Below are 114,359 nucleotides of genomic sequence, written 5' to 3'. Positions count from 1 at the left end.
CTCCGTTCGATCCAGGAACTGCTCGGCCACGCCAGCCTGTCGTCGACACAGGTCTACACCGCGGTCGACGCCGCGCACCTGCTCGACGTCTACCGCAACGCGCACCCGCGCGCCTGACGCTTACCCCAGCGACTGGAGTTCGAGCAGCCGTTCCATCAACAGCGTTGCCGAGTCCGTAACGAGAGTTGCGCCCGCCTGCTTCGCGAAGCCACCGTAGATCCGAACCGCACCGATACTGCAGAAGATGAAGATGGGGACATTCGCGTCGACTCCGCGGATGCGCGCCGCAAGCGACACCCCCGCATCGGCGGTGTCGCGTCCCATGTCCGAAATGACTGCGTCGAACTCACGGGAGCCAAATGCATCGAGTGCGACCTCGGTGCTTGATGCCTCGACAATGACGAAGCCCCGGCTGCGGAGCGACGCGCGTAACAAGGCGACGTTTTCCGGATGGTCGTCGACCCACAGCAACCGCGGTTTCGACGAACGCGTTAGCGGCGCAAGTGCGGCGGGGTTCGCGCTGCCCACAGCAATCGGCGGGGTTGGATCGGATGACGGCACCGCGCCGACCATGATCTCGCCTCCGCTCGGTGCCTGCGCTAGGGGAGCGGGGGGAATCGTTCGCGGCGGCGCGGCGATGACGCGTCCGGCAGAGGTGCTCGGATCGAGGAAGCCCGATGCACGCTGTCCGATTTCCCCTTGTACGCGCGCTGCATCGCGCAGTGTACCCACCTGTTTCTGAAGATCCTCTATCATCCGTTGCTGTTCTTCGGTGGCCTTGCCGACATTTAGCTTAACGCCAAAAACCTCGATCGTGCCGCCGTCGTCGCTGACGCGATTTAACGCGCGCATCGCCGGTCCACGGAAGGCAAACAGGACGCCAACGGCGATGACCGGCCACAGAATGCCTGTGATCGCGCCGATCAATCCTGTAATGGCAATGACGTTCCTGGTGTCCACTGGCGTTCCCCCACGTCAAGTCGATCGTGCCTTGGGTTCAGTCGCAGTTCAATCGCTGTACTGCTATGCCGATGGCGTCATCAAAGGAACGTCCTGTTGAAGCCATTTTTTCTCGCCCTGCTCCTCGCCGCCACCCCACTCGCCGCTGCCCCGTTGACGATCGACTCGGTCAAGGCGGCGCTGCAGGCGACGACGACGATGACCGCCGACTTCAGCCAGACCGCGGCGAACGGCACCGTTGCGACCGGCAAGCTGATCCTGTCGCGTCCGGGCAAGATCCGCTTCGCCTACGACAAGGCACCGCTGCTCGTCGTCGCCGACGGCAAGCGGCTCAGCGTCGTCGATTACGAGGTCAACCAGGTCTCGCAATACCCGATCAAGAGCACCCCGCTCGGCGTCCTGCTCGACGGCGATGCCGACCTTGCCCGCTTCGCGCATGTCGTCGGGCAGCAGGGCAACGGTTTGCTGGTCGAGGCGCGCGATCCCAAACACCCCGAATATGGCGCGATAACGCTCAACTTCGCTACCGACGCCGCTGCGCCGGGCGGGCTGGCGCTGCTCGGCTGGACTGCCCTCGACGCGCAGAACAACCGAACCGACATCACCCTGCGCGGCACGAAATACAACGTCGCGGTGCCCGCCGCGAGCTTCGGTTTCCGCGATCCACGCGCGAAAAGCCTACCCGGAAAAACCGGCTAGCAACGCGGCCGTGACGTCGCCGCAAGGTCGAATTAACCACACGGCATATTGTCTGGTTTATGAACCTTTCTGTTCATGGCCGAGCAATGTTGCGGGCGCTAACACGGACATGCGGTCGCCGCCCGGTGTCTGGAATTTGCCCCCCTGTTGTCTGGGCATTCGGGTTCGATCGTTGCGTGACGAGCGCAGACGGGCCCCCGCTCCATGCCCCCGGAGCGGGGGCCTAATTCGTTTGGTGGAGCGCCCGCGCGTGCTTACATGACCGCGATGCCGTCCCCGAACCAAACGCTGTCGATCGCCACCTGGAACATTAATTCGGTGCGCTTCCGCCTCGACATCGTCGAGCGGTTCTTGACGGAGCATTCGCCCGATATCCTGTGCCTGCAGGAAACCAAGGTCATCGACAACGACTTCCCGCACGCGCTGTTCGACCGGCTCGGCTATACGCACCGGGTCATCTGCGGGCAGAAGATGCACCACGGCGTCGCGACGCTGTCGAAGGTTCCGCTGACCGAAGAGCGCCGCTTCGACTGGCAGGACAATGGCGAGGCACGGCACATCGGCGCGCGGCTGGCGAACGGGCTGTTGATCGAGAATGTTTATGTCCCCGCGGGCGGCGACATTCCCGACCCCGCGCTCAATCCCAAGTTCGCGCAAAAACTCGCCTTCGTCGACCGAATGACGGCGTGGTCGGAGGGGTTGCGCGACGACACCGTTATCGTCGGCGATTTCAACATCGCGCCGCTGCCGTGTGACGTGTGGAGCCACAAGGCATTGCTCAACGTGGTCAGCCACACGCCCGTCGAGGTCGACCGGCTCGACGGTCTCGCCGCGAGCCACGACTGGGTCGACGTCGGCCGCACGTTCATCCCCGCGCCGGAGCGGCTGTACACATGGTGGAGCTACCGCAACGCCGACCATACGGTGAACGACCGCGGGCGGCGGCTCGACCATATCTGGGCGTCGCCGGGCGTGGCGCGGTCGGCGACGGCGTTCGAGGTTGTCGAGGACGCGCGCAACTGGGGCAAGCCATCGGACCACGTCCCGCAGATCGCGACGTTCGCGCTGTGAGCCCAGACGCCGCCACCAGCGTCGCGCGCGCGGTCGACGAGCTCCGTCGCGGACAGGTCGTTCGGATAACGAGCCCGGCGGGCGATCTCGATGTCCTCGCCACTGAACTCGCCGACGACCTCGTCCTTACGCGGCTCGAGACCGATGCGCGCGCCGGGCTCATCGTCACGGCGCGGCGGGCGGCGGTGCTCCACATCGTCAATCAGCCCGCAGCGGCGGGGCAGGATGTCGTCTGGATCGACCGCCCGGCATGGCTCGACCTCGCCGCGACGGTCGCGATCGCCGACCCCGGCGACGACCTCCGCCTGCCGTTCAAGGGACCGTTCCGCACGTGCGTGCCGACCGCGACGGCAGCGGCGCAGGCGGCGGTGCGGCTGGCCAAGCTCGGCGGCATCCTGCCGGCGGTCTTCGCCGTTCCTGCCGGAGGCGGCACGCCGTTGACCGCCGCCGCCGCGGATATCCTGAGCTACGCCCGCGCCGACCGGCTGCGAATCGTCACCCGTGCGCGCCTGCCGCTCGACGGCGCCCCCGATACCGAAGTCGTCGCATTCCGCCCGGCCGAGGGCGGGCCCGAGCATCTCGCGTTGGTCATCGGCCCGCGCGGGACGACGCCGCCGGTGCTGACCCGGCTTCATTCGGCGTGCCTGACCGGCGATGTCCTTGGCAGCCTCAAGTGCGATTGCGGCCCGCAGCTTCGCGCCGCCTTGGCCGCGATCACGGCGGCTGGGGGCGGCGTATTGCTGTATCTCCAGCAGGAGGGGCGCGGTATCGGGCTGATCAACAAGCTGCGCGCGTATGCCCTCCAGGACCAGGGGTTCGATACCGTCGACGCCAACCTCCGCCTCGGCTTCGAGCCCGACGAGCGCGATTTTGCCGTCGCCGCGACGATGCTGCGCCTGCTCGGCGTCGGACAGGTCCGGCTGCTGACCAACAACCCCGACAAGGTCGCGAGCCTCTCCGCGCACGGCATCGACGTCGTCGAGCGCATCGCGCATTCGATGCCGCCCAACCCGCACAACGCCGATTATCTCGCGACCAAGCGCGACCGCAGCGGGCATTATCTGTAATGCGGTCGGAATGATCCTGACCGTCGACACAGCAGCGCTGACTCTTACCGCCGACGGCGTTTCGACTCCGTGCCTGATCGGCCGGTCGGGCGCGACATCCGCCGCGAGCAAGCACGAGGGCGACGGCTGCACCCCGCGCGGACGCTGGGCGATCCGCTCGGCGATGATCCGTCCCGACCGCGTCGCTGCGCCGGTCACCGCACTGCCGTGGCGCGCGCTCGACCCGGCCGACGGCTGGTCGGATGACGTGCGCGACCCCGCGTACAACCGCCGCGTCCGCCACCCGCATCCGTTTTCCGCCGAGCATCTGTGGCGCGACGACGGGCTGTACGATGTCATCGTCGAGCTTGGCTATAACGACGCGCCGCCGGTCCCGGGCAAGGGCAGCGCGATCTTCCTCCACTGCATGATCGCCGGGCACCCGACCGCCGGGTGCGTCGCGATCGACCGCGAGGCGCTCGAAGCCCTTCTGCCGCATCTTGCCCCCGGCGACTGGATCGATATCGCATGACCCCGCGCCTCCCTCGCGTCATCTTTGCGGTCATCCTGATCGGGACGTTCATCGCGGCGATCCTGCCGAACGCCGAGGCACCCGACTTTGGCGACGGCGACAAGATCAACCATATCGCCGCGTTCATCACGTTGAGCCTCGCTGCGGCATGGGCTTGGCCGCGCACGAAATTGTGGCGCATCGCGCTCTGGCTGAGCGCGCTCGGCGGGCTGATCGAGATCGTCCAGGCGATACCGTTCATCGGCCGCGACGCCGAATGGGGCGACTGGATCGCCGATACCGTCGCCACAGTCGTCACGCTGACAGTCATCTGGGTGTTGCGGCGCTTGCTTCCGCGCTTGTAATCACCGCACACGACGCATATTTACCCGATGATATAAAGTAACCTCGGGAGGCCCGCGTGGCCGCGTCGCGTCCATCGCAATCCTGGCTCGATTGGGCAGCCGTCTCGGCGTCTGGCCTGTGCCTGATCCACTGCCTCGCCCTGCCGCTGCTGATCGCGCTGCTGCCGTCGATCGGCGGCGCGGTCGCGGGGAGTGGCACGCACTGGGTGCTCCTCGCCTTCGCCCTGCCAGTCAGCCTGTGGGTGCTGACCCGCGATCCGTGGCCCGAGGGCCTCGTCCCGCTTGCACTCGGAGCCGCCGGCCTGAGCCTGATGACGCTGGGAGTCGCCTTCTACGAAGGCCTGCCCGCCGAGCGCATCCTCACCGTCGCCGGGGTCAGCCTCGTCGCCGCCGCGCATCTTGTCCGATGGCGACGGCGCCGAGCCTAGCTACTTCGTCCGGCTGGCGATGATCGCGTCGAGCGACGCCGGGCCGCTGCCGGTGCGCTCGAGGTGCGGATAGCGCAGGCCACCGCTCCAGTCGATCGTGACGACGCGGAAGCGATCGGCGTTCTTGACCATCAACTCGACCGGCTTCCCGGCCTTCGCCGCGGTCACCGCGCGCTTCAGGCCGTCACCGTCATACGCCTCGCCGTTGACCGCGAGGATCACCGTGCCGACGGTCAACCCCGCCTTGAACGCCGGTCCGCCCCACATCACCTGCGTCAGGTCGGCGTCCTTGCCGACGCTGAGGCCGAGCGAATAATTGAGGTCGATGCGCTTGGCTGCGCTGTCCGCGGCCTTGCCGAAATCGCTCTGCTTGTCGGTGTAGACGAGCTTGTAGCCGCCGCGCGTGATGCCATCGAGCGGCGCCCCCGGGCCGTGCGACGTCAGCCGGTCGTTCAAGAACTTTGCCCAGTCGTACGGCTCGGTCGCGTTCAATGCGGCGACGACATCGTCGAAGGTGTAGCTGAGCTCGGTCCACGCACCATCGTCGACCCCGAAGAAGCGATGCGCGAAATCGTCGAGCGAGCGCTTGCCCTTCGACCGCTCGCGGATCAGCGTGTCGGCGTCGAGCCAGATCAGCAGGCCCTCGGTGTAATAATCCTCCGACCGCTGCCAGTTGCGCCACGGCTCGGGCGCGCGCGCGGCGGTGATCGGATCGTTGGTCGTGTCGATCAGCGGCTTCCACGTCCGCCCGATGACCGCATCGTACGTCGCGGCATAACCGGCGAGATTGTCGAGGGTCTGCTGCGGCGTCCAGATGCCCGACCGGCCACCAAGAACCGTTCCGAAATACTGCGTCCCGCCTTCGTACACCCACAGCAATGAGTTGCGCATCGGCACATTGTAGTTCGGCGTCCACGAATCCGCGCCGCGGCGGAACTTGCCGTCCCAGCTGTGGGTGAACTCGTGCGGCAGCAGTCCGTGCGCACCCGGGTTCTTGTCCCACTCGGTGAAATATCCCGGCACCGAGCCGTTCTCGCTCGACCGATGATGCTCGAGACCGATCCCGCCCTGCTTGTCGCTCAGCGCGAGGAGCAGGTCGTAGTGATCGAAATGCTTCGACCCGAACAGCGCGACTGCCTCTTTGACCAGCTTCACATGCGGCGCGATCTGCGCGTCGGTCGCCGCAAGCAGATCGGGGCGATCAGCCACCACGTTGAGCGTCACCGGGCGCGACGACGTGTCGAGCGGGATGACGCGCATGTAGCGTCCGGCGAAGATCGGCGAGTCGACCAGCGTCTCGAACGGCACGGTGTTGAAGGTGGTTTCGCCCGCCGGGGCCCCGGCAATCGGACGCAGCGCGGTCGCGACCTTCCAGCCTTCGGGAAACTTGACCGTCGCTGATACGGGGATCTGCCGGGTGAAATACCCCGCCGGATACAGCGTCGTCTGGTCGAATTCGAGGTTGAGCATGTTCTGCGTGACGACGACGCGCCCCTGCTTCGGATCGGTCGGCGAGACGAACTGGAAGTCGAGGTCGATCGCCGTCGCCCCCGCCGGAACGTCGATGTGGAAGGCGTAGACGTCGACCGGATCGCGGATCCACTCAAGCCGCGCCGCGCCCGCGTGAATGATCAGCCCGGCGAGCTTGTCGACCGGCCCGCGCGGCGAATGCTTGCCCGGCAGCCATTCGGGATACAGCAAGGTCATCGGGCCCGGCCCCGCGACCGGGATCGTCTCGTGGACCGTCAGGATGCGCCGGTCGAGGTCGGTCGCGTCGACATGGACAGTGATCGTGCCCGGGTACGGCTTGTCGACCGGCGCGATCGTTGCGGGGGGCATCGGCACGGGTTGCGGCTGCGGCGGCGATTGCGCGAGCGCCGGAGCGGCGAACAGGGCGACGGTGAGGGTAAGGCCGGAGATCATCGCGGTAGAACCTTCAACGAGAGGGGCAGTGTCGCCAACTTCAATATGTCATCCCCGCGAAAGCGGGGACCCAAGGTCGCCAATGGTAGTGGCATTGGGTCCCCGCTTTCGCGGGGATGACCCGGGTCGGTTGATCGTCAGCTTCCCGTCGCCGCCGTCGCGACCGGAACCGGAAAGCCCATCGACCGCAGATACGCGTCGACCTTCGGATCACGCCCGCGGAAATTGCGGAACGCGACCGCCGGGTCGACGGTGTTGCCGACCGAGGTGATCGTGTCGTGGAGGCGCTTCGCCACGACCGGGTCGTACGGCCCGCCCGCCTCGGTGAACGCCTCGAACGCGTCGTGGTCGAGCACCGCCGCCCACAGATAGCCGTAATAGCCCGCGGCATAGCCGTCGCCCGCGAAGACGTGGCCGAACTGCGGGATGCGGTGGCGCATGACGATCTCCGACGGCATGCCGAGTTCGGCAAGGGTCGTGCTTTCGAACGCCTTCGGGTCGATCGGCACGTCGCCCGCAAGATGGAGCTTGAGGTCGACAATCGCGCTTGCCTGCGCCTCGACGACGCCGAACGCGGCGTTGAACGTGTCGGCGCGCTTGATCTTGGCGATCAGGTCGGTGGGGAGCGGCTCGCCCTGCGCGTTGACGAGCATCGCCTGGACTTCGGGGGTGGTGAACCAGTTCTCGTTGAGCTGGCTCGGGAATTCGACGAAATCGCGGACGGTATTGGTCCCCGACAGCGTCGGATAGACGACGTTCGAGTTGAGCCCGTGGAGCGCGTGGCCGAATTCGTGGAACATCGTCTTGGCGTCGTCGAACGACAGCGTCACCGGCTGGCCGGGATCGGCCTTGATGAAATTGGCGTTGTTCGAGACGATCGTCGGAACGTCGCCGTCGACTCGCGACTGTTCGCGATACGCGTTCATCCACGCCCCCGAATTCTTGCCGGGCCTAGCGTACGGATCGAAATACCATAGCCCGACATGTTTGCCGTCGCGGCCCTTGACCTCCCACACGGTGACGTCGGGGTGGAACACCGGCAGGCCGTGGACCTGTGTGAAGGTGAAGCCGTAGAGCTTGCCCGCAGCGAAGAACATCGCGGCGCGGACGTGATCGAGCTGGAGGTACGGCTTCACCTCGTTGAGATCGAGGTTGTATTTCGCCTTTCGGACCTTCTCGGCATAATAGCGATAGTCCCACGGCGCGATCTTGAACGTGCCGCCGTCTTTGTCGACGACCGCCTGCATCACCGCGACGTCCTGCTTGACCTGCGCGACCGCAGGCTTCCATGCGGCGAGTTCGAGCGCGAGGGCATTGTCGGGGGTCTTCGCCATCTTGCTGGCGATCTGCCAGTGCGCGTAGGTCGGGTAGCCGATCAGCTTCGCGTTCGCCGCGCGCAGGTGGAGGATTTGCGTGACGATCGCATTATTGTCGGTCGCACCGCCGTTATCTCCACGCTTGGTCCACATCGCGAAGCCTTTTTCGCGGGCAGCGCGGTCGTCGGCGTAGGTCAGGAATGGCTCCATCGATGAGCGCGTGTTGGTGATCAGCCACTTGCCCGGCTGGCCGCGCTTGACTCCCTCGGCAGCGGCGGCGGCGACCTGCGCCGGGGTCAGCCCCGACAGTTGCGCCTTGCTGTCGAGCGTCAGGACATAGCTCTCCTCGTCAGCGAGCTCGTTCTGCTGGAACCTGGTATAGAGCGTCGCGAGCTTTTCGTTGTTCGCGGCGAATTCGGCCTTCGCTGCCGGTGACAGCTTTGCCCCCTGCTGCGTAAAGCGCATCCAGTAGACCCAGACGAGGCGCTGCTGTTCGGGTGTCAGCTTCGCCTTGGCGGGCGAGTTATAGACCGCGTCGATCCGGGCGAACAACGCCGGGTTCTGCGTGATCCTGTCGCCGAACGCCGACAGCTTCGGCGCCATCGCTATCTCGACCTTCTGGAACTCGGGCGACTTGAGATTGCCCGACCATACTCCAAAGATCGCGCCGACGCGGTTGAGCGCCGCGCCCGACTTCTCGAGCGGGACAATCGTGTTCTCGAACGTCGGTGCGGCCTTGTTCGCGGTGATCGCATCGATTTCGGCGAGGTTCTCGGCCATTGCGGCGTCCAGCGCGGGAGCGAAATCGGCGATCTTGACCGTGGCAAAGTTCGGCTCGCCGCCATAAGGGCCGGTCCACGGCGCGAGGAGCGGGTTCGACGGCGCGGCGGCGGTCGGCACCGCCGCGATCGCAAGCAGGCACGCGCCGATCAACAAACTCAATTTCATCAAAGAAAACTCCCCAATCGCGGGAAGCTACACCGACTCGCGCGCTATTTCCTAGCCCCGCGCACCGAACAGCGCGCTGCCGACGCGGACGCATGTCGCGCCGAGCATCACCGCAGTTTCGTAGTCCGCCGACATCCCCATGCTCAGACCCGGCAGGCCGTGATCGCGCGCGAGTTTGGCAAGGAGCGCGAAGAACGGCGCAGGCTCGATCCCCTCGGGTGGCACCGCCATGAGCCCGGCGACCGGCAGATCGTGCGCGCGCGCGAGGTCGAGCAACGCCTTGAGCTCGCCGAGTGCGACCCCGCCCTTTTGCGCCTCGTCGCCGATATTGACCTGGATATAGCAGTCGGGGCGCTTGGCCGCCGATGCCATCGCCCCCGCCAGCGCGATCACCAGCGACCGCCGGTCGACGCTGTGGATGACGTCGAACAGCTCGACCGCGTCGCGCGCCTTGTTCGACTGGAGCTGGCCGACAAGGTGGAGCCGTACCCCGGGGTACGCTGCGCACAGGGCCGGCCACTTCGCCGCTGCCTCCTGAACGCGGTTCTCGCCGAACGACCGCTGCCCGGCGGCGAGCAGCGGCTCGATCGCCGCAGCATCGTGGGTCTTCGATACGGCAATCAACTCGACCGCCGCCGGGTCGCGCTTCGCCAGCGCCGCCGTGCGCGCGATCGCATCGCGCACTGCCGCCAGCCGTTCCGTTGCATCTTCGATCGTCATCGCCGCGCTATACGCAGCGCGCGGCGTCACGGCTAGAAGGTGAACGCCGTCCCGAAATAGACCGCCTGATCGCGCTTGGCGGGGTCGGCGATCGAATCGATCGTCTTGTAGCGGACGCCACCGGTCAGCGAGAGCTGCGGCGTCAACAGATACGCACCGCCGAATTCGACCGAATAGCGCCGGTCGGCAGGCAGCGGCGACAGCGGCGTGATCGGCGTCAACAGCGCCGGGGCACCGGTCTCGGCGGCGATCTGGAGGCTCGTCTTCCAGCTTGCCCCACGATAGCTGACCCCGACATCGACCGCGTTCCGGCGCGGCGTCAGGCTCGTCGGCAGCGTCCCGCCAAGGATCTCGGAGCGCGAATAGCCGCCCGAGACCGCAAAATTGCGCCAGCCGACCGCGAGATCGACGTTATACGCCGCCGGCGTAACCGCAGCGGTCTCGACCGGGGCGGCGGCCTTCGACGTATCGGCGACCGCGGCGACGACGCGCGAGGTCACCCCGACGCTGAACGCGCGGCGGTTGTCGGCCTTGCCCGACGGCGTGAAGCGAAAGGCGCGCTCGACCGTCGCCAGTCGCGCGTTCGCCGCACCCTGGCCGGGCGCGGTGAAGCTGAACTTGCCGGCATCGACGAGCGACGGGGCGAATGAGGCGAGATTGCCGACGCGCAGCCGGTCGGCGGCTCCGTCGGCGTCGATCGCGAAGGACGACGTCATCTTGTGCTTGGGCGTCTTGATCAGCGCCGATGCCGGATGCGCGACGAGAGCCGCCAGCAGCAGCGCTGCCGGCACGGCGATGCGGATCCCGTCCGCAATCCTCGCTGTTTCCATCCCCATGACGTCTGCCCACTATCAGGACGCTGTAGTTTCGCCCAGTCCCCAACAACATCCATAACCGGCAAAGGCTGCTGGATTCTTGATTAACTACGGCACACGTTGTTGATTCCCCTCGCTAGAGAGTCGAATCATTCGAGGGTGTTGCCTCGTTGCATCGCCACCGGCATCGCCCTTTGCGCGAACGCGTCCGCGACCTATAAGGGCGCCGCAATCACGGTGCGGAGTTACACGAATGGTTTCGGTCGGTCGAGCAAGTGCTGGCGCGGCGTTGATGGCGCTCGCGCTCCTCGGCGGCTGCAGCCACGGTCACCACGGTAAAAAGCCGCGGCCCGAGGCGCTGGCCCCGGCGCGGCTGTCGACGATCGGCGTCAATTCCTATCTGTGGCAGGCGAGCCTCGACACGATCGCGTTCATGCCGATCGCCTCGGTCGATTCGAACGGCGGCGTCATCGTCACCGACTGGTATGTCAGCCCGGTGACGCCGAACGAGCGGATCAAGGTGACGATCACGATCCTCGACACCGTCCTCCGCGCCGACGCGGTTCGCGTCTCCGCGAACCGCCAGCAGCTCGGCGCGAGCGGCTGGGTCGAAGTCCCGGTCCGTGCCGGCACCGTCCAGAAGCTCGAGGAGACGATCCTCGGCCACGCCCGCGACCTGCGCCAGGCATCGATCACCGGGTGACCGGCGTGCCCGGTCAAGCGCCGGCCGGCCCGCCGGCCAAGTTCGATTCGTCTGCCGCCGACGCGCGCTGGCAGGCGGAATGGACCGCGCGCGGCACCTTCATCGCCGACGATGCCTCGCCGAAACCGAAGACCTTCATCCTTGAGATGTTTCCCTACCCGTCGGGGCGCATCCACGTCGGCCACGTCCGCAACTATGTCATGGGCGACGTCATTGCCCGCGCGCGCCGTGCACAAGGCTTTGAAGTCCTTCATCCTATGGGCTGGGACGCATTCGGCATGCCCGCCGAGAACGCCGCGATCGAACGCGGCATCCATCCGGGCACATGGACGCGCGCCAACATCGCGACGATGCGCGGCCAGCTCCAGCGGCTCGGCTTCGCGCTCGACTGGAGCCGCGAGCTGGCGACGTGCGAGCCCGATTATTACGGGCACGAGCAGGCACTGTTCCTCGACCTGATGGCGGCGGGGCTCGTCACCCGCAAACTCAGCGCGGTCAACTGGGACCCGGTCGACCACACCGTCCTCGCCAATGAGCAGGTCATCGACGGACGCGGCTGGCGCTCGGGCGCGCTGGTCGAACGCCGCCAGCTCAGCCAGTGGTTCCTCAAGATCACCGACTTCGCCGACGAGCTCCTCGACGGACTGGCGACATTGGACGAGTGGCCCGACAAGGTCCGGCTGATGCAGGAAAACTGGATCGGCAAGAGCCAGGGGCTGCGGTTCACGTTCACCGGCGAAGAAACGATCGAGGTCTATTCGACCCGGCCCGACACGATCTTCGGCGCGAGCTTCGTCGCGGTCGCGGTCGACCACCCTGTCGCGCAGCGCGCCGCCGCCACCAACCCCGACGCCGCGGCATTCATCGAACGCTGCAAGGCCGGCGGGACCACCGCCGCCGAACTCGAAACGCAGGAAAAGCTTGGGTTCGATACCGGGCGCACCGTCGTGCATCCACTCGATCCCGCGCTGACGCTGCCGGTCTACATCGCGAATTTCGTGCTGATGGAGTATGGCACCGGCGCGATCATGGGCGTGCCCGCGCATGACCAGCGCGACCTCGACTTCGCGCGCAAGTACCGGTTGCCGGTGCCGCGCGTCATCGCCGACGGCGACGCGACCGACCCCGTGTTCGACGGCGCCACCGCTTATTCTGGGCCGGGAACGCTGGTCAATTCGCGCTTCCTCGACGGCATGGGCATCGACGAGGCCAAGGCGACCGTCATCGCCAAGGCCGAAGCCGAGGGCTGGGGCACCGGCACCACCGTCTGGCGGCTGCGCGACTGGGGCGTGTCGCGCCAGCGCTATTGGGGAACGCCGATCCCGGTGATCCATTGCCCGAGCTGCGGCGTCGTCCCCGTCCCGCGCGAGCAACTGCCCGTCGTCCTGCCCGAAGATGTGACGTTCGACGTCCCCGGCAACCCGCTCGACCGCCACCCGACGTGGAAGCACGTCGCCTGCCCGGTCTGCGACGAGCCCGCCGTCCGCGAGACCGACACGCTCGACACCTTCGTCAATTCGTCGTGGTATTTCATCCGCTTCGCCAGTTCACCGGCGAACGCCGCGTTCGACCCGGTCGTGGCGAAGCAGTGGCTGCCGGTCGCGCAATATATCGGCGGCGTCGAGCACGCGATCCTGCATCTGCTCTACGCGCGCTTCTGGACCCGCGCGCTCCGCCGCATCGGCCGCCTCGACGTCAGCGAGCCGTTCGCCGGGCTGTTCACCCAAGGGATGGTGACGCACGAGACGTATCGCCAGATCCGCGCCAACGGCCCGACGGCCGACGAAGGCGATTTCGAGGGCAGCAGCGAACTGGCTGGAGCATGGCTGGCCCCCGAAGACATTGAGAAGCGCGACGACGGCGTATTCGAACGCGCGACCGGGCTGCCGGTCGATGTCGGCCGCGTCATCAAGATGTCGAAGTCGAAGAAGAATATCGTCGACCCCGACTCGATCCTCGCGCGCTACGGCGCCGACGCAGTCCGCTGGTTCATGCTGTCGGACTCGCCCCCCGAACGCGATCTCGCCTGGTCCGAAAGCGGGATCGACGGCGCATTGCGGCTCGTCCAGCGCGTCTGGCGGCTCGCGATCGCCGACGCGGGCGACGGGACCGACAACGCACTCGCCCGCGCAGTCGCCAAGGCCGTCGACGGTGTCACTGCCGACATCGACAAGCTCCAGTTCAACAAAGCGGTCGCGCGGCTCTACGAACTCACCAGCACGATCGAACGCGCCGCGCCGTCGACCGCGCGGACCGCGGCGATCGACACGCTGCTGACCCTCGCCGCGCCGATGATCCCACACCTCGCCGAGGAAGCGTGGGCGTTGCGTAGACACGACGGGCTGATCGCCGACGCCCAATGGCCGGTCGCCGACCCGGCGTTGCTGATCGACGACACCGTCACGATCGCGATCCAGGTCAACGGCAAGCTCAAGGACAGCGTCGAAGCCGCCAAGGGAGCGCCGCGCGAAGCCATCGAAGCGCTGGTGCTGGCGCGCGACAAGGTCGTCCGCGCGCTCGACGGCAAGCCGCCGCGCAAGGTCATCGTCGTCCCCGACCGATTGGTGAACCTCGTCGCATGATCCGCGCGCCGCTCCTCGCCCTTGCCACGCTCGTCGCCCTTGCCGGGTGCGGCCTCCAGCCGGTTTATTCGGGAGGCAGCCACGGCGTCGCCGCGACGACGCTGACCCAGATCGCGATCGCGCCGATCCCCGACCGCGCGGGTTACCTCGTGATGGGCGCGCTTCACGACCGGCTCGGCACGACGGTCGACAAGCCGAAATACCGGCTCGAGGTCGAGCTCGATGACCAGATCATCGGCTTCGGCGTCCGCGGCGACAATTCGATCGCGCGCGAGCGACGGACGCTCCGCGCGCGCTACCGCCTCGTCGATGCGGCAACCGGTGCGCTCATCCTCGACGCGACCGCTACGAGCGATGCCGGCATCGACCGCGTCAGCTCGGACTATGCCGTCGTCGCCGCCGAGACAACCGCGCTCGAACGCCTCGCGGTCGACCTCGCCGCACAGATCAGCGTCCGGCTCGCGCGCTTCGCCCAGGCCGGGGGCATGGTCGAGGCGCAATGAAAGTCGGGCGATGAAGGCAGACCGGGGCGCGCTCGCGGCCGCGATCCGCAAGCTCGACCCAGCGATCCGGCTTGTCCTGCTCCACGGCGCCGACACCTCGGCCTCCGCCGATCTCGCGCGAACCCTCGCCCGCCAGTTCGTCGACCCGAACGACCCGCTCGGCGAGACGGTCATCGATGCCAAGTCGCTGACCGCCGACCCCGCCGCGCTCGTCGCCGCCGCGAGCGAAGTTTCGATGTTCGGCGGGACGCGACTGATCCGGGTCGACGATGCCGGCGACGATGCCCTTAGCGCGGTCGGACAGGTGCTCGACGCCCCGGCGACCGGCAACCCGGTCGTGGTCGTTGCGGGCACGCTTAAGAAGGGCTCGAAGCTGCTGACCCGCGTCGAGGGGGCGGCGAACGCGCTTGCCTACGCGAGCTACGCCCCCGAGGCGCGCGACATCGCTGCAACGATCGCCGAGATGGCGGCCGAGGTCGGTGTCCGACCAACCCGCGCCGCGGCATCGATGCTCGCCGAGGCAACCGGCGGCGACCGCGGCATCCTGCGGCAGGAGATCGTCAAGCTCGCGCTCTACCTCGACGCGACTCCCGAAACGACCGTCCCCGCCGAGGCGAGCGACATCGCCGCGATCGGGGCCGACCTCGGCGACGCCGACTTCGCCGCGCTGGTCGACGGCGTTGCCGGGGGCAAACCTGCCATCGCCGACCGCCAACTGACCGGCTTCGCCGCGTCGGGAATTCCGGGCATCACTCTCCTCCGCACCGTTTCGCGGCGCTTTTGGCTGCTGCTCGACCTGCGCGCCGCAGTCGACGGCGGCGCGAGCGCATCACGCGCGGTCGATGGGGCACGGCCGCCGGTGTTCTGGAAGGAGAAAGGTGCGGTCACCGCGCAGCTCGGCCAGTGGCGCACCCCGGCGATCCGCGGCGTCCTTGCCCGCCTGCTGGCGGCCGAACGCGCGGTCAAGCGCAGCGGCTCGGCAGGCGATGTCGCGGTCGCGCAGCTCCTGCTCGGGATTGCGACCCAAGCGCAGCGATAACGCTCAGCGCGGAGCGAGCGTCACATGCGCCGCTTCGAGCAGGCGGCAGAGCAGGTCGAGCTGGTCGAGCGTCGAAAATGCGATCGTCATCGTGCCAGTTGGCGGCTTCGGCGCCGCCAGCGTCACCGTCATCCCAAGCGCCTCGGCAAGCCGCGCCTCGAGGGCCGCCAGATCGGCGTCGTGCCCATGTGCGCCGGTATGTGCGGGGCTGTGTGCGCTAGGTTTACCCGGGTTCGACCGGCGTGCGAGTGCCTCGATCTGGCGGACCGACAGCCCCTCGTTGATCGCACGCAGCGCCAGCGCCGACGCATCGGGCGACATCATAAGCGCCTTGGCATGCCCTGTACTCAGCGCCCCGGCAGCAACCTGTTCCCGAATATCGTCGGGAAGATCGAGCAATCGCAAAAGGTTGGCGACATGGCTGCGCGACTTGCCGACGATCTTGGCTAGGCCCTCCTGGGTATGCCCATAGTCGCCGATCAGCCGCCGAAACCCCTCGGCCTCCTCGACCGGGTTGAGGTCAGCCCGCTGAATATTCTCGACCAGCGCCACCTCGAACGCCGCCGCATCGTCGAGTTCACGAATTACGACTGGAATTTCATGGAGTTGTGCGGCCTGAGCCGCCCGCCAGCGGCGCTCCCCGGCAACAATCTCGTACCGCCGCCCTGGCAATGGCCGCACCAGAATCGGCTGCAACACCCCCCGCGTGCGGATCGACTCGACAAGTTCCTCCATCGCCGCCGCATCGAACCGCCGCCGCGGCTGGGTCGCACTGGCGATGATGTCGGCGATCGGCAACGTCGTCCGCGCCGGCGTCGCCGCTGCTCCTTCGTCCATCAACGCCGACAGTCCGCGGCCAAGTCCAGCAACGCGCTTGCGATCAAGCATCGACGAGTTCTCCTTTGACCCTTGTCCGGGCCAACACCTCGCGCGCGAGCGCGATATACGCGAGCGATCCCGCGCAGCGCAGGTCATAGACCAACGCCGGCATCCCGTGACTCGGCGCCTCTGACAGACGAACATTGCGCGGGATAGTTGTTTCAAAGACTTGCACACCCATCACCGCGCGAACGTCGGCGACGACCTGCTCAGAGAGACGGTTACGTCGATCGGCCATCGTCAAGACAATGCCGAGCAAACGCAGTGCTGGGTTCAGTCCCGAGCGCACCCGTTCGATCGTATCGAGCAATTGACTCAACCCCTCGAGCGCGAAAAACTCGCACTGCAGCGGGACGAGCACCGTCTCGGCGGCGGTCAAGGCATTGAGCGTCAGAAGCCCGAGCGACGGCGGACAATCGGTCAAAATAAAATCATACGCCGGTGCCGCGTCGACCGCGTCGGCGAGGCGCCGGTTACGGCGATCAAGTCCGACAAGCTCGACCTCTGCCCCCGCGAGTGACGACGTTGATGGCACGATCGAGAGGCCCGGAACCGCCGTCGGCATCGTCGCCTCTGCAATCGACGCCTCGCCAAGGATCACGTCGTAGATCGAGCAATCGCGCGCGCGTCGATCGATACCGAGTCCGGTCGACGCGTTGCCCTGCGCATCCATGTCGAGCAGCAACACCGTCTTCCCCGCAGCTGCCAGCGCCGTCGCGAGATTAATTGCGGTCGTCGTCTTGCCGACCCCACCCTTCTGGTTCGCGACCGCGATTCTCATTGCCGCCTCCGAACCCGTTGCGCGTCGACGATACGCGCTTGGGGGTCGGTCCGGCTAGCGATCAATCCGCAATCGAACGTGAACATCGCGCGTGCTGCCTCGACCTCGTCCGCAGCTGTCTTGCCCTTAAGCAACAGCCATCGCGCATCGCGCGCATGTGGCATCCCCCAATCGAATAATTGTGACAGAGATGCGCAAGCTCGTGCCGTTATTATACTGGCACGAATTTTTGGAAGCGCTTCAATCCGACAATTGTGGATTGTTACTCGATTGGACAGATCAAGACGCTCGACAACCTCGGAAAGAAAGCGGCATTTCTTGGCAGTCGCTTCAACGAGATGAAACTTGCCCGATTGGAACAATGCCAAGACAAGTGCCGGGAAGCCGGCGCCGCTACCTAAATCCAACCAAGTTGCGTCAGACTCCGTCACCAGATCAGACAGCTGGGCGGAATCGGCGAAATGGCGCTCCCAGACGATGTCGAGCGTCGAGCGCGCGACCAGGTTCATCCGCTCCTGCCATTCGATCAATAATGCCGCATAGGTGTCCAACTTTTCCATTGTTCCACGTGGAACATCATAGTCTGACCGAAACGCGTCGCGCCCATTCACGCTGCACGTCGCGAGTGAGACAGAAGCGCGGTCAGCGCTCCGGCCGTGATCCCAGGAACGCGCTTTGCTGCTCCGATTGACACAGGACGCGCCGCCGATAGTCGGTCAACCATCTCGGTCGAGAGCCCGACGACAGCAACAAAATCGATGTCCTCCGGAAGCATCATCGACTCGTCCTTCCGAAAGCGCGCGATGTCGTTGCCTTGGCGTTCAAGGTAGACCGAATATAGCATGTCGGTCGCGACAGTCGCAGCGATCGTATCGGACACCATGCCGAGCTCCGGCCAAATTCGGCAAGCCGCCGCCCAGTCGATGCCCGGGTGAGACAACCATATAGCTGCCGTTCTCGATTTCCCGTCCTGATTTACCGGGATACCAGCCGCACCAATCTTGCTTGGAGTCGCCGTCAGCTCAGCGACAGATTTACGAGCCGCGTTGAGTTGGTCGTGATGTTTCGCAAATCGCTCGCGTCGTTCCGCTCCGAGCACTCCAATCGACATGCCTAGAGGTGTGAGGCGCTCAGCGGCATTATCAATCCTCAAGCTGAGGCGATATTCGGCACGCGATGTGAACATCCGATACGGTTCACTAACCCCCTGCGTCACGAGGTCGTCGATCATCACGCCAAGATACGAGGATGCGCGGTCGAACAGGACGGGGGATAACCCGCCGGCCGCGCGCGCCGCGTTGATTCCGGCGACGATCCCTTGGCCGGCCGCCTCCTCATATCCGGTCGTGCCGTTGATTTGTCCGGCGAGGAAAAGCCCTCGTCGATCGCGAACCGCTAGTGCCGGCGTTAGAATGCGGGGGTCGACTACGCCGTATTCGACCGCATATCCAACGCGCGTTATCTGCGCGCGCTCGAGTCCCACGATCGCATGGATAAATTCGGCTTGAATATCCGCCGGAAGCGACGTCGATATGCCGTTCGGGTAGATGCTGGTGTCGTCGAAACCTTCGGGCTCCAGATAGATTTGATGGCCGTCGCGGTCGCCGAAGCGCATCACCTTGTCTTCGATCGACGGGCAATAGCGCGGTCCGATACCATCGATGCGTCCCGCATACATCGGCGCTAGCGCAATATTACGCCGGATGATGTCGTGAACGATCGCATTCGTTCTTGTCATCCCACACGGAAGCGATCTCTTATCGGCTCGGACGAGTGGTGTGTCGGACAGATGAACAGGCACCGCATCGCCATATTGTTTCTCGAGCCGCGCCCAGTCGATCGTGCGTCCGTCGAGTCTCGGCGGAGTACCGGTCTTGAAGCGGGTCATCGGCAAGCCAAGGTCGAGAAGTGCGACCGCGAGCGCGCTTGAGGCTCTGCCTCCTGAACGCCCGCCGGCGGTCGCAGTGATCCCGCAATGCAGGGTCGCGCCGAGGAACGTCCCCGTCGTAAGAACAGTCGAGCTCGCGAATATCGGTTCGATCGATGTGTTGACGCCAGTGATCTCGCCGTGATCGCCTATCATTAGCGATTCAACCTTGGCCTCGACGACATCCAATCCCGGTTGCGCGCTGATCGCCGCGCGCATCTCGGCCGCATAAAGCTTTCGATCGACTTGCGCCCGAGGTCCTTGAACCGCCGCGCCCCTGCTCCGGTTGAGCAGTCGATACTGGATCGCTGCCGCGTCACCGACCCGGCCGATCAGCCCGTCGAGCGCATCTATTTCGCGGACCAGATGACCTTTGCCAAGTCCGCCAATAGCGGGGTTGCACGATAAGATCCCGATATCGGCAGTGTTGAAAGTCACTAGCGCCGTCCGCGCACCCATGCGGGCCGCCGCGGCGGCAGCTTCACACCCGGCGTGCCCACCACCGACAACCAAAACATCAAAATGTCGCATCGGGTAATTAGGGCCGTCGCTCACGAAGGTCAAAATGTTCCACGTGGAACACGATCATTTTCCCAAGCAAAATCGCGTGAAAATCGCGTCGAGCATATGTTCATTCGTCACGGCACCCACTATCGAGTCAAGTTCAACGCTGGCTCCGCGCAAATATTCCGCAGCGATTACGGAGTCGCTTGCCATGATCGCGTTGCCGATGTCGACCCGCGCTCCGACTATCGCCAAACGGTGCCGCTCGCGTGTCACTAAGGCAGGTTCTGCACGCATGACCGCCTTGTTGGCCCAAATCGTCATCCAGGCAACGAGGGTACCTATCCCTTCACCCGTCTTCGTTGAAAGATGGAGCTGGCCATCATCCCACCCTGCGCTTCGGCCAGATAAATCGCATTTGCCAACGATTTGTAGATCCTCAGACCGGGCCGCACCGCCGCCCATCACGATGACGAGATCCGCCGATGCGGCGCGCGCTATCGCTCGCTTGACCCCTTCAGCCTCGACGGGGTCGGTCGTCAACCGCAGTCCGGCCGTGTCGAGCAAGGTCACGGCGGCGCCGCCGAGATCGAGACGGACCTCCAAGATGTCACGTGTCGTTCCTGCGTGCTCGCTGACGATGGCGACGTCTCGCTTGGCGAGCGCGTTGACAAGGCTAGATTTTCCGGAATTGACGGGGCCCGTGACGGCGACCGTTAAGCCGTCCCGGATACGTTCCCCTCGGGTTGCGTCGATCGCTGCGGCTTCGAGCTCGGCGGATAACAATGTCAGCCGGTCTCGCGCCGCGATCGTTAAGCCGACAGGCACGTCATCCTCGTCGGCAAAGTCGAGGCTCGCTTCAAGGTCGGCGCGAGTTTCAATGAGGGCCGCTCGCCACCCGTCGACGCGGTCGCGCAGGTAGCCTTCGACGTGCCCCAAAGCCTGTTGCCGCTGCAGCTCGGTTTCCGCCGCGATCAGGTCCGCCAGACCTTCGACTTGGGACAGGTCGAGCTTGCCGTTATCGAACGCGCGCCGGGTGAATTCTCCCGGCTTGGCCAGCATCAGCCCCGGCAGCCGAGACAAAACGCCGAGCACCGCCGCGACAACGGCAACGCCTCCATGGAGGTGTAGCTCGACAAGATCGTCACCGGTGGCACTCGACGGCGCGGCAAAGGCGACAACCATTGCGTCGTCTAAAACCAACCCGTCCGCGGGATCGATCAGTCGCCTTCGCACCAGTTGCCGAACTTCGGGCACCTCCCGCTGCGTTAGGACTGCGAGCGCGTCATGCGAAGCCGCGCCTGATATTCGGATGATCGCAATGCCGGCCGGCGGCCGTCCGCTCGACAGCGCGAAAATCGTCGTCATGCGCGGCTCAGTCGCTCTTCGGCCGTCCCGCGTTGAACAGCGCGTTGCGCCACGTCTCGAGCCCCTCGCTCATCCCCGGCATCCACGCCCGGGCCATTCTTTCGAAATCCGCCGGACCGACACCCTCGGTGACGAAGCTCTTCATTTTGTCGAGATACAGTGCGTGGAGCGGCTCGAGGTCGGGCAGTCCGAGAAACGCGCGCGCCTCCTGCGGCGAACAGTCGATATCGAACGTAATCTTCATGCAACCCGGCCTTTTGCTGCGGCGAACGCCAAAGTCTAGCGTTGGTCACGAGAACCGCCAAGCGACCGAGGACCCACGCGATGACCGACGCCAAAGCCATTCGTTTCGACGCCACCGGCGGCCCCGACGTGCTCCGCCTCGAAACCGTCGAGGTCGGCGATCCCGGAGCCGGTGAGATCAGGATTCGCCAAACCGCGATCGGCGTCAACTTCATCGACACCTATCACCGGACCGGACTCTATTCCGCTCCATATGCCGAGCGGCATCGGCCTTGAAGCGGCGGGCGTCGTCGAGGCGATCGGTCCCGAGGTGCTCGACTTCGCCGTCGGTGACCGCGTTGGCTACTGCTGGGGCCCGGTCGGTGCCTACGCAACCGAACGATTGATGCCCGCCAGCCGCGTCATCGCGCTGCCCGGGCTGGTGACCGACGAAATCGCCGCGGCTGCGTTGCTCAAGGGGTGCACGACCGAGATGCTCGTCGAGCGCTGTGCCAAGGTCGAGGCGGGCCAGACCGTCCTCGTCCACGCCGCCGCCGGCGGTGTCGGGCAGCTCCTCGTGCAGTGGCTGCGCCATGTCGGCGCGCGGGTGATCGGCACCGCGGGTACCGCAGAAAAGGCCGCGATCGCGCGCGAAGCCGGAGCCGACGATGTCATCCTGTATCGCGACGACGATGTCCCAAGTGCGGTTCGCGAGTTGACCGACGGCAAGGGCGTCGACGTCGTCTTCGACGGGGTCGGACGCGACACCTGGTCCGGCTCGCTCGCCTCGCTCGCAAAGCGCGGGCTGCTCGTGTCGTACGGCAATGCCAGCGGCCCGGTCGAGGGGGTCAACATCGGCATCCTCGCGCGCAGCGGATCGCTGTTCGTGACCCGGCCGACGATGATGGATTATTATCTGACCCGCGATGAAATCTTGAGCGGCGCCGGTCGCGTGCTCGATATGATCGCCGATGGGACAATCGTCGTCGATATCGGCGCGAAGTTTCCGCTGGCAGACGCCGCTGAAGCACATCGCGCGATGGAGGGACGCTCGACGATGGGATCGACGATCCTGATCCCGTAACCCGAGTCGAAACGGATGCGGCGGCGTTGGGCCGCCGCATCGCCGACTAATGGTTCATTGCGTCGAAGAAATCTTCGTTACTCTTCGAGTCCTTCATCTTGTCGAGCAAGAATTCCATCGCGTCGATCGTACCCATCTGCATGAGAATACGACGCAGGACCCACATCTTCGACAAAGTGTTCTTGTCGACGAGCAGTTCTTCCTTACGCGTTCCCGACTTGCCGATGTCGATCGCCGGGAAGACGCGCTTGTCGGCGATCTTGCGGTCGAGAACGATTTCGGCGTTGCCGGTGCCCTTGAACTCCTCGAAGATGACTTCATCCATCCGACTGCCGGTGTCGATCAGCGCGGTCGAGATGATCGTCAGCGAGCCGCCTTCCTCGATGTTACGCGCCGCGCCGAAGAAGCGCTTCGGGCGCTGGAGCGCGTTGGCATCAACGCCGCCGGTCAGCACCTTGCCGCTCGACGGAACGACGGTGTTGTAGGCGCGGCCGAGGCGAGTGATGTTGTCGAGCAGGATGACGACGTCGCGTTTGTGCTCGACGAGGCGCTTGGCCTTTTCGATGACCATCTCGGCGACCTGGACGTGGCGCGTGGCGGGTTCGTCGAAGGTCGAGGAGATGACCTCTCCCTTGACCGTACGCTGCATGTCGGTGACTTCCTCGGGGCGCTCGTCGATCAGCAGCACGATGAGGTAGACCTCGGGGTGGTTCGCCGAGATCGATCGCGCGATGTTCTGCATCATGATCGTCTTACCGACCCGTGGCGGCGCGACGATCAGGCAGCGTTGGCCCTTGCCGAGAGGGACGACGATGTCGATCACCCGCGCCGACTTGTCCTTGATCGTCGGATCAAGCGTATCGAGGCGCAGCTTCTCGTCGGGATAAAGCGGGGTCAGATTGTCGAAATTGGTACGGTGGCGGACGACATCGGGGTCGTCGAAGTTGATCGCGATCAACTTCGTCAGCGCGAAATAACGCTCGCCGTCCTTCGGCGCGCGGATCTCGCCTTCGATCGTATCACCGGTACGGACGCCAAACTTCCGCACCTGGTTGGGCGAGACATAGATGTCGTCGGGGCCAGCGAGATAGTTCGATTCAGGCGAGCGAAGGAAGCCGAAGCCGTCATTCATCACTTCGATCGTGCCGGTCCCCATGATCGTCGTGCCGTTGTCGGCCTCGGTCTTGAGGATGGCGAAAAGGATGTCCTGCTTGCGTAGTGTCGACGCATTCTCGACCCCGAGCGCCTCGGCCATGACGACCAGTTCGGCGGGAGTTTTGCGTTTCAGATCATGGAGATGCATCAGATATCTTTGCGTGTCGTCCGGGCACTGTCGCGATGGGGAAAGGCGATGGCTGCGGGGGAGCGCTCCGCCAGGATGGCGGCGCTGTATCAAACGTAGGAGGGATGCACCCGCCGGTCAAGCGATCCGGCGGGCGCGAAACTTCAGGACTTCGGCGCGATGCCCTTGGTCGACGGGTTGGCGGCGATCGTCTTGACCTTCTTCGCCTTCGGCTTGCGCGCTTCCTTGTTCGATTTCTGCTCGGCCATCTTCGCTCTCCTTGATTAAAAAGGTTTGACGACGACGAGGATAACGATCGCGATCGTCGCCAGTGCCGGTACTTCGTTCAACAGGCGCAGTGTCTTGTTACGATATGGCCGAACGCCTCGCGCGAACTTCGACGCGGTCGCCGACGCCCAGCCGTGATAGCCCGAAAGCAGGACGACGAGAAATATCTTGGTGTGGAGCCAGCCTTGCCCGGCGAGCCCATAACTGACCGCCAGCGTGATCCCGAGTATCCACACCGCAATCAGCCCCGGCGTCAGGATGATCCGCTTGAGCCGCCGTTCGCGGTCGATCCACGCCGCATCCTCGGGCGAACCGACCGCCGATTCCATGTGATAGATGAGGAAGCGCGGCAACATGAACAGCCCCGCCATCCAGAAGATCACCGCGATGACGTGGAGCGCCTTGACCCACAGATAGGCGGTCGAACCGACGTCCATCAGCTGCGCTCCCCGTTGCGAACCATATCGAGCAACGCCTCGACATGCGCGATCGGCGTGTCCTGCAAGATGCCGTGGCCAAGGTTCAAGATATGCGGCCGCTCGTCGAAGGCGGCGCGGATCCGCGCGACACTGGCCCTGAGGGTCTCGCCGCCGGTGATCAGTGCGAGCGGATCGATATTCCCCTGGACCGGCATCCCCGGCGGCAGCATCGCATCGGCCCATGCCGGGTCGACCGTCTCGTCGAGGCCGACCGCGTCGACCCCGGTCTCGGCGGCATAGGCCGCGAGCTTCGCGCCGGCGCCCTTGGGAAAGCCGATGATTGGGATATCGGGGTGGCGGACCATCAGGCGGCCGACGATCGCAGCGGTCGGCGCGATCACCCAGCGCTCGAATTCCGATGGCGCAAGGCTCCCCGACCAGCTATCGAACAGCTGGACGGTCTGCGCCCCCGCTTCGATCTGGCCCGACAGATAATCGACGGTGACCGCGACGATCCGGTCGATCAACGCCCCGAATGCCGACGGATCGCGATACGCCAGCCGCCGCGCAATCTCGTGGTCCTTGCTGCCCTGCCCGGCGACCATATACGTCGCGACGGTCCATGGGCTGCCGGCGAAGCCGATCAGCGCGGTTTCGGGCGACAGCGCCGCTTTGACCCTGCGTACAGTGTAGTAGATCGGGGCGAAGCGCTCGGGCGCCGGGATCAGGCTGTCGAAAACGCCATCGAGCAGTGCGGGCATGAGCCGCGGTCCCTCGCCGACCCCGAAGGTCAGATCCTGCCCCATCGCGTGCGGAACAATCAGAATGTCCGAAAATAGGATTGCCGCGTCGAGGCCGAACCGGCGTATCGGCTGCAACGTAATTTCGCACGCGGCAACGCTGTCATACACGAGTGCGAGGAAGCCGCCTTTCTCGGCCCGTAGTGCGCGATATTCGGGCAGATACCGCCCCGCCTGGCGCATCAGCCACATCGGCGGCGGGTCGAGGTGTTCGCCACCGAGGACGGCGAGGATCGGTGAGGTCGCGGCGCTGGAGATCATGGACCTTGCAAACCCCGGCGGCAGCGCGGCGTCAAGCCCCGTCCCGGTCGCGGCTCGTACCTGCCATCGCACTACTACTCTCCAAGAATCTTAAAAAGACTTAGATGAAGTTGTAGTGCTGTGAGTCAGCGGCATTTCGGATTTATCCACGGTCACCTATTGTGCGATATCGTATAAACCGGTGGTGATTCCGATGGCGAGGCCGACTTGTCCCCGTTGTTCACAGGCACTCCCCACACGCTGTCCCCTTGTGGACGGGCGGTGCACACATCACACGAAACCCGTGCCTTGCTGGTTTCAGCCCAAGCCGCTAACCGCTGATGGTGGACTTATCCCCAGATTTCGCGGGAACGAAATAAATCGGTCATGGCGCGATTGCACCTCCATCTCGTGTCCGACTCGACCGGCGAGACGCTCGAATCGATCGTCAAGGCGGGACTCGGGCGGTTCGAGGGCACCGACACCATCAAGCATTTCTGGCCGATGGTCCGGTCTGAGGGGCATCTCGATCGAGTCGTCGAGGAAATTGCCAAACGGCCCGGGCTCGTCCTCTACACGCTGATCAACGGTGCAGTCCGCGACCGGCTCGAACTACGCTGCGACCAGCTGGCACTGCCGGCGGTGTCGGTGCTCGACCCGATCATCAGCGCGCTGTCGCAGTTCCTCGGCCAGTCGGCGGTGACGCGGCCGGGACGCCAGCATGTCATGGACGCGGCGTATTTCCGCCGGGTCGACGCGATCCACTTCACGATGGCGCACGACGACGGGGTCGGGGCCGAGGATTGGGAGGAAGCCGACATCGTTATCGCCGGCGTGTCGCGGTCATCGAAAACCCCAACGTCGATCTACCTCGCCAATCGCGGCTACAAGACCGCGAACATTCCGTTGGTGGTCGAATCGCCGCCACCGGCGTCGCTGTTCCACCTCGCGAAGCCCCTCGTCGTCGGGCTGACCACCTCGCCCGAACGGCTAATCTCGATCCGCCGCAACCGCTTGCTGACACTCGGCCAGACCGCCGATACTGCGTATGTCGATGCTGGACTGGTTTCCGCCGAGGTTGCCTTCGCGCGCCGTCTGTTTGCCGACAACGATATACCGGTGATCGACGTGACGCGGCGATCGATCGAGGAGACCGCGGCGGCGATCATCAATCTCGTCCAGGCGCGAAGCGACAGCGCGAATATCGAGCTCGAGGGGAAGTGATCACCCTCGCATCGACGAGCCCGGCGCGCGCGGCGATGCTGACTGCGGCCGGGGTGGCATTCACCGCACAGGCTCCGCTGGTCGACGAAGATGCGATCAAGGAGGGTCTTGCCGCCGAAGGCGCGCGCGCCGACCGGATCGCCGATGCGCTCGCCGAGACCAAGGCGATCAAGGTTTCGCGTCGAGTGCGCGGCCTCGTTCTTGGCGCGGACCAGGTACTCGTGACTGCCGACGGCGCGATGCTCGATAAGCCCGGCGACCGGGCGGGCGCGGCGGCGCAGCTGCGGCGGTTGATGGGGGCCGAGCACCGGCTGATCGCGGCGGCGGTGATCGCCGAGGACGGCGTGGCAGTGTGGCGAGCGAGCGACACCGCGCGGCTGACGATGCGGTCGCTTTCGGATGCGTTCATATCGGACTATCTCGACCGCGAGGGCGACGCGGTGCTGGGGTGCGTCGGAACGTACCGGATCGAGGGGCTGGGGGCGCAATTGTTCACGAAGGTCAGCGGCGACCCGTTCGTCATCCAGGGGCTGCCGCTGCTGGCGGTGCTCGATTACCTACGAACGCGCGGCGAGTTGGCGGCGTGAGCTTTGCCTCTGCGGGGGTCATCGGCTGGCCGGTCGCGCACTCGAAGTCCCCGCTGATCCATCGCTTCTGGCTGGCAAAGCTGGGGATCGACGCGGATTACGGGCGCTTCCCGGTCGCACCCGAACATCTCGGCACGGCGATCGACGCGTTGCCGGCGCTGGGCTTGTCCGGGGTCAATGTAACTGCGCCGCACAAGGTCGAGGTGATGCGTTTTCTCGACCGGGTCGATCCGCGAGCGGCGCGGGTCGGGGCGGTCAATACCGTCGTGGTCGAGGGCGACACGCGAAGCGGCTATAACAGCGACATTGATGGCGTCACTGAGGCGCTGCGCGGGATCGATCTGTCGGGATCGGTGATCGTCGTCATCGGGACCGGCGGTGCAGCGCGCGCAGCATTCGCGGCGCTGTCAGGCACCCGCCATCGCGAAATCTTAGTCGTCAGCCGCAATCCGAGGCTGGCGGCGGAAACCGCGCGAGAGTTCGACATCGTCGCGACTGGAGTTCCGATAGAGAGTATTGGCAGCTGTTTTGCCCTTGCTGACCTAATTGTTAACGCGTCTCCCCGTGGCATGCACGGACAGCCTGAATTGTACGAAAATGTACAGAGTACACTTACGCACCCCTTTACGGTTGTTTTCGATATGGTCTACGCTCCGCTCGAAACCGCGCTTCTCGCGGCCGCCCGCGCCCGCGGGTTGCGTACCATCGACGGTCTCCAGATGCTGGTCGGACAAGCTGCCGCCGCGTTCGAGCTGTTCTATGGTGCCCCCGCCCCCCGCGATCATGACGCGGAGCTTCGCGCGTTGCTGATCGCATGATCGTCCTTGGCCTCACGGGTTCGATCGGCATGGGCAAGTCGACCGTCGCGGCGATGTTCCGCCGGTTGAAGGTGCCGGTGTTCGACGCCGATGCCGTTGTGCGTGAACTCCAGTCGCCGGGCGGTGCAGCGCTCGGCCCGATCGCCGCAGCGTTTCCTGGCGTCGTCGTCGACGGCGTCCTCGACCGTGCCGCGCTCGGGCAGGAGGTGTTCGCCGATAGCGACCGGCTCGAGACGCTCGAGGACATCGTCCACCCGCTCGTGGCGGTGGCACGCACCCGCTTCCTCTTCCGCTATCGGACCCGCGAGCTTGTCGTCCTCGACATCCCGCTGCTTTACGAGCGTGGCGGCGACGACGACTGCGACCTTGTCGCGGTCGTCTCGGCCCCCGAGGATGTGCAGCGCGATCGCGTCATGGCGCGACCCGGCATGACCGCGGAAAAGTTCGAGGCGATCCTCGCGCAGCAGATCCCCGACGCGGAAAAACAGGCGCTCGCCGATATCGTCATCCAGAACGGCGGGTCGACGATCGCGACATGGCGGGCGGTCAAGGAGATCGTCGCCGGCCTTTGACTTGTCTGGGGTCGGATCGACGTTAGATAGAGTCATGCGCGAGATTGTCTGGGACACCGAAACGACCGGGATCATGCCCGGGGATGGCCACCGTATCGTCGAGATCGGTGCGATCGAATTGCGCGGGCGCGTCGCCACCGGGCGCAGCTTCCATTCGTACATCGATCCCTGCCGGATGATGCCAAAGGATGCCGAGGGCGTCCACGGCCTGTCGACGGCGTTTCTGACCGGCCAGCCGGTGTTCGAGGCGGTGGTCGACGATTTCCTCGCCTTCATCGAGGATTCGCCGCTTGTGGCGCACAACGCCGTGTTCGACATGGAATTCCTCAACTGGGAGCTGCGCCGCGCGCGAATGCCGGCGATCCCGGCGCATCGGGCGGTGTGTACGCTCGAATTGTCGCGCAAGAAGCATCCGGGGGCGAAGCATACCCTCGACGCTCTGTGCAATCGCTACGGCATCGACCTGTCGGGACGGTCGAAGCACGGCGCGCTGATCGATGCCGAACTGCTCGCGCGGGTCTATGTCGAATTGACCGGCGGGCGGCAGATCGGGTTCGACCTCACCGCCGATGCGGTCGTCGAGGAAGCCGCGGCGCCACGGACATTAGTCGCGGCGCGCGCGCATGCGGCATCCGCCGACGAACTCGCCCGCCACGCCGCGTTCATCGGGGGACTTAAGGACCCGGTCTGGTTGTCGTAGCGTTGCCTAATTCCCAGTCGACCCCGGCTGATTGACGGCATCCGGGGCCGGGCCTAGAGCCACCGCCCGCCACAAGGAGACGAATATGGACATCCGCGTTTCAGGCCATCAGGTCGACGCCGGGGCCGCTTTTCGCGAGCACGTCCAGACCCGGCTGCGCGCCATCGCCGACAAGTATTTTAGCCGAGCGATCGGTGCCAACGTCACGCTGAGCCCGGCCCCGCACAGTGGCTTTGCGGTCGATATCGTCATGCACGTGATGTCCGACCTGATCCTCAAGGGCCGCGCCGAAGCGCAGGATGCGCACGCCGCGTTCGACGGCGCCGCCGACCGCATCGACAAGCAGCTCCGCCGCTACATGCGCCGCCTGAAGGACCGCAACGGTCCGGGTAACGCGCGCGCCGTCGAGAGCCAGACCGACCTCGACAACGCCGCCTACACGATCTTCGCCGCGCCGCCCGAGGAGGAAGCCGACGACAATCCGTTGATCATCGCCGAAACCCGCGTCGACATTCCCGAGGCGACGGTCAGCGATGCAGTGATGATGCTCGACCTGCGCAACACGACCGCATTGCTGTTCAAGAACAGCAAGTCGGGCGTCCACAACATGGTCTATCGGCGCGAAGACGGCAGCATCGGCTGGGTCGAGCCGAGGGTGTGATGATCGCCCTCGGCGACCTGATCTCGCCCGCGGTGCAGTTCGACCTGCACGCGGTCAACAAGCGCGCGGTGCTTCTGGCGATGGCGGCGCACGCGGCGCGGCTGACCGGCCAGGACGACGGGTATGTCGCCGAGGTGATTCTTGCCCGCGAGGCGCTCGGGTCGACTGGCTTTGGTGCGGGGACGGCGATCCCGCACGGCCGGCTCGACACCCTGCCGCGGATCGTCGCGGTGATCGCCAAGCTTGCCGCGCCGGTCGACTTTGCCGCGCTCGACGGGCTTCCGGTCGATCTCGTCGTGCTGATGCTCGCGCCGACCGGAGCGGGCGCCGAACATTTGAAGGCGCTCGCCCGCGTCAGCCGCGCGCTGCGTGACCGCGATTTCTGCGCCAAGCTGCGCGGCAGTGCGTCAGCCGATGCGCTGTACGCGCTCGTCACCGGCGACGCGCGGAGCGAGGCGGCGTGAGTGAGCCCCGCCTGTCGGCGGGGACGTGGACCAGCGCATTGCTCCGGCGGGTCGACGCCGCCGGGGATTTCGCCACCGTGGTCCACCGTGGCGACGCCGTTGCCGGCAGCGTCGTCCTGATTCACCGCGATCGATCGGGGAGCGTTCGTGCGCTGTCGCGCGCGCTCGGCGAGTCGGGATCGTACGTCTGGCGTACCGCGGCAACCGGCGACTCGGTCGACTCCTGGGTCTCCCGGCAGCGCGGCTTCGACCCCGATCTTTGGGTAATTGAACTGGACACCCCTGATCCGGCACGGTTCATCGACGAAACAATCGACTGAGCTTGCTACAATGTGAACCGGTCTTCACCACGAACGGCATCGAGTGCCGGAACCGTGGGCGGGTCCGGTGATCATCAGCCCAAGCGGACCGAACCGGGTTCAGCCCAGCGACGCACGATCATTCGGATCGATGCCGAGCGGATCCGGGAACGCCGTGGGTAGCAAGCGAACGAATGACCTTCAGGTTCCCGATTCTCGCCCGTCTGGCCGCTTTGGCCGTCGCGGTGACACTTCTTCCGGCCGCGGGGCAATTCCCCGTTGCCGCTCTCGCGCTGGCCCCGATCGTCGCCACGACCGTCGAAACCACTCAGCCAGCCGCCGACATCACGACAGCCGACAACACGACCGCCAATTCGACGGCCAACGTCCCCCAGATCGCCGAGAGCGATGCCGCCGCCGAGCCACGCCCGGCGCAGCTTGCCACTCTCGTCGCCCGCACGATGGACACCCAGCCGACCGCCTACGGCGATCGCGAGTGCCTTGCCCGCGCCGTCTATTTCGAAGCCCGCGGTGAGCCGCTCGAAGGGCAGCTCGCCGTCGCCCAGGTGATCCTCAACCGCGTCGCGTCGGGCAAGTTCGCCGACAGCGTCTGCGGCGTCATCGCCCAGCACGGCCAGTTCAGCTTCGACAAGAGCCGCACCCCCGCCGCGTCGCGTGACTGGCAGACCGCCAAGGCGATCGCTGCGATCGCTGCCACCGCGGCCTGGGACGTCGTCGCCCCGCGCGCCGTGTCGTTTCATGCGACCCGGATCAACGCTAGCTGGTCGAACCTCCACAAGGTCAGCACGATCGGCAACCACGTCTTCTACCGCTAAAACGGTTTTCGTTCCCCGCTTGTTCTGATACGCTGAGCCGATGGCCAGCGTTCCCGAACTCGCCCCCGACAGTCAGATTGCCCCCGATAGTGATCGCGCAACGTCCTGCACCGCGCAGGACGTCGCGCGCGGCGTTTCGCGGCTGTTGTGGCATGCAGGGATCGCCCCCTTGACCGAAGTGCCGCTCGGCAACGGGCGGCGCGCCGACGTCGTCGGACTCGGCAGCGACGGTTTGATCACGCTCGTCGAGATCAAGGTTTCGCTCGCCGATCTGCGCGGCGACGCGAAATGGCCCGAATACCTCGATTATTGCGACCGCTATTACTGGGCGGTGCCGCCCGGTTTCCCCCTCGGTGATTTCGACAGCGAGTGGTTCCAGCCCGCACGCGCCGGACTCATCATCGCCGACCGGTGGGATGCGGCGATCGTCCGGCCAGCCGCGTGGGTCCGGTTGAACGCGGCGCGGCGCAAGGCCGAGACTCTGCGCTTTGCCCGACGCGGAGCGCAGCGGCTGTTGTGGCTCGGCGATCCGGGCGCGGACGAAGGGCTGCGCTTGCCGTGATCGTCGCGCAATAAACAGCAGTCATCCCCGCGAAGGCGGGGATGACGATCTAAATATAAGCTTCTCTCGCTACCGCGGTGACCGCTTCGCCAAGATCCGCTGCAGCGTCCGCCGATGCATCTTCAATCGCCGTGCGGTCTCAGAGACGTTGCGGCTGCAGAGTTCATACACGCGCTGGATATGCTCCCACCGCACCCGATCGGCGGACATCGGCTCGGCGGGTGCTTCGGGGCGGGTGCCCGGCGCTGCGGTCAGCGCGGCGACGATATCCTCGGGGTCGGCGGGCTTGGCGAGATAGTCGACCGCCCCGGCCTTGACCGCTGCGACCGCGGTCGCAAGGTTGCCGTAACCGGTCAGCACGACGATCCTGATGTCGGGACGCAACGTCCGCAATTCGGTGACGAGATCGAGCCCGTTGCCGTCCTCGAGCCGCATGTCGACGACGGCATGCCCCGGCTTCAGCGTGCTCGCATAGCGCCGTGCCTCGGCAATGCTTCCCGCGCCAGTGACGGCAAAGCCCTTGCGCTCGAGCGTCAGTTGCAGCCGCTGGCGGAACGGCGCGTCGTCGTCGACGAGAAGAAGGGGCAAGTTGGCCGTCGCGACGGCGGAGTCGAGCGCTGCTGTTTCCATGATCATTCCAATTCCTGCACTTCGATATGCGACCGTAACCAGCGAACGTCGACTTGCGCTCCACCGCTCCGTCGATTGCTGAACTTTAGCCGCCCGCCGGTGCGTTCGAGCAACGTCGTCGCGATGAAGATACCCAGTCCCGTGCCCCCCGACCCCGACACCGATGGCCCGAGGAATGGTTCGCCAAGATGCGGCAGCATCGAGTCGGAAAATCCGCCGCCATCGTCGACGACGCTGATGCACACCTCGGTCGGCGTGGTCGTCGCGGTCAGCGTGACCGCCGATCCGGCGTGGCGAACGGCATTCGTCACGAGGTTGGCGACACCGTGGAGCAACTCGGGAGTGCGGCGGATCATCGGCGCGGCGCCGCCCGCCGCCGCAACATGGATCGGGACCCGCGCCGGCTCGAGCGGATGCGCGACTTCGTGGAGCAGTGCGTCGAGCGACAGCCGGGGGAAGGGGTCTTCGGCCTCGGCACGGCGGGCGATACCGATAAGAATCGCGCGGCTGCGCGAGGCCTCGCGGTTGAGCAGGCGGACATCCTCGCCGAAATCGGGATCGTCGCCGAGGCTGTCGGCGAGCTCGCGCGCGATCAGCGTGATCGTGCCGAGCGGACCGCCGAGTTCGTGCGCCGCGGCGGCGGCGAGGCTGCCCAGCGCCGACATCCTCGACTCGCGTTCGAGTGCCGACTGTGTCGCGACCAGCGCGTGTGCCCGCTTGCGCGCCTCGGCCGACACGAGCCACGTATATCCGGCGAGGAAAGTCCCCGCGAGCGCGATCGCGACGACGACGCCGAAGCGGTATACCGGCGGCAGGATTACCGGCGGGCCCATCCACGGCAGCGGCAGCGCCCAGCGCCACAGGACAAAGACGATCGCCGATGCCATCGCGGTCAGCAGCAGCGTCCCGCGCGCCGACAATAATGTCGCCGAAATCGTGACGGGAACGATCAACAGGACGACGAACGGGTTTTTCAAGCCGCCGGTGAGGAACAGCAGCACCCCGGCCTGGACGAGATCGAAAGCGAACTGGAGCAGCGCGTCGCGCCCGTTGAACCGCGCGTTGCGCGGGTACAGCGTCCACAACCCGACGTTGAGCACCGCCGCCGCGGCGACGGCGGCGATCAGCGACGGCCATGCCAGCGGGTAGTCGAGGTCGAGCCCGACGACGATCAGCGTCCCGAATTGCCCCGCAATCGCGATCCAGCGCAGCGACACTAGCGTTCGGACGCGAACGCCGGGCCGCTCGATCGCCGCCGATACGAAGGAACGGGTATTCTCCACTGTACGCAGGTTATACGCCGCGCGCGCCGCACCCGCCATGCGACATGAACGTTACGGCTTGGTGAGAGTGAGCGGACCTACCCCCCTCCCGTTAGGGGGAGGGGTTAGATCATCGCGGCGGCCCTTGAACCGGAGCTGAGATGCGCGACTTGGCCTCGGCCAGCAGCTTGACCATCTGCTGGTGCGCGCCTTGCGCTGCATATTGGCGTGCCGAAAAACCCGCGCTGTTGTCGGCGAGGTCGGGGTTGGCCCCGGCGTCGAGCAGCAGCTTGGTGTCGTCGAGATCGTTCGCCTGGACCGCTTTGATCAGCGGGGTTTCGCCCGAATTGTTGCGCTGGTCGACATTGGCGTGGACCAGCAGCAGGACGCGGACGCCTTCGGCAAAGCGCGCCGTCGCGGCAAGCAGCAGCGGTGAATTGCCGTCGCGGTCGCGGATGTTCGGATCGGCATTCGCCTGAAGGAGGAAGCCGAGCCACGCGATATCGCGCTGGCGGACGACGATGTGGATCGGGGCGTCGCCGGTCGACTGCTCGCGGGCGTTGATGATCGTCGTGCCCGGCTTGTTGAGGATCTCGCGCGCCTTGGTGACGTCCTTGTCGCGGACCGCCTTGATGAAGTTGTACGAGTCCGAAAACTGCGCCGCTGCTGGACCCGCAATGGCGATCGATGCGATGGCGGCAAATGCGATGATGCCTGAGCGCATGGGGCCTCCTATATAACGGGTCGATCGCGCTGCCCTAACCTAGACGGACCAACCCTTAATGAACAGGCGTCGCCTGCCTTATGCCGTCCTTGCCGCCGTCGTTATCGGCGCGGCATCGCTCGGCGCGTGCTCGGCCCCGCCGCCGGCCGGGCCGCTCGTCGGCAGCGGGGTCGGCGGGCCGTTCAGCCTGATCGACCAGGACGGGCACGCCGTCACCGACAAGACCTATGCCGGGCGCTGGCGGCTGATGTATTTCGGCTATACCTTCTGCCCCGACGTCTGCCCGGTCGACGTCCAGAAAATCGCACAGGGGATGAAGGTCTTTACCGCCGACGACCCCGCGCGGGCGGCGAAGGTCGTTCCGATTTTCGTTACCGTCGATCCCGAACGCGACACCCCCGCGGTGCTCAAGACCTTCGTCCGCGCGTTTTCGCCGACGATGGTCGGGCTGACCGGCACCCCGGCGCAGGCCGAGGCGGCGCGCAAGGCGTTCCGCGTCTATGCGAAGAAGGCGGGGACGGGACCCGACTATCTCGTCGACCATACCGCGATCATCTATCTGATGGACCCGGCGAACCAGCCGGTGTCGTTCCTCGATCATGGCGCGACCCCGCAAGCGATCGCCGCCGAGTTGAAGACCTATGTCCGATAGACCGTTTTGGGAGACCGTGCCGCTGTCGGCGATGAGCCGCCCGCAGTGGGAAAGCCTGTGCGACGGCTGCGGGCGCTGCTGCGTCCACAAGCTCGAGGACGAGGAGACCGGCGAGCTGCTGCCGACCAACGTCGCCTGCCGCCTGCTCGACGGCGCGACCGGGCAGTGCAAGGATTATCGCAACCGCAAGGCGCACGTCCCCGAATGTGTCCGCCTGACCCCGGCGAAGCTCGAGACGATCGACTGGCTGCCGTCGACCTGCGGCTATCTCCGCATCCATCGCGGTCAGGGCCTCGCCGACTGGCATCCGCTGGTGTCGGGCGACCCCGACTCGGTTCACCGCGCCGGCATCTCGGTTCGCGGCTGGACGATCAGCGAGGACGTCGCAGGCGATCTCGAAAATCATGTCATCGACTCACCGCTCTAGCGTCGCGACGTTTGCCGGGCGCGCGGTCGAGGTGCGGATCGAGCGTTCGGCGCGCGCCCGGCGGTTGACCCTGCGTGCGGACGCGGTGCGCGGGGTGGTGCGGGTCGCATTACCGGCGCGTGGACGGCTGGGCGATGCGGAAAAGTTCATCGCCGCGCACGACGGCTGGATCGCGGCGCGGGTCGCGACGTGGCCGGTCGCGGTGCCGTTTGCACCCGGCGCAGCGATCCCGTTCGATGGGACAAGCCTTTGGATCGACTGGAGCTCGTCGCATCCGCGCGGAGTCAAGCGCGACGGCGAGCGGCTGATTATCGGCGGGCCCGAGGCGACGGTGCCGGGGCGGACGCTGCGCTGGCTCCGCGCCGCCGCGCTCGCCGACATGGCCACGGCAACCCACGCCATCGCCGCGCTAATCGACCGCCAAGTCACTGGAATTGCTGTCCGCGATCCCGCCGGGCGATGGGGCAGCTGCTCGTCCTCCGGAGCGATCGGCTATAGCTGGCGGCTGATCCTCGCGCCGCCAGCGGTGCGCCAGTCGGTCGTCGCCCACGAAGTCGCGCACCTCGTCCACCCCAACCACGGCCGCGATTTCTGGCAGCTCGCCAAGGACCTGACCGACGGCGACATCAAGGCGGCGCGCGCGTGGCTCGCGACAAACGGCGCGGCGTTGCATTGGGTCGGGCGGGCTGCGTAGTCTGGGCCGATGCCCGCCGCGATCGCCTTCGCCGATGTGACCAAGCGCTTCGGCGCGACGACGGCGGTCGACCATGTCACGCTCGATATCGAGGCGGGCAGCTTCGTCGCACTGGTCGGCGCATCGGGGTCGGGCAAGACGAGCCTCCTCAAGCTTATCAACCGGTTGAGCGACGCCGATAGCGGCACGGTCCGCGTCGACGGGCGCGATGTCCGCGATGTGTCGCCGCCCGAACTTCGCCGCGGCATCGGCTATGTCTTCCAGGGGATCGGGCTGTTCCCGCACCTCAGCGTCGCCGCGAACATCGCCACCGTGCCGCGCCTGCTCGGCTGGAGCGCCGCCGACATTGCCGCGCGGGTCGACGAGCTGCTCACCCTCGTCGACCTCGATCCCGCCCTTGGAACGCGCGCCCCCGCTGCATTGTCGGGCGGCCAGCGACAGCGCGTCGGGGTCGCCCGCGCCCTCGCCGCACGCCCGAAGATCGTGCTGATGGACGAGCCGTTCGGCGCGCTCGACCCGTTGACCCGCGATGCGCTGGCAACGCGCTACCGCGGCCTCCACGACGATCTCGGCCTGACCAGCGTTATCGTCACCCACGACATGCAGGAGGCGTTGCTCCTCGCCGACCGCGTCATCGTCGTCGCACGCGGCAAGATCGCCGCCGATGCGACGCCGGCGGAACTGATGCGCGGCCATGCCAACCCGGTGGTCGCGGCGATGATCGCGTCGCCGCGCCGCCAGGCCGAGCGGCTCGCGGCGCTGCTGGCATGAGCCCCGCACTCAGCGCCGCACTCGCCGAACTTCCGGGCAAGCTCGCCGCACACGTCACGCTCAGCGCCGCCGCGCTCGGGCTGGCGATCGTCGTCGCGACGCCGCTGGTGCTGCTCACCCGCACCCGCCCCGGAGCGCGCTGGGCGGTGCTGGCGGGAGCGGGGCTCGTCCAGACGATCCCCGCGCTGGCGCTGCTCGCGCTGTTCTACCCGGCACTACTCGCGGTGCGCGGTGTCACCGGCGGCACGCTGCCGGTGCTCGGCTTCCTCCCCGCGCTGCTCGCGCTGACGCTCTACGCGCTGCTGCCGCTGCTGCGCGGCGGGTTGAACGGGCTGATGGGGATCGACCGCGATATCGTCGAGGCGGCCGAAGGGGTCGGCATGACCCCGCGCCAGCGACTGCTCCAGGTCGAACTCCCCCTTGCCGCGCCGGTGATCATGGCGGGGGTGCGGACCGCGGCGGTGTGGACGATTGGCGCGGCGACGCTCGCGACCGCGGTCGGCGCGGCGTGCCTCGGCGACTTCATCTTTTCGGGGCTTCAGACCGAGAACTGGATCGCCGTCCTCGTCGGCTGCGCCGGAGCGGCGGCGCTCGCGGTCGCGGTCGATGCGTTGCTCGGGCTCGTCGAGTCGGGCCTTGGCACCGGATCGCGCTTCAAGATGTTCGCCGGAGCCGTAGGGCTGATGTTGATCGGTGGCCTCGCGGTCGTGCCGCAACTCGGCTCGGCCGCCCCCGGCAAGCCGATCGTCGTCGGCGCGAAGAACTTCTCCGAGCAATATATCCTCGCCGACGTCATCGCCGCACGTTTCGCCCCGCGCCGCGTCGTCGAGCGCACCGGCCTCGGTTCGGCGGTGGCGTTCCGCGCGCTCGCCGGCGGCGATATCGACACCTATGTCGACTATGCCGGGACGCTGTGGACAGGCATCCTCGGCCATGATGAAAAACTGCCGCGCGCCGAATTGCTCGCCCGGCTCGGCCGCGAACTCCGCGCGAAATACGGGGTCGGCGTCATCGGCCCGCTCGGCTTCGAGAACGCCTATGTCCTCGCCGTCCGCCGCGACCTCGCCACCCGGCTTCACCTCGTGTCGATCGCCGACCTCGCTCGCGCCGCCCCCGGGCTGACACTCGGCGCCGACATCGAATTTCTCTCGCGACCCGAATGGGCGGGGCTGCGCGACGCTTACGGCCTGACCTTCAAGGCACATAAATCGTTCGAACCGACCTTCATGTACCGCGCGCTGGCGAGCGGCGAGGCCGACGTTATCTCGGCGTTTTCGAGCGACGGGCGGATCGCAGCGCAGGATCTTGTCGTCCTGACCGACCCGAAGGGCGCGATCCCGGCGTACGATGCGCTGCTCCTCGTCTCCCCCGCGCGGGCGAAGGATGGGTCGCTCGATGCGACGCTGCGCCCATTGGTCGGGTCGATCGGGGTCGCCGCGATGCGCCGGGCGAACTTGCTCGTCGACCGCGAATCGGACAAGTTGTCGCCCGAGGCAGCCGCAAAGACGCTGCTTACGGGGGAGACGAAAAAATGATGCTGTGGAGCGCCGCCGCGCCCGCGCCCAATCCGCGCCGGGTCACGATCTTTCTCGCCGAAAAGGGCGTGACGATCCCGACTACCGACCTCGCGATCTTCAAGGGCGAGCACAAGGCACCGGCATTCGTCGAGAAGAACCCGCGCGGGCAGGTTCCGGCGTTCGAACTCGACGACGGCACGGTGATCGCCGAATCGATCTCGATCTGCCGCTATTTCGACGCGCTTTACCCCGAGCCGCCACTGTTCGGCACCGATCCGCTCGACCGCGCGCTCGTCGACATGGCGCTGCGCCGGGTCGAGACCGTCCTCGGCATCCCGCTGTCGATGGTGTAGATGCACAGCCACCCCCTCACCGCCACCGTCGTCGTCCCGCAATACAAGGACTTCGGCGAGAGCAACCGGGCGAAGGTCGCCACCGCGCTCGCGTGGTTCGATGCCGCAATCGCCCCGGGCGGGTTCGTCGCCGGCGAGCGCTTCAGCATCGCCGACATCGCGCTGTGGAGCACGCTCGACTTCGGCCGCGCGGTCGGGCTCGTCACGCTCGACGACACCCCCGCGCTGGCCGACTGGTTCGCGCGGGTCGCCGCCCGGCCGAGCATCGCTGGGGGTGCCGGCTAGAGCACGCGATCTTAACTCGTCATCCCCGCCTTCGCGGGGATGACGCTTGTGGGCGTAAAAAACGCTGTCCTACACCCCGGCTTCTGGCTCAGCGTGTCGGGATGACCTTTTCTCATCCCTCGAAGCGTCGCGCCGGTGACCGGGACGCCTCGGGGGAGGCCGCGTTTCAATTCGACGTGGCGTCAGGTTCATCAACTTCGTCAAGCTGGCCTGACACTTTAGGCGGCGCGACTCGGCTACCGCCCGCCGCCGAGGAAGGCGCCGATGCGCTTGTAATACGACACCGGGAACAGCCGGGTGAGCAGGTCGACCATCTTCGCGTCGCGGCCGATCAGGACGCGCGGGCTGCCCTTTTCCATGCCGGCGACGATCGTCGCGGCGGCCTGGTCGGGGGTGGTTGGCGCGCTCTTCTCGAACTCCGACGCCGAATCCATCGCTCCGGGAGCACCCGGCATCGACTTGATGAACTTGGCGTTGCGGGCGACGTTGGTCTTGATCCCGCCGGGGTGGACGCGGATGACGCGGATGGCGGGGTCGGTCTGCGCGAGTTCGAGGTACAGCGCCTCGGTCAGCCCGCGTACGGCGAACTTCGATGCGTTGTACGCCGACTGGGTCGGATAGCCCATCATGCCGAACACGCTGGAAATATTGACGATCCAACCCGCGTCGCGGCCGCGCAGGTGCGGCAAGGCATGGCGGCAGCCCGAGACGACGCCGCCGAAATTGACGTCCATCACCCGATCGAAATCGGCTGCCGGGGTGTCGGCGAACGGCGCGATGATCGACAGGCCGGCGTTGTTGATGATGCCGTCGAGCCCGCCATGTTCGCGCGCCGCCTCGTCGATCCACGCCTTGAGCGCGGCGTCGTCGGTGACGTCGAGCGCGGTCGTCGTCGCCGGCGAATTGCCGAGCAGCGCCTTGGTCTCGCCGAGCCCCGCCGCGTCCTTGTCGGCGAGCGCGAGGCGGACGCCCTTCTTCGCCAGCAGCACCGCGAGCGCGCGCCCGATTCCGCTCCCCGCCCCGGTCACCGCGATCGCGCGCCCGCTCAGATCGGTCATTTGAACCCGTCCTCCCCATTTCTATGTTGATGTCAGTTCAATCCATCCACCGGAGAAGCGCAATGGCCTCGATCCCCCGTCCCGACATGCCCGAGCCGCTCCTGCCGAGCGAACAGCCCCCCGAATTGCCGGTTCCGGGTGGCCCCGAGCCCGAGATGGACCCGTCGCAGCCCGTCCCCGAGATCGGCGGGCGCGACGGTCCCGACCCGGTCCGTTATGGCGACTGGGAACGCCGCGGCGTTGCCGTCGACTTCTAGACCTCGGCGCGGAGCGGGCGGCTAAGGAGTTGTAATATGGTCGCTTCGACGCTCAGCGAGCCGTCGAGGAGCCCGGCCACCGCAGCCACGATCGGCATTTCGACTCCCCGCGCCACTGCCGCTGCCGCGAGAACCGGCGCGGACGCGGCGCCCTCGGCGACCGTCCGCCCGGTCGCGGGAGGTCGCCCCTCGCCAAGCGCAACCCCGAGGGTGAAGTTTCGCGACGCGGTCCCGGTACACGTCAGGACGAGGTCGCCGAGCCCCGACAGCCCGCCCAATGTCGCCGCGCTCGCCCCGCAGGCGAGCCCGTAGCGGAGCATTTCGGCGAACCCGCGGGTGATCACCGCCGCCCGGGCATTGTCGCCGAGGCGGCGTCCGGCGACGACCCCGCAGGCGATCGCGAGGACGTTCTTGACCGCCCCGCCAATGCATGCACCCACGACGTCGGCGCTGTAATAGGGGCGGAAGGCAGGCAGGGCGAGCCGCTGGCACAGAGCTTGGCCGAGGGCTTCATCGGCGCAGGCGAGCGTCACCGCGGTCGGCAGCCCTGCGGCGACCTCATGCGCAAAGGTCGGCCCCGACAGCACCGCGAGCGGCCAGCCGGGCAGGGCCTCGGTAGCGACCTCAGCCATCGACCGGCCGCCCGGCGCGATGCCCTTGGCGCAGAGGATCAGCGGGCGGGCGGATTGCTCAGCGAGACCCGCGAGCACCGCCGCCATCGCTTGCGCCGGGGTGACGATCAGCAGCGCATCGGCGTCGGCCAGCCCGTCGAGCGCCGGGACCGCGACGATCGACGGGGACAGCACGATGCCGGGCAGGAACAGCGCGTTGACGTGGTCGGCGTTGATCCCGGCGACGACTTCGGCCTCGCGGGCCCAGAGCGTCGTCCGAGCCCCTCCCGCCGCCGCGACCTGCGCCAGCGCAGTGCCCCATGCGCCGCCGCCGACGACCCCGATTGTCGTCAGGCTCACGCCTTGACCCCGGCGCCGCGAACCGGCTCGGCGGCGGGGTCGAGCGGCCAGCGCGGACGGGCGACCGCGTCGAGCCCGTCGACCAGGCCGAGCGCGAGCCTCTCGGCCCCGGCCCATGCGATCATCGCGGCATTGTCGGTACACAGCCACAGCGGCGGCGCGATGAACGGCAGCCCGCGGCTCGCGGCGAGCCCTGTCAGCGCCGCGCGGATCGCGCCGTTGGCGGCGACTCCCCCGGCAACGACCAGCGCCGTCGCCTCGGGCATCCGCGCCATCGCGCGCACTGTCCGGTCGAGCAGGCAATCGACGACAGCAGCTTGAAACCCGGCGGCAAGGTCGGCGGCGTCGGTCGCGGTCAACGTCGGCAGTGCATCGCGGGCGCGCAGGACCGCCGACTTCAATCCAGCGAAAGAGAAATGCGGCTCGGGCGAGCCGAGCAACGGGCGCGGTAGCTTGAAGCGCGCGGGGTCGCCCGACCGCGCCGCCGCCTCGACCGCCGGACCGCCGGGAAAGCCGAGGCCGAGCAGCTTCGCGACCTTGTCGAACGCCTCCCCCGCCGCGTCATCGATCGTCGTCGCCAGCCGCCGGTAGCGCGCGACGCCGTCGACCGCGAGCAGCTGGCAATGCCCGCCCGACACCAGCAGGAGGAGATACGGAAAGGCCAGCCCGGGATCGACCAGACGCGGCGACAGCGCATGGCCTTCGAGATGGTTGATCGCGAGCAGCGGCTTGTTCGCGGCGAAGGCGAGCGCCTTGCCCGTCACCAGCCCGACCATCACTCCGCCGATCAGCCCCGGCCCGGCGGTCGCGGCGATCGCATCGACCTCGCGGAGCGTGACGCCGCCGTCGGCCAGCACCCGCTCGATCATCGGCGTCAGCACCTCGACATGCGCCCGCGCGGCGATTTCGGGGACGACCCCGCCGAACGGGCGATGCGCCGCGTCCTGGCTCGCGACCGCCTGCGCGACGATCGTCCGGTCGCCGCGAACCAGCGCGACGGCAGTCTCGTCGCACGACGATTCGATACCGAGGATGAGGGGAAATCCGGTCACTTGCCGCCCTATAGCGCGTTCCACGCGCTGCGTCGCATAACCGCGCCGGTCGTTGCAATCGCCCGCGAATCTTGCCAATCGCCGCCGTCGCTTGCACAAGGATTCGCGATGAAAACCCTCAAGCTCGGTACGCGCGGCTCGCCGCTGGCTCTGGCGCAGGCGCATATGGTCCGCGATGCGCTCGTCGCGGCACACGATGTCGCGGTCGAGATCGTCGTCGTCGTCACCACCGGCGACCGCGTCCAGGACCGCCCGCTCGCCGAGATCGGCGGCAAGGCGCTGTGGACCAAGGAGCTCGACGCCGCCCTGCTCGATGGGCGGATCGATCTCGCGGTCCATTCGATGAAGGACGTCGAGACGCGCCTCGCCGATGGCATCGTCATCGCCGCGATGCTGCCGCGCGCCGACGTCCGCGACCGGCTGATTGGCGCGGCGAGCCTCGAGGCTCTGCCCGAGGGCGCTCGGCTCGGAACATCATCGCCGCGCCGCGCGGCGCAGCTCCTCGGCGAGCGCCCCGACATCGTCATCGTGCCCCTGCGCGGCAATGTCGCAACGCGGCTGGCGAAGATCGCCGCGGGCGAGGCTGACGCGACGTTGCTCGCGGCGGCGGGGCTCGATCGGCTCGGCATCGCCGAAGGCGTCGCGCTGCCGCTCTCGACGGTGCTCCCCGCGCCGGCGCAGGGCGCGGTCGGGATGACGTGTCGCGCGGGCGACGATGAGGTCGCGGCGCTGCTGGCGGCCATTGACGACGTCCCGACCCACTCTGCTGTCCTGCTCGAACGCCGCTTCCTCGCCGCGCTTGCCGCCGACTGCCATAGCTCGGTTGCCGCTTATGCGCAGATCGAAGGCGGCCGCGTCGTCTTCCGCGCCGAAATCCTGTTGCCCGACGGCAGCGAGCGGCAGGGCGGCGCATTTGACCGCAGCGCCGAAGACGCCGCCGCCGAGGTCGATGCGCTGGCGGCATATTTGCTCGGTGCCGCCAGCCCCGAATTGCGCGGGCTGTTCGGCGGGCAGTGACACGGATTCTCGTCACACGCCCGGGCGGAGCGACACCGCAATGGGCGACGCTGGGGACGGTGATCGAGGCGCCGCTCCTGCGGATCGAAGCGCGGCCGTGGTCTCCGCTCGCTGTCGAACCCGAGGCGATCGCCCTGACCAGTGCCAACGGCGTTCGTTGCGCCGGGAGCGGTGCCGAACGCTATTTCGGCCTGCCAGCCTTCGCCGTCGGGGCGGCGACCGCCGAGGCGGCGCGCGCGGCAGGTTGGCGCGAGGTTCGGGCTGGTGCGGGTACTGGTGCGGCCATGTTCGCCAGCGTTGCGGCCGCTGGATTGACGCGCATTCTTCACCTCGCCGGAGTCGATCGCATCACTGCGGCGTTTCCGCCGGGACTTAGCGTCGAGGTCCGCGAGGTCTATGCGGCGGTACCGGTCGACTTGCCGCCCGCCGTCGTGGCGGCGCTCGCGGCAGGAGCGATCGACGTCGTCCCGCTCTATTCGCCACGCTCCGCCGGGGCGTTTTCGTGCGCGGTCGACGCTGCTGGGATCGCCCGGAATACGCTGCGACTCGTCGCGATCAGCCCCGCCGCCGCTGCTGCTGCCGGAGCCGGATGGCGCTCGGTCGCAATCGCCGCTGCGCCGACCGACGACGCACTCTTTGCGGCTGCGGCAGTCGTGTGCGACAAAGCCTCATGACGGTCACCCGCGGAGTATGACGATGGAACCGTTCGATACGGGCCGCGGCGGGAGCGATCTGTCTGGCGCGCGCCTCGACCAGATGCGCAGCCGCGCCGTGCCGGTTGCCGCGCGCCCGCAACGTGCTGTCTTTGCGTGGGTACTCGTCGCCGCGCTGCTCGCCTTCGCACTCGGCCTGATCGCCAATCCGTGGTTCGAACGGTCCGTTCGCAGTCGTCTGCCCGGCTTCGCTCCGACCGTCGCGCCGACGGTCGCGGATCTCGCTACCCTCGATGCCCGGATCGCCGCAATCGAAGCCCGTCCCGCCGTCGTCGTGCCAAATGGTGACGCAGCTGCCATTGGTGCGAGTGGCGAGCGCCTCGCGCGGCTCGAGGGGACGGTCGCGACGCTCGGCGCGACTGTCCCCGCTGCGACTGGGCGGACCGACAAGATCGCGACTGACCTCGCGGCGTTGATCGCGCGAATCGACTCGGGTGCAGCCGCGACCGCCGCGGCGCTCGCCAGCGCGACGACCGCCGCCGACCGCGCGCAGGCAATGCTTGTCACGGGCGCGGTCCGGCGGCAGTTGACCGAGGGCACCCGGCTCGGTGCGCTTGAGCCGGCGCTGCGGCGGTCGTTCGGCCCGCGCTCCGCCGCCGCGGTCGATGCGGTCACCGTGCTCGGTTCCAACCCGGTGACGCTGCCCGGGTTGCGCAGCGGGCTTGAGCAATTGCGGCCAGCGTTGGGCGCGGCGATAACGACGGTGCCGCAGAGCTGGTGGGATGGCTTTCGCGACAGTCTTGCCGGCGTCGTCGTGCGTCCGGGGACGGCATCCACCGGGAACCCGGCGCGGGTCGACCGCGCGGCGGCGGCGCTCGCGGCGGGCAATGTCACAGCTGCCGCCGCCGAGATCAACGCACTCCCCGCTGCGCAGCGATCAAAGGCACAGTCGTGGCTCGCCGCCGCTGACCGTTATGACGCCGGATGGCGCGGCATGGCGGCGCTAGAGACGTTGCTGCTCGACCCGTCGCCGGCGTCGACGCTTGCTGTCAACTGACTAAGTCGCCCGGCCGAAGCCAAAGCGAAAATGGAGCGGGCGAAGGGATTCGAACCCTCGACCCCGACCTTGGCAAGGTCGTGCTCTACCCCTGAGCTACGCCCGCTCGGCGGAAGCGCTGGTTTGACCTGCGCTTCGGGAGACGGCTCGCTACAGCAGGTCGGCGGCGGGGGCAAGCCTGAAATCGGGTAGGGCTGCGGTTCCGACCAGCCTTGGCAAGCACCGCACCCGACCCCCATATGCCGGGACCGAACAACGGAGTCATCGCGCGTGGCCAGCCTGTCGTCCCCCCAATCCGAAAAAGCCAGCATCGAGGCGTTCAAGCGCGACGTCATCGACGCGTCGGCGACCGCGCTGGTCCTCGTCGATTTCTGGGCCGAGTGGTGCGGCCCCTGCAAGACGCTGACCCCCCTCCTCGAACGGATCGTCGCCGCGCACGCGCCGCGGGTAAAGCTGGTCAAGATCGACATCGACAAGAACCCAGCCATCAGCGCGCAGTTCCGCATCCAGTCGATCCCGACCGTCTACGCCTTCCTCCGCGGCCAGCCGGTCGATGGCTTTCAGGGTGCCCTGAGCGAGCGCGAAATCAACACTTTCGTCGATCGTCTGCTCGCCGCCGTGCCGCCCGCGCCCGGTGACCCCGAGGTGGAAATCAAGGAGATGATTGCTGCCGCCAACGAAGCGCTCGACGAGGGCGAGGCGGCGGAGGCGGCGGAGATGTTCAGCGTGCTGGCGCAGGAGTTCCCGGACCGCGTCGAGATCATCGCAGGTTATGCCCGCGCGCTTGTCGCGCTCGGCCAGCATGAGGCGGCGGACACCGCGCTGGCCGCCCTCGCGCCCGATGCAAAGGATCCGACGCTCGCCCAGACGCGCGCCGCGATCGCGCTGGCTAAGGACGCGGTGCCGGTCGACGACCTCGCCGGGCTAGCCGCGCGTGTCGCCGCCGATCCTGGCGATCATGCCGGTGCGGTCGAGCTCGCTGGCGGCTTGATGGCGCGGGGAGACCGCGATGGCGCGGCCGACGTTCTGCTTGCAAGCATCGCCGGCGACCGCGACGCGAATGAAGGTGCGGCGAAGGCGCGGTTGCTCAAAATGCTCGAAGCTGCCGGCTTTACCGACCCCTGGGCTGCGGCGGTGCGCCGCCGCCTGTCGACGATCCTGTTCGCCTGATCGTATAAGCAATGATGGACACGCCCGATCCCGGCCCCGACGAGGAGATGACGATGCTGCCGACCGTCTTGCCGGTTTTCCCGATCGGCGGCGCGGTGCTGCTGCCGCGCGGGGTGATGCCGCTTAACATCTTCGAGCCGCGCTACCTGGCAATGGTCCGTGACGCGATGGCAGGCTCGAAGCTGATCGGCATGATCCAGCCCCGGCTGACGATGGATGATGACGCCGACGCCGGGGGGCGTCCTGGCTTGTTCGACGTCGGCTGCGCGGGGCGTATCACTGAATTCCGCGAGACCGGCGACGGGCGGATGATCATCGCGCTGACCGGTGTCGCGCGTTTTGCCGTCGCCCGCGAGCTCGACGTGACGACACCGTACCGCCAGGTCATGCCCGACTTCGACGCCTTTACCGATGACGAGGGCGAGCCGCGCCCGCTTGCCCCCGCCGCACGGTCGGCACTGGAGACGACGCTGCGGTCGTACCTCGACACGCAGGGATTGAGCGCCGACTGGACCGCAGTCGCCGAGGCCGACGACGATTCGCTCGTGACGACGCTATCTGCGGTCTGTCCGTTCGATCCGGTCGAGCGGCAGGCGCTCCTCGAAGCCCGCGACCTGCCAGCGCGGGCGGCAACGCTCAACGCGCTGATGACGTTTGCCCAAGGCGCGGGCGGCAGCGACGGCAATTTGCTTCAGTGACCGAGCACGTCGCCGAGCACGTTGCGCGCGACCCTGATCCGCGCCTTCTCGCGATTCTCGTCTGCCCCCTAACGCGCTCGCCGCTGCGCTACGACCGTGCCGCAAACGAGCTTGTGTCCGACTCGGCGGGGCTGGCGTATCCAATCCGCAAGGGCGTTCCGATCATGACGATCGAAGAGGCGCGTGATATTTAGGCGGCGATGCCGCTTGCCGCCTCCTGACGCTTAGGGCCTAAACCGAATCGCGCTGGACGACTCGCACAGGCAAAGTCGCCGACGGTGTCTCCTCCCCGTTCATCCGCCGAAAAAGGAACTCGACCAGCGCCGCGGCGCCATGCTTGAGATCCTGATGCACCGTCGTCAGCCGCGGATTCGAATGTTCGGCAAGGGCGAGATCGTCGAACCCGATCACCGATACGTCGGCCGGCACCGACACGCCGCTGGTCTGAAGCGCACGCAGCGCGCCAAGCGCAATGACGTCCGACGCCGCGAAGACGCCGTCGAAAGCGACACCACGCGCGATAAGGTCCTGGACGGCGGCCAACGCCGTATCCCCGGTGAAATGCGCGGGCTGGATGAGTTCGTCGACCACGGCAATACCGGCACGCTCGAGCGCCGTCGTATAGCCCCGCAGCCGCATCTGGATTTCCGGCAATGAAGACGCGCCGAGGAAGACGATCCGGCGTCTCCCGGCTTGCAGCAAGGCATCCACGGCGGCACGCGCCCCGCCGATATTGTCCGATCCGACTGAGCAGTACGCCTGCTCGGGAAGATGCGCGCCCCACACCACCAATGGAAGAAAAGCCCGCGCCGCTTGGTTGATCTCCGCGTGCTGGTCGCTTTGCCCGACGATTATATAGCCGTCGGCCTTTTGCGTTTGGACATGACGCGACAGCCAGCCCGGAGCCGGCGACGGGATCCGCGACAGGAGCACATCGTACTGCCGCGCAGAGATCTCGTCGGCGATATGACCGAAGAGCTGGAGGAAGAACGGGTCCGAAATCATCTGGTCCGCTTCGTGCCCAAGCGGAATGGCGACGCAGATCGTGCGGGTTCGACTCGACCGCAGCCGCTGCCCACGTTGATCGATCACATAGTCATGTTCGGCCGCAATCTGCTGAATCTGCTGCCGCGTTTTCACCGGGATCAGCGGGCTTTCGGCCAGCGCGCGCGACACCGTCGAGGTCGAGACACCCGCGAGCCGGGCGATATCGGTCATCTTCAGCGGCCCCGCAGACGCGCCGTTCGGACTGGTAGGCTTTGGCGATCGCATAGCGCCACTTACCGCATCCCGGCTGCGCCGCAACGCCTCGCGGCTCGAACGGCTTGCACAGCAGTGTGCATGACGATTGCCGCGCGACGATCATTGCGATGTAACGGAGATGGCGGTAGGATTTCGCAATCGATTGCAGAACCAACTGCGGCGATTGAGGGGGAGAGATTTCGTGATGTTGACCCGGCGTGATTTGTCGAAGGCCATTGGCGCAACCGGAGCCGCATTGCTGCTCGGTCCGGCGGTGGCCGGCACCGTGGCCGTTCCGGCAGAGATAGACCCGCTTCATCTCGTCGATCCCGAACTGCGCGCCGCCGCTGCGGCCATGCTTGCCCAACATTTCCCGCCAATGACCCGGGCTTCACTGCCTGCCGTTCGTGCGTCGTGGGTCGCGCCCGCCTCGCTTCCGCCGCCCGCGCCAGCGGTCGAAACGCGCACCGTTCCCGGCGCGCGCGGCGACCCGCCCGTCGTGGTGCAGGTGATCGGTGTACGCGCGGGCGGCGCGCCACGGCCGGCCATCCTTCATATCCACGGCGGTGGCATGATCTCGGGTCGCGCGCAGAATATGACCGCTTTCTGCCAGACGGTAGCCGCCAAACTCGACTGCGTCGTTGTCAATGTCGACTACCGCCTGTCCCCGGAAACCCCTTTTCCAGGACCGGTCGAAGATAATTACGCCGCGCTCGTTTGGGTTGCCCGCAACGCTGCGGCGTTGGGGGTCGATCCGGTGCGGATCGCCGTCATGGGCGAAAGCGCTGGCGGCGGGCTCGCGGCGATGGTTGCGATCGTCGCTCGCGACCGCGGCGAGGTCCGTCTGTGCTATCAGACGCTGATCTATCCCATGCTCGACGACCGAACGGGCAGCACCCGAGCCACGCCACCGTATATTGGGTCGATCGGCTGGTCTCCCGAGGCAAACCGCTTCGGCTGGACCGCGTTTCTCGGCGTGCCTGCTGGCGGCGATCGCGTGCCAACCGGCGCGGTCCCGGCACGCGTGGCGAACTTGGCGGGCCTGCCGCCGGCTTTTATCGGCGTTGGCGCGATCGACCTCTTCGCCGACGAAGACATGGCTTATGCGCGGCGGCTCGTCGCTTCAGGCGTGCCGACTCAGGTTCAGGTGACGCCGGGAGCCTTCCACGCCTTCGATTTCGTCGTCCCCGAAGCGCGCGTATCGCGCGAATTCACCGCCGCGTGGAAAAGCGCCATGAAGGCCGCCTTCGCGGTACCTGTCTAATGCAGACCATCGAACCGGGCAGCGCAAACGATCCGACCCTCGTTCACGCCCGCCCCGAGCTCGATCGCCGTGCGGTGCTGGTCGCAACTGGCGTCGGCCTCGCGCTGTCGCAGAGTTCGGTAGCGCGGTCGGCGACGCCTCTCGCTGCCGCAACACCGTCGCCTATGAATCCACTCGGTCCGCTGCCTCCGAGCTGGATCAACGCCGAAGTCATCCCGCTGTGGGCAGGTGCGCCGCCCGAGGGTGGCTTTGCCCCGCGCCCGGTTCCGCCAGCGTCGCCCCCGGGCTTCATCCGCAATGTCGCCGCGCCCAATCTGCGCGTCTTCCGTCCGCGCGACAGTAATCGGCACGGAATCCTGCTCATTCCGAGTGGGGCCTATACTTTCATCGTCGGAACGCATGAGGGCGCGGGGACCGCGGAAGCGTTCGCCGCAATGGGTTACACCGTGTTCGTGCTGACATATCGCCTGCCGGGTGAGGGCTGGTCTCATCGCTGGAATGTTCCGCTGCAGGACGCCCAGCGCGCGATGCGCTTAATCCGCGCGAATGCTGCGCGCTTTGCGATCGACGAAGCGCAGGTCGCGGCGCTCGGCTATTCGGCGGGCGGGCATATTGCGGCGTCGCTCGCCACCGGCTTCGCCGAGCCGGTCTACGCCGCGCGCGATGCCGTCGATGCGATCGATGCTCGACCAGCAGCGGCGGGATTGATCTACCCGGTAATTACGATGGATGCGCGGCTGACCAACCCGCAAAGTGCGACGTCGCTGCTCGGCGAGAACCCTCCGGCGGCACTGGTGGCGATGCGCTCGGTCGAATTGCACGTCACGACAGTTACGCCACCGACTTTTCTCGTCCATGCGCTCGACGACCTTGCGGTTCCGCCTGAGAACAGCCTGATGATGCTGTCCGCGCTGCGTGCGGCGCACGTTCCTGTCGAAGCGCATTTCTTCGAGACCGGTGGTCATGGCTTTGGGCTTGGCTCACTCGCCGCGACCAACAGCGCTTGGCCGGCGCTGTTTCACAAATGGCTGGACATACATCTTGTCCAGCGTTGACACGAAGCTGGCCGCATCGCGTGTTGGAGCAGCCGTGACTTATGCCTTGAAGCCGCGCCTTCCGATCATGCGGATTGTCGAGATGAACCTTGGCTTCCTCGGGCTCCAGTTCAGCTTCGGCCTGCAGCAGTCGAACATGGCACCAATCTATTCTTACCTCGGCGCAAGCGAGGCCAGCATCCCGCTACTTCAGCTTGCCGGGCCGCTGACCGGGCTGCTGATCCAGCCGTTGATCGGTGCGATGAGCGATCGAACCGCGTCGCGCTGGGGCCGGCGCACGCCGTATTTCCTCGTCGGCGCAGTGCTGTGTTCGATCGGGCTGTTCGTCATGCCGCTCGCGCCGACGATCCTTGCGGCGGTGTGCACGCTGTGGCTGCTCGATGCCGGAAACAACATCACGATGGAGCCGTATCGCGCCTATGTCAGTGACCGGCTGTCCGACGAGCAGCGTAACTTCGGCTTCCTGTCGCAGAGCGCGTTTACAGGGCTCGGCCAAATGCTGGCGTATCTGGCGCCGAGCTTCATGGTCCACGCGCTCGGTTTTGACCTCAATGCGGTCGACGCGCACAACATCCCCGTCATCACCCGGGCGGCGTTCACGATCGGCGCGGTTTTGTCGTTCACGACGATCGTCTGGTCGATCTGGCGCGTTCCCGAATTGCCGCTGAGCGATGCGGCTCGGGCGGTCATCCGGGCGAAGTCGCGCACCGTTGGCGCCACCCTGGGCGAGATCTGGGATGCGATCGTCACGATGCCGGTGACGATGCGAAAGCTGGCGCTGATGAGCCTGTTCCAATGGTATGCGATGTTCGCGTATTGGAATTACGTCGTTTATTCGATCAGTCGTTCGGTGTACGGCGAGGCCAATCCGCTGTCCGAGAGCTTCCGCCGGGCAGTCCTCGACAACGGCATTCTGGGCGGGTTTTACAACGGTATTGCGTTTGTCGCGGCCTTGGCGATGGTTCCACTGTCGAAACGATGGGGTCCGGCGACGACGCATGCGGTTTGTCTTGTGGCTGCCGGCGTTGGGATGGCGGCTATTCCGCATATCGCCGATAAATCGTGGCTACTGGTGCCGGCGATCGGGATCGGGATCGGCTGGGCGAGCATCATGGGCAACCCGTATATCATCCTCGCGCGAAGCATTCCGCCCGAACGGACCGGAGTTTACATGGGCATTTTCAACATGATGATCGTCGCGCCGATGCTGCTCAACGCCGTGACGATGCCGCTATATTTCAATACGCTCCTCGCGGGCGACGCGCGAAATGCGCTGACGTTATGCGGCGTCCTGATGCTGGCAGCGTCGGCAAGCGTATTCTGGGCACGCGAACCACACGCGCACACAGGCCGCACATCGGCGAACGCCTGACCGCTCACTGCGCAGCACGCGCCGGCGCGAGAAGAAAGCCGAGGACGTCGTCGAGCCGGCTCCGCCATGCATCCTCGTCATGGCCGACGCCGGGATAGACGCTCGGGGCCATGTCGATGCCCTCGACATAGCCCAGCCCGGTCAGCGCCGCGACAAACGCCGCATGGCTCGGCGGATAAAACGCATCGATGCCGAGCATGCTGCGGTCGAGCCATATCCGATGGTGCCCTGCTGGGGGCAGACACGCGCGCGCAAAACTTCCGACCGCCGCCGCGACCTGCTCGGCGAAGCCTGCAGGCAGCGGCTCGGTCCCGGTCACCGGCAACAGGCTGAAGTGCGCCGACAACAAGGCCGCCCCGGCGAAGCTGTTAGGATACCGCGCCAGCAACTCGGCGGCGGCAACCGCACCCATCGACGATCCACCGACGAAGGTCGCGCTCGCGGCGGAGTTTGTCGGAAAGTGCGCGTCGATAAGGGGGCGGATGTCTTCCATGACCATTTGCGCGTAGCTGCCGGACCGCGCGCCGCCGCCCCACGCCGCCTCGATCGCTTGGCGCGCGGGCTCGGCCAGCCGGTCGAGGATCAGCTCGGGGGCATATTCGACGAAGCGATCGGCAGTGCTGCCGATGCCGACGATGATTGCGGGCGCAATCGCCCCGCTGTCTGCCAGCCGGGCCATGCTGCGATCGGCCTCCCACGCAGTGCCGAACGGCACGAGGCGCGCGTCGAACAGGTTTTGCCCGTCCTGCATGTAGAGCACCGAGAACCCCGCGCCGGGCCCGCCATCGGGCACCCAGACGAAGATGTCGCGGGGCAGCAGCGCGCGCGACCGGAAGTCCCGGTAGACGAACAGCCGTCCGTGTCCCGACGGCGGCTGTAGCGCCTCGAACGGTGACGCGGTGGTCATGCGTTCGCTCGCGCCGTCACCGCTCCGCTCGGCCGAGATGGCGGTCGAAGAAGCGGACCATCACGTCATACGCCTCGCGCGATTCGGGGACGTCGGGATTGTAGAAAAAGCCGTGGAACAGCCCCTCCCAGACGTGAAGCTCCGCGTCGACGCCGAGGCGGACGAGCTGAGCGTGAGTGTGGACCGCCGAACTATATTCGAAGCCGCGCGTCGCGGTGATGATCAGCGTCGGCGGGAAGCGGCGCATCACCGCATCCGATATCCCCGGGTTGACGAGCGGATCCTTGGGATCGGTGCCGGCGAGATACGGCAGCTTGGTCCCGGCGTTCGGCTCGGCAGGCGGCCACGCGGGCGCGGCGCGCGCCTCGCCGATCGGGATCGCGACGAAATCGGCATCGCCGCCGAAACCGAAGGCGGAAGTGGTAGCCCCCGCGCAGAAGATGCCGATCGCCCCGGGGAGCGGGAGGCCGTGCTTGTCGAACCATGCCATCGCCATGCCGGTCAGCATGCCGCCCGCCGAGCAGCCATAAATCCCAATATTCTTTGCCGGATACGACTTCAACAGCGCACGATAGACCGACGCGACGTCTTCGCTCGCGGCGGGAAACTTGTGGTCGGGCCCTTCGCGATAGTCGACCGAGACGACTCGAACCCGGCCGAGCGCGGTTACCGGGATCGATTCGAGCTCGGCACAGCCCGGGAAGCAGCCCGAAAAACCGCCGCCGTGAAGATTGATCAGAACGCGGTGCCGGTTGGCCGGCGCGATCCCGGCGGCGGGGGCGTAGTCATAGACGTGGACGCCGCCGATCGTCGCCTCGACCTTCTTGTGCGCGAATAGCGCGGTCTGCCGCGCGAGGTAGGGCTTCATGAACACCGGCACGCCGTTGACCTGCTGCAGCAGGGCTGGCTGCTGCATCTGGCGGAGATGTTCGGCGACATAGGCCTGTGCCTCGGGGCTCGACAGGCTCGACACCGGCACCGACATTGCCGGCACGTGGACGGTTCCGTCCTGATCGACCGTGACGGGGACGGTGGGTGATTGCGCCTCGAGACCGGAAGCTCCAGCAAACAGGGCCAGGACGAGCGCCGCAGCCCTCGCGATCTTGACCCGGTATGACAGTGACCGATGCATCCCACGTCCCCTTGGACCCGCACGCGCCGCTTGGTTGCGGCATGATTTGCTTTACGCGACAGATAAGCAACAGGCTGCAATCGTTTGCAAGATCATGCGTGAATCTCCTTGCAAATCCTTGCCGGAGCCGCAGTCTGACGGCGAAGCGCGCGCAGACGCTGGATGGGAAGGATGAGAGATGGACCTCACGCGGCGGAGCTTTCAGTTCGGCCTGATGACGTCGGGCCTTATCGTGCCGGCGATGGCCGCAGCGGCGTCCCCGGCCGGTTCGGTGCTCGCATCGGGAGCCGCCGGCCCGTCGCTCGATCGCGTCGATCCCGAACTGCGCGCGGGCGCGCGGCTAGTGATGGCGCGCCCGCTGCCGTTGCACTGGACTGACGAGGGGCTACGGGCAATTCGCGCGAATATCCCGCCGCCGCCCATGCCGTTGCCCGCTCCGGCCGCCGCGGTCGAACGCCGCTCGGTCGCGGGGACGAAGGGCCAGCCCGACGTGCCGATCATGGTGATCGGCGCGCGGCCCGGCGGCGCACCGCGTCCGGCCGTGGTGCATATTCACGGGGGCGGCATGATCCTCGGTCGCGCCGCGGACGCGGTCGTCGCGTCGCAGAAGCTCGCCGCCGAACTCGATTGCGTCGTCGTCGAGGTCGAGTACCGGCTGTCGCCCGAGACGCACTTTCCCGGTCCGATGGAGGATTGCTACGCTGCGCTGGCGTGGCTGCATGCCAATGCGGCGGCGCTTGGGGTCGATCGCTCGCGGATCGCGGTCATGGGCGAAAGCGCGGGCGGCGGCCTCGCGGCGATGGTGGCAATCGCCGCGCGCGATCGCGGGCAGGTCCCGCTGCGCTACCAGGTGCTGATCTACCCGATGCTCGACGACCGCACCGGCAGCACCCGCCGCGTGCCGCCGTTCATCGGCACGATCGGGTGGAACGAGGCGGGCAACCGCTATGGCTGGTCGAGTTTCCTCGGGCAGCCGGCGGGGGCCGTGACGCCGGCTTACGGCGCGGTGCCGGCGCGCGTCACCGATCTCGTCGGGCTTCCTCCGGCATTCATCGGCGTCGGCGCAATCGACTTGTTCTGCGACGAAGACATCACCTACGCCCAGCGCCTCGCGGCGGCGGGGGTGCCCGTCCAGCTCCGCGTTACGCCGGGAGCCTATCACGGCTTCGACTTCATCGCCCCCGCCGCGCGTGTCGCGATTGAGTTCACGGGGGCATGGAAGAGCGCGCTCCGCGCTGCATTCGCGACGGCCTAGCGCGACATTTTCGCCAACGGTAGCTGCGGCGCGAACCGGATTGCACGAGCACGACACTCGTGATAGCGACGTGCAAACGATTGCAGAAAAGCGATCGATAAACAGGGGAGTTTGAGAATGAACACATCAGCAAATTTGACCATAGATGCGCCGCGCGGTCGCTCGTTCGCCGCTGTGCGCAGCCGTCTGCTGCTGACCAGCGCGGGTATGGCGCTTGCCTGCCTCCCGGCCGTTGCCGCCGCGCAGGATACCGTCGTGCAAACGCCAGCCGCCGCGCCGGGGGTGCCCCAGACAGCCGCAGCGTCGAATGAAGACATGGGTGAGATCGTCGTTACCGCGCTGAAGTCGGGTGCGACGAAGCTCGACCGCGTACCGATCGCGATCCAGGCATTTTCCGGCGCCACGCTTAAGGAGCGTAACATCCGCGACGGCGGCGACCTGATCTCGCTCATTCCGGGCGCCGCCGAGACGCAGGAAATCGGTGCGGGCTACCGGATCTTCTCGATCCGCGGTTCAGGCGCCGGCGGTCCGATCGGCGACGGGCTCGTCGGATACTACCTCGACGACACGCCGTTCGGCGTCCCCAACAACCAGAGCGCCCCGCCACTCCAGTATTTCGATATCGACCGCGTCGAGGTTCTGCGCGGCCCGCAGGGTACGCTCTACGGCCAGGGCTCGTCGGCGGGCACGATCATCTTCCACACCAAAAACCCCGATCTCAACAAGATTACCGAGGCGGGTGAAGCCGAAGTCTCGACGACGAACGATACGCATCAGATCAACTATCGCGGTGCCGCCGCGATTTCGGTGCCGATCGTCCCCGGCAGCCTCGCGCTGCGGGTCAGCGGCGGCTACGACTATCGCGCCGGCTATGTCGACGTCTATCCCGGTGCGCCGACGGGCACCCCGACGAAGCGCGATGCCAACGACGTCGTTGCGAAGGACCTGCAGGCGGTCCTGCTGTGGCAGCCCGATGCCGTCACGACCGTTCGGCTCCGTGCCTGGTATTTCAGCACCGACGAGGACTATCTCAGCGTCTTCAACTCGGTGAGCCCGCCGTACGCATCGTATCAGGGTAATGTCGTCGGTTATGATCGGCGACACGCCGAATATTTCTCGGGCACGATCACGCGGCAGGTCGGTGAGTTCACGCTGACCAACGCGACGTCGTATCAGAAATCACTGCCCGGCGGCTTCGCGGTCGGCCTCAATCTCGGCGCACCGCTCGGGATCGGGACGCTGACGAACGGCGGCAATGCCGATAGCTTCGTCAACGAATTCCGCGTCGCGACGTCGGGCAGCGGACCGTTCCACGGGGTCGCCGGGGTGTTCTACCAGAACGCCACCGGGCTCGCGTCGTTCAACCTCAACTTCCCGGGCCTCGTTCTAAACGGCGACACCCAGACCAAGACCGAAAACGAAGCCGTCTTCTCCGAAGTCAGCTACGAATTGTTCGACGGTAAGCTCGTCCCCCTCGTCGGAATCCGCTATTTCAACGACACGCGGAAAGCAGATTCGCTGACGAATGGCGTTCACGTCCTGACCAACGCCAACCCCGATGCGGTAACATGGCGCGCGAACCTTGCGTATTACCCGAGCAAGCAATGGACGGTTTTCTTTAACGCCGGCACGGGCTTCCGCAGCGGCATCCTCCAGTCGCAGGCACAGGCGAGCGCGGTGACCGCCGATGGCGTCCCGAGCGGGCTTTCGCTTAGCCCCGACCGGCTGCGGAACCTCGAAATCGGGACGAAGGGGACGTTGTTAGACGGTCAGCTCCGTCTCGCCGTCAGCGCCTACGACATCAAGTACACGAACATCCAAAGCGCGTTCAACACATCGATCGGGCTCGCGGCGTTCGCCAATCTCGGTGACGGCAAGAGCCAGGGCATCGATCTCGAGGCAACGTGGAAGACCCCGCTCAAGGGGCTGACGCTGTCGGCGATCGGCAACGTCAACGACTCGAAGTTCACCAAGGTCATCCCGGCGTTCACGGCGGCGAACACGCGCATCACCAATGGCTCGCGGCTGTTCTATACACCGCCGTTCAACTTTCGGACCGACGCGACCTACGACCGCAAGATCGGCGATTACGACATGTTCGCGACTGCATCGGCGACGGCGGTCGGTCGTGCGCGCAACGGCGACGCGACGGTCGTCTCGGTCAACCCGTATCAGCTGTATTCGGCCAGCGTCGGCGTCAGCTTCGACCGTTACGAAGTTCGCGTGTTTGCCGACAACCTGTCCGACTATCGCGGACCGACCTCGGCCAACGGGCCGACGCTGCTCGCCGGACCGCGCCCGCGGACGGTTGGGCTGACGTTCCGCCTCAACACGTGACAGACAGGGCGGGCTCGATGACGCGAGCCCGCCGCGTCCGGTCGGATCGAGACGCATCCCTGGCCCAGCCCGCTTGAGTTTATCGACAACCGATTGCATCTGCCGGCTCGAGCGCGCCTGCACGACCAACTGACCGGGGTATCCGAAGACATCATGGAAAGGGATACCGATCGCGCGCGCCAAGCCCTCGCGACCTGCCTCGATCGAATTTACGGGGACAACGCGGGTATAGTGTTCGCGAAGGCAAACGACCTGCTCGGTCGCGCGGTCGCCAGTCGCCGTGCCGACCTCAAGGCACTCGATCACCGCCGCTCGGCCGACATCGGCTGGACGGCGCGATCGGGCGAGACCGTGTACGCCTTCTATGTCGACCAATTTGCCGGGACGCTCGATGGTGTTGTCGACCGGCTCGACTATCTCCAGTCGCTCGGCATCCGCTGGCTGCATCCGCTTCCCCTGCTCAAGGCGCGACCGGGCGAGAGCGACGGTGGCTTCGCGGTCGCCGACTATCGCGAAGTCGAGCCCCGACTTGGCGATCTTGCCGCGCTCGAACGCCTGTCGACCGAGCTGCGCCGACGCGACATGGGGCTGGTCCTCGATATCGTCTGCAACCACACCGCCCGCGAACACGACTGGGCAAAGCGCGCGCGCGCGGGTTATCCGCATTATCGCGCTTACTATCATGTAATCGACGCTGAGGACGTTGCCGGATGGGAGGCGACTTTGATCGACGTCTTCCCCGACACCGCACCGGGCAACTTCACCTATGACGCCGCGATGGCGGGCTGGGTGTGGACGACATTCTATCCGTATCAATGGGACCTGAACTACGCCAACCCCGAGGTCTTCCTCGAGATGCTCGATGTGCTGCTGTTCCACGCGAACCGCGGGGTGCAGGGCTTCCGCCTCGATAGCGCGCCGTTCCTGTGGAAGCGCGCGGGCACCACCTGCCGCAACCAGCCCGAAGCCTACGCAATCGTCGCCGCCTTCCGCGCTGCGCTCGATATCGCGGCGCCGAGCGTCGTCCTGCTCACCGAAGCAATCGAGAGCCCCGAGGACGTGATGCCGTTCTTCGGCGAAGGTGACGCCAGAGGGAGCGACCTCGCGTACAATAACGGCGTGATGACCGCCTTGTGGGGAGCGCTGGCCGATCAGGACGCGATGATCGCGCGGACGATGATCGCTGCAGCGGCGGAGCGGCCGAACCACGCGGCATGGCTCAATTACATTCGCTGCCACGACGATTTGATCTGGAACGCGCTCGCGGGACATGCGTCGCCAGCCGACCTGCAGCGCTGGTCGGACTTTTACGGCGGCAACGGTTTTTCGGGGGGACAGGCGTTTCAGACCGTGCCGGGCGGGGTGCCATCGACCAACGGAATGGCGGCGGCGCTGGTTGGGCTGGGGCGCCCCGATGTCGATCAGGGCGAGGCCCTCGCGCGGCTCAAGCTACTGTACGCGACGATCCACGCGCTCGACGGCTGGCCGATGATCTACATGGGCGACGAGGTCGCGCTCGGCAACGACGTGACTTACCGCGACGATCCTGCGCGATGCCACGAAGGCCGATGGCTCCAGCGACCGGAGATGGACTGGAGCCGGGCGTCGCCGACTGATTCTCCGGAAGGACAAATGCGCGATGCAATTCGCATTTACGGTGCGGCGGCGCGCGCGCTGAACGCGCTCGGCGTCGCAGGCCGGGCGGTGCCGCTTGTGCTCGATTGCGCAGCTGTCCTCGGCTTTGCCCGCGACGATGGGCGCCGGTTCCTTTGCCTCGCCAATTTGTCGGCGGAGGCGCAGACAGTGCGGTGTCCGCGAGGCTGGGATGGACCGGGATTCGATGTGCTGACAAATCGGGTGATCCCGGCGGGTCCGGTCGACCTTGCGCCGTTCGAGGTCCTGTGGCGGCTCGCCGATCAATGAGCCGATACGCAGGCGTCGAAATCGGCGGGACCAAGGTCTTCGTCGCCTTCGGAAGCGGTCCGGACGACCTGAGTCCGCCGGTGCGAATCGCGACCACGACCCCGGAGCAGACGCTCTCTGCAATTGCAGACTTGGTCGCCCGGGAAATTGACTCAGCAGGCGTCGACGCGATCGGCGTCGCGAGTTTCGGGCCATTGCGTGTCGACCCTGCCGCGCCCGACTACGGCCATATGCTGCGAACGCCCAAGCCCGGCTGGTCGGGGACCGATCTGCTCGCACCGCTGCGGGCGCTGGGGCTGCCTATTGCGCTCGATACCGATGTCGCGGGCGCGGCGCTCGGCGAAGGAACATGGGGTTCGTGCCGCGGAATGCGGGACTACGCCTATGTTACGGTCGGGACGGGAGTCGGGGTTGGGATCATGGTCGCGGGTCGCCCGGTTCACGGCCGCCTCCACCCCGAGGCTGGACACCTGTTGGTCCGGCGCGACCCGGCTATCGACCCCTTTCCCGGTATCTGCCCGTTCCATGGTGACTGCCTCGAAGGGCTGATCAGCGGCCCGGCGATCGAGCAGCGGATGGGTCGACCGGGTGCTGACGTTTCGCCCGATCATCCGGTCTGGGAGCTGATCGCCGATTACCTCGCGCAGCTGGCGGCGACGCTGTGTTACGTCGTTGCACCGCAGCGCATTGTCCTCGGCGGCGGTGTCGGTCAGAACCCGCACGTGTTTGCCCACCTGCAAGCGCGCCTTTCCCGCCAACTCGCGGGCTATCTGCCCGATCTCGATGACCCTGCAGCGCTCGCCAGCCTATTGGTTCCCCCCGCACTCGGTGATCGGTCGGGCGTGCTCGGGGCGGTGGCTCTTGCCATCGAGGCGCAAGCACGAGGCGAGCTGTAGACGGCCGCCGCGGGCCTCGCGACGAACTTTGAGCAGTGATCGCCCCGGCCTGCGACACAAAAGCTATGTCCGAAAACAATCCATTGCCGACGTCTTTTCGGCGCGTTATCCTGACGTCAACGAATAGGCAAAAGCCTGGCGGCAGGGGGCGATTTCAGCGGCCGACGACTCCGGCACCGAGGCTCCCCCGGCATCTTTACTTTGATGCTTTTGATTTTGGGGAGATCTTGCGATGCGCCAACGCCTGTTCGAGTCGACCGCTTTCCTGTTGATTGCCGCCGCGCCGGTGGCCGCCTGGGGTCAATCCGCCGGAACCGCTGCGCCCCTGGGAGCCGAGCCGAGCCCGGCGGGAAGCGCGACGCCAGTGAGTACGGCGGCTGAATCGGGAGGCCTCGCCGAAATCACCGTCACTGCCCAGCGGCGCACCGAGAACCTCCAGAACGTCCCGATTGCAGCGACTGCGTTGTCGGGGAGCCAGCTCGAGGAGAAGGCGGTTACCCGGATCTCGGACCTCCAGTTCGCCGCGCCGTCGCTGTCGGTGGTCGACGCCGGCCTGACCCAGTCGGTCAACATTCGCGGCATCGGCATCGCGAGCGGATCGCCCGCGGTGGCGAACGGCGTCGCGGTCTACATTAACGGCGTCTTCCAGCCGCCCCTGCTGACGACATCGAGTTTCTACGACATCGGCAGCATCGAAGTGCTGCGCGGGCCGCAAGGGACCCTGGTCGGATCGAACTCGACCGGCGGCGCGATTTTCATCAATTCGGCGGCGCCCGAACTGGACCGGGTCGGCGGCTTCCTCCAAGGCGCGCTCGGCAACTACAGCAGCGCTGCGGCGCAGGGCGCGGTCAACGTGCCGCTGACCGACAACCTCGCGATCCGCGCGGCGGGGAACTACGAGCGCCACGACAGCTATTTCAACGACATCGGTACGTACCACAATCACCCGAATCGCCTTGACGAGAAGGCGGGACGCCTCGGCGTGCTGTGGACTCCGGGAAACCTGCACGCGCTCGGCCATGTCGAGTGGATCGACAAGCAGACCGGGGGCTATGCCTATCGTCCGTTGCCGGGAACGCCGTACGGTGCCGGTGCGATCGGTGACATCCGCACGCTCGACTACGATGCGCCGACCTCGAACTACGAGCGTGGCTTTCTCGCCGATCTCGAGCTGCGGTACCAACTCGCTGACGGCATCACCATCCGCTCGATGACAGGGTACACCAGCAAGCGGGTCACCAACCTCTACGATACCGACGGCACGGCGCTAAATACGGCGGCGACGCCGGCCCAAACCGAGGACCAGTTCGTCCGCGAACGCGAGGTGTCGCAGGAGATCAACCTGCTGTCACCGACGACGGGCCGCTTCAACTGGATCCTCGGCGGTTATTTCCAGCACAACATTATCAACGTCCGCATCCTAAATCACACCGGTGCTCCGGTCGATCCGACCCACATCGTCATCAACGACTACAAGACGACCGTCGGTGCGTTCGCGCAGGCGGGGTACAAGATCACCGACCGGGTCGAGTTCCAGCTCGGCGCGCGCTATTCGCATTACGCGGTGACGCAGGATGGCGGGGTCGCGATCGGCTATGGCACGATCTTCGGCCCGGGCGGACTGACGGTGGCTAACCTTGGGAGCAACCACAAGGACGGCCGCCTCACCGGCAAGGCCAACGTCAACTTCCAGGTCGACGACGACAATCTCGTCTATGCCTTCGTCGCGCGCGGCTACAAGCCCGGCGGGGCAAACTCGTCGGTCTCGCAGTTCAGACCGGAGACCGTTTGGGATTACGAAACCGGCTGGAAGTCGACGATGCTCGACAAGCATCTGCGGACCCAGCTCGGCGCGTTTTACATGAATTACAACGACTTCCAGTTTGATTTCGTCGACACCAGCACCGGCCAGAGCGGCGTGGTCAATGTCGCGAGCGCGAAAATCTACGGCGTCGAGGGACAGGTCCAGGCTAAATATGCCGGGTTCGATGTCGATGCGGGCTTCGCCTATGTTCATTCGAAGCTCGGCAGCCTGACCGCAGTCAATTCGCGGCTGATTCCGCCGGGAACGACGCTCGGGCCGCAGTGCGGGGCGATCCCGACCGCCGGTTGCACCAACTACGGGCCCTATTTCCAGCAGGCCGGCGGCGGGCCGAACCTGTTCTCGCCGAAGTGGAGCTACAACGTCGGCATCGACTACGAGATCGCGATCAAGGACGGCGTAAGCCTGACTCCGCGACTCAACTATGCCTTTGTCGGTTCGCAGTACGCCGGATATTTCTACACTCAACAGTTCGACACATTGCGCTCGCGCGGGCTGCTGTCGGCGCTCGTGACTTTGCGCGTCAAGAAGTGGACGCTTGAAGGATACGGCACGAACCTAACGAACAAGACCTATGTCAGTGGCATCACCGGGAATAACCAGTTTTACGGGCCGCCGCGCGAATATGGTGTCCGCGTCGCGGTGAGGTTCTGATTATGCCCAAGATTAAGGCGATGCTCCTCGTCGCCGGTTCGGTACTGGCGACTTCTCTCGCCGGATCCGCCCAAGCGGCAGAACCGGCGGATCGCTGCGCCATGCTCGCACAATCCGGCCGGGTTGCCTGGCCCGATCCGACGACGCGGATCATCAGCGCGGTGGGGCATGGCGCAGAGGCGGCGCCGGCCCCGCGGCTGCCGCCCGGAGTCCCGCCGATGCCCGCGCTCGAGCTTCCGGCGCATTGCGACGTGATCGCGACGATGCACGAACGCACCGGCGTCGACGGCCAGCATTATGCGATCCGCTTCCACCTGCGCCTGCCCGATAGCTGGAACGGCAAGTTCTTCATGCAGGGCGGTGGCGGCACCAACGGCGAGCTCGGCGACGCGATCGGACGCCTCAGTGGCGGGGCCGCGCCCGCGCTGGTCCAAGGCTATGCTGTCATGTCGCAGGATTCGGGACACGACAATGCGACCAACACCGTCCCGGCGCGCGGGGGCGTCTCGGCGTTCGGTCTCGATCCGCAGGCGCGCGCCGATTACGGCGGCACGTCGCTCCGCCCCACGGTCGAAGCGGCAAAGGCGCTCGTCGCCGCCTTCTACCAGCGCCCGCCGCAGAAGAGCTATTTCGTCGGCTGCTCGAAGGGCGGGCAGGAGGGGATGATGCTGGCGACGCGCTATCCCGACCTGTTCGACGGGATCGTGGCGGCTGCCCCCGGCTTCGCACTGCCGCGGGCGGCGCTGGCCGAGGCTTGGGACACGCAGGCGCTGGCTGGTGTCGTGCGGGCAAAGGGCGAGCCGGTGACGCTGGCATCGTTGGCCGGGACTTTCTCCGCCGCTGACGGGCAGCTCGTCCGTCGGGCCGTGCTCGCGGCATGCGACAAGGCCGACGGCGTAGTCGATGGGATCATCGCCGATTATACCCGCTGCACCTCCGAGCGCGTGCTGCCCGAGTTGGCGAAGATCACCTGTGCTGGAGATAAGCAGGACTCGTGCCTGACACCGGCGCAACTCACCGCACTCCGCAAAATCCACGATGGCGCGCGCGATCCGAAGGGCAAGCCGATCTATTCGGGTTTCTACTGGGATGCGGGCTGGGGCGACGACGGCTGGCGGGTGTGGAAGACGGGAGCCGGGCCAGTGCCCTCGATCAATGTCGCGATGGGCAGTCCCTCACTCGGCGCAGTGTTTACGACGCCGCCGACCGCACTGCCTGAGGATAATCAGGCGAAGCTCGACTATTTGCTGCACGCCGACATGAACGCCGAAGCTGCCAAGATCTACGCGACCGGCGACGGCTTCACGCGTTCGGCGTGGCAGGACATCGGGTCGCGCTCGGCCGACCTGTCGGCGTTCCAGAAGCGCGGCGGCAAGCTCGTCGTACCGCAAGGCGTGTCCGATCCGGTCTTCTCGGTCGAGGACACGATCGCGTGGTATAAAGAGGTCGACCAGCGCGACGGTGGCGGCGCGGCGGGCTTCGTGCGGGTCTTCCCCGTGCCCGGCATGGGGCATTGCCAGGGCGGCCCGGCAACCGACGGCTATGACGCGTTCGGCGCCGTGGTCGCGTGGGTCGAGCATGCCAAGGCACCCGAGAGCCTGATCGCGACGGCCAACCCGCGCTCGCCGTGGCCCGGACGAACGCGGCCGCTCTGTGCCTTCCCCAAGGTCGCGCGATACGACGGGACCGGAGATGTGGAGAAGGCTGCGAGCTTCACCTGCTCGTAAGATCAGGCCGGCCCTAAGCGCCGACGGCGGCGATCCGGTCGAGCAGAACGATCAATTGTTCGCGTTCGTGCGCGTCGAGGTGCGCCAGCATTGCTTCCTCGTGCGGAACGATGTGCGTGATGCAATCCGCGAGGGCGGCCTCGCCGGCGGTGGTCAGCGAGAGCGAAACGACGCGGCGATCGCCCACCGAGCCGTTCCTTGCAACGAGGTCGCGGTCGACCAGCTCGTTGATCAGCGTCACCATGTTGGCACGCTGGATTCCGAGCGCGCGACCGACCGTGCCTTGGTTCATGCCTGGATTCGCGGCAATCACCGACATGATCCCGAACTGGACCTGCCGGATCTTCGTCGTTTGCATAGCGTTTGCGAAGTTCGCGGCGAAGGCGACCGCTGCGCGCCGAAGGTGATAGCCGGCAAAATTACCCAGGGCGCCAAGGTCGACAGGGCTCTCTAAGTCGTCACTCAATTGCATCTCGCTTCGTCATCTGGCCGCCGATCCGCAGGGTGGCGATCGACATGGATCGAAGCTGGGGTTGCCCCGGTCCGATCGGTCTTCTGCGCCCCTGTACTTGCGGAGTGCAGTTGTATCCAAGCTGTAAGTGCATGAGACCAGCGTGGCGGCGAACAGTCGCGCGGCCGGGTCACACCGCTGGTTGGAAAAGTCCGGAAATATCGTCGCAGTCGTCGATCGTCAGCAACCTGTGCGCGAGCAGCCCCGCCGCCGCACGTGTCCAGGGCACCGATGCGCGTTCAGCGCATGCCACGAACTTCTCGACCATATCCGACACCGGTATCGAACGGGTTGGATGACCGAGGGCGATCGGGACGGCGGCCTCAACTGCTCGACCGTCGTCGAATACGATCTCGACGATACCGCCGATCGCCGTAGGGATGGCGGCAGGGTCGAATCTCGCCGACATTCGTGCCGCCATGGCGAGGACGTCGGCGTTGCCGCGCGACGCGGCGTCGAAGTCGTCGAGCCCGACCTCGCCCCTGACGAGTGCCAGCGCAACGGTGAAGAAAATGCTGAACTTCGCATCGATCGACGTCGTCGGAGCCCTTTTCCGCTCGGCCGGCATGACAAGCATCTGCTGGACCTCGCCGACGACGACAGTCGCGCTGGTGATCCGCCGCCAGTCGAAGCCCGGTGCCTCGCGCAGCCGCAATGCCGCTTCGATATAGGCGTGGGTGCCGCGGCACGCGGGCCAGCGTTTGAACGTCAGTTCCGCTCCGTGGAAATATGTGCCGAGCCGGTCGGTGAGCACCTCCGGATCGTAGCCGCCGCCGGCGAATATCTGAAAAAAGCCACCCTCTCCCTCGAAGGGCGTTTCAAATCCGACGACACCGTCGCGCGCAAGCTGCGCCGAAACGACAGCCGCCTGCGCCGGGAATGCTTCACGGATCGCCCGAATCGTCGTGCTGGTGCTGTATTTGATTTCGGCGGGCGCGGTTGCCTGGCACAAGACGAGCGACAACGCGCCGCGTGTTGCCGCAGCGTCTAGGCCGATGATCCGCGCCGTTGCCGCCGTCGCGCCGAAAGCGCCGAGGATCGGGGGCGGATACCAGCCGGTCATCGGACGCGTAAGCGACGACGCAATCCGGCATGTCAGATCGCAGCCGATCGCCATCGCGGTTAGCAGTTCGCGTCCGGTCGTCGCGCGCGTCGAGGCCAGCGCGAGCACCGCCGGCACCAACGCCGCATTCGGATGGCATGGCGCGGCGTCGAACGTGTCCTCGAAATCGAGCGCGTGTGCCAAGGCGCCATTGGCGAACGCCGCCAGCGCAGGCGATGTCCGTTCATTCCGGCCAAGCAGAGTCGCCGGACCCGTACCCGAGGCCATCGCCAGCGCAGTGAATGGCGCGGCTTCGGGACTCATCTCGCTAGCGGCAAGCATGACACCGATAGCGTCGAGCAATGCCAGCCGCGTATTGGCCAGTGCGGCAGGTGGGATCGCCTCGAAAGCCGTTTCGGCGATATGTCGGCACAGCGAGTCGCTGAGCATTATCGAGCTGTCGCGAGCAACGGATCGATGCGGCACGCGAACGACGCGGCACTGTCTTGCGGTCCGACGCCGTCATAATGGGCTGACTGCGGGAATAGGCACAATGCGCGCGTCAGGACGACGTCGCCGTGCGCGATCTTGGCGGCGACGATACGGTCGGGCGCGCGGTCGTGCTCGACCCAGTCGATCACCGCCCACAGGATATCGCGCGACGGGTTGGCGGGCGTGGAGATCTGCCCCGATCCACCGAACTCGTCGGCTCCCGGGCCGCCATGGCAGTGGTACATGCCCGGGACCATCATCAGTCGAACCGATTTCGCGAGCTCCGCCGCACCGCCCTGCGCCGCCTCCAGTTCGCGATAATAGTCGATCGTTGGTCCCGCGATCACCGACGGGTCCTGCCATCCCTGATAGATCAGCGCCTTGCCGCCGCGCTTTATGAATGGCGCGATAGCGGTACTATCCGCGCGCAGTTCGGGCATGATCGCATTGGCCTTGTCGAGGTCGGCGGTCCGGCGAAAGCTGTTCTCATCCCAGGCTGGATCGTCGTATACCGCATCGGCCCACATCGCGCGGAGCAAAGGCGACGGCGGTCCCGGCCGGGTGCGGACGCCGGGCAGCAGCCCATGGTCCATAATGCGTCCAGTTTCGTTGCGCATCGGTGCAACAATCTCGGTCAGCATCGCCACGTTGGCGGGCGACAGGCAGGCCGTCGCCTGACCTTCAGCGCATTTGAGCTCTGCCGGGGTGAAGCGGCACGCGAGCGGATTCTCTACGATGCCATCACGGACGCCGTCGTTGCCATCGCACGCCGCATTCGCACTCCGCTCGTAAAGCGCCCAGTCGGCATCAGTCAGCGCCCCCGCAGGGTTCTTCTTCTGGAGCAGTGAGAACCACATCATTCTTACCGAGATCAGCGGCATATACGGCCCCGGCGCTCCAGCGACGACGCCGTCATAGTCGCCGGCATAGAGCTGCATTTCCTTGAGGGCCTGCCGCCCGCCGCCCGAACAGCCGAGGAAATAGCTCCTGTCGGGAGCCTTGGCGTAATAGTCCGCCGCTAGCGCCTTCGCGGCGAGCGCGGTCAAATGCGTTGCGCGATGTTCGTAGTCGACGCGCGCTTTGGCATCGGCCATCCACCGTGCCTGGGTCGATTTATGCCCGCTGTCGGTCGTCACCGTGGCGAACCCTTCGCCGATCCGGCGACTCATGTCGGTGTAATTATAGACCCCGGCGTCGCCGCCGACACCTGCGCCGAGCAGGCGTCCGTTCCACTTTTCGGGAGCAGGAAGCCATAGTTCGAAGCCGATGTTGCCCTCGATCGTCCCCTCGATCCGGCAGAGAGGCACGGTGACCGGGAGCGGGCGATAGGAGCTCGTGGTGTCGGGCTGCCATCCCGACGGCTCGGGCACGATCGACTGCGCCGCAGTGATGATGACCCCTCCGGGATGCGGCCCGGCCAGCGCGGTGCAATCGTGCGCCGCAGCCGCTGGCGCCCACGCCGCGGCACTGGCCGCGAGGGTAAACGCCAGCGGCCAGCGCATCAGAACTTGACCCCCGCCGTCACGCTGATGAGCCGCGGAACCGGGTTGGCCGACTGCGGGTCGTAGCCGCGCGTCGTATCGACGAACGGCGGGTTGCGGTCGAACAGGTTGCGTACATCGACCGACAGGGTGAGCTGGCGCGTCACGTCGAGGCCGACGTAAAGGTCGACCGTGTCATAAGCGCTGACCGTCTGGTTCGGTGTTACCGTCGTGTTGCGATACCCCGACAGGTGGTTGACCGTGACGCGGCCATGAAGCTTGTCGAGCTTGACTCCGACATCGGCCTGCATGCGGAACTTCTGCGGGAAGTTGATCGTGTTGCTCACGTCGATCTGCGGCGCACCGGGGACCGCCCGGAACTTGTATTCGGTGAAATAACTACCCTGGACCCCGGCATCGACCTTCGCATTGCCAATCGTCCAGTCGTAGTTGAGCCCGAAGTCGATGCCGCCGACGAGCGACGAGCCGAGGTTCTGGCGGCGGCCATCGACGATGAACGATACCGCCGACGTGTTGATCGCGCTGTTGATCGGCAGGCCCGAGGTGACCAGCGCGTTGACCTGCGCCGCCGTCGGGTTGAGCGTCACGAACGACGCATAGATCGGGTTGGTCAGGATGCCCGCAGTGCCGCGCAGCGCCTGGATCTGGTTCTTATAGTCGATGTGGAAATAGCTCGCCGTCGCGACGAGGCCGGGGAAGCGGACCGGCGCGATCTCGATCCCGCCCGAATAGGTCGTTGCGGTTTCGGGCTTGAGCTGCGGATTGCCGCCCGCGATGCCGATGCCGGTCAGGTTGCCGTTGGGACCGGGCAGCGTGTCGTAATACAGCCCGGCACCGCCCGCGACGGTCGAGACCTCGGTGAAGGTCGGCGCGCGGAACGACGTGCCATAACTGCCGCGGAAGGTGACGCCGGCAATCGGCTTGTAGGTCACGCCAACCTTGGGATTGGTTGTATCGCCGAAGTCGCTGTAATGTTCGTAGCGCCCGGCGAGCGAGAGCGACAGTTCCTGGATGCCGTCGATCGCGTTCGGTCCGGCGAAGATCGGCACGTATAACTCGCCGAACGCCGCCTTGACGTTGCGCGTCCCCGCGTCGCGGATATGGGCCTGTGCCGTGCTGGTGCCGACGGTTAGGTCGGTGAAGGTGTATTCCTTGCGGTACTCCCCGCCGACTGCAACGCGGACGTTGCCGCCGGGCAGGCTGAACAGCGATCCGGCGAGCTGGACGTTACCGACATCGAGCCGGGTGGCACCGGCGATGATGAAATAGTTGTCGTTGATGCGCCGGAGCGTCGCCGGATTGTTCGGGCCGCCGAAGACGTTGAGCGCGGTGGCCGGGTTGGTGTCGGCGAGCGCGGTCGCGAGCGCTGCGGAGTTCACCCCGAGACGGCGATCGGCGATATCCTTCGACTCGCCGTGCGCATAATAGGCCGTCGCCACCCAGTCGCTGAACAGCTTGGCTTCGACGCCGCCCGACAGGTTCCACGAATAGCTGTGGTACGGATTGCGGTCTGCACCGAGCTCGGGAAGCAGCGAATAATTTACCGTCTCGGACGTCAGACCCGGGACGGGCGAAACAAAGAAAGGATTGGTGTTGCGGACCGTCGCGGTGAACGTGTCTCCCGTCCCCAGCGAGATGCCTTCGCGGTACGAGTAATATCCATCGGCGAACAGTCTTACCCGATCGCCGATCTGCTGGCTGACGTTGCCGACGAGGCTGGCGCGCTGCTGCTGGGGGATGACCGCGTCGTTGGTATTGTAGAAGCAGCGGTTGGCGGTCCCGGCGACCAGCGAACCGACATTCGCGCGCGTCACGCCGCCGGTGGGGATCGCATAGGTGCTGCCACCTGCGGTAATCGTTCCCGGATTGCAGAATGTCGTCCGCAGGTCGCGCCCGCCGCGATTGACATTATTGTCCTGGTAGAAGGGCAGGTCGCCGCCGATCAGTGCGTCGTTGCGAGTATATTCGCCCGCGAGCATCGCCGAGCCGGTCGCCCAGGTCTTGCCGACGATGCCAGCCGCCTGCTGCTCGTTATAGCCGCCTTCGGTCAGTCCGCTGCGCAGGCGGAACTCGGCGCCGTCGACCTTCTTGCGCAGGATGAAGTTGACCACTCCGGCGATCGCGTCGGATCCGTAAATCGCCGACGCGCCGTCGGCGACGACCTCGACGCGTTCGAGGGCGATCGACGGCAGGACTGCCGGATCGGTGTACTGGCCCTGTGTGCCCTGCGGCGGGAAGCGCTTGCCGTCGTACAGCAGCAGTGTCGCGTTGGTGCCGATCCCGCGAAGGTTGATACCCGCCCCGCTGGTCGCATTGGCTTGCCCGTTCTGTGCCGAGCCGCCGTTGCGGTTGGTCCCGAGGCCAACGACCTGCGGCAGGCGGCGGAGGAGATCGTTGGTCGAGATCACCGGCTCCTCGGCGATTTTGGCCTGGTCGATCGCGATGACGTTCGATCCGGTCGCGGTGACTCCGCGAATACGGCTGCCGGTGACGACGATATCGGCGTCGGCAGCGCTCGTGTCGGGGGCGGCCGCGGCGGCTGTTGTTGAGGGAGTGGCCGCGACCGCCTGGTCGCGCGGCTCGGCGGTCTGGCCGAAACCCGGTGCCGCGAAAACTAACGCCAAGGCGCTTCCGGCGATCGTTGCCGTCCGATGCGTTTGCAGACTGTGATGCATGTCACTCCCCTTGTGCTGAGCCGGTGCGTCTCTGCGGACACTGCGGCGGTGATTCCGATGAAAAGGTGTTACTGAGCTTCGGCGAGCGCTCGCCGCCCGGCGGCGCCGAACCGTGGCGCGACCGACAGCAGCACGATTGCGGCGATCAAAATGACCGCGCCGGTGAGTTCGGCGGGACTGGGCATCCGCAGGCCCCAGCCCCAGGCGAGGAGGATCGATCCGGCGATGCCGGCGAGCAGGCTCGACGCGCGTTCGAGCGGGACGCAATAGGCGTTCTCGCGGACATCGAGCAGGATGATCGCCGAGAAGATCGAAATCGCCGTCAGCGTCACCGCGATCAGGCCGATCCAGACCATCACCGGATCGCTCCAGATCGTGATGAAGCCGAAGCCGAGTTCGCCCGATTGGCCGCCGATGCCCGACGCCGAGACCGCCGCAAGCAGCGCGACCGACAACGGCAGCGCGACCAGCTTCTCCTCGACGAAGTAACGGCGGACCGACGCCGGTTCGCCGGTCTTGGCGACACGGGTCATCACCGCGAGGCGGATGAAGTAGCCGAGCGTGTACAGGACGACGGTCAGGATCGCCAACGGCGGCAGATTGAGCCCGCCGCGCGCGTGGAGCGTGATCGCCAGCGCGAGCGCGACGAGGCCGAGCGCGGTCCAGCTCCACCACCGGACGCGGCGGCCATAGATGAGGTCGACCAGCGGCGCGATGATCAGGATGTCTCCGCGCATGAGCAGCTGGATAAACGGGATGCTGACGCCCTTGAAGGTAAACGACAGCGGCACGGTAAACAGGATCAGAGCGGTGCCGATCCCCGACAGGACGGTATAGCGGGTCGGCACCGGCAGCGTGCGTCCACCCACCGTCACGGTGTGCGCATCGCGGTACCAGCCCGCGAACCAGATGAAGAGATAGGTCAGGATCGCGTTGAGGATCAGCGAGGCCGGCAGCGTTTCGAGGCCGGTCAGCGGCGGCACGCCGGCCCCGCGCGGCAGGCTGGTGATTAGCTTGGTGATGATGACGTTGGGCAGATAAACGAGGAAATAGACGCCGACATACGCCTCGAGCGGGAAGGCGCGCCGCGCGGTCACGCTGCCAGCTCCAGCTCGACCATGTCGTTGCCGCTGCGGTAGCGGGCGTTGAGCCCGGCCTCGGCGGTGACGGCGGTCATATAGTCGACGATCTCGGCATGGCGCGCCGACCCGTGTGCGACGAAGCGCGGAACCGCGTCGGTGCCGATGTCGAGCGGCAGGAAGCCGGCGCGGACGACCTTGCCCTCGGCGATCTCGAAGCGCGCGACCATCGATGCCCGTGCCGCATCAGGGAAGTTGTACAGGCTGTCGAAGTCGGGCTCCCACACTTCGGCAAGGGCGCGAATTTCGTTGAAGCTCGCCGATGCCGCGTGCGCCGGGTCCATTCGCAGGTCGGTCGCAAAGTTGCACAGCGAGTAAAATACCGGTTTGCCGTCGATCAGCTCGCAGCCCTTGAGGATGTGCGCGTGGCCGCCGAGGATGATGTCGGCCCCCGCCTCGACGGCGGCGCGGGCGACGTCGCGCTGATAGTCGGCGATGCTCGCGCGGACGAAATGGATGCCCCAGTGCTGCGAGACGATGACGATGTCGTTCGCCGCTTTGGCCGCGCGGATGTCTGCCACCATCGCCGCAAGGTCGCCGCGATGGGGGTAGGTGTGGATGCGCGGCGGCGTCCCCGGCTGATCGTGCTCGATCTGCTCGTAGACAGTGAAGGCGCGCATCGGCGCACAGCCGGGGCGGCGCTCGTCGGCCCAATACGCCTGTGGCAGGATGCTCGAATAAGCGAGGAAGGCGACCGTCGTCCCGTCGGGCAGCGTGAAGCGCGCGGGTGTCCGCGCCGCGGCGATGTCCGGACCCGCGCCGACGACCTGCATTCCCGCGTCGCGCAAGTGGCGCTGCGTCTCGGCGAAGGCTTCGTTGCCCCAGTCGAGGACGTGGTTGCCGGCGCACGAGATGATGTCGAAACCCGCGCGCCCGAGCGCTGCTGCGCCCTCTGGCCGTGCGAGGACGGCATGCCGTGCCTGCGGCAAGCGCGTCCCGTGCGCGGCGAAACTCGTCTCGAGCTGGCCGAAGACGATGTCCGCCGCCAACAGCACGTCGCGCGTAGCGACGAAGCTCTCGTCGTAGTCGGCGCGGTCCATCGCGAGGTCGCCGGTCGCGAGGACGACGCCGGTCACTGCACGCTGCCGGTTGCTGCGCCGAACGTGATCGGGACGCTCAGCGCGCCGATTTCGGGAAACCGCGTCGGCACCGGCTCGCCCGCGAGGGCGAACGACGGGGCCGCCCGCAGCAGTTCGTCGACCGCGACGATCAGTTCGAGGCGGGCGAGCGCCGCCCCGACGCAGGCGTGCGGGCCACGGCCGAACGCGACCGACTCCTTCATGTTCGGCCGATCGAGGCGGAACGTGTCGGCCGCTTCGAAGACGTCCTCATCGCGGTTGGCCGACGAATAGACGAGTGCGATCGGCTCGCCGGCGGGGATCGTCCGGCCCCGGATCGTGACGTCGTGGATCGCGGTGCGGGCAAAGCCGCGATACGGCGTGTAGAGCCTGAGGAACTCGTCGATCGCGGCGGGCAGCAGGTCGGGCGAGGCGCGCAGGCGCGACTGGAGCGCCGGATCGCGCGCAAGGTGGACCGCGATCGACCCGATCATCACGCTTGGTGCGATCAGCCCAACGACGAGGACCTGTCGGATCGTGCCGACGATCATCTCGTCGGGGAGCGGCTCGCCGTCGGCGCGGGCAGCGAGCAGCGCGCTCGTGGCATCTTCGTCGACCGATAACGGCGCGGCGCGGCGGTCGGCGACGACCTGCCTCGCCATATCGTAGAGGAGCAGGCTGGTTTCCTTGGTTGTCACCAGGTCTGCCGACTGGACCGCGATATTATACTTCCGCCCGGCATCGGTCAGCGCTTCGATCGCCGCCGCGTCGAGATTCATCCAGTGCGCGAAAATGGCGACCGGCATCGGCGCCGAATAGTCGGCGCAGACGTCGCCGCCGCCATGCGCGACCATCGTTGCAAGCAAGCCGCGGCAGATCTCGCGCATGACCGGTTCGAGCCGGGCAACGCGCTTTTCGGTCAGCAGCGGCGCGAGCGCACGGCGGTACGGCGTGTGCTCGGGCGGATCGAGATGGAGCGGCGGGCGGCGGCCGGTGAAGGCGACTTTCGGCACGACGTTCTGCGTCGACGTCTGGAATGTCCGCCAGTCCGACGCGGCCGCGACGACATCGTCGTGCTTCATCAGCGCCCAGAAGCCGCCCCAGGTATCGCTATGCGCGACCGGGCATGTTTCGCGCAGTGTGCGATATTCGACCTGAGCGCTGTCGAAGGTTTCGGCCTGCATCGGGTTAAAGTCATTCGACATAACAATGCCGTACGAGAGGGTGTAAGCGCTTGCAAGCATATTTTTGCGGCGGTCGCGTTATCTGCTCTATGCTGATCGGCGATGCAGCCCCCGTCCGACCGCGCGCGTGTGCCTCGCCTCGAAGAGGTCGCTGCCCTTGCCAATGTCTCGTCGGCGACGGTCTCGCGCTATTTCAACTCGCCGGGTATCGTTGCGCCAGCGACTGCCCAGCGGATCGAGGCGGCGATCGCGGCGACCGGCTATCTACCGAACCTAACCGCGGGCGCTCTCGCGTCGAGCCGGTCGCGGCTGATCGCGGCACTCGTCCCCGACATCGCCCAGTCGATCTTCAACGACACGATGGAAGCGATGATCGACGCGCTGTCCGCCGAGGGCAACAGCGTGATCCTCGCGCTGACCGGCACAACCGATGGCCGCCTCGGCGCGCAGATCAATGCGGCGCTGTCGCGGCGGGTCGATGCGATCATTCTGACGGGCATCGTCGCCGATGCCGCGATCCGAGCGCAGCTTCGCACCAGCCGGGTGACGGTGATCGAAACCTGGGGCCTGCCCGACGATCCGATCGACATCGCAATCGGGTTTTCGCACCGTGCGATCGGTGACGCGCTGGCCTGTTTCCTGCGGGATCGCGGATATCGGCGGCCGCACCTGATCGTGCCGCGCTCGCCGCGGGCGGAACGGCGCGCCGCCGCGTTTGCCGAGCGCTGGATCGCCGATGGCGGTGAGCCGCCGACCCGGTTCGAGGTCAACGTTCCGAGCCACTTCGGCCAGGGGCGGCTGAGCTACCGCGGTCTCGCCGATCTTGCGGTTCAGCCCGACGTCGTCGTCTGCGGCTCGGACTGGATCGCGCAGGGGCTGATCGTCGAGGCGCAGGTCGCCGGGATCGCCGTACCCGCCCAGCTCGCGGTCACAGGTTTCGGGAATTTGCGAATGGCCGGCGACATGCGCCCAACGATCACCTCGGTCGATGTCGACGGCGCCCGCATCGCCCACGAGGTCAACCGCGTGCTGCGATTGCGCGCCGCCGGGACCAAGCTGGCCGAACGGTCGATCGACGTCGGCTTCCGCATAATCGCCCGCGAAAGCGCATGAAAGGGCTTGCATCGCTAGTAGCCGGCGAACAGTATTGCGACATAACAAGACGGAGAAACGCGATGCGGGGATGGATTCGACTGATTGTCACGTCGGCACTGGCGACGAGCGCGGCATGTGCGCAGCCGGTCCCGATCATACCGCCTGCCGACATGGCGCGGATGGCTGTGGCGCGCGCGGCGGCGGACGCGATGCCCGACACACCGGGAACCGGCCCCTACCCCGCGATCAAGACGGTCGAGCCGGGCCTGCCCGACCACGTCGTCTATCTTCCCGCCGACCCGGCCAAGCTCGGGTCGCTCAAGCTCGGCGTCCTCGTCTGGGGCAATGGCGGGTGTAGCGACGATGCCGCGAGCGCGCGGCATCACCTCGCGGAGATCGCCAGCCACGGCTATGTCGTCATCGCACCGGGCAAAATCCTGTCGGGCCCCGGCGCGCCGCCCCGCACCGCGCGGTCCGCTCCCGAGCCGCTCGGCATCAAGACCGACACGGCTCAGGTTGCCTCCGGGATCGACTGGGCACTCGCCGAGAACAACCGCGCAAGCAGCCCGCTCTACCAACGGATCGACCCGGCACTCGTTGCGGTCTCCGGCCATAGCTGCGGCGGCTTGCAAGCGCTTCAAATTGCTGCCGACCCGCGCATCCATGCGGTGATCATCCACAATAGCGGCGTCTTCACCGATGGCGGCAACCCGATCGCCGGGCTCAAGGTCGATAAGACGCTGCTGAAAACGCTGCACACGCCGGTACTCTATGTCATGGGCGGCCCCGGCGACGTCGCATTTGCCAACGGCAGCGACGATTACGACAAGATCACCTTGGTTCCGGCGATGCTCGTCAGCCACGACACCGGGCATGGCGGCACCTTCGGGCTGGCGAACGGCGGCGACAACGCGCAGGTCGCGGTCGCGTGGCTCGACTGGCAGTTGCGCCATGATCCTGCGGCGGCACACTGGTTCAAGGGCGCCGACTGCCGCCTGTGCACCGACAAGGCCTGGACGGTCCGCAAGAAGGGCATCGACTGACGCCCCGCGCCGCGTCTAGCGACAGGCCCCGTCGCGGAGACACGGGCGCAGCATCGGCGGCGGATCGTAGGCGACGAATTCGGCGGGACGGACCGGCCACCGCCCGGTATCGATGCGGGTCTCGAGCTGGTGCAGCGACGCGAGCACGGTCGGCGTCGTGAAGGTGCAGTGGCCCGCATCTGCCGCCCACAGGCCGCTCGTCATCCCCCGCGCGCGATGTTCCGCCGCCTCGAGATAGGCGCGCTGGAGCGACGGCGAGGTCAGCCCGTCGCCGATATTCTGCACCGCGAGTGTCGGCACCGTGGGTCGGGCGTTCGGCGTATAATGGTCGAGCATATAGCGCGTCGCGGCGGGGTCGGCGGCTACCCGCGATCCGGCATTGAGCGCGTCGAGGTCGCGGTTCAAGTCGAGACCGGCGGCGGCGTATAGCTTGGCGACGAGCGAGTGACGCCCGGAAAGCGCCAACTGCGCCCGGTAATCGACCCCGGTGTTCGACGAGAACACCCCGTGCGCGCGCTGCTCCTGATCGACCCGCGGCAGGAACGCGCCCATCGCAAACGTCTTCGCCATCTCAGCCTGCTGGGCAGCGGCGTCGTCGTCGGCGGGGCGCGGGCCGTCATGCGTCGTCCAGCCCGGCAGCCCCGCCAGCACCGCCGCCAGCGCAACGCGCGCGCGCCCCGCCGGGGTTGCCTGTGCTTCCGCCAGAACCGCCGCTACCCGGTGTGCGTTGTCGAGGTCGTTGTCGATTCCGGTCAACCGGATCGCCGAGTCGGGTGCGAGCAGGGTGCGGAAGGCATACGCTCCGTCGAGCGCCATGTTCATCATTCCCACCGCGCCGCCGATCGACCCGCACATCGGCAATGCCCCGTCGATCAGGCGACGCGGTCGCTCGGCGAGCGCGACCGTCACCAGCGCGCCCATCGAATAGCCCCAGGCGATCGTCCGCTTCGGTCGCGAAAATCGCTCGGCAAACGCCGTGATCGTCGCTTCCTGATCGGGGATCGCCGTCGCCAGCGCCCAGCCGCCCTCGGCATAACTTGATCCCGCGAGCGCATAGCCCGCGGCAAGCAGCGCCGCGCGCGACGCCGCCGGCGCATCCTCGGCGGCGGGACGCGTCCGGGCGTAGCCATGCGACCACAAGAGAAGCGTGCCGTTCCAGTTCGGCGGCACCGTCGCGCGCCAGCTTGCGCCATCGGCGAGCTCACCCGTTTCGGACCGCGCTGCGGAATTTGCCGGTGCCTCCGCCGCTGCGACCGGAGCGGAGACGAGCAGGAGCGCGACGCCGATCAGGCCAGACTGGAGACGGCCGCGTCGGCCCCGAACGGTGTCGGCTATCCGCATCGCGGACTCCTTTCTGCGGCGGACAGGCGGACGATCGCCCGCCTCCTCGCCCGTCAACTCAGGCGCGCTGCTTGCTGGTGTCGTACGCCCCAAGGCCGGGCTTGAAGGTCTTGTCGTCGATAAACTGCTTGATGCCTTCCTTGCGGCCGTGATTGTCGTAGCTGTTCGCCGCTTCCTGCGCGCGGATTAGGTAATCCTCGGCGTCGTCGTAGCTGAGGACGCCGATGCGGCGGACCGCATCCTTAGTCGCCTTGAGCGCGACCGGGTTCTTCTTGAGCAGGACACCCGCGACCTCGGCGACGCGGTCCTTTAACGCCGCCAACGGCAGCGCTTCGTTAACCAGGCCCCATTCGGCGGCCGTCTTACCGTCGACGTTCTCGCCCATCATCGCGTGGTACATCGCCTTGCGGAATGGCATCAGCTCGGTCGCGACCTTGGTCGCGCCGCCGCCGGGGAGAATACCCCAGTTGATCTCGGACAGGCCGAATTGCGCTTCTTCGGCGGCGAAGGCGAGGTCGCACGCGAACAACGGGCCATAGCCGCCGCCGAAGCACCAGCCGTTGACCATCGCGATCGTCGGCTTCTGGTACCAGCGCAGGCGGCGCCACCAGCCATAGGCCTCGCGCTGCGCGTCGCGCGTCGCGCCGAGCCCCTTCGCCTCGGTCTCGCGGAAATATTCCTTGAGATCCATCCCGGCCGACCATGCGGTACCCTCGCCCGACAGGACGAGCACCCCGACGTCGTCGCGGAATTCGACTTCGGCGAGCACCGCCATCATGTCGCGGTTGAGCGTCGGCGACATGCAGTTGCGCTTGTCGGGGCGGTTGAAGCGGACCCAGGCGATGCGATCGACGACGTCGTACGTGACGGTTCCGGTGTTGCTGGTCTCGGTCATGGCGTTTCCCTGTTGTCGATTGCGATCGGTCAGATCGGATAATGTCCGGGCTGCGTCTCGATCGTGATCCAGCGCAGTTCGGTGAAGCTGTCGATCCCGGCTTTACCGCCGAAGCGGCCATAGCCCGACGCCTTGGTCCCGCCGAACGGCATCTGCGCCTCGTCGTGGACGGTCGCGCCGTTGACGTGGCAGATCCCCGACTTGATCTGGCGGGCAACACGAAGTCCGCGCGCGGTGTCCCGGGTGAAGACCGCTGCCGACAGGCCGTATTCGGTGTCGTTCGCGAGGACGATCGCCTCGGCCTCGTCCTTGGCGCGGGTGATGCCGACGACCGGGCCGAAGCTTTCGTCGCGGAACAGCGCCATCGCCGGGGTGACCCGGTCGACGACATGCGCGGGCATCAGGACGCCATCGCTCGCGCCGCCGATGACCAGCGTTGCACCGGCAGCGACGGCGTCGTCGATCAACCCCGCGACATGGTCAACAGTCTTGCGGTCGACCACCGCGCCGAGCGGGGCCTTGCCCTCGCGCGGATCGCCGACCGCCATCGTCGCGACCTTGGCCTTGAACCGTGCGACGAAGTCGTCGGCGACCGCGTCGACGACGATGATCCGCTCGGTCGACATGCAGATCTGGCCCGAGTTCATGAACGCGCCGAACGCCGCCGCCTTGACCGCCTCGTCGAGGTCGGCGTCGTCGAGGACGATCAGCGGGGCCTTGCCGCCGAGTTCGAGGAGGCAGGGCTTGAGCTGCTGCGCGGCGCGCACGGCGATGATCTTCCCGACGGCGGTCGAGCCGGTGAAGTTGATCCGCCGGACCGCGGGATGGTCGATCAGCGCGCCGACGATCCCGGCGGCGTCGGCGGGGGCGTTGGTGACGATGCCGACGGCGCCGTCGGGCAGCCCCGCCTCGACGAACGCCTCGACGATCAGGCTATGGGTGCGCGGGCACTGTTCGCTCGCCTTGAGGACGACGGTGTTGCCGCAGGCGAGCGGGACCGCGATCGCGCGGACGCCGAGGATGATCGGCGCATTCCACGGCGCGATGCCGAGGACGACCCCGACCGGTTCGCGGAGCGCCATGGCGATGCAGCCGGGCTTGTCCGACGGGATGACCTCGCCCGAAATCTGGGTCGTCAGCGCCGCCGCTTCGCGGATCATGCCGGCGGCGAGCGCGAGGTTGAACCGCGCCCAGCCCTCGGTCGCGCCGATCTCGCCCATCATCGCGTCGACGAACTGCGGCGCACGTGCTTCGAGCGACGTCGCGGCCTTCATCAGCAGCGCACGGCGGGCGTTGGGGCCGACGACCGACCATGCGGCGAACGCGCCCGCTGCCGCGTCGGCGGCAGCATTGGCATCGGCGACCGTCGCCGCCGGCATCGTCGTCGCGACGCTGCCATCGACGGGGTTGAGACGATCGAAGGTGGCGTGCGGAGCCTGAGCCGTGTCGTCTCGAACAACCGATGCAGCTAGAGTCATCGTCACTCCCCAATCTTATTGTTATGAGACATAGGATAGATCGTCGCGGCTGCAAATCGGACTTTAGTCGCGAGTTTGGTCGCCAGGGTTGCGGCAAAAGGTCAAAGCGGCAGGCCGACGTAATTCTCGGCGATGCTTGCCTGCGCTGCCGCCGAGGTCGCGATATAGTCGAGTTCGGCGTGCTGCATCCGGCGCTCGAACGGTCCGGCGTCGGGAAAGCGGTGCATCAGCGACGTCAGATACCAGCTGAAGCGCTCGGTCTTCCAGATGCGGCGGAGCGCGCGCGCCGAATAACCGTCGACCCCGGCGGTGTCGCCGCGCGCGAACCAGCCGATCAGCGCCTCGGATAGATAGACGATGTCCGACGCGGCGAGGTTCAGCCCCTTCGCGCCGGTCGGCGGGACGATGTGCGCGGCGTCGCCGGCGAGGAAAAGCCGCCCGCGGCGCATCGGCTCCGACACGAACGAGCGCAGCGGCGCAATCGACTTCTCGATCGACGGGCCGCGGGTGACGCCACGCGCGATGTCGGGGCCGAGCCGGGTTTCGAGTTCGTCCCAGAAGCGGTCGTCGGACCAGTCCTCCACCCGCTCGTCGTTGCCGACCTGGACGTAATAGCGGCTCCGCGTCGGCGAGCGCATCGAGGCGAGCGCGAAGCCGCGGTCGTGGCTCGCGTAGACGACCTCGTGGTGGCACGGCGCGACGTCGGCGAGGACGCCGAGCCAGCCGAACGGGTAGGCGCGGTCGCAGTATGTGCCGCCGATTGCCGCGCGCGACGGACCGTGGAAGCCGTCGCATCCGGCGATGACGTCGCATTCGATCGTCTGCGCGACGCCGTCGACGGTGAAGGTCAGTGCCGGGTGGTCGCTGTCGACGTCGTGGAGCGCGACGTCGCCCGCCTCCCAGATGATGTCGAGCCCGGCGGCGGGGGCGGCGTCGATCAGGTCGCGGGTGATCTCGGTCTGGCCGTAGGCGGTGACGTGCTTGCCGGTCGAGCCGACGATGTCGACCGGGATCACCGCGCCGTCGTTGACGAGGGTGAGCCCGTCGTGGGGCAAGCCCTCGACCTTGAGCCGCGCGTCGAGGCCGAGCCGCGCGAGCAAGTCGGTCATCGTCGCTTCGAGGATTCCCGCGCGGATGCGCGATTCAACGCGTGCCCGGCTGGTCCGCTCGACGACGATGCAGGCAATCCCGGCTTGGCGCAGCGAATGGCCGAGGAGGAGTCCTGCCGGACCGGCACCGACGATCGCGACCTGGGTCTTCAACCGAACGATCGCTCGCCGGATGCCGCCAGCTGCTTTTCGAGCGCGTCGAGGACGCGGTAGCACGGCAGCACCTGCGCGACGCCGCTGTTCGGCTCGCGGCCCTCGCGGATCGCGGCGATGAACTCGCGGTCCTGCAGCTCGATGCCGTTGACCGAGACGTCGACCTTCGACACGTCGACCGGGACGTCCTTGCCGGTGAACAGGTCGTCGTAGCGCGCGAGCCACGTCCCGGTGTCGCCGATGTAACGGAAGAAGGTACCGAGCGGCCCGTCGTTGTTGAAGCTCAACGACAACGTGCAGATCGCGCCGCTTTCGCTCTTCAACTGGATCGATATGTCCATCGCGATGCCGAGTTCGGGATGAAGCGGCCCGGCGAGCGCGTTCGCGGCGACGATCGGCCCCGCCTGATACGCGAACAGGTCGACGGTATGCGCTGCGTGGTGCCACAACAGATGGTCGGTCCACGACCGCGCCTCGCCCTTGGCGTTGATGTTGCGGCGGCGGAAGAAATACGTCTGGACGTCGAGTTGCTGAAGGTTGAGCTCACCCTTGGCGATCAGCCCGTGGATATACTGGTGGCTCGGATTGAACCGCCGCGTGTGCCCGACCATGCACGTCAGCCCGGTCGCCTGCGCCTTGGCCAGCACCGCCTCCGCATCGGCGAGGCTGTCGGCAAGCGGGATCTCGACCTCGACATGCTTGCCCGCGTCCATGCACGCGATCGCCTGCGCGGCGTGCATCTGCGTCGGGGTGCACAGGATCACCGCGTCGACGTCGTCGCGCGCGAGCGTTTCGGCGAGATCGGTCGTCGCATGGCCGATGCCGTACTTCGCCGCGATCGCCTGCGTCGGCTCGAGGTTCCGCCCGACGAGCGAGGTCACCGTCACCCCGTCGATCAGCTTGAGCCCGTCGAGGTGCTTTTCCCCGAACGCCCCGGCCCCGGCGAGCGCGATCCTCACGACGTCTTCTCCAGGACCATATGGCCGACGGCGGTGTTCGACGCCGGGACGCGGTAGAAGCGGTGAAGCTCGCGGATATCGGTGCCGAGCGCACCGCGCATGATCAGCCACATCACCAGCTCGATCCCCTCCGACCCGGCTTCGCGCAGATACTCGATATGCTGCATCGTCCGCAGCCGCTCGGGATCGGCGGTCAGGTCGTCGAGGAATTCGTTGTCGAAGGTCTTGTTGATCAGCCCGGCGCGCGGGCCCTGCAATTGGTGGCTCATCCCGCCGGTGCCCCAGATCTGGACGTTGAGATCCTCCGGGTACGACTCGACAGCGCGGGCGATCGCCTCGCCGAGCCGCCAGCAGCGGTTGCCGGTTGGCGGCGGATACTGGACGACGTTGACCGCGAGCGGGATGACCTTGCACGGCCATGCCGCGGGCTGGCCGAACATCAGCGTCAACGGCACCGTCAGGCCGTGGTCGACGTCCATCTTGTTGACGATCGTCAGGTCGAATTCGTCGAGGATGCACGACTGCGCGATGTGCCACGCAAGGTCGGCATGGCCCTCGACGACGGGGACCGGGCGCGGGCCCCAGCCCTCGTCGGCGGGCTGGAAGCTGTCGGCGCAGCCGATCGCGAAGGTCGGGATCATCTCGAGGCTGAACGCGCTCGCATGGTCGTTGTAGACGAGGATGACGACGTCGGGCTTTTCCGCCTTGAGCCACGCCTTGGTCCAGTCGAACCCGGCGAACACCGGAGCCCAATACGGCTCGGCGGTCTTGCCGTTGTCGACTGCCGCGCCGATCGCGGGGATGTGGCTGGCGGCGATGCCGGCGGTCAGGCGGGCCATCAGATCGTGCTCCCGGTCGTCTCGGCGGCCTCGGCAGCAACTGCAGCGAGCGCAGCATCGCGCTTCGACCGCAGCCCCTCGGGCGAGCGGCCACCGGCAATCATCATTTCGTTGTGCGCGTCGACGCTTGCCCCGGTCATCGTACTGACCGCCTGGACGAAGCTCTGGCCGTCGGTCGAGAAGATCTTGGCGAGAAAATAGATGTTGCCGCCCTCGTCGATCGCCGCGTTGTAATCGCGCGTCAGGACTGCGCTGCGCTGCGCCGGGGTCAACTGCCAGTCGTCGAGATACGCCGCTTCGTCGGCCTTGAAGCGCGCGCGATTGTCGGCCTTCATCAACGACATGCAGAACTGGTTGAGGTGATAGCCCTTGCGGCTGCGCGCGGCGGTGAAGACGCGCGTGCCGGGGATATCCTCGAGCTCGGCGAGATAGGCGTGGATATCGGTCGTCATTGTCCGCGGGCCTTTAGTTGCGCATCGAGGCGCGGGAAGACGCGGCGGGCGTTGCCCTCGTAGACCGCGTGGCGGGTCGCATTGTCGATTGGCAGCGCGTCGACGTAGCGCTTGGTGTCGTCAAAATAATATCCGGTCTCGGGATCGATCCCGCGGACCGCGCCGACCATCTCCGACCCGAACAGGATGTTCTTCGGGTCGATCACCTCGAACAAAAGGTCGATGCCCGGCTGGTGGTAGACGCAGGTGTCGAAGAAGACGTTGTGCATGACATGATCGGCGAGGCGCGGCTTCTTGAGCATGTCGGCGAGGCCGCGATATCGTCCCCAATGGTACGGCACCGCGCCGCCGCCGTGGGGGATGATGAACTTGAGCGTCGGAAAGTCGGCGAACAAATCGCCTTCGAGAAACTGCATGAAGGCGATCGTGTCGGCGGCGAGGTAATAGGCGCCGGTCGCGTGGAGCCCCGGATTGCACGACCCCGAGACGTGAACCATCGCGGGGACGTCGAGCTCGACCATCTTCTCGTAGAACGGATACCACGCCCGGTCGGTCAGCGGCGGCGAGGTGAAATGACCGCCGCCGGGGTCGGGGTTGAGGTTGCAGCCGACGAAGCCGTGTTCGAGGACGCAGCGTTCGAGTTCGGCGATGCTCGCGGTCATGTCGGCATGCGGCGACTGCGGCAGCTGGCAGACGCCGATGAAGGTTTCGGGGTAAAGGCGGACGACCCGCGCGATCAAATTATTGCACGCGATCGTCCATGCGAGCGACACGCTCGCGTCGCCGACGTGCGGGGCCATCACCGACGCGCGCGGGCTGAAGATCGTCATGTCGGCGCCGCGCTCGCGGAGCAGCCGGAGCTGGTTCTCCTCGACCGACGCGCGCAGCTCGTCGTCGGAAATATTCGGGTACGGCGGAGCCTCGGCCCCCGCCCGCGCCGCCGCGACCTGCTGCTTGCGCCACGCATCGTGCGCGGCGGGAGCGGTCGTGTAATGGCCGTGGCAGTCGATGATCAATGTCATGCGGCGCGTTGCCTTTTGTCGGGGTCGATCAGCGCGAGCTTCGCGGTGAGACCGGCGGGGTTAGTTCCGATCGCGCCGAGTTCGCGCTGCCGTCTCGCGGTGCCGCGGCTCATCAACGGATCGACGCCGAGATCGGTGAGAGTTGCGACGACCTCGTCCATCTCGTCGGCGCGGCGGGTGCCGTGGGCGAGCATCCGGTCGAGGTTGTATTCGGCCTTCGCCGCCCAGTCGGGGCCGAGCGACGCGACGACTTCGGCGGTGACCCCGGCGCGGTGCGCGGCGAGGAGGCATTCGGCGGTCAGCGCCTCGATTCCCTTGACCATCACCGACCGCACCATCTTAATCGCCGCCGCATTGCCGACCGGCCCGGCGACGACGCGGACCTTGGTGAAACCAGCTGCGGCAAGCGCTTCGGCTCCGGCGGGGGCGTGGTCCCCGGCGAGCAAGATCGGCACGGCGCGGCGCTTCGGGTGGACCGGGGCCATCACTGCGCAGTCGACATAGCGCCCGCCCGCCGCATCGATCGCGGCGGCGGCGGCGCGCTTGGTTGCGGGCGACACCGAATTCATGTCGCACCACATAGCGCCGGGCGCGAGATGCGGAGCCGCGTCGCGCGCGGCGGCGAGCGCCGACCCGGCGGTGACGAGGCTGAGGATCAACGACGCATCGGCGAGCGCGGCGGCGTTGTCGCGCATCGCGGTCACGCCCGCCTGCGCGAAATCGGCGCTGCGGTCGGCAATGTCATAGCCGCGCGCCGCCCAGCCAGCACCGCTCGCAAACGCCTGCGCTGCTTCGCCGAAGCCGATGAGGGAGACCGGGACCACGGCGATGGAGGTGCTCGCTGCGGCGTGCGAGAGCCAATCGCAATCCGATCGGCGATATAACTTCCTACGAAGTCTGTCCCGCCGTCGCGATCGCCTGGTCGATGAACGCGCGCTGGTCGGGGGTCGGGATCCACCCCGTCCGCGCGGTCAGGCCGATTGTCCTGACGGTCCCGGCGGGCTCGCCGCCGATCGTCGCGAGCAACCCCGCCGCAAGCTCGACCGCGACCTGGTCGGGGGACAGCATCGTCAGGCAATCGCTGTCGAGGAGCAGCCCGCGGATCAGGATGACCGAACCGCATTCGACCGGCACGCGCGGCACCGCGATCCCGGCGCGGATGAACATCGCCTCCCACATCGTCCGGAGCGGTGTTCCGCGTGCGGAAACGATCCACTCGAAGTTCGCGAGTTGTGCGGTCGTGTGCGGAGCATGTGCGAGGGGGTGTCCGGCGCGCCCGATGATCACCGGATGGTCGTCGAACAGCGGCGTCTGGACGACATCGGGACCGGGCACCGGATCGCGCAACGCCCCGATCAGCAGGTCGAGTTCGCCGTCGCGCAACGGCTCGATCAGCTCGGCGTGCGACCCCTCGGCGATGACGATCTCGACGTGGGGGAAGGCGCGATGGTACTCCGCGACGATCGCCGGAAGCACCCGCGCGCGCGCCAGCGGCATCGCCCCGATCGCGATCCGCCCGCTCGCAAGCCCTTGCAGGCCCTTGAGTTCGGCAAGCCCGGCGGCAAGCTCGCCGAGCGCTAACCGGAACCCCCTCGCGGTCCGCAGCCCCGCCGCGGTCAGCACCAGCCCGCGCCCGCGCCGCTCGACGAGTGGCCGCCCGAGCTCGAGCGACAGGTCGCGGACCGCGCGGTGGAGCGACGGCTGCGCCAGCCCCGTCGCCGCGCTCGCACTGACATAGCTGCCGCCCCGCGCCACCGCGACGAACGCGGTCAACTGCGCCATCGTCACCCGGCGGCTCGCGACATGGACCAGCGCCGCCTCGACCCGCGGGGCGAACCCCCGCGCCGCCGCCGTCGCGGTCATGCCGCCGGGGTGGCGGTCGAACAGCGCGACGACGAGCTGATGTTCGAGCCGGGCGAGCCCCTGCGTAACCGCCGGCTGGGTCAGGTTCGCCGCCGCCGCCGCCGCGCTGACGCTGCCGAGCCGGACGATTGCGGCGAAGACATCGAGGTGGCGGAGGTTAAGTCGATCGGGCTCCATGCCTGTCGATTAGCATGAACTTATGCAAAAGCCGCAACTGTGACTGGCGGCGCATGCCGTGGCGGCGGCACGGAGAAGGCCTTCTTATGGAGCGACAGATGACCGGACTCGTCAAACGCCACATCGAGCGCGCCGATCCCGCCGTCATCGACGCGCTCGGCGCGTGCGGCGTCGCCACCGTCCACGAATCGCAGGGCCGCACCGGGCTCCTCGCGAGTCGCCTGCGGCCGATCTACCCGGGTGCCCGCATCGCCGGGTCGGCGGTGACGATCAGCGCGCCGCCGGGCGACAATTGGATGCTCCACGTCGCGATCGAACTCGTTCAGCCCGGCGACATCATCGTCCTCAGCCCGACGAGCCCGTGCGAGGACGGCTATTTCGGCGACCTGCTGGCGACCTCCGCGATGGCGCGCGGCTGCCGTGGCCTGATCATCGACGCCGGGGTTCGTGACATCCGCGACCTGACCGAGATGGGCTTTCCGGTGTGGTCAAAGGCGGTGTTCGCGCAGGGGACGATCAAGACCTCGCTCGGCTCGGTCAACGTGCCGATCGTCTGCGCCGGAGCGGCGATCATGCCGGGCGACGTCATCGTCGCCGACGACGACGGGGTGTGCGTCGTCCCGCGCGAACAGGCCGCGACGGTCCTCGCCGCCGCACAGAAGCGCGAGGCGAACGAGGGCGACAAGCGCTCCCGGCTCGCAGGCGGCGAACTCGGCCTCGACATGTACGACATGCGCGGCAAGCTCGCAGCGCTGGGGCTGACCTATGTCTGACGTGGTCCCCGGCGGGGTTCGCTGCATGTGGCTGCGCGGCGGCACGTCGAAGGGCGGCTATTTTCTCGCCGAAGACCTCCCCGCCGATACCGCCACGCGCGACGCCTTCCTGCTTCGCGTCATGGGCTCGCCCGACCCGCGCCAGATCGACGGCATGGGCGGGGCCGACCCGTTGACGAGTAAGGTTGCAGTCGTCTCGCGATCGGAGCGCCTGGGCGTCGACGTCGACTATCTGTTCCTCCAGGTCTTCGTCGACAAGGCGATCGTCACCGACGCGCAGAATTGCGGCAACATACTCGCTGGGGTCGGGCCGTTCGCGATCGAACGCGGGCTTGTCGCAGCGGCGGGGGAGACGACGCGGGTCGCGATCTTCATGGTCAACACCGGGCAGGTCGCGGTGGCGACGGTCGCGACGCCCTGCGGTGTCGTGACCTATGCCGGCGACGCCCGGATCGACGGCGTCCCCGGGACCGCGGCGTCGATCCCGCTGGTCTTCACCGATACCGCCGGATCGAGCTGCGGCGCGCTGCTGCCGACGGGCAATGCGGTCGACACGATCGACGGCGTCGCGTGCACGCTGATCGACAACGGCATGCCGTGCATCGTCATCGCCGCCGCCGATGTCGGCGCGACCGGCTATGAGAGCCGCGAGGAGCTCGACGCCAACGATGCGGTCAAGGCGCGGATCGAGAAGGTCCGGCTGATCGCGGGGCCGATGATGAGCCTGGGCGACGTTGCCGACAAATCGGTGCCGAAGATGATGCTCGTCGCCGCGCCGGTGAACGGCGGCGCGGTCACCGTCCGAAGCTTCATCCCCAAGCGCGCGCACGCCTCGATCGGCGTCCTCGGCGCGGTCAGCGTCGCCACCGCGTGCCTGATCCCCGGCACGCCCGCCGCCGCGGTCGCGGTCGTCCCCGAGGGGTTGAGCAAGACGCTGTCGGTCGAGCACCCGAGCGGCGAGACGAGCTGCGTCCTCGAAACCGGTTCCGACGGCGCGGTCGTCAGCGCCGGGGTGCTGCGGACCGCGCGCAAGTTGATGGACGGGACGGTATTCGGATGACTGCCGGAAATAACTCGACGCGGATTAAATCGTGGACCGACGCGCCGTCGCGCCCCGCGTGGACCCCGCCGCCGGGAGCGGTCGACGCGCATGTCCATGTCTTCGGCCCCGAGGCGCTGTTCCCGTTCAGCCCGAAGGCGAAATACCTGCCGCAGGATGCGACGCCCGAGATGCTGTTCGCGCTCCGCGACTCCCTAGGATTCGCGCGCAACGTCATCGTCCAGGCGAGTTGCCACGGCACCGACAACGCCGCGACGCTCGACGGCATCGCCCGGTCGAACGGCACCGCGCGCGGCGTCGCGGTGGTCGACCCAGCGATCTCGGACGCCGAGCTTGCCCGCCTTCACGCCGGGGGTATCCGGGGGGTCCGCTTCAATTTCCTCAAGCGCCTCGTCGACCATGCGCCGAAGGACGCCTTCCTCGCGCTGGCGCAGCGGATCGCGCCGCTCGGCTGGCACGTCGTCGTCTATTTCGAGGCCGACCTGCTCGTTGAATTGACGCCGTTCCTCGCCGCGATCCCGACCGTCGTCGTCGTCGACCACCTCGGCCGCCCCGACATCGGGCAGGGTCCCGGAGGTGCCGACATCAGCGCCTTCGTCGCGCTGCTCGATGCGCAGCCGCATTTGTGGGCAAAGGTGTCGGGGGCCGACCGGCTGTCGGTCACCGGCGCGCCGTACGACGATTTCGTCGCGGTCGTCCGCCCGGTCGTCGAACGCTTTCCCGACCGCGTCCTGTGGGGGACCGACTGGCCGCATCCGAACATGGAGACCAACATCCCCGACGACGGCGCCTTGGTAGATGTCGTGCCGCGGATAGCGGTCAGTGCGCAGCTCCAGCAGAAGCTGTTGGTTGCAAATCCCGATCGACTATATTGGCTCGCCGCCTGAAGGGCTCACACGCACAGATTAAGCGAGTTAGCCTTTCAGAATCGTCGACAAAGCGCTAGTATTTAACGCGCAGCGTCCCACCGAACGTGCGCGGCGCCCCCAGGAACGCATCGAGCACGCCGGTTGCGTTCGTCGGGACGTTCTGGAAACCCGAGTTGAACGCGACCTGCTGGTAGTTCGTATTGAGCAGGTTCTCGGCCCAGATTTCGGCACTGAACCGGCCGTCCTTGGGTCCAAACGCGACGCGGCCGTTGGCGACGACATAGCCCGACTGATACTTGCCGGGGTCGAGGTCCGACCCGGTGTTGTAGCCCGACGAGTATTTCGCGCCGAGGTTGAGGCGGGCGACGTAGTTGTTGCCGACTTCGACCGAGTAAGTCCCCGACAGCGACGCCGACCACAATGGCGCGAGCGAAACGCGCGAGTGCTCGCCGCCAAGGTAGCCGGTCTGCGCCTGAAGCGTAGCAAGCTGCCCATCATTCAGGTCGTAGCGTGTGTCGGCGTAGGTCACGCCGCCCTGCACGCTGAACGCTTTCGACGCCAGCCAGACGAAGTCGGCATCGACGCCCTTGCTGATCACCTGCGGCACCGAGGTCACGACGAACACGAGGCCGGTGAAGGTGTTGAGCTGGAAGCCCTGATACTTCTGGTAAAAGGCGGTGGCGTTCAACAGCACCTTGCGGTCGAACAGCGTCGCCTTTTCGCCGATCTCGTACGAGTCGTTGGTTTCCTTGGCGAAGCCGGTGTTGAGGATCGGCGTGACCACCGCTGCGCTGCCCGGGGCGCAACCGGCGGTACCGACGGTGCACTCGACGCGATCGAGGTTGAAGCCGCCCGCCTTATAGCCGCGCGCGTAGGACGCATACAGCAGCAGCTCGCGATTGAGCCGATAGGCGAGCTTGGCCGTCCCCGACGGGACGTTCTCCTCGCGCGTCTGGTTATTGATGAAGTTGTTGTAGCCGGGGCTGAGGAACGGCAGGCAAAGCGTGCCGTTGACCGCCGCGAGTTGCGCCGCCGCCGCCGGGTTGACCCCGTTGAGAATGCCGAACGCCGCGTTCGCCGCGCCGCAGCCTGCACCGTTCCCGATGTTGTTGCTGACCGCGTTGAGCTTCTTGTCGTCGAGCGTGTAGCGCACGCCGACGTTCAGGCTGAGCTGATCGGTGATGTGCAGCGTGTCGTCACTGAACAGCGCATAAGTGTCGTCGCGCTGGCGGTAACGGTCGACCGAGCCCGAGCCGGCGGCGAAGTTGACGCCGCGAACGAACGGAAACGTCAGGCCGGTCTGGAGGAAGGTCGCATCGGGCTTGCCCTCGACCAGCGACGAGAACAACAGGCTGAGGTATGGCGTGAACTGGCTGCCGACGAGGACGCTCGTGTTCTGGCGCAGCTTTTCATCGGCGAAGAAAGCCCCGACGAGATAGTCGAGCTTGCCCGCGGTCCCGGCGTAGCGGACCTCCTGGCTGAAGGTGCGGAACTGTGACGAATTGCTGTCGTCGCTGGGCAGGTAGTCGATGTCGGCAGTCGAGAAATCGGCGTCGAAACCGGCAGTGTTCTTCCAGTCGCGGTAGGCGCTGATCGACGTCAGGGTGCCCGGTCCGACATTCCAGTCGAATTGCGCCGAGATGCCACTGTCGTTGATCCGCTGGCCGTCGGGGCGATTGGCGTAGGCGTTGCGGTTGTACGGTGTCGCCGGATTGCCGTCGTTGCCGCCGAGTGCCGCAACGAGGTTGTTGGCGAGGTTCGCGCCCGGGGCCTGGCTCGCGCGGGTGATGACGGCGATGCAGCATGTCTCGTTGCGGTGCGAATGGTCGGCGATGATCCGCAGCTTGAAGTCGTCGCTCGGCGTGAACAACAACTGGCCGCGAACCGTGTAGAAGTTGCGGTTGGTGTCCTCGGTCGCGGTGCGCGGACCGGGGCCGGTGTTGACGTTGAAATAGCCGTCGCGCTGGCGGTCGGCGAAATACAGGCTGGCCGCAAGCTTGTCGGTCACGATCGGTCCAGTGACCTGCGCCGCGCCGCCGATGGCACCATAGTTGCCGCCGGTCAGATCCGCGCTGGCACCGAAGGTAAACTCGGGCGGAGCGGTCAGGATGTTGATGACCCCGGCGGTCGCCGACTTGCCGAACAATGTTCCCTGCGGGCCCTTGAGGACCTCGATGCGGTCGACATCGCCGAGGTCGCCGAAGCCGACGCCGTTGCGCGAGCGGTAGACGCCGTCGATGACGATACCGACCGACGATTCGAGGCCGGGGTTATCGCCAACGGTGCCGACGCCGCGGATGCGCGCGGTCGTTGAGCCTTCGTTGGACGTCGAGGTGACGAGCAGGCCTGGCGTCAGGATCGCGAGATCCTTGATGTCCTTGACGCCGGTATCCTGGAGCAGCTGGCGATTGATCGCGGTGACGACGATCGGCACATTCTGCAGGCTGTTGCTGCGCTTCTGCGCCGTGACGACGATTTCGTCGACGTTGCCACCCCCCGTCTGAGCGGCAGCGGTCTGCGAGACGCCGGCATTTCCGACCCCTGATTGGCCGACCCCAGTTGCCGTTGCAGCCGGTACATCGTCGACGGCGACGGGTGGTTGAACTGGCGCTGGATTAGCCGCCGACTGAGCGGCAGCGGGCATGGCGATCAACCCAACGGCGAGCGCCGCAGTCGAAGCCGCGGCACGGAAACGGTACTGGTACGCCACTTGCGATTCCCCAATTGGTTCATCCGGCTCCATGGGCCGCTGGGGCACTGGGGCTTCTCATGGATTAAGCTGAGGGCGAGCGTCATAACCGATCGGGAGGACCCAGCAAGGACTCCCGAGACCAACGCCCAGCGTCAGAACGCCACATGCCGTCCAGCGCTTGGTCGCTTGCCGCACGTGGTTAGCCTTGGAGAGGCAATTACCTATGCGGCGCCTGGACCGGCGGATGTGAGAACGGGATTCTCACGGCTGGCCGCTGGCGCGACCTGCGCCCATTCGAAAGACGTCGCGCAAAGGCCTAACCTCGGGCAGAATATAGACGATCCCACCTTTGGCGAAATCGGGCTGGACGACTTCGGTGAAGAACGCCGCCGGGATATTGATGCAGCCATAGGATATGCGGTTGTCGTCAGGCGACGGGGTGGCGAGCCGCTGGAGCCGGTGATCGGTCGGCGAACCTGGGACGACGGCATGCATCGAGATCGCCGCGGCGTAATCGATCCAGACGATGGCGTGGCCGGCGGCGTTGATGTCCGGCGCGGCCTCGAAGCGCCCGGCAGGCGTCGTGCGTTCTGCGGGCCGGATCGCCGAGAGCGGGCGCGTGCCGATGCCCGGCGAGCTGTCATCGCCGCGTGCCAGACCGAGCAACACCGGTGAAGTGCCGATAAGCACACCACTGCTGTCGAAGACGAACAGTGAGGCATTGCGCTTGTCGACGATCGCAAAAGGCCGGTCGTGCGCGTCGCCCGAGGCGGCAATCCACCCCGCTACCGAACGGACCGCATCCGACGTGCCGGTCAACGGCGCGGCGGCGGCACCAGCGCCGATGGCGGCGGCGGCGAGCAACAGTGAATGAGCGATGCGGCGCAGCGCCCGGCCGGGGTTGGACGCGTTCACGCCGCCTAGTTCCGGTCCTGCTTGCGCGGCCGCATGACCGGTACTGCCGCAGGAACGGCGGGCACAACTGGGGTGGCGGCGGGCGTTACCGGCGTCGGATAGGGTAGCACGGGCTGCGGTGTGGTTGTGGCATACTGGACCACGGGAACTCTGACGCCGCCGCCAAGCACGGCAAGCTCGACGCCAGCCGGCAGCGTGCCGCTTGCCACTGCGAGCGGCACGATGCCGCTTCCTGCCGCCAGCGCCTCGAATGTCGCCGTATCGGTAAGCACTCCGCCACCGGCGAATTGAGCGCCTTGTCCGGCGCCGCCACCGTTACCTGCCCCGCCACCGGTGCCCGCGCCGCCGCCGTTACCTGTCCCGCCGCCAGTGCCGGTCCCGCCCCCGGTACCCGTCCCGCCACCTGTACCTGTCCCGCCGCCCGTACCCGTCCCGCCACCAGTGCCGGGTGTCGGCGTTGGCGTGGGCGTTGGTGTCGGCGTGGTGCTTGCAGCCGCGGTTACAGTCAGCGCGCCGCTGGTGTAGCTCGTCGTATAGTTGGTCGGGACATACGTGCCGCCGGTCGCGTTGCCAGCGACGATCTCATACGGCGTGCCGCTCGCGGTCGCGGTGCTCGTCGCCCCGGGACTCGACACGTCGACATGGGCAATCGTATCGCCGTTCTTCAATCCGGCGCTACTGAACTCGGTTCCGGCAAAGGTCAGCGTGGTTCCGGCGACCTTGCTCGTGCTGTTTGCCGTGACGACGAGGCTCGCCGGGGTCACGGTCAGCGAACTGCCGACATAGCTCGTCGAATAGTTCGCGGGGGTGTAGCTGCCGCCGACTGCACCCGCGACCGTGACGGGATACGGGCCGCCCGCGACCCCGGCGGTCGCCGCTGTCCCTGCGCTGGTCAGGGTCGCGCTGCCGACGCTCTCGCCGTTCTGGAGACCGCTCGTGGTGAATTCGGACCCGGTATAGGTCAGCGCGTCGCCATAGACCTTGCTCGTCGGGTTTGCGGTGATGACGAGCGCGGCTGGGGAGATCGCCAGCGTGCCGTTGACGTAGGTCACGACGTAATTGGTCGGCACGAAGCTGCCCCCCGACCCGCCGCTCGGGGTGATCGCGTACGGGCTACCGGCGACGCTAGCGGTCGGCGCGGCTCCCGGGCTGGCCAGCGTCACCACGCCGACGACATCACCGTTGCGCAGGCCGCTGCTGGTGAATTCGGAACCGCTGAATGCGACCGTCTGGCCGTAGGTCTTGCTCGCGTTATTTGCGGTGATCGTCAGCGGCGCGGCGGCGACGGTCAGCACACCGTTGACGTAGGTCGTGGTGTAGTTCGACGCGCTGAAGCTGCCGCCGATCGCGTTGCTCGGGGTGATCGCGTACGGGCCGCCGGCCACGCTCGCGGTGGCGACGGTACCGGGGCTGACCTCGGTGACGGTGCCGATCGTCTCGCCGTTGACGAGGCCGGTCGAGGTGAACTCCGAGCCGGTGAATCCCAGCGTGTCGCCGTAGGTCTTGCTCGCGTTGTTGGCGGTGACGATCAGCGGCGCGGGGGTGATCGACGCCGGGGTCACGCCCGCGGCGGCGAACAGCGCGTAGCGCGCCTGGTCGGCTCCGGCGAGGCCGACACCGGTGAAGGTGACGGGTTTGAGCGTGCCGACATTGGCATTGTCAAAATTGCCGGTCCCGCCGCTGAGGCGGACATCGACTGCGCCGCCGACGGTCGGATCGCCGCGGAAGGTCAGCACCGCAGGGGTGGTGCCGTCGTAGATCTTGTCCTTGGCGGCGACGAACACCCACATGAACGCGGTGAAGCCGGTATACGCGTTCGGCGCGCCATAGCCGTTTTCGGGCGAGTAATAGATCGTCTTCGAGGTCGATGTGACCGGGAATAGTGAGCTTAGGTGGACGGTGCCGCCCGTCAGCCCGCCGCTGCCGTCGGAGTCGGCGACGAGCAGGACCGATCCACCCGCGCTCGCGGTGATCGCCTCGTTCTGGTTGATGTCCTGGCCCGCGTTGATGTTGATCTGCGAGCCGAGTGCGCTCGCGGTGATCGCGGCGTTGAGCTCGGCATTGTGACCGGCGGTGATGATGAACTTCGATCCCGCTGTGCTGGCGGTGACGGCGGCATTGATCAGGACGTCGTTGCCCGCACGCAGTTCGAGCGTCTGCGGCGTCGTCCACGTCACCGCGTCGGCGACGGTGATATTATGGTCAGCGATGATCAGCCGGTTCGAATTGGCGAGGCTCAGCGTGACCTGCGAGGGTGTCTCGTCGCCGCCGGCGGTCGCGATCAGATAGTCGACCGGGTCGAGCAGCCACAGGCCGGTGCTGCCATGTGCGGCAATGGTGCGGACGAGCGCGCTGTCGGCGAGCGTGACGTGAGCGCCCGATGTCTCGACGAGTCCGCCGTTCCCGGACAGGCGCCCGCCGCGGGCCGAAATGGTCCCGGCGACGTCGGTCGCGCCGGCCGACCACAGGACAACACGGCCGCCGTCGCCGGTGGTGACGGCGTCGGCGGTGACGTTTGCCCCGGCTGCCATGTTGAGCGATGCCGCGTTGGCGATCGAAGGGTCGCTCCCGCGATAGCCGCCGCCGAGTGCGATCGAGCCGCCACCCGCGCTCCCCGATGCATCGACGGTGCCAGTGACGCTGACCGCATTTCCGGTCGCGACGATCGTGCCACCGGTGTCTGCAGCGGCGGTACCTGAGGCAGCGAGCGTTCCGCCAACCGAAACAATCCCGTTCGCGGCGTCGCCAAGGAGCATGATGGTGCCGTTCCGCGTGCCGATCGAATTGGCCCGTATAACGCCGCTGTTGTTGACGGCGGTCTTGAGCAGGCCGCTCGCGCCACGCGCGGTCATTAAGACGTTGCCGCCGTCGGCGACGATCATGCCGCCGTTATTCGCCAACGCATCGACCGCGCCGCGATCGACCGTCACGGTAAGCAAGCCCTTCGCACCGATATCGAGCGTCGCGGCGGTCCCGGCGACGAGCGCGACCGAGCCGAGGCGCGCTGAGATTAGACCGGTATTGCTGACCTGTGCGCCGAGCAGGACAACCGTCCCGCCGTCGGCGATGATGCTCCCGCGATTGACGACGCTGCCGCCGCCGCCGGAGAAGCTGTAACGCCCCGCCATGAAGTCGCCGTCGGTGATCCCGAGGCTCGATGCGACCAGCCCCGCGACGTTGACCTGCGCGCTCTGGCCGAACAGCACCCCGTTCGGATTGACGATGAAGACCTTGCCGTTCGCGGTGAGGCTGCCGAGGATTGCAGTCGGGTCCTGACCAAGGACGCGGTTGAGCGCAACCGAAGTGCTGTTCGGCTGGACGAAAGTGACGCCCTCGCCGCGACCGATGCCGAAGCTCTGCCAGTTGATCACGGCGTTCTGCGTCGATTGGTGGACCGTAAGCTGCGTCGGCGCGGCGGTAATCGTTGCGGCACCTGCCGCGACAGCGCCGCCGGTGGGCAAGGCGTGCACGCTGGTCGCGAAACCGGCGACCATCACGCTGCCGGCGAGTAGACGGGCGCGAACCGGGCGAACGCGACGGGACACGGTAAACATCGGACGCAACCTTTGCGACTGGGGGAGAGGGCTATGGCTGCTCATGGTCAGAACGACTTGACGAGCTGGACCCAGAACCGCCCGGCGTGGTCGGGCTCGGAGGTGACGATGTCGCTGCCGATGCGGTGCGCGTACGACGCCTTGACGAGAAAATCGCCGTTACGCGCCCAACTGACGCCGGCACCCCCGCCGGTCAGGTTGGCGTGGTTGCGACCCGTAGCGAAACGGTCGTGGTTGAAGGTGATGCCGCCATTGTCAATAAAGCCGAACAACTGAACCTCGCCGGGGACCCGCCGGGCAAGCGCGGCGAGCGTTAGGCGCAGTTCGGCGGTGGCGACGTAGCCGTCGTCGCCGTACGCCTCTCCTTCGGGATAGGCGCGCACGGCATAGGCCCCGCCAAGCTCCATCTTCTCCGCGATGTCGAGGTTCTTCGTCGCGACCTGACCGCGGACCGCGACGTACAGTGAGAGCGGCCCCGATAGCGCCTGAACGCGTCCGATCGCGGCGTTGAAGCGGCCGAAGCCACCGTTACTCCGCGTCGTCGCCGCGTCGGCGGCGAGAACCACCGGCGTGCGGATGTCGAGGTTTCCGTACGTTCCGCCAACCGAATAAAACGACGCGCCGCCGCCGCCGAATGAGTCGCGGCTATCGCCGCTCAGGCCGATCGTGCCGACCTGCGACTGCTTGCTGCTCGTGCTACCGACGGCATCGGCCTGGTCGTGGAAGAACTTGAAGTCGACGCCGCCGAGCGCGTTCAGATTTACGTTGTACGACCGGATCAGCGGGTAGCTGCCATAGACGCTGACGATGTCCGCCGAACCGTGCGCCCGCAGGCTTTCGAATTCGCGGTGGAGGCGGTAATCGAGCCGGGCGTACGCAACGCCGATCGTCGCGACCCCGGCGGTCGCCTGATACGCAGCCCGGACGTAGGTCAGCCCGCCGTCGGAGACGAGGCCGCGCAGGCTGATGACGTCGCCAAGGCCGAACGGCTCATTGAGGTTGACCGTCCCGCCCGCGCGAAAATAGCCGGTGTAGCGATTGCCCGCGTTATCGCCCTCGACGTCGCCCGAAATGCGATGCGTCGGCGTGACGTCGATGCCAAGGTCAGAGCTGCCGATCGCGGTGCCGGGCGCGAGGGTTGAATGGACACCGACGCCTGGCAGGTCGCCGAGCAGCAACAGGCGCCGCTCGAGCGGCTTGTTGGCGACGAGGTCGCCCGGTGCGAGTCCCGCAAGGACGCCCCGGACGATGCGGTCGGACGCGCGGCTCGTATTATGGGGCGTGACCTTGCCATAATGGCCCTCGACGACCGCGATGACGACGCGGCCGCCGTCGACCGGCTGTGGCGGCAGGTAGGCCTGCGCGACGAAATAGCCGCGGGCATTATAGAAATCGGCGATCCGCGATGCCAGGAGTTGGAGGTCGGCGAGCGTCATCACGGATCCGGCACGAAAGCCCGATGCCGCAATCAGCTCGCTTTCGCTGAACAGGGTCGCGCCGGTTATGCCGAGTGACGCGACGGCGATGCCCGGCCCTGCCGCAGCAACGGGTGGCGGCGGCGTGGGGCGCTCGACCGTCACCCGGGGTACAGCCCTAGGTGGCTCTGTTCCCGGGGGAATCTGCTGCAACTGGCCGCCTGCGCTCGGCAACTGCTGCGCCACTGCCGCACTGGCCATCATCACGCACGCCGCGCCAACCACCAATGTCTTCAAAACTCGCACCCTTCGGCCGCCTCAGCTGCGACAGACGGTGCTGCCACACTTGCTTAATCGCGCCGGAAGAGATCGTTGTGCACTCGTGGATTCTACGGGGCAGTGATTAGTGAACCGTGAAGGATGAATAAGGGACCAAGGATGGTATTCGATCGAGGCCGATAACCTTGAGAGGGGGTTATCCCGTTTTTTGACGAGCCGCCGAGCACGTTACATTAACTCGCACCGTCACCTGCTCGACCAAAGGCGGTGAATGTCGTTGCACCGTCGGCTCGGCAATCAGTTTGCAGCGTCAGCCTCAATCGCGTTACCTAGTGCGAGCCGCAGTGGCATCAATTCCGCTGCATAGTTTTTCCACTGGTCGAGGCTCTGGCGAAAGATTGGCTGCCGGACTTGCTCAGAACTCGGCGTTCGGACGTGTCGCCGGGTCTTGTAAAATTCGACGCACCCAGATTCATACGGCAAGCCACAATGCTCCAGGATCCGGCGCACACTGCCCTCGAGGTCAGCGACTACATTCTCGTGATTCACGCGCAGAATGCGACCCGGCAACGCGGTGTCCCAGTGCGCCATCAATTCGAGATAGGTCCGATAATATCGCGCAATATGTTCATCGCTGTACGTAAACTCCTGTCCGTTTGCGAACAGCTGCTTCAGGTTGCTGAAGCAGCAAGCCATCGGCTCGCGACGAGCGTCGATGATCCGCGCGTTCGGCAGCATCAGGTGGATCAGGCCAATGTGCCGGAAATTGTTCGGCATCTTGTCGATGAAAAACGGCCGGTCAGTCCGGTGGATACGCGTATCGGCGAGATAAGTGTCACCCCAGCGTGTGAACTCGGCATCGGTCATTTCGGCAAGGATGGCCGGATAGCGCGGATTGTTGGGATCGGGGTCGCGGCCTTGGAGGTCGAGGACGATCCGCTGGATGTCGGCCAGTTCCTGTGTCCCCTCCACCGCGGAATGCGACGCGAGGATTTGCTCGATCAGCGTCGACCCCGATCGCGGTAGCCCCACGATGAAGATAGGGTCGGGCCGGGGGTCGCCCCAGCCGGCACGGCGCGCGAAGAATGCGGGGGTGCACACCGCGATCTGCTGGCGGGTGTTGGCTTCGATGATCTCGGGGCGGTAGCGGCTTTCGGCGCGCTTGAGTTCGTTTCCGCGCGCGTAATAGTCCCATGACCGGGCAAAGTCGCCGCGATCCTCGTGCGCCTTGCCGAGCGCGAAGGCGAGGTGGATGCGGTCGTCGGGCTGTGTCGCGGGCGCAGCCTCGGCGTCGGCCATCGCGTCGACCTCAGCGTCGGGAAATCGGTAGGTCTTGAGGTTGGCGAGGCTCCAATAGGCATCGCCGAAGTCGGGCCGCGCCGCCGCCGCACCGCGATACGCGGCGATCGCTTCGGGAACGCGGCTGACGGTCTTGAGTGCGTGCCCGAGCCACAAATGGACGTCGGGCGAATCCGGGACGTCCGCCAGCAGCGCGCGATACAGCTCGATCGCCCCCTCGTTGTCGCCGACGCCGACCGCCGCGGTCGCGGCGAGCGCGCGGTACGCGGTGTTGCCCGGATCGGCGGCGAGCAGCGTCGCGATCTCAGCCTGTGCCGCCAGGTATTTGTGTCGCTGGATCAGGCACTGGGCATATTCGTGGCGCGCCGCGCGGTGGCCGGGAACGCGCGCGAGGACCGCGTCGAACAGCAGTTCTGCGTCGTCGAATACCTCGCGCGCCATCCCGATCTTGGCGAGCAGCCGCATCGCCTCGACGTCGTCGCCGTGCTGCCCCAGAACGCCGCGCACCATCTCCTCGGCGGGCGCGAGATCGCCGTCGGCGAACAGCGAGGTCGCTGTCACCACGGCTGGGCGCAGCGATGCGAGGGCGGCGACATGCTCGGCAGCGATCGCGGCGTTCGCGGGATCGCCCGAGAGGCGATAGACTCCGGCGAGCATCTGCCAGCTCATCGGCAGTGCGGGGTTGATATTGACCGCGCGCAGCAGCGCGTCGATCGCGCGCGGCGCATCCTTCTGCGCGACGAAGCACAGTCCGCGCTCCTGGAGCATCCGGCTGAAGCGCGGGTGGAGCGCCTCGAGCCGGTCGAGCGTCGTCATTGCGGCCGCGATGTCTCCCGTCACGCGCTGGTTCGTCGCGACGAGGAGGAGCAGGTCGCGGTTCTCCGGCACCTCGCCGAGCAGCACGCGCCCCGCAGCAAGCACATCGGCGTGCCGGCCGGCGGCGTGGAGCTGCCGCAGGCGGGCGATCTCCGCGAAGACGCTCGACGCAGGGGAAACGACGGTCATGGCATCCGGGCGCAGGCTGCGGGTCCAATCACCCGCAGCTTGCGCTTACACCCCAGCGTCAGAAATCATAGCCGAGGCGCACGCCGAAGACGCGCGGGCGGATAGGGATTTCTTCCTTGATGAACTCGACCGACGAGGTGAACTGGCTCGCGTGCGAGTTGGTCAGGTTGGTGACGTACAACTGGGTGTTCCAGCCGGCGCGCGCGCTGACGCCGACCGACGCATCGACGGTGGCATAACCGGGCATCCGGTAGCGCAGGAACGTCGTCGTCGGCAGGATCACCCCGTCGCCCGACAGATACGTCGCGGGCTGATTGTACTGCGCGCTGATATACTGCGCGCCGACCTGCGCGAATGGCTTGTACTCGCCGATCTCGGTGTCGTAGCGGATGCGCCCGCTCGCCTCGAAATGCGGCGAAAACGCTGCGACCGACCCGGCGACACCGAACGGGTTCTGAAACGGCGCACCCTTTACCGAGGTAATGCACTTGCCGAACGTCGGCGACGCCGCGATGTTGCTGACGAGGCACGGCGAGTTGGTCTGCTTGTTGTCGTTGTACGTCGCGGTGCCGAGCAACGTCAGTTCCTGCGTCGGCCGCGCGGTCAACTGCGCCTCGACACCCTTGATGTTGTAGTTCGGGCCATTGATTCCGAAGGTCGTGTTGCCGAGCTGGGTCGGGTTGTAGAACAGGAACTGCACGTTCTTCCAGTTCATGTTGTACGCCGACAGGTTGAGCTGGAGGCGGCGATCGAACAGCGAGGTCTTGATGCCGATCTCGTAATTGTCGAGGCTGTCGGGGGCATAGCTGTTCGGCGTCTGGAACTGCGCCGTGCCACCCGCCGCCGGGCCGACCGCGACGTTGCGCTGCGACCGGCTGAACCCGCCCGGACGGAAGCCCTGTGAGAAGGTGAAGTAGGCGAGCGTCGTCGGCGTCACCTTCCAGTTGACGCTGCCCCGGCTTTTGAAGCCGTGGTAGCTGACGTGATCGTTATGCGCGCCGATGTCGAAGGTGCCGCCGAGAGGGCCGCACTGGCCGTTGGGGACGTTGAGGCATCCCGTTCCGGTCGAATACTGCGCGCCGACCTCGTATTCCTTGTAGTTGAAATAGCGCGTGCCGCCGGTGATCGTCAGAACGTCGGGGATGATGTCGACGTCGACCGAGCCGAAGAACGCGAGCTGGGTGTAGCCGCGCTTGACGTCCTCGCCGAAGCCGGTGTTGTCGTCGCGCGTGCCGGGCTCGTTGACCTCGGCCCCGGCGACGGTCCGGGTGTTGGCAACGCACGGCTGGCCGCCGGCGAGCGCGGTCGCGAGGTTGGCGGGATTGCACGACGGGATCGTCTTATATTCGAAGTTCATGATGTCTTCGACGCGGAACGTCTCCTGGAAGACCCCGCCGATCGCGCGGATCCGCCACGTGTCGGGGGTGCTCAGGCGGAATTCGTTGGTCAAATGCGTGTTCTTTACCCGGTCGTGCCAGTAGGTCGCCGGGGAGAAGCACGTCGCCGCGCCCTTGCCGAAGCCGGTCGCGCCGCCGGTGCACTCGTAATACATGCCGTACGCGGTGCGCGAGTAGTTGGTATAGTCGACCTGGTTGTCGATATGCCGCTCGAGATAGCTGCCGGTATAGACGGCGTTGAGCGGGCCGAGCTTGCCGTGGACGGTCCATGCGGTGCTCTCGAAACGGTCATGGTCGTAGCTCGGCACGAACGATGTGACCTGCAGCGGCTTCAAGGGCTGGAAGTCGGAGCCGATCGGATACTGCGCCGACAGACCCTCGACATCGAGGTGCTGGAGGCTCTCGGTGATCAGGATGTCCCAGTTCGGCGCGACATCCCACAGGGCTTCGATCCGGCCGCCGGTGTAGGTGACCGGGTTGAAGTCGTTACCCGCGGTCGTCCCGTTATTGATCTGGTGCTGGTTGGGGAAGGTGCAGAAGCCCGGCGACGTCGCCGCCTGCGGCTGGCCGTTGGGGCAAAGGCCACCGGCGGTCGGCTTGATGTTGAGATAATAATTGCCCGGATCGGCGTTCGACCGGGTGAAAGTGCTCGAGACGTTGTCGATGTACCCGCCGCGGCGCTCGTTGTAGATCGTCCCGCGGACCGCGAGCTTGTCCTTGATGATCGGCACGTTGAGCGTCAGCACTTCGCTGTTGTTCGCCGCGCCGCCCGACGTTCCGCCGTACATCGCCTCGGCATGGCCCTCGAAGCGGTCGAGCTTGGGCTTGTTGGTGATGTAGCGAACCGCGCCGGCCTCGGCGCCGCCGCCGAACAACGTGCCCTGCGGCCCTTCGAGCACTTCGACGCGCTCGATGTCGGCGACGTAGATGTCGACGTTACGCGCCGGAAACTGGAGCGACTGGTCGTCGAGATAGACTGCGACGTTGGGGAAGTTGCCGATGGTGGCGCTCGACTGGCCGCCGGCGAACCCGGCGCTGAGGCCGCGGATGAAAATCGCGCCCTGGCCCGGGCCGTTGTTGCCGAAGGTAACGTTCGGCGTGTACTTGATCAGGTCGTCGAAGGTCGAGACGTGAAGCTGCGACAGCGTCTCGCCGGTGAACGCCTGGATCGTCAGCGGGACCTTCTGGATGCTTTCGTTACGACGCTGCGCGGTGACGGTGATCTCGCCGATGCCGTTGTCGGCGGTGTCGGCTGCCGTCGCGTCGGGTGCCGTGTCGGGCACGGCAGAGGGAGCAGCGGTCGTTGCGGCGGCGAGGGCGGCGTTGCCGCACCCGCACAGCAGGGCGGCGACGGCACCATAGACAAAACGATCGGCTTTCATGGCCACGGCCCCCTGCTCGGCTGAATTTCTCGGGGCCGCTCTCGCGCCGATAACAGGGCGCGCGCCAAGTCTTTGGCCATATGCCGGTTATAGGCGATATCTATGGCCCGACGGCGGTAAGCGTCATCTATCTGTCATGGAACGACGGGATGTGTCGCGTAGACGGCGATTCGTAGAGTGGCTTAGCGCGCTGTTTGCATGTGCAGCAATTCCCGATCGCCTAATGTTTCGAGTATGTTAACTAATGCTGGCCGAACGCTCGGTCAGCGCGCTGCAACCCTCGCCAGCATCGGAAGATAGTCGGCGAAGCGGGGTCCGACCCCGGCATCGAGCCGTTTCCCGCTGTCATCAAACCGTCGGAGAGCGATCGCGGCGGCGGCATAGGGGCGTTGCGCGAAGGCCACACTCGCAGCGCTATCGAACGCCCCGCCCTGCAGAACGAGCGAGCGTTGCGAGGCGGCGCTGAGCGTGGCGGCGTAGCCGGGCTCGGTCGCACACAAGTAGCGCTTGGCCTGAACATGCAGCGCACAAGGCCGCACCACGGCCGCACCGAACACGCGGGCGAGGATCGCAGCACCGACCATCTCGTGCCGCGCGTCGGCGGCGCTTTCGTCGTCCTCGATCAGATGGCCGACGTCGTGGAGCAGCGCCGCGACGATCAGCGACGACGGCGCGCCTTCGGCTTCGGCGAGAATCGCGCACTGGACCGCGTGCTCGAGCTGGCTGACGCCCTCGCCGTAGCTGCGATGGCCGTGCCGCGTGTAAAGCGCGACGATGTCGTCGAGGGTAGCAATCATGCCAGCTCCAACGCGACCGGCGCGGGGTCGTCGCATTCGAGCCGCATGTCGCAGATCACCGCCTTGACCGCGCGCATCAACGCGCTGCGGCGGCGGTCGTTGAGGCACAGCAGGAAGCCGCGAAGCTCGTAGGTGCGGTCGCCAGTATCGAGCGGGCGATAATCGATCCGCCGGTCGGGCGGGCACTCCGACGCGAAGAAGACGCTGACGCCGAGCCCGAGTGCGATCGCCTCGCGGATGGTCTCGCGGCCGTGGAATTCGAGGCTGGCGAGCGGTACCACCCCGGCATCGCCGAGCGCGCGTTCGGTAAAGGAACGGGTCTTCGACGTCGGCTCGCGCAGCAGCAGGACCTGTGCAGCCAGCGCCTCGACCGGGATCGCGTCGAGCAGCGCCAGCGGATGATGCAGCGGCAGCGCGACGCTTAAGCCGTCGGTGTACAGCGGATCGTAGCTGAAGGTCGGGTCGCCCGGCGGATCGCTCGCCAGCGCCGCATCGATCTGCGCCTCGCTCAGCCAGCGCATGACGTCGTGGGCGTTGCCCATGCGGACCTGGACCCCGGTCGCCGGGTGTCGCCGGTGGAACAGGTCGACCAGCCGCGCGGCGTAGAATGGCGAATCCGACCCCAGCCGGAGGATGCCGCCGGTCAGGCTCGACGTCTCGCCGAGCATCTCATCGATGTCCGACGCCGTCGCGAACAGCCGCTGGGTCAGCAGGAACAGGTCGCGCCCCGCCGTCGTCAGCTTGAGCGGCGACTTGCGCCCCTCGAACAGCGCTACACCGTGCCGCGCCTCCAGCGCCTTCAACTGCTGCGACAGGGTCGGTTGCGACACGTTGAGGCGGCGCGCCGCGCGCGATACCCCGCCCTCGACCGCGATCGCGTGGAACGCCCGGAGATGCTGGTAGCTCGCCGCCATGACGGATTAGCGTAAACCGCGGTCGTGACGGTTGCGTGACCGGGCCAAAGCTGCGCCAGCGCGACTCATAGACGCGGCCTATGCGCGGCATTCGTCGAATGACTTGGCGCGCCGCGAACAGGCGCGCGAAGTCTGGCAGATCCGGCGTCGCGACCGGGGAAGGGAGATCGCTTGGCCGACTCGTTCGATATCGCCATCGTCGGCGCCGGCATCGTCGGCCTCGCCCATGCGCTCGCCGCAAGCCGTCTCGGGCTCAGGGTCGTCGTCGTCGACCGCGACGCGCAGGCGAACGGCGCCTCGATCCGCAATTTCGGCTTCGTCACCGTGACCGGCCAGGAGGCCGGCCAGGTCTGGCAGCGCGCCCGGCGATCGCGCGACGTCTGGGCCGAGGTCGCACCGCGCGCCGGGATCGCGATCGAACAGACCGGCCTGATGATGGTTGCGCAGCGGCCCGAAGCTGCAGCGGTGCTCGCAGCGTTCCTCGACACCGACATGGGCGACGGCTGCGTCTGGCTCGAGCGTGAAGCGGCGGCAGCGCGGATCGCGCCTATGGCTCCCGCCGCACTGACCGGCGCGTTGTTCAGCGCCGTCGACCTGCGCGTCGATTCGCGCACGGCGGTCCCTACGCTCGCGGCGTGGCTGGCGCGGGAGCACGGCGTCGAGTTCCGTTTCGGCATCGCGGTCCACGCGGTCGAAGCCGGGCGAATCGAGACGTCGGCGGGGACGGTCCACGCGGGCGCGATCGTCGTCTGCTCGGGCGACGATCTTGCGACCCTGTTCCCCGAGGAGTTGGCGGCGGCGGGGGTGACGCGGTGCAAGCTGCAGATGCTGCGGCTCGCATCGCCGGGGTTCCGGCTGCCGGCGACGGTGATGTCCGACCTCAGCCTCGTCCGCTATCTCGGTTACGCGGCGCTACCCGAAGCTGCAGCGTTGCGCGCACGCCTCGACGCCGAACAGCCCGACCATCTTGCGCACGGCATCCACCTGATCGTCGCGCAGAACGCCGACGGCAGTCTGGTTGTGGGCGACAGCCACGATTACGCGGCGACCCCCGACCCGTTCGCCTCCGACCACGTCGAAGGCCTGATCCTCGAAGAATTCGCAGCAGTGTTCGGCGCGGTGCCGCCGGTCGTCGACCGCTGGACCGGGACCTATGCCTCGGCGGCGGGGCACAGCCTCGTCGCGGAACCGGCCGAGGGGGTGCGCCTCGTCGTCGTCACCAGCGGCACCGGGGCATCGACGTCGTTCGCGCTCGCCGAGGAGGTGATCGGCGATCTCACCGGGCGGAAACTGGGAGCTGCGGCATGATTTCGAGCATCAAGGCGGTGGTTCTCGACTGGGCTGGGACGATGATCGACTATGGCAGCCGCGCCCCCGTCGTCGCGCTGCTGGGGCTGTTCGACGGTGAAGGCGTGCCGATCACCGAAGCCGAAGCGCGCGCCGACATGGGCCGCGCCAAGCGCGACCATATCCGCGCGATCCTCAAGGTGCCGCGCGTCGCCGACGCATGGCGCGCGGCGCACGGCGGCGACGCGATCGAGGATGACGTCACCCGGCTCCACGACACCGTCGCGGCGCTGATGCGCGACGCGGCGCGCGATTGCTCGGCGCTGATCCCGGGAGCCGCCGATCTCGCCGCGCGCCTTGCGCAGGCCGGGGTGCCGGTCGGTTCGTGCACTGGATACACCCGCGAGATGATGGCCGACATCCTGCCGCTCGCTGCGGCGCAGGGTTATGCCCCCGCGGTCATCGTCTGTTCGGGCGAGACGAAAGAGGGCCGCCCCTCCCCGCTGATGCTGTGGAAGGCGCTCGTCGAGCTTGGCGCGTGGCCCGCGTCGGCGTGCGTCAAGGTCGACGACGCCGTCGTCGGCATCGGCGAGGGACAGGCGGCGGGGGCGTGGACGGTCGGGGTCGCGGCGTCGGGCAATGGCGTCGGGCTGTCGCTAAACGACTTAAATGCGCTCGACCCGGCCGAGCGCGCGCGCCGGGTCAGGGCGTCGGCCGACGCACTCCGCGCTGCCGGCGCCGACTATGTCATCGACAGCGTCGCCGACCTCTGGCCGGTCCTCGAGACGATCGCCACGCGCATCGCGGCAGGCGAGAAGCCTTGATCGCCGCACCGCTTACAGCGCTTCCGGGCCGCGAGAGCGCGGTGACGCGATGGCTGCGGCGGGCCCCGCCGTCGATGTTCGCGCTCTACGGTGGAGCGTCGGCGTTCGCCGCCTATTTCGCGATGTACGCGTACCGCAAGCCGTTCGCCGTCGCGAGCTACACCCACATCGCCGGCTGGCCGTTCACGATCGATTTCAAGATCATGCTCGTGATCGCGCAGGTCGCGGGCTACGCGCTGTCGAAGCTGATCGGCATCAAGATCGTCTCCGAAATGCCGCCCGCGCATCGTGCCGTCGCGATCCTGCTGCTGATCGGGTTCGCCGAGGTCGCGCTGGTTGGCTTCGCTGTCGCGCCGCCCGTCGTCGGCATGATCGCGCTATTCCTCAACGGGCTTGGGCTCGGCATGATCTGGGGGCTGGTGTTCGGCTTCCTCGAAGGGCGGCGGCTGACCGAGATCCTCGGCGCAATCCTGTGCGCGAGCTTCATCGTCTCGTCGGGCGCGGTCAAGGCGGTCGGCGCGGCACTGCTCGACGGTAACCTCGTAAGCGAACGCTGGATGCCCGCGATGACCGGGCTGTTGTTCGCCCCGCTGCTGCTCGTCGCGGTTGCCGCGCTCGCACAGTTGCCGCCCCCCGACGCGCGCGACGAAGCCGAACGCGCGCCACGTTCGCCGATGGATTCGCGCACGCGCGCCGCCTTCTTCCGCGCCCACGCCGCCGGCCTCGTCGCGTTGATCGCGGTCTATGTCCTGCTGACGGCGTTCCGCGACTTCCGCGACAATTTCGCCGCCGAGATCTGGCGCGAGCTTGGTTTCGCCGGCGAGGCGGGCATCTTCGCCTGGTCCGAATTGCCGGTCGCCGCGGTCGTTCTCGTCGCGCTAGCGATGTTGACGCGGGTCCGCGACAATCGCCGTGGCGTCATCTGGAACCTTGCCTTGATCGCGGTCGGGCTGGCGACGATGGGCCTCGCCACCGCCGCGTTCCAGCTCGGCTGGCTCGGCGCGGTCGGCTGGATGATCGCCGCCGGGGCCGGGCTGTATCTCGCCTACGTCCCGTTCAACGCGCTGTTATTCGACCGGCTGATTGCCGCGACCCACGCGTCGGGCAATGCCGGCTTCCTCATCTACGTCGCCGATGCATGCGGCTATGCGGGATCGGTCGCGCTGCTTCTGACCCGCTATTTCGTCCATGTCTCGCTGCCGTGGACCGAGTTCCTGTGCGACATCGCTTATGCGACGTGCGGTGCGGGGCTGCTTGCGATCGCTTACGGCGCCTCGCGGTTGCTTCCTGCCTTGCCCCGCGCCTGACGCGTTGCCGACGTTCGGCGGTACGGTGCGATGTCGGATAGTCGCGCTGCCATCAGTTCATATAGACCGGGATCAACAGCCTATAGTAAGTTAGTGCGATTGCTTGATCTTTGAGCGGGACAGTCACTGATGTCATGGGGGGATTGGGGAGTGTCCACGGGCCGGTCGCTACGTCGTTGTGAAAGTAATCGGTGGTCGGCGGCCGCCGCGATCGTCCTAGGGTCGATCGCCGCGCTGACCACGGCCCCGGCATACGCTGCGCCGAGCTGCCAGCTTTCGAAGTTCCTCGAAATGTCGGTGATGCTCGCCGGACACCGCCCGATCGTGACGACGAAGATCGGTGGCAAGGACGCACGCTTCATCGTCGACAGCGGCGCCTTCTACAGCACGATGTCACGGGCGTCGGCGGCTGAATTCGGGCTGCACCTTGACCCGGCACCGACGTGGTTCCGGTTGCGCGGGGTCAACGGCGATACCTCCGCCTCGATTGCCTCGGTCCGCGACTTCGGCCTCGGGGGCGTCTCGGTGCCCAAGGTCGATTTTATCGTCGGCGGCACCGACACCGGAGCCGTGGGGCTGCTCGGCCAGAATTTCCTCGGCATCGGTGATGTCGAATATGACCTGCCCCACGGGGCGATCCGGCTGCTGCATGCGAAGGACTGCGCTGTCGAAACGCTGGCGTATTGGGCCGGGACCAAGCCGTTCACGATCGTGTCGCTCGAATCGCGAAATCCGCCGTTTCAGGTTCACACCGTCGGGACGGTGACGTTGAACGGCGTCAAGCTGCGCGCCGTCTTCGATACCGGTGCCGAATCGTCGATCATGACCCTTTCCGCCGCGAGGCGCGCCGGCATCACCCCGGACAGCCCCGGGGTCGTTGCCAGCGGATTGTCGACCGGCCTCGGCAGTCGCGCCCTCCGCACCTGGATCGGAACGTTCGACAAGCTCGAAATCGGCGGCGAGGCGATTCCCAAGCCGAGGATCCAGTTCAGCGACATCACGATCGGCGACGGCGACATGTTGATCGGCTTCGACTTTTTCCGCACTCACCGCATCTACGTCGCCAACAAGGCGAACAAGATGCTCGTCACCTACGAAGGCGGCCCGGTCTTCGGCCTGACGCCGACCCGCGCGGTCAGCGCCGACGGCACGCCGCTCGACCTGTCCGACAAAGCCGCCGAACCGACCACCGCGGAGGGCTATACCCGCCGCGGGACGGTGCAGGCATCGAACGGCAAGCTCGAAGCGGCGCTGGCCGATCTCGACAAGGCGGTAGCGCTCGCCCCGAACGACGTGACCACCCTCCGCATCCGCGCCGGAATGCGGCTCGCCAACCGGCAGCCGCTGCTTGCCTCGGGGGATCTCGACAAGGCGATCGCGCTCGAGCCGGCGGAGGCCGACGTGCGTTTGATGCGCGCCGGTCTCAAGCTGCGTGGGCACGATCCGGCCGGTGCGTCGGAGGATCTGCATGTCGCCGACAAGGGTCTGCCGCCGTCGTCCGAGCGGCGTCTGCAGCTCGCGTCGATGCTCGTTGCCGTCGACGAGTATGATGCGGCGCTGCTGAATTTCGATGCGTGGCTGAAAGCTCATCCCGAAGACGCCGCCCGTCCGGAGGCGCTCAACGGCCGCTGCTGGGCCCGCGCGCTGCTCAACCGCGATCTCGACCGAGCGCTCGACGACTGCAACGCCGCGGTCCGGCTTCGCCCGGGAACGGTCGCGTATCTCGATAGCCGAGGCCTGGTCCGTCTGCGCCGCGGCGAATTTACCCAGGCGCTCAAGGATTATGACGCCGCCATCGGCATCGCCCCGCGCAGCGCGTGGTCGCTCTATGCGCGGAGCATCGTTCGCGCGAAGGTCGGCGATGCAGCGGGCGCGACGGCTGACCGGGCCGCCGCGATCGCTCTCCAGCCCGCAGTCGCCGAGCGCGCGCGCAAGCTGGGGCTGGGAAGCTAGAGCAGCGCGATCTGCCGATCAGGCGGCCGGAACGTAGCTTCCGCCGAGGGCACGGACCAGCGAGACGGCGGTCTGCATCCGGCTGGTCTGGACCGCCAATGCCGCGCGCTCGGCTTCGAGCGACGCGGTCTGGGCGGTGACGACGTCGAGATAGTCCGACGCGCCGTCGCGGTAACGGACCAGCGCGAGTTCACGGGTTCGTTCGGCAGCTTGAGCGGCGGCCAGCTGGTCGGCCGCCTGTGCCGCGAGGTGGCGCGTCGCGGCAATCTGGTCCTCGGCTTCGCGGAACGCGGTCAGAACGGTCGAGCGGTAGTTGGCCGCGGCCTCGTCGTACTGCGCGCGCGAGATCCGCACCTGCGCCCGGCGGCGGCCGCCATCGAATAGCGTCAGCAACGCCTGCGCGGGTCCAAGTGCCCAGAACCCAGCGCCGCTGCTGAAGATCGACCCGCTCGTCGCCTCGACGCCGCCACCGAGCCCGAGCGAGATGTTGGGGAAATACGCCGCGCGCGCGACGCCGATTCGGAAGTTGGCGGCGGCGATCCGCCGTTCGGCCTCGGCAACGTCGGGGCGGCGTTCGACGAGCTGCGACGGCACGCCGAACGCGACCGGCGGCGGCTCGAGTGGGCGGACGAGCGGGGCGATGGCGAAGCTCGACGCGACGGCACCGGTCAGCGCCGCGATCTCGTGCTCGATCGCGGCGCGCTCGTTGGCGGTTGCGGAAATCTGCGCGCGTGCTGCCGACAGGATATTGTCGGCGCGGCTGACGTCGAGGCCCGAGGCGATGCCGCCGTCGTGGCGCGTCGTCGTCAAATCGCGGGCGCGTTCGTAGGCGGCGACCGTCTCGTGCAACAGCGCGGCCTGGGCATCGAGCCCGCGAAGGCGAAAATACGCATCGGCGACCGAAGCCTGAAGGCTGAGCATGACCGCGGCGAGGTCGGCATGGCTCGCGGCGGCGTCGGCACGGTCGGCGCGGACGCTATTGCGGACCCGGCCCCACAGGTCGAGCTCATAGTCGAGCGTCGCCCCGATCGAGAAGGCGTTGTACGTCACCGCGCTGCCGTTGGATAACGGACGGCCTGCCGAGGCGCGGGTACGCCCGGCGCTAGTGTTTGCGACGACCGTCGGGATCTGGTCGGACGCCGTTAAACTGACGAGCGCCCGTGCCGCATCGTAGCGCGCGAGGGCGGCGGCAAGCGTCGGACTGGCCTGTTCGGCGCGGGTCTCGAGGTCGTCGAGCACCGGATCGGCGAACATGCTCCACCAAGCACCGCGCGGCGCAGCGTCGGCGGGCGCGGCGGCGGTCCAGCCGGCAACCTCCTTGTACGCGGGCGGCGCGACTGTGGCGGGCGGCTGGTACGGCGGCGCCAGCGAACACGCTGCGGTTGCCAGCAGAGCAGTCAGGACGGCGGCGGTCGCAGCACTTTTAGCTTTGGACACGGCCAGCCTTCGGGTCTTCGACGCGGACCCGGTCGCCGTTTTCCAACGCGTCGGGCGGCGAGTCGATGATGCGCTCGCTGCCCGTCAGACCCGCGCTGATCTCGACCTGCTTGCCCTCGTCGCGGCCGATCGTCACCGGCTTGAGCGTGACGCGCCCATTGCCGTCGACCAGCGCAACGGTCGGGCCATTCGCCCGGAGGATCAGCGCACTCGCGGGCAGATGGACACTGTTACCGGCTGCGGCGATGGGGAAGGTTACCTGCGAATACGACCCTGGCTTGAGCGCGCCGCCGGGATTGTCGGTCTGCAGCTCGACCAGAACGGTGCCCGATTGAAGATCGACTGCCCCGGCGTTGCGCGTCAACACGAGGTCGAAGCTTCGCCCGGGATATTCGGGCAAAGTCATCGTCGCGTGCAGCCCGGTATGAACCTGCGCCGATGCGCCCTGCGGCACCCGGACATAGACCCGCATGCGGTGGACGTCGGACACGGTGAACAGCGCCGTCGCCGACGCGGTCCCCGAGCTGACAAGGCCGCCGATCTGCGCCGAACGGCTCGTCACGGTGCCGGCAAACGGCGCGGTCAGCCGGGTGAAGCCCTGCAGCGCGCGGAGGCGCTTGAGGTTGGCGAGCTCGCCGTTGGCGATCGCGTTCTTCGATGCGAGATCGCCTGCCTTCTCGTCGGTCTCCTGCTGCGACACTGCATCCTTTGCACGCAGCGCGACCCAGCGAACCGATGTGCTCTTGGCGAGCGCGGCGTTGGCCAGCGCGGTCTGGTAGTTCGCCTCCGCCTGCGCGAGCTGCTGATCGATTTCAGGGGCATCGAGGATCGCGAGGGTCTGCCCGGCGACGACCCGGTCGCCGATATCGACCAGCCAGCGCCGGACATAGCCGTTGGTCCGGGCATAGATCGGCGCGCTATTATATGCCTGCACGCTGCCCGGCAGAACGAGCCCGGTCGAACGGTCGCCGCGGGTCGGGGTGACGACCGAGACCGTCGGAATTGCGGCGTCGCTGGAGATGGCAACGAGCTGGTGGTCGGCGCTGCTGCGCGAAGTGATGCCGTAGCCAACGACCACCAGCGCGATGATCGCCGCAACGACGCCCGCAAGCTTCAGGGTCCGCGAACTGGATGAAGTGCGGGCGGGCTCGAACTGCGTATGCGACGGATCAAGCATTGGCGAGCTCAAGCTCCTGTGCGGCATGTTTTGCCCGGCCGTGCCGGTGGACGAAGCTGAAGATGGTCGGCACGAGGAACAGCGTTGCTACGGTCGCGAAGATCAGCCCGCCGATCACCGCGCGGCCGAGCGGGGCGTTCTGCTCGCCGCCCTCGCCGAGCCCGAGCGCCATCGGCGTCATGCCGATGATCATCGCCAGCGCGGTCATCAGCACCGGGCGGAAACGGACCATCCCGGCCTCGAGTGCCGCCTTGGTCGCGTCGCCGAGGACTTCGAGCTGCTCGCGGGCGAAGCTGACCACGAGGATCGAGTTCGCCGTCGCGACCCCCATGCACATGATCGCGCCGGTCAGCGCCGGGACCGACAGCGTCGTCCCCGTCGCGAACAGCATCCAGACGATCCCGGCGAGCGCGGCGGGCAGTGCGGTGATGATGACGAATGGGTCGACCCAGCTCTGGAAGTTGACGACGATCAGCAGGTAGATCAGCGCAATCGCCGCGACGATGCCGAAACCGAGGCCAGTGAAACTGGCGTTCATCGTCACATATTGACCGCGCAGCGTCACTGTCACGCCCTTCGGCTTAACCTTGTCGAGGTCGTGAATCGCGGCGTTGATGTCTTTCGCGACCGAGCCGAGGTCGCGACCTTGCGGCGTCCCGAAGATGTCGATGACCGGCGCGATGTTGTAATGGCTGATAACCGGCGACGTGTTGCTCCGTACGAAGGTGCTGAGCCCGCCGAGCGTCTGGGCGGCGGTGCCGGCTGCGCCGGAAATCGGCACGCCCTGAAGGTCGGCGATCGAACCGATGCGGTATTCGGGAGTCTGGGCGACGACCGCGTACGACACGCCGTTGTCGGGGTTGAGGAAAAACACGGGAGCCGACGTCGCAGTTCCGGCGAGCGTCGTCGACAGGCTGTTGGTGACGTCGCGCTCGGTCAGGCCGTACTGGCCGATCCGGGTGCGGTCGATGTCGATGTTGAGCTGCGGTGAGCGCGCCGACTGCTGGACCCGCG

General features: G+C 66.9%; 106 protein-coding genes and 1 tRNA gene (2 of these 107 running past the window's edge). 55 read left to right on the top strand and 52 right to left on the bottom strand.

Features of this window, described 5'->3' with window-relative positions; translation table 11 throughout:
- Positions 1-117 carry the end of a tyrosine recombinase XerC gene (locus KTC28_RS04240; protein ID WP_255602410.1) on the top strand. It extends 768 nt beyond the left edge of the window, so only the last 117 of its 885 coding nucleotides appear in the window; its start codon lies off the left edge, out of view; it ends in the stop codon at positions 115-117.
- 3 nt (positions 118-120) lie between these two features.
- Here the strand turns inward: KTC28_RS04240 and KTC28_RS04235 are convergent, their stop codons facing one another.
- Positions 121-960 carry a response regulator gene (locus tag KTC28_RS04235; RefSeq protein ID WP_216710298.1) on the bottom strand — a complete coding sequence of 280 codons (840 nt, stop codon included), beginning with the start codon at positions 958-960 and terminating at the stop codon, positions 121-123.
- Between the two features lie 96 nt (positions 961-1,056).
- On the opposite strand from KTC28_RS04235, the gene KTC28_RS04230 reads away from it, so the two are divergent.
- From KTC28_RS04230 to KTC28_RS04210, 6 genes are all read left to right on the top strand, one after another.
- Positions 1,057-1,659 carry a LolA family protein gene (locus KTC28_RS04230; protein WP_255602264.1) on the top strand — a complete coding sequence of 201 codons (603 nt, stop codon included), beginning with the start codon at positions 1,057-1,059 and terminating at the stop codon, positions 1,657-1,659.
- A 267-nt stretch (positions 1,660-1,926) separates the two neighbouring features.
- Entirely contained in the window at positions 1,927-2,730 is an 804-nt protein-coding gene (locus tag KTC28_RS22685; protein WP_255602409.1) for an exodeoxyribonuclease III, read from the top strand.
- A complete protein-coding gene (gene ribA, locus KTC28_RS04225) occupies positions 2,727-3,797 on the top strand; it encodes a GTP cyclohydrolase II (RefSeq protein WP_255602263.1) in 1,071 nt (356 codons plus the stop codon). The genes KTC28_RS22685 and ribA overlap by 4 nt, the downstream gene beginning before the upstream one ends.
- A gap of 10 nt (positions 3,798-3,807) precedes the next feature.
- On the top strand, positions 3,808-4,308 hold the full coding sequence (locus tag KTC28_RS04220; protein WP_216710296.1) for a L,D-transpeptidase family protein: 501 nt from the start codon (positions 3,808-3,810) through the stop codon (positions 4,306-4,308).
- Positions 4,305-4,652, top strand: a complete 348-nt coding sequence (locus KTC28_RS04215; protein WP_216710295.1) for a VanZ family protein — start codon at positions 4,305-4,307, stop codon at positions 4,650-4,652. The genes KTC28_RS04220 and KTC28_RS04215 overlap by 4 nt, the downstream gene beginning before the upstream one ends.
- A 56-nt stretch (positions 4,653-4,708) precedes the next feature.
- Complete coding sequence (locus KTC28_RS04210; RefSeq protein ID WP_216710294.1) at positions 4,709-5,080, top strand: MerC domain-containing protein; 372 nt, start codon at positions 4,709-4,711, stop codon at positions 5,078-5,080.
- Here the strand turns inward: KTC28_RS04210 and KTC28_RS04205 are convergent, their stop codons facing one another.
- The 4 genes from KTC28_RS04205 to KTC28_RS04190 all read right to left on the bottom strand — a co-directional run bounded on the left by KTC28_RS04205 (position 5,081) and on the right by KTC28_RS04190 (position 10,823).
- Positions 5,081-7,003: a M61 family metallopeptidase gene (locus KTC28_RS04205; protein WP_216710293.1), complete on the bottom strand. Its 1,923-nt coding sequence runs from the start codon at positions 7,001-7,003 to the stop codon at positions 5,081-5,083.
- 137 nt (positions 7,004-7,140) lie between these two features.
- On the bottom strand, positions 7,141-9,267 hold the full coding sequence (locus tag KTC28_RS04200) for a M3 family metallopeptidase (protein ID WP_255602262.1): 2,127 nt from the start codon (positions 9,265-9,267) through the stop codon (positions 7,141-7,143).
- A 51-nt stretch (positions 9,268-9,318) separates the two neighbouring features.
- The gene (locus tag KTC28_RS04195) at positions 9,319-9,987 is read right to left on the bottom strand and encodes a YggS family pyridoxal phosphate-dependent enzyme (protein ID WP_216710291.1); all 669 of its coding nucleotides are present in this window, start codon (positions 9,985-9,987) and stop codon (positions 9,319-9,321) included.
- A 32-nt stretch (positions 9,988-10,019) separates the two neighbouring features.
- Entirely contained in the window at positions 10,020-10,823 is an 804-nt protein-coding gene (locus KTC28_RS04190) for a hypothetical protein (RefSeq protein WP_219776009.1), read from the bottom strand.
- Positions 10,824-11,055: 232 nt separating this feature from the next.
- Here KTC28_RS04190 and KTC28_RS04185 point away from each other — a divergent pair, with 232 nt between their 5' ends.
- Genes KTC28_RS04185 through holA form a run of 4 tightly spaced genes read left to right on the top strand, consistent with a single transcriptional unit; the run spans position 11,056 to position 15,629 of the window.
- Complete coding sequence (locus tag KTC28_RS04185) at positions 11,056-11,505, top strand: DUF3576 domain-containing protein (RefSeq protein WP_216710289.1); 450 nt, start codon at positions 11,056-11,058, stop codon at positions 11,503-11,505.
- Between the two features lie 5 nt (positions 11,506-11,510).
- A complete protein-coding gene (gene leuS / locus KTC28_RS04180) occupies positions 11,511-14,087 on the top strand; it encodes a leucine--tRNA ligase (protein ID WP_216710288.1) in 2,577 nt (858 codons plus the stop codon).
- On the top strand, positions 14,084-14,590 hold the full coding sequence (lptE, locus tag KTC28_RS04175) for an LPS assembly lipoprotein LptE (RefSeq protein WP_216710287.1): 507 nt from the start codon (positions 14,084-14,086) through the stop codon (positions 14,588-14,590). The genes leuS and lptE overlap by 4 nt, the downstream gene beginning before the upstream one ends.
- A gap of 10 nt (positions 14,591-14,600) precedes the next feature.
- Positions 14,601-15,629: a DNA polymerase III subunit delta gene (gene holA, locus KTC28_RS04170; RefSeq protein WP_216710286.1), complete on the top strand. Its 1,029-nt coding sequence runs from the start codon at positions 14,601-14,603 to the stop codon at positions 15,627-15,629.
- Between the two features lie 3 nt (positions 15,630-15,632).
- On the opposite strand, the gene KTC28_RS04165 is transcribed toward holA, so the two are convergent.
- The 6 genes from KTC28_RS04165 to KTC28_RS04140 are packed head-to-tail and all read right to left on the bottom strand — an operon-like array spanning position 15,633 to position 21,332.
- Positions 15,633-16,517, bottom strand: coding sequence for a ParB/RepB/Spo0J family partition protein (locus KTC28_RS04165; RefSeq protein WP_216710285.1), 885 nt, complete (start codon positions 16,515-16,517; stop codon positions 15,633-15,635).
- On the bottom strand, positions 16,510-17,289 hold the full coding sequence (locus tag KTC28_RS04160) for a ParA family protein (RefSeq protein WP_216710284.1): 780 nt from the start codon (positions 17,287-17,289) through the stop codon (positions 16,510-16,512). The genes KTC28_RS04165 and KTC28_RS04160 overlap by 8 nt, the downstream gene beginning before the upstream one ends.
- Positions 17,286-17,840 carry a 16S rRNA (guanine(527)-N(7))-methyltransferase RsmG gene (gene rsmG, locus KTC28_RS04155; protein ID WP_216710283.1) on the bottom strand — a complete coding sequence of 185 codons (555 nt, stop codon included), beginning with the start codon at positions 17,838-17,840 and terminating at the stop codon, positions 17,286-17,288. The genes KTC28_RS04160 and rsmG overlap by 4 nt, the downstream gene beginning before the upstream one ends.
- Before the next feature lie 56 nt (positions 17,841-17,896).
- Positions 17,897-19,747: a tRNA uridine-5-carboxymethylaminomethyl(34) synthesis enzyme MnmG gene (gene mnmG, locus KTC28_RS04150; RefSeq protein WP_216710338.1), complete on the bottom strand. Its 1,851-nt coding sequence runs from the start codon at positions 19,745-19,747 to the stop codon at positions 17,897-17,899.
- 54 nt (positions 19,748-19,801) lie between these two features.
- Positions 19,802-21,088: a tRNA uridine-5-carboxymethylaminomethyl(34) synthesis GTPase MnmE gene (gene mnmE / locus KTC28_RS04145; RefSeq protein ID WP_216710282.1), complete on the bottom strand. Its 1,287-nt coding sequence runs from the start codon at positions 21,086-21,088 to the stop codon at positions 19,802-19,804.
- A 7-nt stretch (positions 21,089-21,095) separates the two neighbouring features.
- On the bottom strand, positions 21,096-21,332 hold the full coding sequence (locus KTC28_RS04140) for a DUF6489 family protein (protein WP_216710281.1): 237 nt from the start codon (positions 21,330-21,332) through the stop codon (positions 21,096-21,098).
- Between the two features lie 80 nt (positions 21,333-21,412).
- Here KTC28_RS04140 and KTC28_RS23250 point away from each other — a divergent pair, with 80 nt between their 5' ends.
- Entirely contained in the window at positions 21,413-21,607 is a 195-nt protein-coding gene (locus KTC28_RS23250; protein ID WP_369426576.1) for a hypothetical protein, read from the top strand.
- Positions 21,585-22,394 carry a quinone oxidoreductase family protein gene (locus KTC28_RS04135; RefSeq protein ID WP_369426575.1) on the top strand — a complete coding sequence of 270 codons (810 nt, stop codon included), beginning with the start codon at positions 21,585-21,587 and terminating at the stop codon, positions 22,392-22,394. Before KTC28_RS23250 ends, KTC28_RS04135 begins: the two co-directional genes overlap by 23 nt.
- 46 nt (positions 22,395-22,440) lie before the next feature.
- Here KTC28_RS04135 and rho read toward each other — a convergent pair whose 3' ends face one another.
- The 3 genes from rho to hemE form a co-directional block, all read right to left on the bottom strand.
- Complete coding sequence (rho, locus tag KTC28_RS04130; RefSeq protein ID WP_216710280.1) at positions 22,441-23,697, bottom strand: transcription termination factor Rho; 1,257 nt, start codon at positions 23,695-23,697, stop codon at positions 22,441-22,443.
- A gap of 263 nt (positions 23,698-23,960) precedes the next feature.
- Entirely contained in the window at positions 23,961-24,401 is a 441-nt protein-coding gene (locus KTC28_RS04125) for a CopD family protein (protein WP_216710279.1), read from the bottom strand.
- Positions 24,401-25,444, bottom strand: coding sequence for a uroporphyrinogen decarboxylase (hemE, locus tag KTC28_RS04120; protein ID WP_216710278.1), 1,044 nt, complete (start codon positions 25,442-25,444; stop codon positions 24,401-24,403). Before hemE ends, KTC28_RS04125 begins: the two co-directional genes overlap by 1 nt.
- A gap of 366 nt (positions 25,445-25,810) precedes the next feature.
- Between hemE and KTC28_RS04115 the strand changes: the two genes are divergently transcribed.
- From KTC28_RS04115 to KTC28_RS04070, 10 genes are all read left to right on the top strand, one after another.
- Positions 25,811-26,647 (top strand): pyruvate, water dikinase regulatory protein, encoded by an 837-nt coding sequence (locus KTC28_RS04115; RefSeq protein ID WP_216710277.1) that lies wholly within the window; start codon positions 25,811-25,813, stop codon positions 26,645-26,647.
- Entirely contained in the window at positions 26,644-27,234 is a 591-nt protein-coding gene (locus KTC28_RS04110; protein ID WP_216710276.1) for a Maf family protein, read from the top strand. Before KTC28_RS04115 ends, KTC28_RS04110 begins: the two co-directional genes overlap by 4 nt.
- Entirely contained in the window at positions 27,231-28,052 is an 822-nt protein-coding gene (gene aroE / locus KTC28_RS04105) for a shikimate dehydrogenase (protein ID WP_216710275.1), read from the top strand. Before KTC28_RS04110 ends, aroE begins: the two co-directional genes overlap by 4 nt.
- Entirely contained in the window at positions 28,049-28,624 is a 576-nt protein-coding gene (coaE, locus tag KTC28_RS04100) for a dephospho-CoA kinase (protein WP_216710274.1), read from the top strand. The genes aroE and coaE overlap by 4 nt, the downstream gene beginning before the upstream one ends.
- Positions 28,625-28,658: 34 nt before the next feature.
- The gene (dnaQ, locus tag KTC28_RS04095) at positions 28,659-29,324 is read left to right on the top strand and encodes a DNA polymerase III subunit epsilon (protein WP_216710273.1); all 666 of its coding nucleotides are present in this window, start codon (positions 28,659-28,661) and stop codon (positions 29,322-29,324) included.
- 85 nt (positions 29,325-29,409) lie between these two features.
- Positions 29,410-29,985 (top strand): ribosome hibernation-promoting factor, HPF/YfiA family, encoded by a 576-nt coding sequence (gene hpf / locus KTC28_RS04090; protein WP_216710272.1) that lies wholly within the window; start codon positions 29,410-29,412, stop codon positions 29,983-29,985.
- Positions 29,985-30,449 carry a PTS sugar transporter subunit IIA gene (locus KTC28_RS04085; RefSeq protein ID WP_216710271.1) on the top strand — a complete coding sequence of 155 codons (465 nt, stop codon included), beginning with the start codon at positions 29,985-29,987 and terminating at the stop codon, positions 30,447-30,449. The genes hpf and KTC28_RS04085 overlap by 1 nt, the downstream gene beginning before the upstream one ends.
- Positions 30,446-30,769, top strand: coding sequence for a DUF1491 family protein (locus tag KTC28_RS04080; protein WP_216710270.1), 324 nt, complete (start codon positions 30,446-30,448; stop codon positions 30,767-30,769). Before KTC28_RS04085 ends, KTC28_RS04080 begins: the two co-directional genes overlap by 4 nt.
- Positions 30,770-30,942: 173 nt before the next feature.
- On the top strand, positions 30,943-31,584 hold the full coding sequence (locus KTC28_RS04075; RefSeq protein WP_216710269.1) for a cell wall hydrolase: 642 nt from the start codon (positions 30,943-30,945) through the stop codon (positions 31,582-31,584).
- A 40-nt stretch (positions 31,585-31,624) separates the two neighbouring features.
- Entirely contained in the window at positions 31,625-32,146 is a 522-nt protein-coding gene (locus KTC28_RS04070) for an MmcB family DNA repair protein (RefSeq protein ID WP_216710268.1), read from the top strand.
- A 69-nt stretch (positions 32,147-32,215) separates the two neighbouring features.
- Here the strand turns inward: KTC28_RS04070 and KTC28_RS04065 are convergent, their stop codons facing one another.
- The 3 genes from KTC28_RS04065 to KTC28_RS04055 all read right to left on the bottom strand — a co-directional run bounded on the left by KTC28_RS04065 (position 32,216) and on the right by KTC28_RS04055 (position 34,762).
- The gene (locus tag KTC28_RS04065; RefSeq protein ID WP_226896263.1) at positions 32,216-32,776 is read right to left on the bottom strand and encodes an ActR/PrrA/RegA family redox response regulator transcription factor; all 561 of its coding nucleotides are present in this window, start codon (positions 32,774-32,776) and stop codon (positions 32,216-32,218) included.
- A gap of 2 nt (positions 32,777-32,778) precedes the next feature.
- The gene (locus KTC28_RS04060; RefSeq protein WP_216710266.1) at positions 32,779-34,098 is read right to left on the bottom strand and encodes an ActS/PrrB/RegB family redox-sensitive histidine kinase; all 1,320 of its coding nucleotides are present in this window, start codon (positions 34,096-34,098) and stop codon (positions 32,779-32,781) included.
- A 70-nt stretch (positions 34,099-34,168) separates the two neighbouring features.
- A complete protein-coding gene (locus KTC28_RS04055; protein WP_216710265.1) occupies positions 34,169-34,762 on the bottom strand; it encodes an ankyrin repeat domain-containing protein in 594 nt (197 codons plus the stop codon).
- 58 nt (positions 34,763-34,820) lie between these two features.
- Between KTC28_RS04055 and KTC28_RS04050 the strand changes: the two genes are divergently transcribed.
- From KTC28_RS04050 to KTC28_RS04020, 7 genes are read left to right on the top strand one after another with little or no spacing between them, the layout of a single operon-like run.
- Positions 34,821-35,414 (top strand): SCO family protein, encoded by a 594-nt coding sequence (locus KTC28_RS04050; protein WP_216710264.1) that lies wholly within the window; start codon positions 34,821-34,823, stop codon positions 35,412-35,414.
- Positions 35,404-35,841, top strand: a complete 438-nt coding sequence (locus KTC28_RS04045) for a YcgN family cysteine cluster protein (protein ID WP_216710263.1) — start codon at positions 35,404-35,406, stop codon at positions 35,839-35,841. The genes KTC28_RS04050 and KTC28_RS04045 overlap by 11 nt, the downstream gene beginning before the upstream one ends.
- Positions 35,819-36,535, top strand: coding sequence for a M48 family metallopeptidase (locus KTC28_RS04040; RefSeq protein WP_216710262.1), 717 nt, complete (start codon positions 35,819-35,821; stop codon positions 36,533-36,535). The genes KTC28_RS04045 and KTC28_RS04040 overlap by 23 nt, the downstream gene beginning before the upstream one ends.
- 9 nt (positions 36,536-36,544) lie before the next feature.
- Positions 36,545-37,306 (top strand): ATP-binding cassette domain-containing protein, encoded by a 762-nt coding sequence (locus tag KTC28_RS04035; protein WP_216710261.1) that lies wholly within the window; start codon positions 36,545-36,547, stop codon positions 37,304-37,306.
- Complete coding sequence (locus KTC28_RS04030) at positions 37,303-38,841, top strand: ABC transporter permease/substrate-binding protein (protein WP_216710260.1); 1,539 nt, start codon at positions 37,303-37,305, stop codon at positions 38,839-38,841. Before KTC28_RS04035 ends, KTC28_RS04030 begins: the two co-directional genes overlap by 4 nt.
- Positions 38,838-39,176, top strand: coding sequence for a glutathione S-transferase N-terminal domain-containing protein (locus KTC28_RS04025; protein ID WP_216710259.1), 339 nt, complete (start codon positions 38,838-38,840; stop codon positions 39,174-39,176). Before KTC28_RS04030 ends, KTC28_RS04025 begins: the two co-directional genes overlap by 4 nt.
- Positions 39,177-39,461, top strand: a complete 285-nt coding sequence (locus KTC28_RS04020) for a glutathione binding-like protein (RefSeq protein ID WP_216710258.1) — start codon at positions 39,177-39,179, stop codon at positions 39,459-39,461.
- 236 nt (positions 39,462-39,697) lie between these two features.
- Here KTC28_RS04020 and KTC28_RS04015 read toward each other — a convergent pair whose 3' ends face one another.
- Complete coding sequence (locus tag KTC28_RS04015) at positions 39,698-40,519, bottom strand: SDR family NAD(P)-dependent oxidoreductase (protein ID WP_216710257.1); 822 nt, start codon at positions 40,517-40,519, stop codon at positions 39,698-39,700.
- A 62-nt stretch (positions 40,520-40,581) separates the two neighbouring features.
- Here KTC28_RS04015 and KTC28_RS04010 point away from each other — a divergent pair, with 62 nt between their 5' ends.
- Positions 40,582-40,776: a DUF1674 domain-containing protein gene (locus KTC28_RS04010; RefSeq protein ID WP_226896144.1), complete on the top strand. Its 195-nt coding sequence runs from the start codon at positions 40,582-40,584 to the stop codon at positions 40,774-40,776.
- Here KTC28_RS04010 and KTC28_RS04005 read toward each other — a convergent pair.
- Together KTC28_RS04005 and tsaD are read right to left on the bottom strand one after the other, a co-directional pair.
- Positions 40,773-41,747, bottom strand: coding sequence for an NAD(P)H-dependent glycerol-3-phosphate dehydrogenase (locus tag KTC28_RS04005; protein ID WP_216710344.1), 975 nt, complete (start codon positions 41,745-41,747; stop codon positions 40,773-40,775). The genes KTC28_RS04010 and KTC28_RS04005 overlap by 4 nt on opposite strands.
- Positions 41,744-42,799, bottom strand: coding sequence for a tRNA (adenosine(37)-N6)-threonylcarbamoyltransferase complex transferase subunit TsaD (tsaD, locus tag KTC28_RS04000; protein WP_255602258.1), 1,056 nt, complete (start codon positions 42,797-42,799; stop codon positions 41,744-41,746). The genes KTC28_RS04005 and tsaD overlap by 4 nt, the downstream gene beginning before the upstream one ends.
- Before the next feature lie 108 nt (positions 42,800-42,907).
- Here tsaD and hemC point away from each other — a divergent pair, with 108 nt between their 5' ends.
- Genes hemC through KTC28_RS03985 form a run of 3 tightly spaced genes read left to right on the top strand, consistent with a single transcriptional unit; the run spans position 42,908 to position 45,526 of the window.
- Complete coding sequence (gene hemC, locus KTC28_RS03995; protein WP_216710255.1) at positions 42,908-43,816, top strand: hydroxymethylbilane synthase; 909 nt, start codon at positions 42,908-42,910, stop codon at positions 43,814-43,816.
- A complete protein-coding gene (locus KTC28_RS03990; RefSeq protein ID WP_216710254.1) occupies positions 43,813-44,490 on the top strand; it encodes a uroporphyrinogen-III synthase in 678 nt (225 codons plus the stop codon). Before hemC ends, KTC28_RS03990 begins: the two co-directional genes overlap by 4 nt.
- 22 nt (positions 44,491-44,512) lie before the next feature.
- Complete coding sequence (locus KTC28_RS03985; protein WP_216710253.1) at positions 44,513-45,526, top strand: hypothetical protein; 1,014 nt, start codon at positions 44,513-44,515, stop codon at positions 45,524-45,526.
- A 31-nt stretch (positions 45,527-45,557) separates the two neighbouring features.
- Here KTC28_RS03985 and KTC28_RS03980 read toward each other — a convergent pair.
- A tRNA-Gly gene (locus KTC28_RS03980) sits at positions 45,558-45,632 on the bottom strand.
- A gap of 164 nt (positions 45,633-45,796) precedes the next feature.
- Here KTC28_RS03980 and KTC28_RS03975 point away from each other — a divergent pair.
- The 3 genes from KTC28_RS03975 to KTC28_RS03965 are packed head-to-tail and all read left to right on the top strand — an operon-like array spanning position 45,797 to position 47,588.
- Complete coding sequence (locus KTC28_RS03975) at positions 45,797-46,696, top strand: tetratricopeptide repeat protein (protein WP_216710252.1); 900 nt, start codon at positions 45,797-45,799, stop codon at positions 46,694-46,696.
- A gap of 11 nt (positions 46,697-46,707) precedes the next feature.
- Positions 46,708-47,394, top strand: a complete 687-nt coding sequence (locus KTC28_RS03970) for an LON peptidase substrate-binding domain-containing protein (protein WP_255602257.1) — start codon at positions 46,708-46,710, stop codon at positions 47,392-47,394.
- Positions 47,391-47,588 carry a Trm112 family protein gene (locus tag KTC28_RS03965; RefSeq protein WP_216710251.1) on the top strand — a complete coding sequence of 66 codons (198 nt, stop codon included), beginning with the start codon at positions 47,391-47,393 and terminating at the stop codon, positions 47,586-47,588. The genes KTC28_RS03970 and KTC28_RS03965 overlap by 4 nt, the downstream gene beginning before the upstream one ends.
- Positions 47,589-47,625: 37 nt before the next feature.
- Here the strand turns inward: KTC28_RS03965 and KTC28_RS03960 are convergent, their stop codons facing one another.
- Positions 47,626-48,612, bottom strand: coding sequence for a LacI family DNA-binding transcriptional regulator (locus KTC28_RS03960; protein ID WP_255602256.1), 987 nt, complete (start codon positions 48,610-48,612; stop codon positions 47,626-47,628).
- Between the two features lie 229 nt (positions 48,613-48,841).
- Between KTC28_RS03960 and KTC28_RS03955 the strand changes: the two genes are divergently transcribed.
- From KTC28_RS03955 to KTC28_RS03945, 3 genes are all read left to right on the top strand, one after another.
- A complete protein-coding gene (locus tag KTC28_RS03955; protein WP_216710335.1) occupies positions 48,842-49,900 on the top strand; it encodes an alpha/beta hydrolase in 1,059 nt (352 codons plus the stop codon).
- Complete coding sequence (locus KTC28_RS03950) at positions 49,900-50,955, top strand: alpha/beta hydrolase (protein WP_255602255.1); 1,056 nt, start codon at positions 49,900-49,902, stop codon at positions 50,953-50,955. Before KTC28_RS03955 ends, KTC28_RS03950 begins: the two co-directional genes overlap by 1 nt.
- Positions 50,956-51,022: 67 nt before the next feature.
- Positions 51,023-52,327, top strand: a complete 1,305-nt coding sequence (locus tag KTC28_RS03945; protein WP_439650120.1) for an MFS transporter — start codon at positions 51,023-51,025, stop codon at positions 52,325-52,327.
- A gap of 4 nt (positions 52,328-52,331) precedes the next feature.
- Here KTC28_RS03945 and KTC28_RS03940 read toward each other — a convergent pair whose 3' ends face one another.
- Together KTC28_RS03940 and KTC28_RS03935 are read right to left on the bottom strand one after the other, a co-directional pair.
- Positions 52,332-53,234, bottom strand: coding sequence for an alpha/beta hydrolase (locus tag KTC28_RS03940; RefSeq protein ID WP_216710249.1), 903 nt, complete (start codon positions 53,232-53,234; stop codon positions 52,332-52,334).
- A gap of 16 nt (positions 53,235-53,250) precedes the next feature.
- Complete coding sequence (locus tag KTC28_RS03935; RefSeq protein WP_216710248.1) at positions 53,251-54,366, bottom strand: alpha/beta hydrolase; 1,116 nt, start codon at positions 54,364-54,366, stop codon at positions 53,251-53,253.
- Between the two features lie 178 nt (positions 54,367-54,544).
- Here KTC28_RS03935 and KTC28_RS03930 point away from each other — a divergent pair, with 178 nt between their 5' ends.
- The 6 genes from KTC28_RS03930 to KTC28_RS03905 all read left to right on the top strand — a co-directional run bounded on the left by KTC28_RS03930 (position 54,545) and on the right by KTC28_RS03905 (position 64,980).
- The gene (locus tag KTC28_RS03930) at positions 54,545-55,621 is read left to right on the top strand and encodes an alpha/beta hydrolase (protein ID WP_255602254.1); all 1,077 of its coding nucleotides are present in this window, start codon (positions 54,545-54,547) and stop codon (positions 55,619-55,621) included.
- A 117-nt stretch (positions 55,622-55,738) separates the two neighbouring features.
- A complete protein-coding gene (locus KTC28_RS03925; protein WP_255602253.1) occupies positions 55,739-57,958 on the top strand; it encodes a TonB-dependent receptor in 2,220 nt (739 codons plus the stop codon).
- Positions 57,959-58,189: 231 nt separating this feature from the next.
- Positions 58,190-59,881 carry an alpha-amylase family glycosyl hydrolase gene (locus KTC28_RS03920; RefSeq protein WP_216710247.1) on the top strand — a complete coding sequence of 564 codons (1,692 nt, stop codon included), beginning with the start codon at positions 58,190-58,192 and terminating at the stop codon, positions 59,879-59,881.
- Positions 59,878-60,777, top strand: coding sequence for an ROK family protein (locus KTC28_RS03915; protein ID WP_216710246.1), 900 nt, complete (start codon positions 59,878-59,880; stop codon positions 60,775-60,777). The genes KTC28_RS03920 and KTC28_RS03915 overlap by 4 nt, the downstream gene beginning before the upstream one ends.
- A gap of 232 nt (positions 60,778-61,009) precedes the next feature.
- Complete coding sequence (locus KTC28_RS03910) at positions 61,010-63,253, top strand: TonB-dependent receptor (protein ID WP_216710245.1); 2,244 nt, start codon at positions 61,010-61,012, stop codon at positions 63,251-63,253.
- A gap of 2 nt (positions 63,254-63,255) precedes the next feature.
- A complete protein-coding gene (locus tag KTC28_RS03905; protein WP_255602252.1) occupies positions 63,256-64,980 on the top strand; it encodes a tannase/feruloyl esterase family alpha/beta hydrolase in 1,725 nt (574 codons plus the stop codon).
- A 13-nt stretch (positions 64,981-64,993) separates the two neighbouring features.
- Here the strand turns inward: KTC28_RS03905 and KTC28_RS03900 are convergent, their stop codons facing one another.
- The 7 genes from KTC28_RS03900 to KTC28_RS03870 all read right to left on the bottom strand — a co-directional run bounded on the left by KTC28_RS03900 (position 64,994) and on the right by KTC28_RS03870 (position 74,604).
- On the bottom strand, positions 64,994-65,299 hold the full coding sequence (locus KTC28_RS03900; protein ID WP_255602251.1) for a MarR family winged helix-turn-helix transcriptional regulator: 306 nt from the start codon (positions 65,297-65,299) through the stop codon (positions 64,994-64,996).
- A gap of 322 nt (positions 65,300-65,621) precedes the next feature.
- On the bottom strand, positions 65,622-66,983 hold the full coding sequence (locus tag KTC28_RS03895) for an MmgE/PrpD family protein (protein WP_255602250.1): 1,362 nt from the start codon (positions 66,981-66,983) through the stop codon (positions 65,622-65,624).
- A complete protein-coding gene (locus KTC28_RS03890) occupies positions 66,983-68,527 on the bottom strand; it encodes a tannase/feruloyl esterase family alpha/beta hydrolase (RefSeq protein WP_216710243.1) in 1,545 nt (514 codons plus the stop codon). Before KTC28_RS03890 ends, KTC28_RS03895 begins: the two co-directional genes overlap by 1 nt.
- Complete coding sequence (locus KTC28_RS03885; RefSeq protein ID WP_216710242.1) at positions 68,527-71,202, bottom strand: TonB-dependent receptor; 2,676 nt, start codon at positions 71,200-71,202, stop codon at positions 68,527-68,529. Before KTC28_RS03885 ends, KTC28_RS03890 begins: the two co-directional genes overlap by 1 nt.
- A gap of 68 nt (positions 71,203-71,270) precedes the next feature.
- The gene (locus KTC28_RS03880) at positions 71,271-72,299 is read right to left on the bottom strand and encodes a hypothetical protein (RefSeq protein ID WP_216710241.1); all 1,029 of its coding nucleotides are present in this window, start codon (positions 72,297-72,299) and stop codon (positions 71,271-71,273) included.
- Positions 72,296-73,417 carry a CapA family protein gene (locus KTC28_RS03875; RefSeq protein ID WP_216710240.1) on the bottom strand — a complete coding sequence of 374 codons (1,122 nt, stop codon included), beginning with the start codon at positions 73,415-73,417 and terminating at the stop codon, positions 72,296-72,298. The genes KTC28_RS03880 and KTC28_RS03875 overlap by 4 nt, the downstream gene beginning before the upstream one ends.
- Positions 73,414-74,604, bottom strand: a complete 1,191-nt coding sequence (locus KTC28_RS03870; protein ID WP_216710239.1) for a cytochrome P450 — start codon at positions 74,602-74,604, stop codon at positions 73,414-73,416. Before KTC28_RS03870 ends, KTC28_RS03875 begins: the two co-directional genes overlap by 4 nt.
- 108 nt (positions 74,605-74,712) lie before the next feature.
- Between KTC28_RS03870 and KTC28_RS03865 the strand changes: the two genes are divergently transcribed.
- Positions 74,713-75,696, top strand: coding sequence for a LacI family DNA-binding transcriptional regulator (locus tag KTC28_RS03865; protein ID WP_255602249.1), 984 nt, complete (start codon positions 74,713-74,715; stop codon positions 75,694-75,696).
- A gap of 62 nt (positions 75,697-75,758) precedes the next feature.
- Complete coding sequence (locus tag KTC28_RS03860; RefSeq protein ID WP_255602248.1) at positions 75,759-76,721, top strand: alpha/beta hydrolase; 963 nt, start codon at positions 75,759-75,761, stop codon at positions 76,719-76,721.
- Between the two features lie 15 nt (positions 76,722-76,736).
- Here the strand turns inward: KTC28_RS03860 and KTC28_RS03855 are convergent, their stop codons facing one another.
- The 10 genes from KTC28_RS03855 to KTC28_RS03810 form a co-directional block, all read right to left on the bottom strand.
- Positions 76,737-78,062 carry an alpha/beta hydrolase gene (locus KTC28_RS03855; RefSeq protein ID WP_216710237.1) on the bottom strand — a complete coding sequence of 442 codons (1,326 nt, stop codon included), beginning with the start codon at positions 78,060-78,062 and terminating at the stop codon, positions 76,737-76,739.
- Positions 78,063-78,120: 58 nt separating this feature from the next.
- Positions 78,121-78,957 (bottom strand): p-hydroxycinnamoyl CoA hydratase/lyase, encoded by an 837-nt coding sequence (locus KTC28_RS03850; protein ID WP_216710236.1) that lies wholly within the window; start codon positions 78,955-78,957, stop codon positions 78,121-78,123.
- A 29-nt stretch (positions 78,958-78,986) separates the two neighbouring features.
- Positions 78,987-80,435 (bottom strand): aldehyde dehydrogenase, encoded by a 1,449-nt coding sequence (locus tag KTC28_RS03845; RefSeq protein ID WP_216710235.1) that lies wholly within the window; start codon positions 80,433-80,435, stop codon positions 78,987-78,989.
- 101 nt (positions 80,436-80,536) lie between these two features.
- Positions 80,537-81,697: a 4-hydroxybenzoate 3-monooxygenase gene (gene pobA, locus KTC28_RS03840; RefSeq protein WP_216710234.1), complete on the bottom strand. Its 1,161-nt coding sequence runs from the start codon at positions 81,695-81,697 to the stop codon at positions 80,537-80,539.
- The gene (locus KTC28_RS03835; RefSeq protein WP_216710233.1) at positions 81,694-82,656 is read right to left on the bottom strand and encodes a Gfo/Idh/MocA family oxidoreductase; all 963 of its coding nucleotides are present in this window, start codon (positions 82,654-82,656) and stop codon (positions 81,694-81,696) included. The genes pobA and KTC28_RS03835 overlap by 4 nt, the downstream gene beginning before the upstream one ends.
- The gene (locus KTC28_RS03830; RefSeq protein ID WP_216710232.1) at positions 82,653-83,495 is read right to left on the bottom strand and encodes a class III extradiol dioxygenase subunit beta; all 843 of its coding nucleotides are present in this window, start codon (positions 83,493-83,495) and stop codon (positions 82,653-82,655) included. The genes KTC28_RS03835 and KTC28_RS03830 overlap by 4 nt, the downstream gene beginning before the upstream one ends.
- Positions 83,495-83,947: a protocatechuate 4,5-dioxygenase subunit alpha gene (gene ligA / locus KTC28_RS03825; protein ID WP_216710231.1), complete on the bottom strand. Its 453-nt coding sequence runs from the start codon at positions 83,945-83,947 to the stop codon at positions 83,495-83,497. The genes KTC28_RS03830 and ligA overlap by 1 nt, the downstream gene beginning before the upstream one ends.
- Positions 83,944-84,969, bottom strand: a complete 1,026-nt coding sequence (locus tag KTC28_RS03820; protein ID WP_216710230.1) for an amidohydrolase family protein — start codon at positions 84,967-84,969, stop codon at positions 83,944-83,946. The genes ligA and KTC28_RS03820 overlap by 4 nt, the downstream gene beginning before the upstream one ends.
- Entirely contained in the window at positions 84,966-85,793 is an 828-nt protein-coding gene (locus KTC28_RS03815; protein WP_216710229.1) for an NAD(P)-dependent oxidoreductase, read from the bottom strand. The genes KTC28_RS03820 and KTC28_RS03815 overlap by 4 nt, the downstream gene beginning before the upstream one ends.
- 64 nt (positions 85,794-85,857) lie before the next feature.
- A complete protein-coding gene (locus KTC28_RS03810; protein WP_216710228.1) occupies positions 85,858-87,009 on the bottom strand; it encodes a LysR family transcriptional regulator in 1,152 nt (383 codons plus the stop codon).
- A 98-nt stretch (positions 87,010-87,107) separates the two neighbouring features.
- Between KTC28_RS03810 and KTC28_RS03805 the strand changes: the two genes are divergently transcribed.
- From KTC28_RS03805 to KTC28_RS03795, 3 genes are read left to right on the top strand one after another with little or no spacing between them, the layout of a single operon-like run.
- Positions 87,108-87,782, top strand: a complete 675-nt coding sequence (locus tag KTC28_RS03805) for a 4-carboxy-4-hydroxy-2-oxoadipate aldolase/oxaloacetate decarboxylase (RefSeq protein ID WP_216710227.1) — start codon at positions 87,108-87,110, stop codon at positions 87,780-87,782.
- On the top strand, positions 87,775-88,842 hold the full coding sequence (locus tag KTC28_RS03800) for a 4-oxalomesaconate tautomerase (RefSeq protein ID WP_255602246.1): 1,068 nt from the start codon (positions 87,775-87,777) through the stop codon (positions 88,840-88,842). Before KTC28_RS03805 ends, KTC28_RS03800 begins: the two co-directional genes overlap by 8 nt.
- Positions 88,839-89,729, top strand: a complete 891-nt coding sequence (locus KTC28_RS03795; RefSeq protein WP_216710226.1) for an amidohydrolase family protein — start codon at positions 88,839-88,841, stop codon at positions 89,727-89,729. Before KTC28_RS03800 ends, KTC28_RS03795 begins: the two co-directional genes overlap by 4 nt.
- Positions 89,730-89,784: 55 nt before the next feature.
- On the opposite strand, the gene KTC28_RS03790 is transcribed toward KTC28_RS03795, so the two are convergent.
- The 8 genes from KTC28_RS03790 to KTC28_RS03755 all read right to left on the bottom strand — a co-directional run bounded on the left by KTC28_RS03790 (position 89,785) and on the right by KTC28_RS03755 (position 105,360).
- Entirely contained in the window at positions 89,785-92,421 is a 2,637-nt protein-coding gene (locus KTC28_RS03790; protein ID WP_223132283.1) for a TonB-dependent receptor, read from the bottom strand.
- A gap of 243 nt (positions 92,422-92,664) precedes the next feature.
- On the bottom strand, positions 92,665-93,318 hold the full coding sequence (locus tag KTC28_RS03785) for a L,D-transpeptidase (RefSeq protein ID WP_255602245.1): 654 nt from the start codon (positions 93,316-93,318) through the stop codon (positions 92,665-92,667).
- 5 nt (positions 93,319-93,323) lie between these two features.
- Entirely contained in the window at positions 93,324-96,872 is a 3,549-nt protein-coding gene (locus KTC28_RS03780) for a two-partner secretion domain-containing protein (RefSeq protein ID WP_216709795.1), read from the bottom strand.
- 47 nt (positions 96,873-96,919) lie between these two features.
- On the bottom strand, positions 96,920-98,584 hold the full coding sequence (locus KTC28_RS03775; RefSeq protein WP_255602244.1) for a ShlB/FhaC/HecB family hemolysin secretion/activation protein: 1,665 nt from the start codon (positions 98,582-98,584) through the stop codon (positions 96,920-96,922).
- Positions 98,585-98,863: 279 nt separating this feature from the next.
- A complete protein-coding gene (locus KTC28_RS03770; protein WP_216709794.1) occupies positions 98,864-100,870 on the bottom strand; it encodes a tetratricopeptide repeat-containing sulfotransferase family protein in 2,007 nt (668 codons plus the stop codon).
- A 58-nt stretch (positions 100,871-100,928) separates the two neighbouring features.
- Positions 100,929-103,649, bottom strand: a complete 2,721-nt coding sequence (locus KTC28_RS03765) for a TonB-dependent receptor (protein ID WP_216709793.1) — start codon at positions 103,647-103,649, stop codon at positions 100,929-100,931.
- Positions 103,650-103,912: 263 nt separating this feature from the next.
- Complete coding sequence (locus tag KTC28_RS03760; RefSeq protein WP_216709792.1) at positions 103,913-104,446, bottom strand: phosphonate degradation HD-domain oxygenase; 534 nt, start codon at positions 104,444-104,446, stop codon at positions 103,913-103,915.
- Positions 104,443-105,360, bottom strand: a complete 918-nt coding sequence (locus KTC28_RS03755; protein ID WP_216709791.1) for a LysR substrate-binding domain-containing protein — start codon at positions 105,358-105,360, stop codon at positions 104,443-104,445. Before KTC28_RS03755 ends, KTC28_RS03760 begins: the two co-directional genes overlap by 4 nt.
- 171 nt (positions 105,361-105,531) lie before the next feature.
- Here KTC28_RS03755 and KTC28_RS03750 point away from each other — a divergent pair, with 171 nt between their 5' ends.
- The 4 genes from KTC28_RS03750 to KTC28_RS03735 all read left to right on the top strand — a co-directional run bounded on the left by KTC28_RS03750 (position 105,532) and on the right by KTC28_RS03735 (position 110,731).
- On the top strand, positions 105,532-106,668 hold the full coding sequence (locus KTC28_RS03750; RefSeq protein WP_216709790.1) for a TIGR03364 family FAD-dependent oxidoreductase: 1,137 nt from the start codon (positions 105,532-105,534) through the stop codon (positions 106,666-106,668).
- Positions 106,665-107,471, top strand: a complete 807-nt coding sequence (gene phnX / locus KTC28_RS03745) for a phosphonoacetaldehyde hydrolase (RefSeq protein ID WP_216709789.1) — start codon at positions 106,665-106,667, stop codon at positions 107,469-107,471. Before KTC28_RS03750 ends, phnX begins: the two co-directional genes overlap by 4 nt.
- Entirely contained in the window at positions 107,468-108,778 is a 1,311-nt protein-coding gene (locus KTC28_RS03740; RefSeq protein WP_255602243.1) for a DUF5690 family protein, read from the top strand. Before phnX ends, KTC28_RS03740 begins: the two co-directional genes overlap by 4 nt.
- A 150-nt stretch (positions 108,779-108,928) precedes the next feature.
- Positions 108,929-110,731, top strand: coding sequence for an aspartyl protease family protein (locus KTC28_RS03735; RefSeq protein ID WP_255602242.1), 1,803 nt, complete (start codon positions 108,929-108,931; stop codon positions 110,729-110,731).
- A gap of 18 nt (positions 110,732-110,749) precedes the next feature.
- Here KTC28_RS03735 and KTC28_RS03730 read toward each other — a convergent pair whose 3' ends face one another.
- The 3 genes in view from KTC28_RS03730 to KTC28_RS03720 are tightly spaced (each overlapping or abutting the next) and all read right to left on the bottom strand, a layout consistent with a single transcriptional unit that may run on beyond the window.
- Positions 110,750-112,168 carry an efflux transporter outer membrane subunit gene (locus KTC28_RS03730; RefSeq protein WP_216709787.1) on the bottom strand — a complete coding sequence of 473 codons (1,419 nt, stop codon included), beginning with the start codon at positions 112,166-112,168 and terminating at the stop codon, positions 110,750-110,752.
- On the bottom strand, positions 112,155-113,345 hold the full coding sequence (locus tag KTC28_RS03725) for an efflux RND transporter periplasmic adaptor subunit (protein WP_216709786.1): 1,191 nt from the start codon (positions 113,343-113,345) through the stop codon (positions 112,155-112,157). Before KTC28_RS03725 ends, KTC28_RS03730 begins: the two co-directional genes overlap by 14 nt.
- Positions 113,338-114,359 carry the 3' portion of an efflux RND transporter permease subunit gene (locus KTC28_RS03720; protein ID WP_216709785.1) on the bottom strand. It continues 2,170 nt past the right edge of the window, so 1,022 of the gene's 3,192 nt are visible here — the last part of the coding sequence; its start codon lies off the right edge, out of view; it ends in the stop codon at positions 113,338-113,340. The genes KTC28_RS03725 and KTC28_RS03720 overlap by 8 nt, the downstream gene beginning before the upstream one ends.

Source organism: Polymorphobacter megasporae (assembly GCF_018982885.2).
Lineage (GTDB): Bacteria > Pseudomonadota > Alphaproteobacteria > Sphingomonadales > Sphingomonadaceae > Polymorphobacter_B > Polymorphobacter_B megasporae.
The sequence above is the reverse complement of the archived record's forward strand: the minus strand, read 5'-3'. Positions and strand labels throughout refer to the sequence as shown.

What these genes read in the sequence shown, in the direction of transcription:
- KTC28_RS22685 (WP_255602409.1), top strand. Translation starts at nt 1,927, where the DNA reads ATGCCGTCCCCGAACCAAACGCTGTCGATCGCCACCTGGAACATTAAT.
- KTC28_RS04220 (WP_216710296.1), top strand. Translation starts at nt 3,808, where the DNA reads ATGATCCTGACCGTCGACACAGCAGCGCTGACTCTTACCGCCGACGGC.
- KTC28_RS04215 (WP_216710295.1), top strand. Translation starts at nt 4,305, where the DNA reads ATGACCCCGCGCCTCCCTCGCGTCATCTTTGCGGTCATCCTGATCGGG.
- KTC28_RS04205 (WP_216710293.1), bottom strand. Translation starts at nt 7,003, where the DNA reads ATGATCTCCGGCCTTACCCTCACCGTCGCCCTGTTCGCCGCTCCGGCG.
- KTC28_RS04200 (WP_255602262.1), bottom strand. Translation starts at nt 9,267, where the DNA reads ATGAAATTGAGTTTGTTGATCGGCGCGTGCCTGCTTGCGATCGCGGCG.
- KTC28_RS04195 (WP_216710291.1), bottom strand. Translation starts at nt 9,987, where the DNA reads ATGACGATCGAAGATGCAACGGAACGGCTGGCGGCAGTGCGCGATGCG.
- KTC28_RS04190 (WP_219776009.1), bottom strand. Translation starts at nt 10,823, where the DNA reads ATGGGGATGGAAACAGCGAGGATTGCGGACGGGATCCGCATCGCCGTG.
- KTC28_RS04185 (WP_216710289.1), top strand. Translation starts at nt 11,056, where the DNA reads ATGGTTTCGGTCGGTCGAGCAAGTGCTGGCGCGGCGTTGATGGCGCTC.
- lptE (WP_216710287.1), top strand. Translation starts at nt 14,084, where the DNA reads ATGATCCGCGCGCCGCTCCTCGCCCTTGCCACGCTCGTCGCCCTTGCC.
- holA (WP_216710286.1), top strand. Translation starts at nt 14,601, where the DNA reads ATGAAGGCAGACCGGGGCGCGCTCGCGGCCGCGATCCGCAAGCTCGAC.
- KTC28_RS04165 (WP_216710285.1), bottom strand. Translation starts at nt 16,517, where the DNA reads ATGCTTGATCGCAAGCGCGTTGCTGGACTTGGCCGCGGACTGTCGGCG.
- KTC28_RS04160 (WP_216710284.1), bottom strand. Translation starts at nt 17,289, where the DNA reads ATGAGAATCGCGGTCGCGAACCAGAAGGGTGGGGTCGGCAAGACGACG.
- mnmG (WP_216710338.1), bottom strand. Translation starts at nt 19,747, where the DNA reads ATGCGACATTTTGATGTTTTGGTTGTCGGTGGTGGGCACGCCGGGTGT.
- mnmE (WP_216710282.1), bottom strand. Translation starts at nt 21,088, where the DNA reads ATGACGACGATTTTCGCGCTGTCGAGCGGACGGCCGCCGGCCGGCATT.
- KTC28_RS04140 (WP_216710281.1), bottom strand. Translation starts at nt 21,332, where the DNA reads ATGAAGATTACGTTCGATATCGACTGTTCGCCGCAGGAGGCGCGCGCG.
- KTC28_RS23250 (WP_369426576.1), top strand. Translation starts at nt 21,413, where the DNA reads ATGACCGACGCCAAAGCCATTCGTTTCGACGCCACCGGCGGCCCCGAC.
- KTC28_RS04135 (WP_369426575.1), top strand. Translation starts at nt 21,585, where the DNA reads ATGCCGAGCGGCATCGGCCTTGAAGCGGCGGGCGTCGTCGAGGCGATC.
- rho (WP_216710280.1), bottom strand. Translation starts at nt 23,697, where the DNA reads ATGCATCTCCATGATCTGAAACGCAAAACTCCCGCCGAACTGGTCGTC.
- KTC28_RS04125 (WP_216710279.1), bottom strand. Translation starts at nt 24,401, where the DNA reads ATGGACGTCGGTTCGACCGCCTATCTGTGGGTCAAGGCGCTCCACGTC.
- hemE (WP_216710278.1), bottom strand. Translation starts at nt 25,444, where the DNA reads ATGATCTCCAGCGCCGCGACCTCACCGATCCTCGCCGTCCTCGGTGGC.
- KTC28_RS04115 (WP_216710277.1), top strand. Translation starts at nt 25,811, where the DNA reads ATGGCGCGATTGCACCTCCATCTCGTGTCCGACTCGACCGGCGAGACG.
- coaE (WP_216710274.1), top strand. Translation starts at nt 28,049, where the DNA reads ATGATCGTCCTTGGCCTCACGGGTTCGATCGGCATGGGCAAGTCGACC.
- dnaQ (WP_216710273.1), top strand. Translation starts at nt 28,659, where the DNA reads ATGCGCGAGATTGTCTGGGACACCGAAACGACCGGGATCATGCCCGGG.
- hpf (WP_216710272.1), top strand. Translation starts at nt 29,410, where the DNA reads ATGGACATCCGCGTTTCAGGCCATCAGGTCGACGCCGGGGCCGCTTTT.
- KTC28_RS04085 (WP_216710271.1), top strand. Translation starts at nt 29,985, where the DNA reads ATGATCGCCCTCGGCGACCTGATCTCGCCCGCGGTGCAGTTCGACCTG.
- KTC28_RS04075 (WP_216710269.1), top strand. Translation starts at nt 30,943, where the DNA reads ATGACCTTCAGGTTCCCGATTCTCGCCCGTCTGGCCGCTTTGGCCGTC.
- KTC28_RS04070 (WP_216710268.1), top strand. Translation starts at nt 31,625, where the DNA reads ATGGCCAGCGTTCCCGAACTCGCCCCCGACAGTCAGATTGCCCCCGAT.
- KTC28_RS04065 (WP_226896263.1), bottom strand. Translation starts at nt 32,776, where the DNA reads ATGGAAACAGCAGCGCTCGACTCCGCCGTCGCGACGGCCAACTTGCCC.
- KTC28_RS04060 (WP_216710266.1), bottom strand. Translation starts at nt 34,098, where the DNA reads ATGGCGGGTGCGGCGCGCGCGGCGTATAACCTGCGTACAGTGGAGAAT.
- KTC28_RS04055 (WP_216710265.1), bottom strand. Translation starts at nt 34,762, where the DNA reads ATGCGCTCAGGCATCATCGCATTTGCCGCCATCGCATCGATCGCCATT.
- KTC28_RS04050 (WP_216710264.1), top strand. Translation starts at nt 34,821, where the DNA reads ATGAACAGGCGTCGCCTGCCTTATGCCGTCCTTGCCGCCGTCGTTATC.
- KTC28_RS04045 (WP_216710263.1), top strand. Translation starts at nt 35,404, where the DNA reads ATGTCCGATAGACCGTTTTGGGAGACCGTGCCGCTGTCGGCGATGAGC.
- KTC28_RS04040 (WP_216710262.1), top strand. Translation starts at nt 35,819, where the DNA reads ATGTCATCGACTCACCGCTCTAGCGTCGCGACGTTTGCCGGGCGCGCG.
- KTC28_RS04035 (WP_216710261.1), top strand. Translation starts at nt 36,545, where the DNA reads ATGCCCGCCGCGATCGCCTTCGCCGATGTGACCAAGCGCTTCGGCGCG.
- KTC28_RS04030 (WP_216710260.1), top strand. Translation starts at nt 37,303, where the DNA reads ATGAGCCCCGCACTCAGCGCCGCACTCGCCGAACTTCCGGGCAAGCTC.
- KTC28_RS04025 (WP_216710259.1), top strand. Translation starts at nt 38,838, where the DNA reads ATGATGCTGTGGAGCGCCGCCGCGCCCGCGCCCAATCCGCGCCGGGTC.
- KTC28_RS04020 (WP_216710258.1), top strand. Translation starts at nt 39,177, where the DNA reads ATGCACAGCCACCCCCTCACCGCCACCGTCGTCGTCCCGCAATACAAG.
- KTC28_RS04015 (WP_216710257.1), bottom strand. Translation starts at nt 40,519, where the DNA reads ATGACCGATCTGAGCGGGCGCGCGATCGCGGTGACCGGGGCGGGGAGC.
- KTC28_RS04010 (WP_226896144.1), top strand. Translation starts at nt 40,582, where the DNA reads ATGGCCTCGATCCCCCGTCCCGACATGCCCGAGCCGCTCCTGCCGAGC.
- hemC (WP_216710255.1), top strand. Translation starts at nt 42,908, where the DNA reads ATGAAAACCCTCAAGCTCGGTACGCGCGGCTCGCCGCTGGCTCTGGCG.
- KTC28_RS03985 (WP_216710253.1), top strand. Translation starts at nt 44,513, where the DNA reads ATGGAACCGTTCGATACGGGCCGCGGCGGGAGCGATCTGTCTGGCGCG.
- KTC28_RS03970 (WP_255602257.1), top strand. Translation starts at nt 46,708, where the DNA reads ATGATGGACACGCCCGATCCCGGCCCCGACGAGGAGATGACGATGCTG.
- KTC28_RS03960 (WP_255602256.1), bottom strand. Translation starts at nt 48,612, where the DNA reads ATGACCGATATCGCCCGGCTCGCGGGTGTCTCGACCTCGACGGTGTCG.
- KTC28_RS03955 (WP_216710335.1), top strand. Translation starts at nt 48,842, where the DNA reads ATGTTGACCCGGCGTGATTTGTCGAAGGCCATTGGCGCAACCGGAGCC.
- KTC28_RS03950 (WP_255602255.1), top strand. Translation starts at nt 49,900, where the DNA reads ATGCAGACCATCGAACCGGGCAGCGCAAACGATCCGACCCTCGTTCAC.
- KTC28_RS03945 (WP_439650120.1), top strand. Translation starts at nt 51,023, where the DNA reads ATGCGGATTGTCGAGATGAACCTTGGCTTCCTCGGGCTCCAGTTCAGC.
- KTC28_RS03940 (WP_216710249.1), bottom strand. Translation starts at nt 53,234, where the DNA reads ATGACCACCGCGTCACCGTTCGAGGCGCTACAGCCGCCGTCGGGACAC.
- KTC28_RS03935 (WP_216710248.1), bottom strand. Translation starts at nt 54,366, where the DNA reads ATGCATCGGTCACTGTCATACCGGGTCAAGATCGCGAGGGCTGCGGCG.
- KTC28_RS03930 (WP_255602254.1), top strand. Translation starts at nt 54,545, where the DNA reads ATGGACCTCACGCGGCGGAGCTTTCAGTTCGGCCTGATGACGTCGGGC.
- KTC28_RS03925 (WP_255602253.1), top strand. Translation starts at nt 55,739, where the DNA reads ATGAACACATCAGCAAATTTGACCATAGATGCGCCGCGCGGTCGCTCG.
- KTC28_RS03915 (WP_216710246.1), top strand. Translation starts at nt 59,878, where the DNA reads ATGAGCCGATACGCAGGCGTCGAAATCGGCGGGACCAAGGTCTTCGTC.
- KTC28_RS03910 (WP_216710245.1), top strand. Translation starts at nt 61,010, where the DNA reads ATGCGCCAACGCCTGTTCGAGTCGACCGCTTTCCTGTTGATTGCCGCC.
- KTC28_RS03905 (WP_255602252.1), top strand. Translation starts at nt 63,256, where the DNA reads ATGCCCAAGATTAAGGCGATGCTCCTCGTCGCCGGTTCGGTACTGGCG.
- KTC28_RS03900 (WP_255602251.1), bottom strand. Translation starts at nt 65,299, where the DNA reads ATGTCGGTGATTGCCGCGAATCCAGGCATGAACCAAGGCACGGTCGGT.
- KTC28_RS03895 (WP_255602250.1), bottom strand. Translation starts at nt 66,983, where the DNA reads ATGCTCAGCGACTCGCTGTGCCGACATATCGCCGAAACGGCTTTCGAG.
- KTC28_RS03890 (WP_216710243.1), bottom strand. Translation starts at nt 68,527, where the DNA reads ATGCGCTGGCCGCTGGCGTTTACCCTCGCGGCCAGTGCCGCGGCGTGG.
- KTC28_RS03885 (WP_216710242.1), bottom strand. Translation starts at nt 71,202, where the DNA reads ATGCATCACAGTCTGCAAACGCATCGGACGGCAACGATCGCCGGAAGC.
- KTC28_RS03870 (WP_216710239.1), bottom strand. Translation starts at nt 74,604, where the DNA reads ATGTCGAATGACTTTAACCCGATGCAGGCCGAAACCTTCGACAGCGCT.
- KTC28_RS03860 (WP_255602248.1), top strand. Translation starts at nt 75,759, where the DNA reads ATGCGGGGATGGATTCGACTGATTGTCACGTCGGCACTGGCGACGAGC.
- KTC28_RS03855 (WP_216710237.1), bottom strand. Translation starts at nt 78,062, where the DNA reads ATGCGGATAGCCGACACCGTTCGGGGCCGACGCGGCCGTCTCCAGTCT.
- KTC28_RS03850 (WP_216710236.1), bottom strand. Translation starts at nt 78,957, where the DNA reads ATGACCGAGACCAGCAACACCGGAACCGTCACGTACGACGTCGTCGAT.
- KTC28_RS03845 (WP_216710235.1), bottom strand. Translation starts at nt 80,435, where the DNA reads ATGACTCTAGCTGCATCGGTTGTTCGAGACGACACGGCTCAGGCTCCG.
- KTC28_RS03830 (WP_216710232.1), bottom strand. Translation starts at nt 83,495, where the DNA reads ATGGCCCGCCTGACCGCCGGCATCGCCGCCAGCCACATCCCCGCGATC.
- ligA (WP_216710231.1), bottom strand. Translation starts at nt 83,947, where the DNA reads ATGACGACCGATATCCACGCCTATCTCGCCGAGCTCGAGGATATCCCC.
- KTC28_RS03820 (WP_216710230.1), bottom strand. Translation starts at nt 84,969, where the DNA reads ATGACATTGATCATCGACTGCCACGGCCATTACACGACCGCTCCCGCC.
- KTC28_RS03810 (WP_216710228.1), bottom strand. Translation starts at nt 87,009, where the DNA reads ATGGAGCCCGATCGACTTAACCTCCGCCACCTCGATGTCTTCGCCGCA.
- KTC28_RS03805 (WP_216710227.1), top strand. Translation starts at nt 87,108, where the DNA reads ATGACCGGACTCGTCAAACGCCACATCGAGCGCGCCGATCCCGCCGTC.
- KTC28_RS03800 (WP_255602246.1), top strand. Translation starts at nt 87,775, where the DNA reads ATGTCTGACGTGGTCCCCGGCGGGGTTCGCTGCATGTGGCTGCGCGGC.
- KTC28_RS03795 (WP_216710226.1), top strand. Translation starts at nt 88,839, where the DNA reads ATGACTGCCGGAAATAACTCGACGCGGATTAAATCGTGGACCGACGCG.
- KTC28_RS03780 (WP_216709795.1), bottom strand. Translation starts at nt 96,872, where the DNA reads ATGTTTACCGTGTCCCGTCGCGTTCGCCCGGTTCGCGCCCGTCTACTC.
- KTC28_RS03770 (WP_216709794.1), bottom strand. Translation starts at nt 100,870, where the DNA reads ATGACCGTCGTTTCCCCTGCGTCGAGCGTCTTCGCGGAGATCGCCCGC.
- KTC28_RS03765 (WP_216709793.1), bottom strand. Translation starts at nt 103,649, where the DNA reads ATGAAAGCCGATCGTTTTGTCTATGGTGCCGTCGCCGCCCTGCTGTGC.
- KTC28_RS03760 (WP_216709792.1), bottom strand. Translation starts at nt 104,446, where the DNA reads ATGATTGCTACCCTCGACGACATCGTCGCGCTTTACACGCGGCACGGC.
- KTC28_RS03755 (WP_216709791.1), bottom strand. Translation starts at nt 105,360, where the DNA reads ATGGCGGCGAGCTACCAGCATCTCCGGGCGTTCCACGCGATCGCGGTC.
- phnX (WP_216709789.1), top strand. Translation starts at nt 106,665, where the DNA reads ATGATTTCGAGCATCAAGGCGGTGGTTCTCGACTGGGCTGGGACGATG.
- KTC28_RS03725 (WP_216709786.1), bottom strand. Translation starts at nt 113,345, where the DNA reads ATGCTTGATCCGTCGCATACGCAGTTCGAGCCCGCCCGCACTTCATCC.